Annotated in this window: 137 protein-coding genes and 2 pseudogenes (2 of these 139 cut by a window edge); 111 read left to right on the top strand and 28 right to left on the bottom strand. The window is 35.7% G+C overall.

Annotated elements, in window-relative coordinates:
* Positions 1–1,059, bottom strand: the 5' portion of a protein-coding gene (locus tag CACET_RS15705) for a GerMN domain-containing protein (RefSeq protein WP_044824121.1). It extends 246 nt beyond the left edge of the window; 1,059 of the gene's 1,305 nt are visible here — the first part of the coding sequence; its start codon is at positions 1,057–1,059; the stop codon falls past the left edge of the window.
* Between the two features lie 187 nt (positions 1,060–1,246).
* Between CACET_RS15705 and rlmD the strand changes: the two genes are divergently transcribed.
* Entirely contained in the window at positions 1,247–2,617 is a 1,371-nt protein-coding gene (rlmD, locus tag CACET_RS15700) for a 23S rRNA (uracil(1939)-C(5))-methyltransferase RlmD (protein WP_044824120.1), read from the top strand.
* A gap of 63 nt (positions 2,618–2,680) precedes the next feature.
* On the opposite strand, the gene CACET_RS15695 is transcribed toward rlmD, so the two are convergent.
* The 5 genes from CACET_RS15695 to CACET_RS15670 are packed head-to-tail and all read right to left on the bottom strand — an operon-like array spanning position 2,681 to position 5,767.
* The gene (locus CACET_RS15695; RefSeq protein WP_044826012.1) at positions 2,681–3,931 is read right to left on the bottom strand and encodes a tyrosine-type recombinase/integrase; all 1,251 of its coding nucleotides are present in this window, start codon (positions 3,929–3,931) and stop codon (positions 2,681–2,683) included.
* A 22-nt stretch (positions 3,932–3,953) separates the two neighbouring features.
* Complete coding sequence (locus CACET_RS15690) at positions 3,954–4,247, bottom strand: hypothetical protein (RefSeq protein WP_044826013.1); 294 nt, start codon at positions 4,245–4,247, stop codon at positions 3,954–3,956.
* 41 nt (positions 4,248–4,288) lie between these two features.
* Entirely contained in the window at positions 4,289–4,765 is a 477-nt protein-coding gene (locus CACET_RS15685; RefSeq protein ID WP_052661530.1) for an ImmA/IrrE family metallo-endopeptidase, read from the bottom strand.
* 11 nt (positions 4,766–4,776) lie between these two features.
* Positions 4,777–5,385, bottom strand: a complete 609-nt coding sequence (locus CACET_RS19635) for a helix-turn-helix transcriptional regulator (protein WP_052661531.1) — start codon at positions 5,383–5,385, stop codon at positions 4,777–4,779.
* Positions 5,386–5,404: 19 nt separating this feature from the next.
* Positions 5,405–5,767 (bottom strand): helix-turn-helix domain-containing protein, encoded by a 363-nt coding sequence (locus tag CACET_RS15670; protein ID WP_044826014.1) that lies wholly within the window; start codon positions 5,765–5,767, stop codon positions 5,405–5,407.
* A 164-nt stretch (positions 5,768–5,931) separates the two neighbouring features.
* Between CACET_RS15670 and CACET_RS15665 the strand changes: the two genes are divergently transcribed.
* Both CACET_RS15665 and CACET_RS15660 read left to right on the top strand, forming a co-directional pair.
* Entirely contained in the window at positions 5,932–6,141 is a 210-nt protein-coding gene (locus tag CACET_RS15665; protein WP_044826015.1) for a helix-turn-helix domain-containing protein, read from the top strand.
* 81 nt (positions 6,142–6,222) lie between these two features.
* A complete protein-coding gene (locus CACET_RS15660) occupies positions 6,223–6,507 on the top strand; it encodes a hypothetical protein (protein ID WP_044826016.1) in 285 nt (94 codons plus the stop codon).
* Here the strand turns inward: CACET_RS15660 and CACET_RS15655 are convergent.
* Positions 6,492–6,755, bottom strand: coding sequence for a hypothetical protein (locus tag CACET_RS15655; protein WP_044826017.1), 264 nt, complete (start codon positions 6,753–6,755; stop codon positions 6,492–6,494). The genes CACET_RS15660 and CACET_RS15655 overlap by 16 nt on opposite strands.
* 114 nt (positions 6,756–6,869) lie before the next feature.
* Here CACET_RS15655 and CACET_RS15650 point away from each other — a divergent pair, with 114 nt between their 5' ends.
* On the top strand, positions 6,870–7,115 hold the full coding sequence (locus CACET_RS15650; RefSeq protein WP_044826018.1) for a hypothetical protein: 246 nt from the start codon (positions 6,870–6,872) through the stop codon (positions 7,113–7,115).
* Here the strand turns inward: CACET_RS15650 and CACET_RS15645 are convergent.
* A complete protein-coding gene (locus CACET_RS15645; RefSeq protein WP_044826019.1) occupies positions 7,103–7,459 on the bottom strand; it encodes a hypothetical protein in 357 nt (118 codons plus the stop codon). The two genes, CACET_RS15650 and CACET_RS15645, sit on opposite strands and share 13 nt — an antisense overlap.
* 132 nt (positions 7,460–7,591) lie before the next feature.
* Here CACET_RS15645 and CACET_RS20600 point away from each other — a divergent pair, with 132 nt between their 5' ends.
* On the top strand, positions 7,592–7,747 hold the full coding sequence (locus CACET_RS20600; RefSeq protein ID WP_158386107.1) for a hypothetical protein: 156 nt from the start codon (positions 7,592–7,594) through the stop codon (positions 7,745–7,747).
* On the opposite strand, the gene CACET_RS15640 is transcribed toward CACET_RS20600, so the two are convergent.
* Positions 7,733–8,263, bottom strand: a complete 531-nt coding sequence (locus CACET_RS15640; protein WP_044826020.1) for a hypothetical protein — start codon at positions 8,261–8,263, stop codon at positions 7,733–7,735. The two genes, CACET_RS20600 and CACET_RS15640, sit on opposite strands and share 15 nt — an antisense overlap.
* An 81-nt stretch (positions 8,264–8,344) precedes the next feature.
* Between CACET_RS15640 and CACET_RS15635 the strand changes: the two genes are divergently transcribed.
* The 49 genes from CACET_RS15635 to CACET_RS15430 all read left to right on the top strand — a co-directional run bounded on the left by CACET_RS15635 (position 8,345) and on the right by CACET_RS15430 (position 36,218).
* A complete protein-coding gene (locus tag CACET_RS15635; protein ID WP_044826021.1) occupies positions 8,345–8,575 on the top strand; it encodes a helix-turn-helix domain-containing protein in 231 nt (76 codons plus the stop codon).
* 35 nt (positions 8,576–8,610) lie between these two features.
* Positions 8,611–8,781, top strand: a complete 171-nt coding sequence (locus CACET_RS20745) for a DUF6906 family protein (RefSeq protein WP_169747299.1) — start codon at positions 8,611–8,613, stop codon at positions 8,779–8,781.
* Positions 8,778–9,026 carry an AbrB/MazE/SpoVT family DNA-binding domain-containing protein gene (locus CACET_RS15630; protein ID WP_044826022.1) on the top strand — a complete coding sequence of 83 codons (249 nt, stop codon included), beginning with the start codon at positions 8,778–8,780 and terminating at the stop codon, positions 9,024–9,026. The genes CACET_RS20745 and CACET_RS15630 overlap by 4 nt, the downstream gene beginning before the upstream one ends.
* A gap of 4 nt (positions 9,027–9,030) precedes the next feature.
* On the top strand, positions 9,031–9,228 hold the full coding sequence (locus tag CACET_RS15625) for a hypothetical protein (RefSeq protein WP_044826023.1): 198 nt from the start codon (positions 9,031–9,033) through the stop codon (positions 9,226–9,228).
* Complete coding sequence (locus tag CACET_RS15620; protein WP_044826024.1) at positions 9,221–9,517, top strand: hypothetical protein; 297 nt, start codon at positions 9,221–9,223, stop codon at positions 9,515–9,517. Before CACET_RS15625 ends, CACET_RS15620 begins: the two co-directional genes overlap by 8 nt.
* 44 nt (positions 9,518–9,561) lie before the next feature.
* Complete coding sequence (locus tag CACET_RS15615) at positions 9,562–9,771, top strand: hypothetical protein (RefSeq protein ID WP_044826025.1); 210 nt, start codon at positions 9,562–9,564, stop codon at positions 9,769–9,771.
* A 217-nt stretch (positions 9,772–9,988) separates the two neighbouring features.
* The gene (locus CACET_RS15610; protein WP_044826026.1) at positions 9,989–10,744 is read left to right on the top strand and encodes a rolling circle replication-associated protein; all 756 of its coding nucleotides are present in this window, start codon (positions 9,989–9,991) and stop codon (positions 10,742–10,744) included.
* Positions 10,745–10,762: 18 nt separating this feature from the next.
* Entirely contained in the window at positions 10,763–10,927 is a 165-nt protein-coding gene (locus tag CACET_RS20595) for a hypothetical protein (protein ID WP_158386105.1), read from the top strand.
* An 18-nt stretch (positions 10,928–10,945) separates the two neighbouring features.
* Positions 10,946–11,461: a Holliday junction resolvase RecU gene (locus CACET_RS15605; protein ID WP_242849917.1), complete on the top strand. Its 516-nt coding sequence runs from the start codon at positions 10,946–10,948 to the stop codon at positions 11,459–11,461.
* A 42-nt stretch (positions 11,462–11,503) separates the two neighbouring features.
* Positions 11,504–11,833, top strand: coding sequence for a hypothetical protein (locus tag CACET_RS15600; protein ID WP_044825829.1), 330 nt, complete (start codon positions 11,504–11,506; stop codon positions 11,831–11,833).
* Between the two features lie 16 nt (positions 11,834–11,849).
* Entirely contained in the window at positions 11,850–12,179 is a 330-nt protein-coding gene (locus CACET_RS15595; protein ID WP_044825830.1) for a hypothetical protein, read from the top strand.
* Positions 12,180–12,202: 23 nt separating this feature from the next.
* The gene (locus CACET_RS15590; protein ID WP_044825831.1) at positions 12,203–12,487 is read left to right on the top strand and encodes a hypothetical protein; all 285 of its coding nucleotides are present in this window, start codon (positions 12,203–12,205) and stop codon (positions 12,485–12,487) included.
* A gap of 35 nt (positions 12,488–12,522) precedes the next feature.
* Positions 12,523–12,813, top strand: a complete 291-nt coding sequence (locus tag CACET_RS15585) for a hypothetical protein (RefSeq protein ID WP_044825832.1) — start codon at positions 12,523–12,525, stop codon at positions 12,811–12,813.
* A gap of 28 nt (positions 12,814–12,841) precedes the next feature.
* The gene (locus CACET_RS15580; protein ID WP_044825833.1) at positions 12,842–13,129 is read left to right on the top strand and encodes a hypothetical protein; all 288 of its coding nucleotides are present in this window, start codon (positions 12,842–12,844) and stop codon (positions 13,127–13,129) included.
* A 55-nt stretch (positions 13,130–13,184) separates the two neighbouring features.
* Positions 13,185–14,612, top strand: a complete 1,428-nt coding sequence (locus CACET_RS15575) for a DNA cytosine methyltransferase (RefSeq protein WP_044825834.1) — start codon at positions 13,185–13,187, stop codon at positions 14,610–14,612.
* Between the two features lie 66 nt (positions 14,613–14,678).
* On the top strand, positions 14,679–15,074 hold the full coding sequence (locus CACET_RS15570) for a hypothetical protein (protein WP_044825835.1): 396 nt from the start codon (positions 14,679–14,681) through the stop codon (positions 15,072–15,074).
* A 40-nt stretch (positions 15,075–15,114) separates the two neighbouring features.
* Complete coding sequence (locus CACET_RS15565; RefSeq protein ID WP_044825836.1) at positions 15,115–15,741, top strand: sigma-70 family RNA polymerase sigma factor; 627 nt, start codon at positions 15,115–15,117, stop codon at positions 15,739–15,741.
* Positions 15,742–15,756: 15 nt separating this feature from the next.
* A complete protein-coding gene (locus tag CACET_RS15560) occupies positions 15,757–16,551 on the top strand; it encodes a hypothetical protein (protein ID WP_044825837.1) in 795 nt (264 codons plus the stop codon).
* Positions 16,552–16,563: 12 nt separating this feature from the next.
* The gene (locus CACET_RS15555; protein ID WP_044825838.1) at positions 16,564–16,797 is read left to right on the top strand and encodes a hypothetical protein; all 234 of its coding nucleotides are present in this window, start codon (positions 16,564–16,566) and stop codon (positions 16,795–16,797) included.
* Positions 16,798–16,810: 13 nt separating this feature from the next.
* Positions 16,811–17,224, top strand: coding sequence for a hypothetical protein (locus tag CACET_RS15550; protein WP_044825839.1), 414 nt, complete (start codon positions 16,811–16,813; stop codon positions 17,222–17,224).
* Between the two features lie 390 nt (positions 17,225–17,614).
* Positions 17,615–17,932 (top strand): HNH endonuclease, encoded by a 318-nt coding sequence (locus CACET_RS21000; protein WP_044825840.1) that lies wholly within the window; start codon positions 17,615–17,617, stop codon positions 17,930–17,932.
* A gap of 4 nt (positions 17,933–17,936) precedes the next feature.
* Positions 17,937–18,080, top strand: a complete 144-nt coding sequence (locus CACET_RS20590) for a hypothetical protein (RefSeq protein ID WP_158386103.1) — start codon at positions 17,937–17,939, stop codon at positions 18,078–18,080.
* A 104-nt stretch (positions 18,081–18,184) separates the two neighbouring features.
* The gene (locus CACET_RS15545; protein ID WP_044825841.1) at positions 18,185–18,529 is read left to right on the top strand and encodes a P27 family phage terminase small subunit; all 345 of its coding nucleotides are present in this window, start codon (positions 18,185–18,187) and stop codon (positions 18,527–18,529) included.
* Positions 18,516–20,183 (top strand): terminase large subunit domain-containing protein, encoded by a 1,668-nt coding sequence (locus CACET_RS15540; RefSeq protein ID WP_044825842.1) that lies wholly within the window; start codon positions 18,516–18,518, stop codon positions 20,181–20,183. The genes CACET_RS15545 and CACET_RS15540 overlap by 14 nt, the downstream gene beginning before the upstream one ends.
* Before the next feature lie 19 nt (positions 20,184–20,202).
* Complete coding sequence (locus tag CACET_RS15535) at positions 20,203–21,369, top strand: phage portal protein (protein WP_044825863.1); 1,167 nt, start codon at positions 20,203–20,205, stop codon at positions 21,367–21,369.
* On the top strand, positions 21,362–21,538 hold the full coding sequence (locus CACET_RS20585; protein ID WP_158386101.1) for a hypothetical protein: 177 nt from the start codon (positions 21,362–21,364) through the stop codon (positions 21,536–21,538). The genes CACET_RS15535 and CACET_RS20585 overlap by 8 nt, the downstream gene beginning before the upstream one ends.
* Entirely contained in the window at positions 21,520–22,350 is an 831-nt protein-coding gene (locus tag CACET_RS15530; protein WP_242846952.1) for a head maturation protease, ClpP-related, read from the top strand. The genes CACET_RS20585 and CACET_RS15530 overlap by 19 nt, the downstream gene beginning before the upstream one ends.
* A gap of 28 nt (positions 22,351–22,378) precedes the next feature.
* Positions 22,379–23,626, top strand: a complete 1,248-nt coding sequence (locus tag CACET_RS15525) for a phage major capsid protein (RefSeq protein WP_242846953.1) — start codon at positions 22,379–22,381, stop codon at positions 23,624–23,626.
* Positions 23,627–23,650: 24 nt separating this feature from the next.
* A complete protein-coding gene (locus CACET_RS15520; protein ID WP_044825843.1) occupies positions 23,651–23,869 on the top strand; it encodes a hypothetical protein in 219 nt (72 codons plus the stop codon).
* A gap of 22 nt (positions 23,870–23,891) precedes the next feature.
* Positions 23,892–24,200: a hypothetical protein gene (locus tag CACET_RS15515; protein WP_044825844.1), complete on the top strand. Its 309-nt coding sequence runs from the start codon at positions 23,892–23,894 to the stop codon at positions 24,198–24,200.
* Complete coding sequence (locus CACET_RS15510) at positions 24,172–24,528, top strand: head-tail adaptor protein (protein WP_044825845.1); 357 nt, start codon at positions 24,172–24,174, stop codon at positions 24,526–24,528. Before CACET_RS15515 ends, CACET_RS15510 begins: the two co-directional genes overlap by 29 nt.
* Complete coding sequence (locus CACET_RS15505) at positions 24,515–24,832, top strand: hypothetical protein (RefSeq protein ID WP_044825846.1); 318 nt, start codon at positions 24,515–24,517, stop codon at positions 24,830–24,832. Before CACET_RS15510 ends, CACET_RS15505 begins: the two co-directional genes overlap by 14 nt.
* The gene (locus CACET_RS15500; protein WP_044825847.1) at positions 24,832–25,299 is read left to right on the top strand and encodes an HK97-gp10 family putative phage morphogenesis protein; all 468 of its coding nucleotides are present in this window, start codon (positions 24,832–24,834) and stop codon (positions 25,297–25,299) included. The genes CACET_RS15505 and CACET_RS15500 overlap by 1 nt, the downstream gene beginning before the upstream one ends.
* A 14-nt stretch (positions 25,300–25,313) precedes the next feature.
* Complete coding sequence (locus CACET_RS19630) at positions 25,314–26,222, top strand: major tail protein (RefSeq protein WP_052661521.1); 909 nt, start codon at positions 25,314–25,316, stop codon at positions 26,220–26,222.
* Between the two features lie 44 nt (positions 26,223–26,266).
* Complete coding sequence (gene gpG, locus CACET_RS15490; protein ID WP_044825848.1) at positions 26,267–26,578, top strand: phage tail assembly chaperone G; 312 nt, start codon at positions 26,267–26,269, stop codon at positions 26,576–26,578.
* On the top strand, positions 26,542–26,805 hold the full coding sequence (locus CACET_RS15485; protein ID WP_044825849.1) for a hypothetical protein: 264 nt from the start codon (positions 26,542–26,544) through the stop codon (positions 26,803–26,805). The genes gpG and CACET_RS15485 overlap by 37 nt, the downstream gene beginning before the upstream one ends.
* Positions 26,806–26,823: 18 nt before the next feature.
* Positions 26,824–27,156 carry a hypothetical protein gene (locus CACET_RS15480; RefSeq protein ID WP_044825850.1) on the top strand — a complete coding sequence of 111 codons (333 nt, stop codon included), beginning with the start codon at positions 26,824–26,826 and terminating at the stop codon, positions 27,154–27,156.
* A 176-nt stretch (positions 27,157–27,332) separates the two neighbouring features.
* On the top strand, positions 27,333–29,963 hold the full coding sequence (locus CACET_RS19625) for a phage tail tape measure protein (RefSeq protein WP_052661522.1): 2,631 nt from the start codon (positions 27,333–27,335) through the stop codon (positions 29,961–29,963).
* Positions 29,960–30,514 carry a distal tail protein Dit gene (locus CACET_RS15470; protein WP_044825851.1) on the top strand — a complete coding sequence of 185 codons (555 nt, stop codon included), beginning with the start codon at positions 29,960–29,962 and terminating at the stop codon, positions 30,512–30,514. The genes CACET_RS19625 and CACET_RS15470 overlap by 4 nt, the downstream gene beginning before the upstream one ends.
* Positions 30,515–30,525: 11 nt before the next feature.
* Complete coding sequence (locus tag CACET_RS15465) at positions 30,526–30,927, top strand: phage tail fiber protein (protein ID WP_044825852.1); 402 nt, start codon at positions 30,526–30,528, stop codon at positions 30,925–30,927.
* A 10-nt stretch (positions 30,928–30,937) separates the two neighbouring features.
* Positions 30,938–31,711, top strand: a complete 774-nt coding sequence (locus CACET_RS15460; protein WP_044825853.1) for a hypothetical protein — start codon at positions 30,938–30,940, stop codon at positions 31,709–31,711.
* Between the two features lie 11 nt (positions 31,712–31,722).
* Positions 31,723–32,025: a hypothetical protein gene (locus CACET_RS15455; protein WP_044825854.1), complete on the top strand. Its 303-nt coding sequence runs from the start codon at positions 31,723–31,725 to the stop codon at positions 32,023–32,025.
* Complete coding sequence (locus CACET_RS21190; RefSeq protein WP_278287087.1) at positions 32,025–32,153, top strand: hypothetical protein; 129 nt, start codon at positions 32,025–32,027, stop codon at positions 32,151–32,153. Before CACET_RS15455 ends, CACET_RS21190 begins: the two co-directional genes overlap by 1 nt.
* A gap of 34 nt (positions 32,154–32,187) precedes the next feature.
* Positions 32,188–32,319, top strand: a complete 132-nt coding sequence (locus CACET_RS21185) for a hypothetical protein (protein WP_278287086.1) — start codon at positions 32,188–32,190, stop codon at positions 32,317–32,319.
* A 115-nt stretch (positions 32,320–32,434) separates the two neighbouring features.
* Positions 32,435–32,596 carry a hypothetical protein gene (locus CACET_RS20740; RefSeq protein WP_044825855.1) on the top strand — a complete coding sequence of 54 codons (162 nt, stop codon included), beginning with the start codon at positions 32,435–32,437 and terminating at the stop codon, positions 32,594–32,596.
* A gap of 193 nt (positions 32,597–32,789) precedes the next feature.
* Positions 32,790–33,596, top strand: a complete 807-nt coding sequence (locus CACET_RS19620; RefSeq protein WP_052661523.1) for a DUF2971 domain-containing protein — start codon at positions 32,790–32,792, stop codon at positions 33,594–33,596.
* Positions 33,597–33,676: 80 nt separating this feature from the next.
* Complete coding sequence (locus CACET_RS15440) at positions 33,677–34,276, top strand: phage distal tail protein (RefSeq protein WP_044825856.1); 600 nt, start codon at positions 33,677–33,679, stop codon at positions 34,274–34,276.
* Complete coding sequence (locus CACET_RS15435; protein WP_044825857.1) at positions 34,276–35,949, top strand: phage tail spike protein; 1,674 nt, start codon at positions 34,276–34,278, stop codon at positions 35,947–35,949. The genes CACET_RS15440 and CACET_RS15435 overlap by 1 nt, the downstream gene beginning before the upstream one ends.
* Before the next feature lie 11 nt (positions 35,950–35,960).
* A complete protein-coding gene (locus tag CACET_RS15430; RefSeq protein WP_044825858.1) occupies positions 35,961–36,218 on the top strand; it encodes a hypothetical protein in 258 nt (85 codons plus the stop codon).
* Positions 36,219–36,231: 13 nt separating this feature from the next.
* Here CACET_RS15430 and CACET_RS15425 read toward each other — a convergent pair whose 3' ends face one another.
* Positions 36,232–36,984, bottom strand: a complete 753-nt coding sequence (locus tag CACET_RS15425; RefSeq protein WP_044825859.1) for a stalk domain-containing protein — start codon at positions 36,982–36,984, stop codon at positions 36,232–36,234.
* Between the two features lie 158 nt (positions 36,985–37,142).
* Here CACET_RS15425 and CACET_RS15420 point away from each other — a divergent pair, with 158 nt between their 5' ends.
* A complete protein-coding gene (locus CACET_RS15420; protein ID WP_044825860.1) occupies positions 37,143–37,826 on the top strand; it encodes a hypothetical protein in 684 nt (227 codons plus the stop codon).
* On the opposite strand, the gene CACET_RS15415 is transcribed toward CACET_RS15420, so the two are convergent.
* Complete coding sequence (locus tag CACET_RS15415; RefSeq protein ID WP_044825861.1) at positions 37,807–38,016, bottom strand: hypothetical protein; 210 nt, start codon at positions 38,014–38,016, stop codon at positions 37,807–37,809. The genes CACET_RS15420 and CACET_RS15415 overlap by 20 nt on opposite strands.
* 139 nt (positions 38,017–38,155) lie before the next feature.
* On the opposite strand from CACET_RS15415, the gene CACET_RS15410 reads away from it, so the two are divergent.
* The 8 genes from CACET_RS15410 to CACET_RS15385 all read left to right on the top strand — a co-directional run bounded on the left by CACET_RS15410 (position 38,156) and on the right by CACET_RS15385 (position 42,006).
* On the top strand, positions 38,156–38,563 hold the full coding sequence (locus CACET_RS15410; RefSeq protein ID WP_044825862.1) for a phage holin family protein: 408 nt from the start codon (positions 38,156–38,158) through the stop codon (positions 38,561–38,563).
* Positions 38,560–39,201, top strand: coding sequence for a hypothetical protein (locus tag CACET_RS15405; RefSeq protein WP_052661524.1), 642 nt, complete (start codon positions 38,560–38,562; stop codon positions 39,199–39,201). The genes CACET_RS15410 and CACET_RS15405 overlap by 4 nt, the downstream gene beginning before the upstream one ends.
* A 244-nt stretch (positions 39,202–39,445) precedes the next feature.
* On the top strand, positions 39,446–39,589 hold the full coding sequence (locus tag CACET_RS21390; RefSeq protein ID WP_423229842.1) for a hypothetical protein: 144 nt from the start codon (positions 39,446–39,448) through the stop codon (positions 39,587–39,589).
* 25 nt (positions 39,590–39,614) lie between these two features.
* On the top strand, positions 39,615–39,788 hold the full coding sequence (locus CACET_RS20580; RefSeq protein ID WP_158386099.1) for a hypothetical protein: 174 nt from the start codon (positions 39,615–39,617) through the stop codon (positions 39,786–39,788).
* A gap of 2 nt (positions 39,789–39,790) precedes the next feature.
* Positions 39,791–40,036, top strand: coding sequence for a rhodanese-like domain-containing protein (locus CACET_RS15400; protein ID WP_242849916.1), 246 nt, complete (start codon positions 39,791–39,793; stop codon positions 40,034–40,036).
* Between the two features lie 658 nt (positions 40,037–40,694).
* A complete protein-coding gene (locus CACET_RS15395) occupies positions 40,695–40,928 on the top strand; it encodes a hypothetical protein (protein ID WP_044826474.1) in 234 nt (77 codons plus the stop codon).
* Positions 40,929–41,196: 268 nt separating this feature from the next.
* Positions 41,197–41,547, top strand: coding sequence for a hypothetical protein (locus tag CACET_RS15390; RefSeq protein ID WP_044826475.1), 351 nt, complete (start codon positions 41,197–41,199; stop codon positions 41,545–41,547).
* A 276-nt stretch (positions 41,548–41,823) separates the two neighbouring features.
* Positions 41,824–42,006 (top strand): hypothetical protein, encoded by a 183-nt coding sequence (locus tag CACET_RS15385; protein ID WP_044826476.1) that lies wholly within the window; start codon positions 41,824–41,826, stop codon positions 42,004–42,006.
* A 595-nt stretch (positions 42,007–42,601) separates the two neighbouring features.
* Here the strand turns inward: CACET_RS15385 and CACET_RS15380 are convergent.
* Positions 42,602–43,036, bottom strand: a pseudogene (locus tag CACET_RS15380) (IS1634 family transposase); the annotation flags it as partial.
* Between the two features lie 263 nt (positions 43,037–43,299).
* On the opposite strand from CACET_RS15380, the gene CACET_RS15370 reads away from it, so the two are divergent.
* The 12 genes from CACET_RS15370 (at position 43,300) to CACET_RS15315 (ending at position 58,833) form a co-directional block, all read left to right on the top strand.
* On the top strand, positions 43,300–43,899 hold the full coding sequence (locus CACET_RS15370; protein ID WP_052661599.1) for a plasmid pRiA4b ORF-3 family protein: 600 nt from the start codon (positions 43,300–43,302) through the stop codon (positions 43,897–43,899).
* 570 nt (positions 43,900–44,469) lie between these two features.
* Positions 44,470–45,249 (top strand): ABC transporter ATP-binding protein, encoded by a 780-nt coding sequence (locus CACET_RS15365; RefSeq protein WP_044826479.1) that lies wholly within the window; start codon positions 44,470–44,472, stop codon positions 45,247–45,249.
* Positions 45,239–47,404 (top strand): ABC transporter permease, encoded by a 2,166-nt coding sequence (locus tag CACET_RS15360; RefSeq protein ID WP_044826480.1) that lies wholly within the window; start codon positions 45,239–45,241, stop codon positions 47,402–47,404. Before CACET_RS15365 ends, CACET_RS15360 begins: the two co-directional genes overlap by 11 nt.
* A 36-nt stretch (positions 47,405–47,440) precedes the next feature.
* Positions 47,441–48,106, top strand: a complete 666-nt coding sequence (locus CACET_RS15355; protein WP_082058326.1) for a response regulator transcription factor — start codon at positions 47,441–47,443, stop codon at positions 48,104–48,106.
* 8 nt (positions 48,107–48,114) lie between these two features.
* The gene (locus CACET_RS15350; RefSeq protein ID WP_044826481.1) at positions 48,115–49,149 is read left to right on the top strand and encodes a sensor histidine kinase; all 1,035 of its coding nucleotides are present in this window, start codon (positions 48,115–48,117) and stop codon (positions 49,147–49,149) included.
* Positions 49,150–49,490: 341 nt separating this feature from the next.
* Positions 49,491–49,640, top strand: a complete 150-nt coding sequence (locus CACET_RS20575; protein WP_158386097.1) for a hypothetical protein — start codon at positions 49,491–49,493, stop codon at positions 49,638–49,640.
* A gap of 944 nt (positions 49,641–50,584) precedes the next feature.
* A complete protein-coding gene (locus tag CACET_RS19965; protein ID WP_158386095.1) occupies positions 50,585–53,932 on the top strand; it encodes an InlB B-repeat-containing protein in 3,348 nt (1,115 codons plus the stop codon).
* A gap of 294 nt (positions 53,933–54,226) precedes the next feature.
* The gene (locus CACET_RS15335; protein WP_044824393.1) at positions 54,227–54,772 is read left to right on the top strand and encodes an RNA polymerase sigma factor; all 546 of its coding nucleotides are present in this window, start codon (positions 54,227–54,229) and stop codon (positions 54,770–54,772) included.
* A 2-nt stretch (positions 54,773–54,774) separates the two neighbouring features.
* Positions 54,775–55,536 carry a hypothetical protein gene (locus tag CACET_RS15330; protein ID WP_044824394.1) on the top strand — a complete coding sequence of 254 codons (762 nt, stop codon included), beginning with the start codon at positions 54,775–54,777 and terminating at the stop codon, positions 55,534–55,536.
* Position 55,537: 1 nt separating this feature from the next.
* Complete coding sequence (locus CACET_RS15325; protein WP_044824395.1) at positions 55,538–56,419, top strand: ABC transporter ATP-binding protein; 882 nt, start codon at positions 55,538–55,540, stop codon at positions 56,417–56,419.
* The gene (locus CACET_RS15320; RefSeq protein WP_044824396.1) at positions 56,420–57,688 is read left to right on the top strand and encodes an ABC transporter permease subunit; all 1,269 of its coding nucleotides are present in this window, start codon (positions 56,420–56,422) and stop codon (positions 57,686–57,688) included.
* Positions 57,689–57,699: 11 nt separating this feature from the next.
* Complete coding sequence (locus tag CACET_RS15315; protein WP_052661330.1) at positions 57,700–58,833, top strand: ABC transporter permease; 1,134 nt, start codon at positions 57,700–57,702, stop codon at positions 58,831–58,833.
* A gap of 172 nt (positions 58,834–59,005) precedes the next feature.
* Here the strand turns inward: CACET_RS15315 and CACET_RS15310 are convergent, their stop codons facing one another.
* The 5 genes from CACET_RS15310 to CACET_RS20250 form a co-directional block, all read right to left on the bottom strand.
* Complete coding sequence (locus tag CACET_RS15310; RefSeq protein WP_044824397.1) at positions 59,006–60,901, bottom strand: FtsX-like permease family protein; 1,896 nt, start codon at positions 60,899–60,901, stop codon at positions 59,006–59,008.
* Positions 60,888–61,646: an ABC transporter ATP-binding protein gene (locus CACET_RS15305; RefSeq protein ID WP_044824398.1), complete on the bottom strand. Its 759-nt coding sequence runs from the start codon at positions 61,644–61,646 to the stop codon at positions 60,888–60,890. Before CACET_RS15305 ends, CACET_RS15310 begins: the two co-directional genes overlap by 14 nt.
* A gap of 127 nt (positions 61,647–61,773) precedes the next feature.
* Positions 61,774–62,775: a sensor histidine kinase gene (locus CACET_RS15300; RefSeq protein ID WP_044824399.1), complete on the bottom strand. Its 1,002-nt coding sequence runs from the start codon at positions 62,773–62,775 to the stop codon at positions 61,774–61,776.
* The gene (locus CACET_RS15295) at positions 62,765–63,463 is read right to left on the bottom strand and encodes a response regulator transcription factor (RefSeq protein WP_044824400.1); all 699 of its coding nucleotides are present in this window, start codon (positions 63,461–63,463) and stop codon (positions 62,765–62,767) included. Before CACET_RS15295 ends, CACET_RS15300 begins: the two co-directional genes overlap by 11 nt.
* 157 nt (positions 63,464–63,620) lie before the next feature.
* Positions 63,621–63,869, bottom strand: a complete 249-nt coding sequence (locus CACET_RS20250; RefSeq protein ID WP_144414793.1) for a hypothetical protein — start codon at positions 63,867–63,869, stop codon at positions 63,621–63,623.
* A gap of 990 nt (positions 63,870–64,859) precedes the next feature.
* On the opposite strand from CACET_RS20250, the gene CACET_RS15285 reads away from it, so the two are divergent.
* The 12 genes from CACET_RS15285 to CACET_RS15230 all read left to right on the top strand — a co-directional run bounded on the left by CACET_RS15285 (position 64,860) and on the right by CACET_RS15230 (position 76,994).
* Positions 64,860–65,489, top strand: a complete 630-nt coding sequence (locus CACET_RS15285; protein WP_044824402.1) for a Vat family streptogramin A O-acetyltransferase — start codon at positions 64,860–64,862, stop codon at positions 65,487–65,489.
* Positions 65,490–65,822: 333 nt separating this feature from the next.
* Positions 65,823–67,307, top strand: coding sequence for a serine hydrolase domain-containing protein (locus CACET_RS15280; RefSeq protein ID WP_052661331.1), 1,485 nt, complete (start codon positions 65,823–65,825; stop codon positions 67,305–67,307).
* A gap of 529 nt (positions 67,308–67,836) precedes the next feature.
* A complete protein-coding gene (locus CACET_RS15275; protein ID WP_144414792.1) occupies positions 67,837–68,073 on the top strand; it encodes an ATP-binding cassette domain-containing protein in 237 nt (78 codons plus the stop codon).
* A 69-nt stretch (positions 68,074–68,142) separates the two neighbouring features.
* Positions 68,143–68,889 (top strand): class I SAM-dependent methyltransferase, encoded by a 747-nt coding sequence (locus CACET_RS15270; RefSeq protein ID WP_044824404.1) that lies wholly within the window; start codon positions 68,143–68,145, stop codon positions 68,887–68,889.
* A gap of 999 nt (positions 68,890–69,888) precedes the next feature.
* A complete protein-coding gene (locus CACET_RS15265; protein WP_044824405.1) occupies positions 69,889–70,272 on the top strand; it encodes a GntR family transcriptional regulator in 384 nt (127 codons plus the stop codon).
* Positions 70,262–71,152: an ABC transporter ATP-binding protein gene (locus tag CACET_RS15260; RefSeq protein WP_044824406.1), complete on the top strand. Its 891-nt coding sequence runs from the start codon at positions 70,262–70,264 to the stop codon at positions 71,150–71,152. Before CACET_RS15265 ends, CACET_RS15260 begins: the two co-directional genes overlap by 11 nt.
* Positions 71,136–71,864, top strand: coding sequence for a hypothetical protein (locus tag CACET_RS15255; protein WP_044824407.1), 729 nt, complete (start codon positions 71,136–71,138; stop codon positions 71,862–71,864). Before CACET_RS15260 ends, CACET_RS15255 begins: the two co-directional genes overlap by 17 nt.
* A gap of 535 nt (positions 71,865–72,399) precedes the next feature.
* Positions 72,400–73,197, top strand: a complete 798-nt coding sequence (locus CACET_RS15250; protein ID WP_044824408.1) for an ABC transporter ATP-binding protein — start codon at positions 72,400–72,402, stop codon at positions 73,195–73,197.
* 153 nt (positions 73,198–73,350) lie between these two features.
* Positions 73,351–74,469: an ABC transporter substrate-binding protein gene (locus CACET_RS15245; protein WP_044824409.1), complete on the top strand. Its 1,119-nt coding sequence runs from the start codon at positions 73,351–73,353 to the stop codon at positions 74,467–74,469.
* A 27-nt stretch (positions 74,470–74,496) separates the two neighbouring features.
* Positions 74,497–75,258: an ABC transporter permease gene (locus CACET_RS15240; RefSeq protein WP_044824410.1), complete on the top strand. Its 762-nt coding sequence runs from the start codon at positions 74,497–74,499 to the stop codon at positions 75,256–75,258.
* 75 nt (positions 75,259–75,333) lie between these two features.
* Entirely contained in the window at positions 75,334–76,686 is a 1,353-nt protein-coding gene (locus CACET_RS15235) for an acyclic terpene utilization AtuA family protein (RefSeq protein ID WP_044824411.1), read from the top strand.
* The gene (locus CACET_RS15230; RefSeq protein ID WP_044824412.1) at positions 76,683–76,994 is read left to right on the top strand and encodes an AtuA-related protein; all 312 of its coding nucleotides are present in this window, start codon (positions 76,683–76,685) and stop codon (positions 76,992–76,994) included. Before CACET_RS15235 ends, CACET_RS15230 begins: the two co-directional genes overlap by 4 nt.
* A 117-nt stretch (positions 76,995–77,111) precedes the next feature.
* Here the strand turns inward: CACET_RS15230 and CACET_RS15225 are convergent, their stop codons facing one another.
* The 3 genes from CACET_RS15225 to CACET_RS15215 are packed head-to-tail and all read right to left on the bottom strand — an operon-like array spanning position 77,112 to position 78,948.
* Positions 77,112–77,897, bottom strand: a complete 786-nt coding sequence (locus CACET_RS15225; RefSeq protein WP_044824413.1) for an ABC transporter permease — start codon at positions 77,895–77,897, stop codon at positions 77,112–77,114.
* A 3-nt stretch (positions 77,898–77,900) separates the two neighbouring features.
* Positions 77,901–78,539, bottom strand: a complete 639-nt coding sequence (locus CACET_RS15220; RefSeq protein WP_044824414.1) for an ABC transporter ATP-binding protein — start codon at positions 78,537–78,539, stop codon at positions 77,901–77,903.
* Positions 78,540–78,558: 19 nt separating this feature from the next.
* Entirely contained in the window at positions 78,559–78,948 is a 390-nt protein-coding gene (locus CACET_RS15215) for a PadR family transcriptional regulator (protein ID WP_479722635.1), read from the bottom strand.
* Positions 78,949–79,721: 773 nt separating this feature from the next.
* Between CACET_RS15215 and CACET_RS15210 the strand changes: the two genes are divergently transcribed.
* The 4 genes from CACET_RS15210 to CACET_RS15195 all read left to right on the top strand — a co-directional run bounded on the left by CACET_RS15210 (position 79,722) and on the right by CACET_RS15195 (position 82,665).
* A complete protein-coding gene (locus CACET_RS15210; RefSeq protein WP_044824415.1) occupies positions 79,722–80,459 on the top strand; it encodes a class I SAM-dependent methyltransferase in 738 nt (245 codons plus the stop codon).
* A gap of 80 nt (positions 80,460–80,539) precedes the next feature.
* Positions 80,540–81,499: a M14 family metallopeptidase gene (locus tag CACET_RS15205; protein WP_044824416.1), complete on the top strand. Its 960-nt coding sequence runs from the start codon at positions 80,540–80,542 to the stop codon at positions 81,497–81,499.
* 31 nt (positions 81,500–81,530) lie between these two features.
* The gene (locus CACET_RS15200) at positions 81,531–82,040 is read left to right on the top strand and encodes a GNAT family N-acetyltransferase (protein ID WP_044824417.1); all 510 of its coding nucleotides are present in this window, start codon (positions 81,531–81,533) and stop codon (positions 82,038–82,040) included.
* A gap of 292 nt (positions 82,041–82,332) precedes the next feature.
* Positions 82,333–82,665, top strand: coding sequence for a hypothetical protein (locus tag CACET_RS15195; protein ID WP_044824418.1), 333 nt, complete (start codon positions 82,333–82,335; stop codon positions 82,663–82,665).
* 137 nt (positions 82,666–82,802) lie between these two features.
* On the opposite strand, the gene CACET_RS15190 is transcribed toward CACET_RS15195, so the two are convergent.
* Positions 82,803–83,195, bottom strand: coding sequence for a metal-dependent transcriptional regulator (locus CACET_RS15190; RefSeq protein ID WP_044824419.1), 393 nt, complete (start codon positions 83,193–83,195; stop codon positions 82,803–82,805).
* 313 nt (positions 83,196–83,508) lie between these two features.
* On the opposite strand from CACET_RS15190, the gene CACET_RS15185 reads away from it, so the two are divergent.
* The 3 genes from CACET_RS15185 to CACET_RS15175 are packed head-to-tail and all read left to right on the top strand — an operon-like array spanning position 83,509 to position 86,508.
* Positions 83,509–84,675: an ABC transporter substrate-binding protein gene (locus tag CACET_RS15185; RefSeq protein ID WP_052661333.1), complete on the top strand. Its 1,167-nt coding sequence runs from the start codon at positions 83,509–83,511 to the stop codon at positions 84,673–84,675.
* A 17-nt stretch (positions 84,676–84,692) separates the two neighbouring features.
* Positions 84,693–85,772, top strand: coding sequence for a FecCD family ABC transporter permease (locus tag CACET_RS15180; RefSeq protein WP_044824420.1), 1,080 nt, complete (start codon positions 84,693–84,695; stop codon positions 85,770–85,772).
* On the top strand, positions 85,750–86,508 hold the full coding sequence (locus CACET_RS15175) for an ABC transporter ATP-binding protein (protein WP_044824548.1): 759 nt from the start codon (positions 85,750–85,752) through the stop codon (positions 86,506–86,508). Before CACET_RS15180 ends, CACET_RS15175 begins: the two co-directional genes overlap by 23 nt.
* Positions 86,509–86,511: 3 nt before the next feature.
* On the opposite strand, the gene CACET_RS15170 is transcribed toward CACET_RS15175, so the two are convergent.
* Together CACET_RS15170 and CACET_RS15165 are read right to left on the bottom strand one after the other, a co-directional pair.
* Positions 86,512–87,828, bottom strand: a complete 1,317-nt coding sequence (locus CACET_RS15170; RefSeq protein ID WP_044824421.1) for a HAMP domain-containing sensor histidine kinase — start codon at positions 87,826–87,828, stop codon at positions 86,512–86,514.
* A complete protein-coding gene (locus CACET_RS15165; RefSeq protein ID WP_242849915.1) occupies positions 87,821–88,540 on the bottom strand; it encodes a response regulator transcription factor in 720 nt (239 codons plus the stop codon). The genes CACET_RS15170 and CACET_RS15165 overlap by 8 nt, the downstream gene beginning before the upstream one ends.
* Positions 88,541–89,117: 577 nt before the next feature.
* On the opposite strand from CACET_RS15165, the gene CACET_RS15160 reads away from it, so the two are divergent.
* The 5 genes from CACET_RS15160 to CACET_RS15140 all read left to right on the top strand — a co-directional run bounded on the left by CACET_RS15160 (position 89,118) and on the right by CACET_RS15140 (position 94,101).
* Positions 89,118–90,746 carry an ABC transporter substrate-binding protein gene (locus CACET_RS15160; protein ID WP_044824423.1) on the top strand — a complete coding sequence of 543 codons (1,629 nt, stop codon included), beginning with the start codon at positions 89,118–89,120 and terminating at the stop codon, positions 90,744–90,746.
* A gap of 87 nt (positions 90,747–90,833) precedes the next feature.
* A complete protein-coding gene (locus CACET_RS15155) occupies positions 90,834–91,802 on the top strand; it encodes an ABC transporter permease (RefSeq protein ID WP_044824424.1) in 969 nt (322 codons plus the stop codon).
* A 1-nt stretch (position 91,803) separates the two neighbouring features.
* Positions 91,804–92,646, top strand: a complete 843-nt coding sequence (locus CACET_RS15150; protein ID WP_044824425.1) for an ABC transporter permease — start codon at positions 91,804–91,806, stop codon at positions 92,644–92,646.
* Positions 92,647–92,661: 15 nt separating this feature from the next.
* On the top strand, positions 92,662–93,453 hold the full coding sequence (locus CACET_RS15145; RefSeq protein WP_044824426.1) for an ATP-binding cassette domain-containing protein: 792 nt from the start codon (positions 92,662–92,664) through the stop codon (positions 93,451–93,453).
* A gap of 27 nt (positions 93,454–93,480) precedes the next feature.
* The gene (locus CACET_RS15140; protein ID WP_044824427.1) at positions 93,481–94,101 is read left to right on the top strand and encodes an ABC transporter ATP-binding protein; all 621 of its coding nucleotides are present in this window, start codon (positions 93,481–93,483) and stop codon (positions 94,099–94,101) included.
* Between the two features lie 432 nt (positions 94,102–94,533).
* Here the strand turns inward: CACET_RS15140 and CACET_RS15135 are convergent, their stop codons facing one another.
* Positions 94,534–96,081 (bottom strand): Na+/H+ antiporter NhaC family protein, encoded by a 1,548-nt coding sequence (locus tag CACET_RS15135; protein WP_044824428.1) that lies wholly within the window; start codon positions 96,079–96,081, stop codon positions 94,534–94,536.
* A 129-nt stretch (positions 96,082–96,210) separates the two neighbouring features.
* On the opposite strand from CACET_RS15135, the gene CACET_RS15130 reads away from it, so the two are divergent.
* The 5 genes from CACET_RS15130 to CACET_RS15110 all read left to right on the top strand — a co-directional run bounded on the left by CACET_RS15130 (position 96,211) and on the right by CACET_RS15110 (position 100,603).
* On the top strand, positions 96,211–96,444 hold the full coding sequence (locus tag CACET_RS15130) for a GIY-YIG nuclease family protein (protein WP_053072945.1): 234 nt from the start codon (positions 96,211–96,213) through the stop codon (positions 96,442–96,444).
* A gap of 217 nt (positions 96,445–96,661) precedes the next feature.
* Positions 96,662–97,186, top strand: a complete 525-nt coding sequence (locus tag CACET_RS15125; RefSeq protein ID WP_044824429.1) for a DinB family protein — start codon at positions 96,662–96,664, stop codon at positions 97,184–97,186.
* A 281-nt stretch (positions 97,187–97,467) separates the two neighbouring features.
* A complete protein-coding gene (locus tag CACET_RS21180; protein WP_278287085.1) occupies positions 97,468–97,602 on the top strand; it encodes a hypothetical protein in 135 nt (44 codons plus the stop codon).
* Between the two features lie 669 nt (positions 97,603–98,271).
* On the top strand, positions 98,272–99,531 hold the full coding sequence (locus CACET_RS15120; RefSeq protein ID WP_044824430.1) for an MFS transporter: 1,260 nt from the start codon (positions 98,272–98,274) through the stop codon (positions 99,529–99,531).
* Between the two features lie 169 nt (positions 99,532–99,700).
* The gene (locus CACET_RS15110; RefSeq protein WP_341410592.1) at positions 99,701–100,603 is read left to right on the top strand and encodes a macrolide 2'-phosphotransferase; all 903 of its coding nucleotides are present in this window, start codon (positions 99,701–99,703) and stop codon (positions 100,601–100,603) included.
* 309 nt (positions 100,604–100,912) lie between these two features.
* On the opposite strand, the gene CACET_RS15105 is transcribed toward CACET_RS15110, so the two are convergent.
* Genes CACET_RS15105 through CACET_RS15095 form a run of 3 tightly spaced genes read right to left on the bottom strand, consistent with a single transcriptional unit; the run spans position 100,913 to position 104,131 of the window.
* The gene (locus CACET_RS15105; protein WP_044824433.1) at positions 100,913–102,076 is read right to left on the bottom strand and encodes an ABC transporter permease; all 1,164 of its coding nucleotides are present in this window, start codon (positions 102,074–102,076) and stop codon (positions 100,913–100,915) included.
* Complete coding sequence (locus tag CACET_RS15100; protein ID WP_044824434.1) at positions 102,063–103,178, bottom strand: ABC transporter permease; 1,116 nt, start codon at positions 103,176–103,178, stop codon at positions 102,063–102,065. Before CACET_RS15100 ends, CACET_RS15105 begins: the two co-directional genes overlap by 14 nt.
* 11 nt (positions 103,179–103,189) lie before the next feature.
* Positions 103,190–104,131, bottom strand: a complete 942-nt coding sequence (locus tag CACET_RS15095) for an ABC transporter ATP-binding protein (RefSeq protein WP_341410589.1) — start codon at positions 104,129–104,131, stop codon at positions 103,190–103,192.
* A 157-nt stretch (positions 104,132–104,288) separates the two neighbouring features.
* Here CACET_RS15095 and CACET_RS19615 point away from each other — a divergent pair, with 157 nt between their 5' ends.
* The 4 genes and pseudogenes from CACET_RS19615 to CACET_RS20990 all read left to right on the top strand — a co-directional run bounded on the left by CACET_RS19615 (position 104,289) and on the right by CACET_RS20990 (position 108,604).
* A complete protein-coding gene (locus CACET_RS19615) occupies positions 104,289–105,353 on the top strand; it encodes a sensor histidine kinase (RefSeq protein ID WP_044824435.1) in 1,065 nt (354 codons plus the stop codon).
* A gap of 49 nt (positions 105,354–105,402) precedes the next feature.
* A complete protein-coding gene (locus CACET_RS15085; protein WP_044824436.1) occupies positions 105,403–106,029 on the top strand; it encodes a response regulator transcription factor in 627 nt (208 codons plus the stop codon).
* A 708-nt stretch (positions 106,030–106,737) separates the two neighbouring features.
* A pseudogene (locus CACET_RS21385) lies at positions 106,738–107,382 on the top strand (DUF4347 domain-containing protein); the annotation flags it as partial.
* Positions 107,383–108,415: 1,033 nt separating this feature from the next.
* The gene (locus CACET_RS20990) at positions 108,416–108,604 is read left to right on the top strand and encodes a hypothetical protein (RefSeq protein ID WP_242849914.1); all 189 of its coding nucleotides are present in this window, start codon (positions 108,416–108,418) and stop codon (positions 108,602–108,604) included.
* A 686-nt stretch (positions 108,605–109,290) separates the two neighbouring features.
* On the opposite strand, the gene CACET_RS20985 is transcribed toward CACET_RS20990, so the two are convergent.
* Entirely contained in the window at positions 109,291–109,683 is a 393-nt protein-coding gene (locus CACET_RS20985; RefSeq protein ID WP_242846909.1) for a hypothetical protein, read from the bottom strand.
* Positions 109,684–110,283: 600 nt separating this feature from the next.
* Between CACET_RS20985 and CACET_RS20980 the strand changes: the two genes are divergently transcribed.
* The 3 genes from CACET_RS20980 to CACET_RS15075 all read left to right on the top strand — a co-directional run.
* Positions 110,284–114,120 (top strand): InlB B-repeat-containing protein, encoded by a 3,837-nt coding sequence (locus CACET_RS20980; protein WP_242846910.1) that lies wholly within the window; start codon positions 110,284–110,286, stop codon positions 114,118–114,120.
* 477 nt (positions 114,121–114,597) lie between these two features.
* Positions 114,598–114,819: a transposase gene (locus CACET_RS21380; protein WP_082058163.1), complete on the top strand. Its 222-nt coding sequence runs from the start codon at positions 114,598–114,600 to the stop codon at positions 114,817–114,819.
* A gap of 149 nt (positions 114,820–114,968) precedes the next feature.
* Positions 114,969–115,343, top strand: the start of a protein-coding gene (locus tag CACET_RS15075; RefSeq protein WP_052661337.1) for a chemotaxis protein CheB. The gene runs 3,051 nt beyond the window's last position; the window shows 375 of its 3,426 coding nt (coding positions 1–375); its start codon is at positions 114,969–114,971; the stop codon falls past the right edge of the window.

The following is a 115,343-nucleotide window of genomic DNA, read 5'->3' as shown; positions in this document are numbered from 1 at the left end:
AACTTCTTCTGGCACCGTAGGTTGTAATGTATAATTATAAAGGGAAGGATTACCGCTATATTTCAACCCATTAAATATTGTTTCGATAGAATGATCTTCAGTAAATGGGTCTATAGGTGTCAGCAAAATTCGATCCGTAGTGCTTCTATAGCCAACATAAAGCTGAAAATTTTTAGAGGGAAAAATCGGTTCATCCATAACCATACCATGGAAACCCTCTGTTAAAATCCTATTATCAAAGTAAAACTGCACCCCCTCTACTTCATTAATAGTCGTTAGAGAGTTTACAAAACTATCTACAGCAATTCTTGCAGAAGAGGCATACTGGCCATAAATCCCTAGATCACTAGGAAGATATACATTTGCTATCCTTCGACTTAAATTTAGTCTCTGCACAGAAGGCACAGGAGATAGATCAGGTAATCCTAGGACAGGATTTGGACCTTTTGCTAATTCATCGATAGTAGCTCTTAAAGGTGTTGTCGTATAGGGGATTATTCTTGTAATAGGAATCAAATTATCCATATTATTGTCTGGGAAATATAGAGTCAAGGCGGTTTGATTTCTATTAATAGAGCTTAATGCTTTGGCATAAGTGAAGTCGCTGTAATAGGTGATTGGAAGTATGTCTGTGATCACAGGAGTCTGAGTATTTTCCACATGGAGCTGTACTTTAAGTGTATAATCACCATTGGGAATATCTAGAAGGTTTTGAGGAAGATCTATTTCTAAATTTGTAATTTCACCATGATGAATCGTTATATCTGGAGTATCGATGCCTTTAATAACATCTTCTCCTAAGTACAAGAGCACTTCAACAGGATGACTTTCATTGAATTGCAGTGGTAAAAGTTTTTCATTTACCTTTAGAGATACTTGTAACTGTGGGTGAGATGAGGAAAGCATGGTTATACTAGTATCAATAGAAAGTATGTCTTTGTTAGATCCAGTAAAAGGTAAAGAAAAGTTTAAACTTGATGAATCAGCATATAAAGGTATTCCTGAAGCACTAATAAAAATTATAATTAACAATAAAATTGTTTTAATAGATCGAGCCATCTTTTTCTACTCCCTTCTAAGCTTGTCCTTTTTATATAATTACTATATATTATAATATAATGGGTATACATGGTAAACAAAAACCATAAAACAAATGTTGCTATAAAGAGGGAAAAACAGCATTAAATAAAAGAAAAACTATAAGTTTCGACAAAAGGAACATAGAAAAAAGGAGTGCAGATGCGTAATGTTACAAAAAAACAGCATATATACCGTTGAAATAGAAGACATAGGACATACAGGTGAAGGGGTAGGAAGAATAGAAGGTTTTACAGTTTTTGTTGAAGGGGGGATTCCAGGGGATATTGTAAAGATAAAACTAAAGACCCTTAAGAAAAATTATGGTATGGGTAGAATCATCCAAATGCTTCAGCCTTCGAAGGATAGAATTGAGCCACCTTGTAGTTTAGCCAGTACATGCGGTGGATGTCAAATCATGCATATGGATTACAAAAAGCAACTAGCTATTAAAGGGAATCGGGTAAAGGAAATTTTAGAGAGAATAGGAAAAGTAGAAACGGTTGTTCATCCTACTATAGGTATGGAAAATCCTTATGAATACCGTAATAAGTCCCAATTTCCAGTAGGTATGATGAAGGGTAAAGCAATCCTTGGTTTTTATAAAAAGGGAAGCCACGATATAGTAGCTACAGATTATTGTCATATTCAAGCGCCTATCAACAAAGAGGTTATAGAGGTAATGAAGGAGTATATCGAAGCTTACAAAATAACTGTCTATGATGAAAAAAGCAAGAAAGGACTTATAAGGCATGTAGTAACTAAGGTAGGCTTTGAAACGGGAGAAGTGATGGTGGTCATCATCACAAATGGAAAAGATCTACCTTTGAAGGATCGTTTAGTAGAAATGCTTCAAAAGAAGGTAAAAGGATTAAAGAGCATTGTTCAAAATATCAATAATAAAGACACTAATGTTATTTTTGGTAGAGAGACTATAACTATTTATGGTGAGGATAAAATTGTAGACTACATAGGAGATTTAAAATTTCATATTTCAGCACAATCCTTTTTTCAAGTAAATCCTACTCAAACGAAAGTGTTGTATGAGAAGGCCTTAGCGTATGCAGATTTGACAGGGGAAGAAAATGTATTTGATATCTACTGTGGCATAGGGACGATATCCTTATTCTTAGCAAAGAAAGCCAAGAAGGTAGTAGGTGTAGAGGTGGTAGATGCTGCTATCAAAGATGCTAAGGAAAATGCTAGGATTAATGATATAAACAACACGGAGTTTTATGTGGGAGAAGCAGAAGTGGTGATACCAGAGCTTTATGAAAAGGGATTAAAAGCAGACATAGTAGTAGTAGACCCTCCAAGAAAAGGCTGTGAAGAGAAGGTATTAGAAACCATAGTAAAAATGAACCCCAGAAGAGTAGTATATGTATCTTGCAACCCGGCTTCTTTGGCAAGAGATTTGGCTTATTTAGAAGAGAAGGGGTATAAGACGGTGGAGGTGCAGCCTGTGGATATGTTTCCGCATACGGCTCATGTTGAGAGTGTTTGTAAACTTTCTAGGAATAGCAATGGTTTAAAAGAATAAAAATAGCGATCTATGTTGGATTGCCTACAATTTGCCAACGCAATTTTTTACCCGTTGGCAAGACTACTTTGCTTTGGTAGGCAAGCCATCTTTTTTCTTTGCAACCTTCTCGAATATATCTACGGTTTCATTAGACATAGATTCAGTCTGATGGGTGTAAGTATTCAGTGTTGTTTCTATCCTGGAATGACCAAGTCTCTTTTGAACATCCTTGATGTTTGCTCCGTTTTCAATCAATAAAGTTGCGTGAGTGTGCCTTAAGGAGTGGAAATTGAACAATATTCCTAAGCTATAGTGAATTACCCTGGAAGCATATTTAAAGGTATCAGGGGTGACTATTTCGCCACTTTCTTTAGTACATACCATATTTATTGGCTGCATTTTAGTGTCAACTGAAACTGAAAGAGAATGAATTCTTCTTATTTTTTCATTTGTCTTTTCATCTATTTCTTCCGTCTCATACTGCTGAATAAAATGTTGTCCGTATTTAAGCCTATTTTCCATTTGTAATTTTTTATGTTGTCTTAGAGCGACAACCAAGGTCTTACCTATTTTGATACTTCTCACGGAAGATTCAGTTTTAGTAGAACCTAAGTACCAATTGGGCTTACGCTTATAGAGAATCTTATCAATGCAAATAATCTCTTTTTCCAGGTCTATATCCTCCCACGTTAGCCCCATGACTTCACCGATCCTGCAGCCCGTATAATATCCTATCATAATAGGCATGTAGTAAGGTGTCTCTGGTGGAAATCTTTCTAGTATTTTTTCTAGTTCATTATCGGTAATTACCTTATGGTCTATATCAGTCTTAGAATGTTCATACTTTGGATATTTAACATATTGCATTGGATTAGTTTTAATAAATTCGCATGGATGCACCGCATATTTTAAAGATCCGTTTAATACCGCCATGATATTTGTAAGATGATTTTTACTTAATCCAGTTAAATATTTATTGTTTACAAACTCTTGCAGTATAGCAGGGGTCAATGACTTTAACTTATAGATACCAAGTGAAGGTTTAATGTGATTTCTGATGATACCTTCATAGCTAGTCTTTGTGTTATATTTGCAATTCACCTCAACATAATTTTTAAACCAATAGTCCATATAGTCAGCAACAGAAGTTTCTGTTGGTTCAAAGTGTAACCCTGTATTTTCATATTCTTCTATAGCTTTTCTCAAGGCTGCCTCAGCTTCTTTTTTGGTTCTACCACCTACTCTTTCTATTCTTTTTCTTTTACCATCAACGTTAGCGGCCTCGAAGCTGTAGTACCACTTTGCACCTCTCTTTCTTACATGACCTTCCATAGTAAAATCATTCCTTTCTTATTTAATCTGCAAATTCTGGCACCTGTTCCAGTAAATAAGCAGCTCTACTGGTTAGCATAAACTGAAAATCACTAATAGGCTTATCAGTCAGCTTTTTAAAAATATTTACTAAATCCTTTTTACTAGCAGGACCAAAAGGCGTGGACGCACTAATGTGTAAAGCGTTGTAAGTTGTTACACAATAAATAATTCTTAAGTTTTTATACTCGTAAATCTGCACCTCTTTAAATAAATTGTCTTGATTTATTAATCTTATTGTCCCTGCGTTTTCTTTTGAAACATTTATTATTGTCACAAAATACCTCCTTTCAAATGAACGTATGTTCGGTAGCTACGCTAAAAAAATTTTTCTATGACCCCTAAAGGCTCAAAATAGACTATGTAATTATCAATTTCATAAAATAATCCATATTTATCTTTATAATATAGCAAAGCATCATTTAAAAACTCTTCTGTAACACCTAAAAATTCCGCTAATTCATGTCTATTACGAATCCCTTGCTTTGAGGCTTGTATCAAATCTGTTATACCTACCAATTTTCTGTATGCCCAGCGGCGGGCTTTGATTTCTTGTTTTCGATTTTCAACCTTCGCCTGATCTGTTATATCACCAAAGGTTGTATGATAGTGGCCTATCTCTTCAATAAGGGTACATAACTTTTCAGCAGTTGTTGAGAGATATCGGCTAAGCAAAATTAAATCTATTTTATGCTCATTTGTATAATATCCTTTAGTTCCAAGGGGAAGGTCTGCCATATCATCAACAAACACTTTTGTAGTAATTTCTGATAGTTTTTTCTCATATAAATTCATGATATCACCTGCTATTCTTTGTTTTTCATTAAAGCTATCTTAATAGCGAGAGCTATCTTTTCCTTTTCTTCTTCTGTAAGAGGTCCATCATGACCTACTTTATGAGCCGCTCTGGTGAAAATATCGTCATTATCATCTTGGGAATTTGCTTGCTTTTCTTCAACGAGTCTTTCTGGAACATCATATCCTAATAACCATACTGGGTTTACTCTGAAATGTCTAGCTATTGCTTCTATAGTTGTTATTTTGGCAGCCATTTCTGCATTTAAGTATCTAGATATAGTTGGAGCACTTAAATGAACTATTTCAGCAATGGAATATACTGTTTCGCTAGAGGCTTCCATTAATCTTTTTAGGCGTTCCGCAAATTTTATTTTATTTACCATTGGTTTTTCAGCCATTTGATTCCCTCCGATTTCAGGAACTTCTTCATATACTAAATAATCTATGGTGCAATCCAAAGCTTTAGCTAAAGTAGTTGCTGTAGAGAGTTTTGGGTCTATTGTAGTACCGTTCAATATTTTATTTAAAGTACCAATTGGAATACCAGATTTTAAAGCAAGTTCTTCATTTGTTAATTTCTTTTCTTTTTTTAATTTTTTAACTCTATCTGATAACATATCGTAAATAGAACTCCTTCTATTCTTTGTTTTTCATTAAAGCTATCTTAATAGCGAGAGCTATCTTTTCCTTTTCTTCTTCTGTAAGAGGTCCATCATGACCTACTTTATGAGCCGCCCTGGTGAAAACATCGTCATCGTCAAGATTTGATTTCTTATTTATTTTATTTTTATCAGTTAACTCATCCCAATCCATCAAGTATGCAGGAGAAACTTGAAGCGCATCTGCTAATAGCTTGATTTTATCTCTACGAATATTTTTAATTTCTCCAGTCTCATATCTTTGTATAGTAGGAGCACTAACACCTACAATTTTTGCAACTTCCTCAAGTGTTAAGCCTAATTCGAGGCGTCTATTTTTAACCTTGTCTTTAAAATCCATAATACACCTACCTTCCAATTTCTAGGAATACTATATCAAATAATTTGCGTATTTGCAATATATTTTTTAAAATTTTACAAAAAAATTGCGTTTACGTATTGACAATATAGTTAGCTTGCATTATTATAAAATTACGTAAACGCAAAAAAGGAGGTGGTTTTATAATGTTTGATAAAAAAAAATTTAGAGCACAAGTGCTCTTGTCTGGAAAGTCGCTTAAAGACATCGCTGATTTGCTAGATATAAACTTAACTACGTTATATAGGAAAATGAATGGTGAAAGTGATTTTTATAGAAATGAGATTCAACTATTATGTGAGCACCTTGATATTAAAAATCCTACAGAAATTTTTTTTGCTGAAAAAATTACGTAAACGCAAAATATCTACATATAGAGATGTAGTTTAAAGTTTTGTGGCAAAAGGGGCAATCAATGTGAGAGGAGGTGAGAGGGGATGGATCAAAGTACAATAATTACTTTGGCTCCAAAAGATATGACAGAAAAAGGGTTAGATAATTTTCTGGAAGTTATCAAGAGAATTATAAGCGTACTAGAGAAAAAGCAAGGCATCAAAATTTTTACAGCGACAGAGATAAATAAACAAATGAAACTTCATCATCATATTTTGATTAATCGAAAGATTGATCTTGATATTGAAAAAGAATTCGATCAGTCATTCCTCATATACGTAGAAACAACTGACCAAGGACAAAAGTTTATTGATTATATGCTTCGATGAAGTTTGGCATAGGGAAGGATTTTTGTAAGCATATATAGATACATTTCACCAGTGCTTGGACGTTCCCAAAAAACATAACTTTTATCATCAAGTTCTTTACAACACCGATCCAGTTCTTCAGCAGAAAAATTAAACTGACTAAAATCTTCAAATTCTTTACTATCATTTTTTTCATAATTTTCATAGACAGCTTGCATCATTTTCCAAGCATTATCAGACAAATCTTCTGGACGTTCTAAAGTATACATTAAGTATTCACCCCCTTTAGGGGTATTTTACCACTTATTATAGAGGGGGACAAGATGAGCGTGTCGCTTCAAGAGATGTAGTTTAAAGTTTTGTGGCAAAAGGGGGCAAACGATGTGGGAGGAGGTGAGAGGGGAGTGGTAAAAATACCAGAAGAACTTACAAAAGAAGAAGTAGCCAAGTTAGAAATAGAAGCGTTTGTAGAAAGAATGAATAAGATTAGAGAAGATAAAAAAGAAATGATAGAAAAACAATCGCCAAGTGAGGAGCAAAAAGAAATAAGACAGCATCTTATAAGATTACTGTCTTCAGATTTTAGCGAACATACAGACATACAAGTGAAAATTAGTTATTCGGGGTAAAGAGAATAGCCTTGAGAATTTAAAGCAGATTCAATAATATCCATTATATCTTTAATTAGAGAAAGATATTTGGAAGTAGCTTGATCTAATTTAAATTCTTCAGAAACTGAACTAGTGCCTTCTATAACGCTTTCAAAATACCGAAGAGAAGAAACCATGATTTTAATATCTTCGGCATTAAAGTTATTCTGGTGTGCAGATAATTTCTTACCCGCAGAGATAGCAAGATCATTTTTAATCTGCTTTCTTTCAACAGATATGCCTTCAATATTATTAGAAATGAACAAATTTAAGGCAAATATTAGCAAGGATGTTTGCTCATTGTTAAGCTCAAAATTACTCATTATTTACACCCCCTTTAGGGGTATTTTACCACTTATTATAGTGGGGGACAAGATGAGTGTATCGCTTCAAGAGATGTAGTTTAAAGTTTTGTGGCAAAGGGGGGCAAATAATGTGAGAGGAGGTGAGCGGGGATGGAAAAAATGGTAGCCCTAGCAATTTGGATAATTTTTGTGTTTATATTGATAGTTTCTTTAATTGTTAGGGCAGGCAGAGAGGAGCGAACTATGCTTATACTTATTGGATTAATATCTATACTGATTGCAATAAAAAATCTATGGTTTGCTTGAATATATAAAAGAAGCAAATAACAACAGAAAAAAGAACAACGTGGGGAGATGAAGCTTAATTATAGCGAAAAGCAATTCAAGCTTATTATAATACTGATCACAGTTAATACGATAGGCGGTACTTCTTAGGGGCATGTGTGCAAGTTTGCATAGATCGTCATACTCCGCATCAATGTAATTACAGATAATCCTCCAGTGTTCATTCATTACCTCTGAGGGGTGATTATGTAAGATCGATTCGTGTAAAAGTATTACCCTATAACGTAAAGATGGATAGATATACAATGAGAAATTTTCATTGATGGTATTAAATTTGTCAATAAACTCCAATGCAAACTTTACATTTACATCTTTATAAAGATAGGGTTCAATCGCTATAAATATGGGATGATAGGCACTTATTAATCTATCACGGGCAACACTATGCCTGTTTGAATTTTTAGTTACAAGATATGTGAGTATACCAACAAGTAAAATAACAGATGGGTTTAAAAAGACTGAAAAATCTAAGTTCATTTAATAGCCCCTCCTTTCATAGGTACATTTTACCATTGAAAAAAGAGGTGGACAAGAAATTTAGAAAGGAAGGTAAAAACAATGGAAGATATTCTTTATACGGTACCAGAAGTGGCTAAGTTAATTAAAACCAACCCTGCATATGTATATGAGTTAATAAAGGCAGGACTGCTCCCCAGGTTGAAACTCGGCAGCATGAAGATAAGAAAAAAAACGCTAATAGAATTTTTAGAAAAATATGAAGGTTACGATCTAACAGATCCCTTTAATGTTAAAAAAATCGATCAAGAGGAAGGAGGTGTCACCTCATAAAGCAACATCAAAAAGAAAAAGAGGGGGGAAATTAGTTGAAACATGGAAAGCGGCTAACTAAAAAACAGAAGCTATTTTTAGCATCCAAGGGGCTAAATCCACAAAATTGGCTATCTGTAAAAAACACTTCTGAGGAAATGGTGTTTGTACATAGGCAGAGTAAAAAAACTAGAACTTTCGATAAAAAAGGGGAGGGATTGCAATGAAATCAACAGGAATTGTAAGGAAAATTGATGATTTAGGCAGATTGGTAATACCTAAGGAAACTAGAAAAAACTTAGGCATAAAAGAAGGAGATCCAGTAGAGTTTTATGTTGAAGATGAAAAGATCATTATTCAAAAGTTTCAAAGACAATGTATTTTCTGTAGTAACAAAGAAGATCTAAAGCTAGTATTGGGAAAGCCAATATGTACTACCTGCCTAGATGCCATAGGCAAGGCGGAGGGGTGATACTATGTTTCAAATGTGGGGACAGGCTAACGCTTACGCAAGATTTTTACTGCTAATATTTTGGACATCCCCAGTATGGTTCAGTGTAGCAACATGGATTTTCTGCAAGAAAAAAGCCCCCATCACCACCAAGCGAAAAAGGGCTTTTAAAAACACTATTAATCGTATTTTAACAGATCAGGAGGAATTTATCAATGGATAAACTACAAACGGTCCTAGAAACTCGACAGAAATTTGTTAATGCATATAAAGAAAACCTGATTATATCAATTGATGCTTTAAACGATAGGGTACATTGTGCCAAAGCATATTTCAAAGAGTTGATTTTAGAATACCCAGTGAGATTAGTAAGTGATGGCACGAATAAATATCCCATTCGAGCCAGTATTATGATCCAAGAAATTGAGTTCTTCACCTTATGGGAGGAAGAAGAATTCAAAGAAACCTTTCCTGATTTAATTTCACAAGTGGTTAAAAAAGAAACAGTATGATGTATCTATCAGAAACAGAGTAAAGAGAAAAGGCTTAAGAATATATGAAAAAATTACCAAGCAAAATTAAAATAATTAAATCCTCAGAACCAACCTACTGGTATGCAGCTTCCATCGGAAGCGTTCTTGAGGTGGTTGGAATATGGAGAGAAAATTACTTAACAAATTACAAGAACAAAAATGGTCTATACATGGTGGACTTTAAGGATTGTGAAATCATTGAAGATAAAAGTTATAAGCAAAAAAACATATAAAAGCACATTACACTCTCAGACCAAATAAGCGTAATGTGCTTTTTAATAAAAAACATGCAGGTCTTTTCGGCCTCGTAATAGGTATTAACATCTCAACGATAATAAAAAACAAGGGAGAGATTAATAGTTAAGAAATAAATTCAATAAACAATAAATTCTATTTTTCCTATATCCATAAAGGGATTATGGGGGGACCAAAAAGGGGACGGGAAAAGAGATGCCATACAGAGAGAAAAAAATATCTTCAGGAGAAATATTTGAAGTAGAAATATATCCTATTTCAAAAAAACAGAAAAAGCAGCCTAGAGCAAAAAAGAAGAAGCTAACAGTACCAAAACAAAAAAATCTAAATAACAAAAATGCTGTGAAACATTTAATCAGATTACTGAATACAAATTTTACAAATGCTGATCTAGCAGTTCACCTTACATATACAGAAAAGGAATTACCACAAAGTGAAAAAGAAGCAAGAAAAGATGTAGCAAATTATATCAGAAGAATAAAACATTACAGAAAGAAAAGTGGATTACCTTTATTAAAATACATAGCAGTAATTGAGTACAGAGAAAAAGAGGAAGAAGGAAAAGCAGTTAGACTTCATCATCATATCGTAATGAGCGGTGATATGGATAGAGATAAAGTAGAGGAGCTTTGGGGAAAAGGAAGAGCCAATGCAGATAGATTAAAAGCAGATGAGTTTGGTTATGAAGGATTAGCTAGGTATATATCCAAGGATCCTAGAGGAAATAAAAGATGGACTCAATCAAAGAACTTGAAGCAACCAACAGTTGATGTGAGCGATAGTAGATATAAAAGCAAGAGAAAAATAGAAGAAATAGCAAGAAATCCAGAGGATAAAGAATTTTTCTCTAAGCTATATCCAGGGTACATTTTGAACTCTTGTAAGGTAGAGGTAAATGAAATCACAGCTGGGATTCATATATACGTGAAAATGAGAAGGCTGAAAATATAAAAAAAGGAGGTAAAAATAATGAGTCAAGTCAGTAAAAATTGTGGAGGTTGTAATTTTTTCAACAAAGGTCAACTGGTACCAACCATAGGAAAATGTTTTGTCACTAATGAGACCAAGAAAGCTAATGAATACTGCACAAAAACAGAATATTACAGACCAAAGGATCAAGAGGTAACTCATTAGCCAGAGGAGGGCATAAGATTGAAAAATTATTGTATGGCCAATAAAGGAATGTTCTTTGAAAGAGAAGTTATGATGGCAAATCATCAATACAAAGAAAGAGGAATTGCCTTAATACAAAAGATCAGTACTCCGTGGAAAGTACTTAGAGAAGGCAAGAAAATAATATCAGCATTTCCTGAGGGAAAAAGTACATTAGACTTCAGAGGTACCGTATCAGGAGGAATTTCTATTTCATTTGATTGTAAAGAGACAACAGAAGAAAAGGGGCTGCCTTTACAAAACATAGAAGCTCATCAAATAGAGTACATGAAAAAAGCCATAGAGGTAGGAGAAATCACATTTATATTATGCTACATCCTACCACGTGATAAGCGGTTTTACATAAAAGGTGAAGTTGTGATAAACCACTGGGATAGATGGCAGAGAAATAAAAGAAAGCATGGATACAATTATATTCCAGTAGAAAAAATGCTAGAGGTTAGATCCAGGCAAGGGATCGTGTTAGATTATTTAGCTGCATTGAATAAAGCATAGTTTTTCATTACAGAGCACAGATGGTGCCCAGGGAGGAAAGTCATGTTTGATGTTAAATTACCGGTTCTCGAAAAAGATGATAATTGGATAATACATATAGAAAAATTGAAGGAAGAATCAAAAGAACTAACTACTGTAGTAGAGATTTTAGATTATATTGAACAGCATGAAACAAATATAAAAACTCCAGAAAAAGCGGCGGCGGATGCAATGGGAGAAGCATTAGATGTTATGCAAGTATGTATTGGCATCATTGAAAAAGTAATGGAAAAACATCCGCAAATTTTAAAACAGGTAGTAGATCAACATTTAACAAAGCTTTCAAGAAGAGGCTGGAACTTTAGAAAAATGTTACAGATTCACGAAGATTAGGGAGGATAGAGGATATATGTTAGACAGTGATCTTTTAGAGAATTATGCAGCTCTATTAATAGCTCTTAGGTTCGGGATAGATAATCCAGAAGCTGCGTTTAAGATTTTGGATAAGGCATTGGATGATCCTTTTTACAGAAGAACTAAACAACGAAGTGTTTTACAAGATAAAGAGAAATTTTGCATTGTAAGAAAAGACATCACGGACGAGGACATTAAAAAAATGATCAAGTTAAGAGGGTTAAAAGTCACTTATAAAGATATTGGTGCGATGTATGGCCTGTCGGATCAAGCCACATATGCAAGGATAAAAAATTATAAACTGAGGATGAAAGAAGCGACGTAGTTTCTAGATAAGGGGGAATACACGTGAAAGGTACAGGTTTAGTAGATGCTAATGGATTAGAAATATGTGTAGGTCACGAGACAGAATTGAAACTTGATGATGGTTCTGTTAGAAGATTTAAAGTCAAGGAAAAAACGGTTATTAGAAGGGTTGTTAATCATCCTGATTTTATAGCGGGTACTTCAAAAGTAGCGATAACAGGAATTGTATTTGAATGGGAGGGATATGATTTATTTCCATGTGTTGATAGAGATGGAGTTCCAGATAATGAAAAGATGGTTATTATAGGCCCTCACAATGAGTCGTAGTTTTTAGAACATGCAACAAGAAAGGAGAATTTTAATTGGATAAATTAATTATAGGCGAGTTTAAAGGTTGCGGAGCGTGTGATCTCTGTAAAGAGAATCAAGATTGCAGAAAGATGGATGAAGAAGTAGAGATAACCTTTAAAAAATCTCAAAAATCAGATAATTGGGGAAAAGCAGTCACTGTATTTTCTAAGGGTGAAATAGTAACGGGAAGAGCAGTTATAAAGGAAAACAGGGTCTATTGTGCTTCAGCTAAATCTAATATATTTGGAGGATATGAGGATTTTGTGAGCCTTGAAAATGTGGAAATTAAAAGACTTGGTTAGTCACATTTCAAGAAGGGAGGGGCTTAGAATGTTAGATGTTAAAAAACTCATAGAAGAAGCACCATTGGAGTGTCCTATTACGGGGTTATTGAAATGCGAGAGTTATATCATTGATGGGAATGTTGTTTATCTGCCTTATCCAGCCTATGATGCTTATACATTGCCAATATATGATGCAGAAACAGGAGAATTTTCAAGAATTAAGTATGATATGGATGATGACAACAGAGAGGAACACGAGTATTTATGTCATATTGAAGATTTGCAAGATAGAAAAGATTTTGATGAAATCAAGAAGTTTTATGGGATAGTTTAGTGTCGCATTTTTTATATTATACGCAACATTGGTTGCGGAGATTGGAGGGAGAACTTTGAAAGAATTAATTATAGATAATTTCGCAGGCGGAGGAGGTGCTAGTACAGGAATTGAGTTAGCTGTAGGTCGATCGGTAGATATAGCAATAAATCATGATCCAGCAGCCATACTGATGCATAAAACTAACCATCCAGCAACAAAGCATTATTGCGAATCAGTTTGGGAAGTAGATCCGGTAAAAGCAGTAGGAGGTAATAAAGTTGCATTAGCGTGGTTTTCTCCTGATTGTAAGCATTTTTCAAAGGCTAAAGGAAGTAAGCCAGTAAATAAAAATATACGAGGTCTTGCATGGGTAGCTGTAAAATGGGCGAAGTTAGTTAAACCACGAGTGATAATGCTTGAAAATGTAGAAGAGTTTAAAACTTGGGGACCTTTGAAAGAAGATAAGGATGGAAATTTATATCCGGACCCTAATAAGAAAGGTGAGACATTTGAGCTCTTTATAAAAGCATTAGAAAAACAAGGTTACAAAGTAGAATTTAGAGAGTTAAAAGCTTGTGACTATGGAGCACCAACTACCAGAAAAAGATTCTTTATGATTGCAAGGTGTGATGGAAAACCAATAACATGGCCAGAGCCTACGCATGGAGATCCAGAACAGATTGAAGTTAGATGTGGACTATCGAAACCATGGAGAACAGCAGCAGAAATAATTGATTGGAGTATTCCATGTCCTAGTATATTCACCAGAAAGAAACCACTAGCAGAGAACACACTTAAAAGAATAGCAAAAGGATTTCAAAAGTTTGTAATAGACAATCCTAATCCATTTATAGTAAGAATCGGACAAACAGGCTTCGCTGGTGACGGATTACAGTATGCATTAGATCAGCCACTTACAACTATAACAACTAAAGCTGAACATTTGCTTGTAACTCCATTTCTAACAAGCTATCATTCTGAAACTCAACCAGGAGAAGTCAGAGGATTAAGCTTAGACAATCCATTACACACGCTGGATACATCTAATAGGTTTGGTTTAGTTACAGCTTTTATTGCAAGACAATTCAAAAGTTCCATAGGTCATAAATTAGATGATCCATTAGGAACAGTAACAACAGTTGATAAATCAAACTTAGTTACAGCGTTTTTACTAAAATACTATGGAGCAGATATAGGACAGAAATTAAATGAACCACTTCACACTATAACTACAAAAGACAGGTTTGGTCTTGTAACTATAAAAGGTGAAGATTACCAAATAGTAGACATTGGGATGAGAATGTTACAACCTCATGAACTATTTGCAGCTCAAGGATTCCCTAAGGACTACATAATAGATCATGATTATACAGGTAAAAGCTATCCTAAAACACATCAAGTAGCAAGATGCGGAAATGCAGTACCGCCACCATTGGTAAAAGCTTTAGTAAGAGCTAACCTACAAGAGTTATGCGAGGAAGGACTAAGAGAAGCTATTTAGTGACGTATTTCAAGATTTACGTGAAATAGCATCTTTAAAATTATTAAAGAAAGAGAGGTCCTAACAATGAACGATTTCGGACACTGTTATTATTGCGGTGAAGGAATTATGTTAGATTACCCCAAAGAGGCTACACCAGAAGAAAAAAATAAAATGGCAACTAAATTCTGCAAATGCCCACAAGCAAAGATGGAAGCAGATAAAGAACTTGAAATAGAAAGGGCAAAACAGAGGATCGTGCAGCTCTTCGGAGAAAATGCAACAGAAATGGGCCTTAGTCCTATTCCAAAAGAAGAAATTCACAATCTGATGAATAGAGTTGTTGAGTTAATATCTAATCAATTTATTAGAGGATGTACCATAGAAATTAACAGTGTAACCAAGGCTAAAATCTCAGTCTCATCAAAAGGCAAAATTAACATTGAACGGGCACAGGCCATAAAGTATAAGCTTGAAGCTTAGTGATTAATTGAAACAACAGAAAAAAAGGGGGGATAGGGAAATGTTATCGATAAAGTATCCTCAAGTATTAGAAGAAAGTGAACTTTTAAGATTATTCCGGGAGTATAGAGAAACAAGAAGTACATCCATAAAAGCCAGGCTGATTAAACATAATCTTAGGTTAGCTTCATATGTGGGAAACAAGTATAAAAAAGATGATGATGATGTATTTCAAGTAGCTTGTATCGGTTTAACTAAAGCAGTAGAAACCTTTGATCCAGATAAAAAAGCAAAATTTAATACTTATGCCATTAGATGCATGACCAATGAAGTATTCATGTATTTCAGAAAAGACAAAGATTATGGTAGAATTCAAGTTTATTTAGACAAAAAGATCATCAATCCTCAAGATGGTAGCAGCACAGCAACTCATGACATTATACCCAGTGATATGAACTTAGAGGAAGACTACATGGAAAAGGTTCTACTAGAAACAATCATAGAGGTATCAGATAAACTAATTTTAAAGAAAAATAAAAAACATCAAGAGATTATAAAGCTTAGGCAAAGCGGAATGAGTCAAGTAGAGATAGCCAAAAGATTTAATTTATCTCAATCATATATATCACGCATAGAAGCAAAGCATTATAAGGAGTTAAAGATGAAAGTAGAAACTATTTTTAAATAAAGAAGGCAGGGAGCTATGGAGATCAAGGAAATAAAAGAAAACCATGTGGAAGAAATTATAAAAAGCAGACAACCTCAGGGGAAGTTTTTCACATTTGATGGTGTTAAAGGTATGTATATTGCTATAGACAATAGTGCTGCCAAGCTTCGGACAAAGGAATATAAGAATGTAGCAGATTGCATCCAATGGTTACAGGGTAAGGATGAAACTTATCGAGAGGGACAAGAGTATCAGCTGCAGGAAGGCAAACAGACGCTGGACTGTATTATACTGCAGGAATATGAAAGTTATATAACTATGAGAGAAAAGAGCAAAGGTTACCCTGTAACAATTGAAAAATACAAGTTATTGAACGGACAAGCAAAACTAATCAAGAAAGGGGAGGATGAAGTGGCAAGGGTAAAGAAGGATCCAGAGGTTTATGAGAAGGTAAAAGAACTGGCACAAAACACAGATATGACAGCAAGACAAATAATGAAGGAAACAGGTGTATCCTGGTCAACCGCTCAAAATTACATTGGCAAATATAGAGAGAGTCAAGACAAGGCTGAAAGTGAGAAAAACGTAGAGGTAGAGGATATTAAAAAACAAGAGGCACAAAAAATAGCAGAGGAACAAAACCAAGAAGAAAAAGAAGAAAAGGATACAGTCTTACAGAAGATATTCATAGGAAAGCTCACAGGAACCCACTACAGCATCAAGAAAAATGGCATCATCATAGAGGAAGGATTTCATAACGCACTGATATGCAAAGACACCTTAGGAGCTATTATTCAGGAACTAGAAGAGATAAAAAAGATGATAAGTTAAGAAGGTGATCCAGTGAGTATACTAAAGTGTTCTTGCTGTAAAAGGTCGTTCAGAAGTACTACAGGGCTAATCATCATTGGAAATAGATCCTACTGCAGCAAGTGTATAAAATATATAAGAGTTAGAAAAACAGGAAAGAAGGTTAAGTACTATACAAACGTGGGAGCTAGATGTTTTGTACAAGTAAATGGATACATAATAGAGGAATATCATGTAAAAGAGCTAAGGATAGGCAATGGGGCATAATGGGGGTGTAGCAATGACGAAGAAAAAACTTCAACAGATAAAAGGATTACATAGCGAAATAGAAATGCTAAAAAAACAAATAGCTAGTATGGAGCCTCAAATGACTTCTGACAAAGTGAAGGGTTCAACGTTAGGTCATCCATACATACTTCACGAGATAACTATACACGGGATAGATAAAAAATACTATAACCGTAAACGAAAAAAGTATGAGAAAAAGTTGCGGCAAAGACTAACGGAATTGGAAATATTGCTTGAGGAGATAAATGAATTTATAGAAGGGGTAGAGGATAGTCTTACTAGACAGATATTGATACTTAAATATGTAAAAGGATTGAGTTGGGAGCAAGTAGCAGCATACATAGGTGGGGGCAATAAAGCTGAAAGCCTACGAAAAAGAGTAGAAAGATTTTTAGGCAAAAACTAAAGTTGTCCCGATATGTCCGTTTTACATGTGTTAATATGGTATTAAGGAAAGATATAACCCGTCCCCCTTTATTAGAAAACCCTGTTCAGTTGAATGGGGTTTTTATTTTTATTTTATATTTTAAATTTTGGAGGTGATCAGAATAGAAAAGTATAAAGTTAAAGCTAAATTTCATAATAGGAAAATAGTATGCATATCCCAAGTGTTCTGTTCTGACTGTTGTGAAATTAATGGGTGTGAGGACATAGACATTTTTATAGAGAAAAAATTCGAAGGAACTAAAGACTGTATGACACATAATTCATACAAAAAGCGGGATGGGAAAATCAAATAAAAGAGGTGGGAGAAATAAAAATAAACACACAAAATGCAATTGAAGTAGGGCAATGAATTCAAAACTTAATCAACACAAATAATCTACATGCATTTTATACATCGAGCTATTGGTTAAATCTTAGAGAAGAAATATTAAAGGATCATAAATATGAATGCCAAAAGTGTAAGGAAAGAGGATTTTATAAAAAAGCAACGCATGTCCATCACGTGCAATACGTGAAGAAACATCCAAGATTGGCACTTAGTAAAACATATATATTCCAGGGCAAAGAATATAAAAATCTTATTCCGCTTTGTCACAATTGCCATGAAGAAGAACATGATCATAGGCAGAGGAAGAAAAAGAAGCTATTAACAGAAGAGAGGTGGTAAGAAAATGGAACAAATAGAATTCTTTAAGAAATTAAGAGATACAAGTGATTTAGTAGCGAAAGCAATCGAAAATGGAAACACAGAAGAAATAGAAAATGCTCTTGGACGGTTTATGTTACTGATGGTCAAACTTGATGCATTAAAATAATACCCCCGGTCAAAAAAGATCGCATTTTAATTCAGACCTTCTTGACTCGGCTGGGGGTAGACAAAAGAAATTTTTCAAAATCTCACATGACGGGGGGTGGGGGTATGGCGGCTAATGCAAAAACAAAAAAATATTTAAACTCTAGTTCATACGCTGAAATTAAGCAAGATTTACTTGATCAGCTAGAGCGTACTGGCACAGTCGGAAAATACTACACCGATCTAGTAAATGACTACATGGATATGTGGGTTACAAAATGTTTGCTAGTGGATGATATCCAGCAACGTGGAGTAAATATAAAATACAACAACGGTGGAGGACAATCTGGAGTAAAGAAAAATGACAGCATTGAACAACGTATCAAAGTTAATGCACAGATGCTAAAACTTTTATCAGAGCTAGGCATTAAGCCTGCACAAACAGGCGGTGAGGATGATGAGGAAATGTAACTATCATCCCTACATAGATTCCTACATGGATGCCATAAGAAATGGACTTATACCCTCATCAAAAGAACTAAAGTTGGCAATGGATTATATTGAATACAAGCTAAATAACTCAGATGTATTTATAGACACTGCCAAAATTGAAAAGGCTGTAGAACTAATAGAACGATATTTTGAAATGGAGCTGCTGGACTGGGAGCTTTTTATTATTGCCTTAATTCATTGCTACAACAAATCAAATGATACTGTTGTATTCGATGAATTTCTAATAGTGATGGGTAGAGGAAATGGAAAGAATGGATTTATATCTGCTATAGCATGGTACATTACTACTCATTATCATGGAGTTAAGGGTTACAATGTTGACATCGTGGCCAACAGCGAAGATCAGGCAGAGACATCCTTCAATGACATTTATGAAATGCTGGAGAGAACTTGGCAGAAATCTAAGAAATTTTTTTATAAGACTAAAGAAATCATTAAAAACCTAAAAACAAAGTCTTATATTAAATTTAACACATCAAATGCAAGGACCAAGGATGGAAAAAGAACTGCTTGTTTAATATTTGATGAAATCCACGAATATGAAGACTATGCAATTATCAATGTGTTTACAAGTGGATTTGGGAAAAGAAAACATTCTAGAACCTTTAAAATTTCAACAAATGGACATATTAGAGAAGGTGTACTGGATGATGAATTATCAATAGCGGCAGATGTGTTAAAAGGGATAATAAAAGATATAGGGTTGGTACCTTTAATCTATAAAATTGATAAAGAAGAAGAGGCCATCGATCCGAAAATGTGGCATAAAGCCAATCCATCATTAAGATTTTTCCCTGTTCTGCAGAAAGAAATGGATAAAGAATTTGTCACAATGAAATATAAACCAAGTGTAGAGCAAGAATTCTACACAAAAAGAATGAATTGGCCAAAATCAAACAAAGAAGTTGCTGTAACAGAATGGGAAAACATAGCTGCTACAAATAAAAAAATTCCTGATTTGAAAGGAAGATCCTGTACCGTTGGATTAGATTATGCTAAGATAAACGACCTTGCTTCTGTGAATCTCCATTTTAGAGAAGGAGATATAAGATATGATATAAGTCATTCATGGCTATGCTTACAATCTGCAGACTTAAAAAGATTGAAGGTGCCCTGGAGACAATGGGCTGATGAAGGGAGATTAACATTAGTCGATGATGTGGAAATCCATCCTGATCTATTAGCAGAATATATAGAGGAGCAGGCTGCAAAATACAATATAGTTGGCATAGCATTAGACAACCATAAGTATGCTATTGTTTCAAATTCTCTTAAAAAAATTGGTTTTGATGCAGCAGAATATAAAAACGTTAAGCTTGTTAGGCCTTCGGATATAATGCGAACACAACCAGTGATAGAAAGATGTTTTTTAAAACAATATTTTGTATGGGGAAATGAACCGCCCCTTAGATGGGCCACAAATAATACAAAGGTACTAGCATCAGGAAAAAAACAAGGAACCGATACCGGGAACTTTTATTACGGGAAAATAGAGGCTAAGAGCAGGAAAACAGATCCTTTCATGGCCTTAGTTCATTCAATGGTAATAGAGGACCTACTAGGTGATGGAGGTTCTGCAGAAACCCCAGATGTAGATGTATATACATACTAAGCTGGAGGGAGGTGAAAACTTGGGATTGCTTACATGGATAAAATCAAAATTAAGTAGTGGAGAAATCCTTGACTTTTCCATAGATGAATCAGATTTTTTTAATCTAGCTGCGGAGCTTTATGTAAGGAATCTTGCATTTTATACTGCAGTAAATCTTATAGCAAATTCAATAAGTAAATGTGAATTTAAGACATATCTTCGTAAAAAAGAAGAAAAAGGTAAAGAATATTATCTTTGGAATGTTGAGCCTAATCGGAATGAAAATTCAAGTCAATTTATTCATAAATGGATAAGTAAGCTCTATGAAAACAACGAGTGTCTGATTATTGAAAATAGAGGACAGCTGCTTGTAGCTGATTCGTTTTCTAAAAAAGAATATGCATTATTTGATAATCAATTTACCCAGGTAACAGTAGGAGATTTTACATTTAATAAAACATTTCTTATGAGTGATGTATTATATTTTAAACTCAATAACAAAGACATTCGAAAGCTCATTAATGCCATGTACGAGAGTTATGGAAAGCTAATAACCTATAGCCAGAAAAGTTACCAAAAATCTAGAGGAAACAAAGGGATATTAGATGTCAATGCAGTAGCACAAGGGAAAACCAATTTCAAGGAAACCTTTGAAAAATTAATGAATGAGAGGTTTAAAACATTCTTTGAAGCAGATAGTGCTGTATTACCACTTTTCGATGGTTACTCATATACAGATATAGGGTCAAAAACATATTCTCAAGAGGGTACCAGGGATATAAAAGCCATGATTGATGATATCTATGATTTCACAGCCAGGGCTTTTTGTATTCCTCCAGCTTTACTTAGAGGAGATCTTGCTGATACAGAAAAAGCTGTCAACAACTATCTCACCTTCTGCATAGATCCATTAACCGATATGCTCCATGAAGAAATAAATAGAAAACGCTCTGGCTATGAAGGCTTTAGGCAAGGAACGTTCCTAAAAATAGACACCAAGACAATCAAGCACATAGACTTACTATCAGTAGCAACTTCAATCGATAAACTTATATCATCAGGAGCTTTCTGCATCAATGACATAAGAATTGCAGTAGGAGATGAACCAATTAATGAACCATGGGCATGGCAGCACTTTATGACAAAGAATTATTCTAGTGTAGAGGAATTACTTAAAGCACTTGAAGGAGGTGGTGAGGGTGGATAAGAAAATAGATACGATTATCAGCAAACTTGATACAGCAGCTGGAATGCTAATAGTTGCAGCGATGAAGGATCAAACAGTAAAAAAGGCTATGAGACTAATTTCAGAATCATCATTTGAGCTAGGAAATTTAATAGGAGGAGGTGAAATAGAGTGGGAAAAGATTTCGTAATCAATCTACAACTATTTGCTGATAATCCACCAGCGGGCACTCCTAAAAGAATTTGGGAACTTAAACAAGCAGCACAACCCAATACTCTAGATATGTATATCTACGGGGATGTTAAAGGAGATTATTTTGACTGGTGGGAATGGGAAAGAGTTGAAAGCGAAACCTCAGCAAATCATTTTAGAAATGAACTTGCCAAATACCCTGATGCAAAACAAATCAATATCTATATCAACAGCTATGGAGGTAGTGTATTTGAAGGTACAGCTATATATAGTCAGCTAAGAAGGCATCCAGCAGAGAAGGTTGTATATATAGATGGGTTCGCCTGCTCTGTGGCTTCTGTAATAGCTATGGCTGGAGATAGGGTAATCATGCCTAAAAATACTATGATGATGATACACGATGCCATGAATGTAGCAGTAGGCAATGCAAGACAATTAAGAAAAGCTGCTGATGACTTGGACGTAATCATGGAAGGGAATAGGCAAGCCTATTTAGAAAAGTCTAACGGCAAAATGGAAGAAGGAAAATTAATTGAACTGTTAGAGGCAGAGACATGGTTAACGGCACAACAGTGTATTGAGTATGGTTTTGCAGATGAGTTATTAGAAAAAGAAGCTGATTTGACAGAAGCTAAGCAGATGCTTCAGCAAATGAATAAAACATTAGAGCAACAACTAAATTATAACAAGGCTATTGTAGCTCAATTTAGAGAGTTGGGGAAAAAACCGGTTCAAAAAGTACTACCTAAAGATCCAGAACCACCAAAACAAAATAAACCTAAAAACCTAATGGCGGCATTGTTCCGCTAATTTTCATGTAAAAAAAGGAGAGAAAAAAATGCCTAGAATGAAAAAAATTAATTTACAATTATTTGCTGGAATGAGAAATCTAGATTTAATTCAAGCCAAGAAAGCAGAAATCATGAATAAGTTAAATCAAGCTATCAAAGATGGAGACGAAGAATCCTTTGCCCAAGCCTTCACAGAGTTCACAGAAACTATTCAGGAAGCCGTGATGGAAGAGGCCAAAGGAATGGTTCAAACAGTAGATCAAAATGTTCTTGCTGGTAGAGGAGTAAGGCAGCTGACATCAGAGGAAAATAACTATTTCCAGAGAGTTATTGAGGCGATGAAAACTAGTAATCCTCAGCAAGCTCTTTCAGATATTGATGTAGTAATGCCAAAGACTGTTATCGATGCCGTGTTTGAAGATTTGACAGAAAACCATCCACTCTTAGATGCAATTAGTTTCCAAAATACAAGTGGATTAATCGAATACCTGGTAAATACAAATGGAACTGAATTGGCTACATGGAGCACCCTTACATCAGAGATCGTGAAAGAGTTAACCTCAGGATTTAAGAAAATGAATATGGGGCTACACAAGCTATCTGCATTTCTACCAGTATCTAAATCTATGCTAGATTTAGGGCCTGCATGGTTAGACAGATATGTAAGAATCATTTTAGGAGAGGCAATAGCAAATGGCTTAGAGGAAGGGATCATCAACGGTACTGGTAAAAACATGCCTATAGGAATGAATCGTCAAGTTGGAGAAGGTGTAACCGTTACAGATGGAGTGTACCCATTAAAAGAAACTGTTGAGGTAAATAGCTTAGATCCAGTGTCCTACGGACAATTGCTTTCAGGAATGGCGGTTGGACCTAATGAGAAATCAAGAGTAGTAAGAAGAGTTATTATGATTGTAAATCCGGTCGATTATCTACAAAAGGTTATGCCGGCTACAACAATAAGAGCAGCTGATGGTACATATGTAAATAATGTGCTGCCATTTCCTACGGATGTAATTCAATCAACTCAAATAGATCAAGGGAAAGCTATTATTGGATTAGCAAAAAGATATTTCATGGGTATTGGAACTGCAAAGAGCGGTAAAATCGAATACTCCGATGAGTATCGTTTCCTAGAGGATGAAAGAGTATATCTCGTGAAGCTTTATGGACATGGGGAACCTCTGGACAATACTGCCTTTGTTTATGCAGATATTTCAGGACTGAAGCCAGCTGCACATCAAGTATTTGTAGTAAATGCAGAAGATTTTCCAGGAGGGGAGCCTGAGATATAAGAAGAATTTTAGGGAGGGTACATGATGAAAGCTAAGGTAACAAGAAACTTTAGAGATAAAAATACAAAGAAGCTTCATAGAGCAGGGGAAGAAATCACAATATCAGAGGAGAGGTATGAGGAAATAAACTCTACCTCTTTAGGGGGTTTTATAGAAGAAATTAGAGAAGAAACAGATCCTAAAGTAAGTAAGGAGTCAGAAAAAAATCCAGAAGAAGAGATAAAGGCAAAAAACAACAACTAAGAAGTAGAGAGGATGAGGGGATATGGTACTACCTGAGGGCTTATTAGAGGCTGTCCGCAATTACCTTGATATAACATGGGAAGATTCTGCCGGAGACGAAAAACTCTCCGGCATTATTGCCCGTGGTATAAAGTATATTGATAGAATTGCAGGATCTGAAATGGATTATAGCATTGAAGATAAACCAAGAGAATTACTTTTTGATTATTGCAGATATGCCCGTTCAAATGATTTAGAAGAATTTCAAAAGAATTACTTACATGAATTGCTGACACTTCAAATTGCACTGGAGGTGAAAGCCTATGAGGAAGCAGAAAACACAGACCTTTAATGATGGAATAGTAAACATATATTCTGTAGGTAATATAGCTGAGATTGGTAATAAGCCTAAAGAGGACCTAACACTAAAAGCAGATTCTCTAAGGTACGAAGAGAGAACTGTAGGCATGGGGAGATTTTGGACAGCAAAACAATCTCAGGCGCAAATTGATTTAATAATTAGAACTCCCCAGAGAAGAGAGATATCCACACAAGATATAGCTATTCCTATTGATGGACAGCAATATAAAATTAAGCAGGTACAATATCCTCCTGATGTGCATCCACCATCCATGGATTTATCCCTTGAAAGATTGGAGGCTGCCTATGACATTAGTTGAATTAAGAGATTTATTATTGACAATAGGAGTACCAGCATATCATTTTGAAGCTCATAAAGAAAAAGGCAATTACATTGTATGGGCAGAAGATGGTCAAGGGGATTCCGGTTACGCTGATAATCGTATGACAACTCAGGTGATTCAAGGAACGATTGATTATTATACCAAAACAGAATTTGATCCTGTATTCAAGCAGATACAAGAAAAGCTTAATTCTGTCGATATTGCATGGAGATTAAATTCAATCCAGCATGAAGAAAATACAGGATATATCCATTATGAATGGGTATGGGAGATGGTTTGATGGCGAAGATGAAAATTAATGCAGGTGAAGAGTATGCTAAAAAACTTTCTAGATTAGGTAAAGATTCTACAGAAATTGCAAAGAAGGTTGTAATGGCAGGGGCAAGGCCTATAGCTGATGAGATTAGAAAAAACCTTGAAGCTAATATAAGGGATCCAGGCTATGTAGGAAAAGGCCAGAGAATTGTCAAAAAGAATTATAAAAAATCATCCGGCGACTTAATTGACTCATTTGGGATAGCTCCACCAGATGTAGATAGACTAGGAAATACAAATACGAAAATAGGATTTGAAGGCTATGATAGTAAAGGAGTTCCCAATGCATTAAAAGCTAGAGCTATGGAAAGTGGAACCAGTCAGCTTAAAAAACGACCTTTCGTAAGACCTGCTGTGAATAAGATGAAAAAGAAAGCTATAGAGGAAATGGGTAAGACTTTAGATGCAGAAATGAAAATTTATGCACTTTAAGAGGAGGAAATAAAATGGATAACAAGTATGGAGAATTTGTAGGTGTAGATAATCTGCATGCTGCAATAGTTTTAGAAGATTCTTTTGAAAATTATTTAGCTGAAACACCGGAGTATCTTGCTCCAAGTGCTGAAATCGCAGGGGCACCTGAGATAAACAGTACTCCAACGTACTACGATAATGTACCAGCAAATACATATATAGGCGAAGGTGTCACCACCTTAACTTTGACTATAGCTGGGATACCTGCAGAAAAAGCGGCTAAATATCTTGGAAAGAAATATGATCCTATAAGTGGCAGAGTATATGATGACGGGCAGCCTAACCCACCCGATGTTGCAATATCCTTTAGATTCAATAAGGGGAAAAGCGGATATAGGTATTATCAATATCTAAAAGGTACATTCAGCGGTGGGACAGAGGAAGCAACTACAAAGACAAGTAATATAGATGTAAAAACCTATCAAATGACTTTTACAGCTGTTACTACCACAAAGCAATGGCAAATTGATGGAGAAATGAAGCCACTCAAAAGAATATTTGCCGATACAACGGATCCAGCCTTTAATCCTGCAGGGTGGTATCTACAAGTGCAAACGCCAGATACCACAGAAGCCCCAAATGCACTAGAATTATCTAATAGTAATCCAGCAGATGAAGAGACAGAAGTAGCTATTGATATAAGTCCAGCACTGACATTCAATAACAAAATAAGCAGTTACAATATAACTATGATTAATAAAGCAACACTTGACGTTGTAGCAGTAGAATTAAGCCTAAATCCTACAGGTAAAATAATTACAATAAATCCAACAAGTAATTTAACTGCAGATACAGAATATGTAGTAATCATAGCAAATGTTAAAGATGTGTATGGACAATCTTTAAGCAACATAATAATTAAATTTATAACAGCAGCTTAGGGCGGGGAAACCTGCCTTATTATTTTTTACAGGAGGGTAATAAAATGAAACCAGTATTTCTAAGGTTTACAGATGATAAAGGGAAAGTAACAAAAACATTTACTGTTAGCAATCTGAAAACCGGCATGATGGATAATATTTTTGATATCGCTGAAAGAGCAGAAAATCTACAGAAGAGTGATGTGAAAATTAGTGAAGTTAGAGAATTTTATAAAGATTTAAGAGGTGTAATCGTAGCTGTTTTCAAAGGACAATTCACCTATGATGAACTTAATGAAAATGTAGAAAATGATGAGCTTATGAAGGTATTTACTGCTCTTTGCTCAAACATCAGTGGGGAAATGAAAAAAAACTAACCGCGGGAGAGATTGAAGATGACTCTCCCGCTGGTTATAGAGCAACAATTTTAAATCTAAAGAGGACTATTGCTAAAAACCTAAAATGGTCCTTATTCGATATTGATGAAACAGATATATGCAACCTACTTGCATTTATTCAGTTTAAGCCAGAGGATGATCCAAACGTTAGGGTAATTCATGGGAAGGAATACAGAAGGGTAAAGGAAGTACCTGACTGGCTATAACTGGAGAAAGGAGGATAAATGTTAGTAACATGTGACAGAGGATGCAATAGAGAATTTGAGATGAAAGTAAAAATAACCAAAATTAGAGATGATGTAGAAAAAAACTCTTTCTACTGCCCAGAATGTGGCTGTGAATATATTGCATTCTATACAAATCAAATCGCAAGAGAGCTTCAGAAAGAGGTAAATGAGACAATAGAAAAGTTTAAAAAACAAAAAAATCTCCCAAAGAAAAAAACCGTTAGAAAAATAGAAAAAACTAAGAAAAAAATAAGATCTGAAATGCAAAAGCTAAAAGATGAAATAGAAAGGGATGAGGAGCATGTTAAAAGTCAAATGTCCTCATTGTAAGAAACATACACTCTTTCATGCCAATTCAGCAGATTTAGAGATCAAATGTATGCGGTGTGGCGGCATTATAAGAGTAATAATTGAAAATAGGAAAATAAAAGAACTGAGCGTGCAGCACAATAAGTAGCTAGCCAAAGCCTGTCTTTTTATGAAAAGGTAAAAAGGCAGGTGAGAAAATGTCATATGATATTGGTCCCAAAATAGGTATAGAAGGGGAAAAGGAATTTAGGCAAGCAATACAGCAGATAAATACAAATGTAAAAACTCTAGGAACCGAAATGCTTGCTGTAGCTTCAGCCTTTGATAAAGGTGATAAAAGCACACAGGCTTTAACCGCTAAAAATGAAGTGCTCAATAAGCAAATTGATGCACAAAAAAACAAAATAAATGAGCTGCAAAAAGGTTTAACTGCCGCTGCCGAAAAGTATGGAGAAAATGATAGAGTTACTCAAGGCTGGCAACAGGCAGTTAATAAAGCGACTGCTGATCTTAACAACATGGAGAGAGAACTTTCAAACAACAATAAAACCCTAGAGGAAGGGTCTAAAAAGGCAAGTATATTTGAAGGATCATTAAGCAAGCTTGGCACAGGACTAGCGGCAGTAGGAGAAGTAACCATAAAATCTGTTGCAGTCATGGGAGCAGCCCTTGTAGCAGCTACAGCGGCAGCCACCAAATGGGTAAGTAACTCTGTAGGTGTATTCGCTGAATATGAAGATAGCATGAAACAAGTCCAAGCTACTATGGGACTGACAGGAGAAGAAGGAGAAGAGGCCTTTAATAAGCTATCAGATGCAGCAAAAGAGGCAGGGGCAACAACAAAGTTTTCAGCCACAGAAGCAGCTGGAGCCCTAAATTATTTAGCCCTTGCCGGTTATGATGTAGAAAAATCCATAGAAGCGCTACCAACAGTTTTAAACCTAGCGGCTGCAGGAGGGTTAGATCTTGCTTATGCATCAGACTTAGTAACAGATAGCATGTCAGCCCTTGGACTTGAAAGTGAAAAGCTAGATAGCTTTGTAGATGAGTTGGCAAAGACTTCCCAGAAATCTAATACCAGTATAGCCCAACTAGGAGAAGGGATACTTACCGTAGGAGGTACCGCCAAAATATTAGCTGGAGGCACAGCAGAGTTAAACACTCATCTAGGAATTTTAGCTGATAATGGAATAAAAGGAGCTGAGGGGGGTACTGCCCTAAGGAATGTCATATTATCATTGACAGCCCCTACAAATAAAGCAGCCGGAGCATTAAAGAATCTAGGGGTTGAAGTAGGAGATGCAGAGGGAAATCTTAGACCTTTAAATGAAGTATTTAAAGATTTAGATGCATCTCTTGCTGGAATGAGCGACATTGAAAAGACAAATGTACTAAACGATATCTTCAACAAAGTAGATTTAAAAAGTGTTAATGCCTTACTTGCCAACTCTGGAGAAAGATTTGACGAATTAAGCGGATATATCCTGGAAGCAGAGGGAGCAGCGCAGCAGATGGCCGACACAATGGAGGGCGGGTTGGCTGGATCAATAAGAAGTCTAAGGTCTGCCTATGAAGGATTACAAATTGTCGTAGGAGAACAATTTGCTGGTATAGCTCAAGCCGTTGTGGGAGACGTAACAGGATTAGTTAGAGATGTTACAGCAATACTGAATGATGGATTTCAGGAAGGAGACATAGAAGCAATCGGCGAAAGAATTGCTGGATTTTTAGTTGAGGGAATAAGTAAGATAAGCGAATATCTCCCAGAAGCTATAGATATGGTTGCTTCAATGTTGACGAGTATAATAAATGTACTAGTAGATTTATTACCTACTCTTGTACCACCCTTGTTGGATGGGTCTATACAATTACTACAAGGGTTAATAGATGGGATTATGTCTAACATAGATCCACTTATGAGTATGGTGGTATATCTAATTACTGCCATAATAGGATTTATACTTCAAAACCTCCCCCTGATTCTAGAGGTTGGAACAAAAGTATTATTAGCTTTAATTGATGGTATTCTAGAAATGTTACCGGAATTACTACCTGCAGCAATAGAAGCTATTATTGCCTTAGCAGAAGGTTTAATTGCAGCATTACCTGAACTAATAGCAAGAGTTCCCCAAATCGTTGAAACAATAGCAGAGGTAATAGTAAAAAATCTACCATTAATCATAGATGCAGCATTACAAATTGTAATGGCAGTTGCAAGAGCACTAATTGAGAATATACCTTTAATTACTAAATCAACTATAGAAATAACAGGATCGATCTTAAAAGCATTATTAAGCGGCATAGCGAATATTCTAACCTTTGCTCCTAGGCTATTTACTTCTCTTGTAAGCGAATTTAGAAAAATAAAATGGGGACAGTTAGGAATAGATATGATTACGGGCATCACCAGTGGAGTTAGTAATGCTGCCAAAAACCTAGCCAATAGTGTAGTAGATGCCGCCAAAGGGGCCTTAGATGGTGCCAAAAAGTTTTTAGGGATAAGATCTCCATCGACTGTTATGAGGGACCAAGTTGGGAAAATGATTGGTGCTGGAATGGCTGAAGGAATAGCAGATAGTGCAAGACAAGTAGATGCAGCTATGGCAGGATTAAATAGCAAGTTAACTGCTGATGGTTCTGTAAGTACCAGTACAAATAATAAAAGCAATAATTCTATTACTGAAGATAATGGAGATAGTGGAACTACAGAGTTGACATTAAATATGTACACTACTTTAGATGGAGAAGTAGTATCTAAGAAGGTTAGCAAGGTGCAGCTAAAGGATAATAAGATAACTACTAGAGGATTGGGGGTTGTTACGAAATGATACCAGGAGCATTTAAATTCAGAAATGTACACAGTACAAGTTTCAAAATTATATCAAGATCGGTAAATCGACCAATCCTTCCTATGAAAAGACAGAATAAAATTGTGGTACCTGGAAGGCACGGAACCTATGACTTTGGGGATAATACCTATGAAGATAGGTCAATTACAATGGAAATTGCGTATATAGGAAAGGATTACAATGAATTAAGATTAAGAGGAAGAGAGATAGCTGCTTGGCTTTCATCTAAACACTACCAACAGCTAATATTTGATGATGAACTAAATAAATTTTATCTGGCCAAATTGCATAGCACAGTTGATTTAGAAAACTTTTATAGACTTGGGAGAACCCAAGCTATTTTTGATTGTAAGCCCTTTGCTTATTCGATAGATTTGAAAACAGTAGAAAATGCAATTGTATTAAAACCACACAACGTTGTCATAAACACAGCAGGTACTGTAGAGACACCGCCAATCTTGACATTAGAAAATCAAGGTACAAACACCTTAACAAATATAGCCTTATCGATTGAGTTTGAAATAGAATAGGAGGAATGAAAATGCCAACAGTAGATGCTATGTCGCCTTATTTAGAGGCGGCTCTTTTAAATCACGTTTTTAGAGGAACACAATATACTTCTCCTACTCCACGTGTTGCTCTTTTCAATGGTGATCCTTTAAATGGAGGGGTGGAGATATCAGGAGGAGGTTATAGTAGAGCAACAGGTATAACCTTTACCACTCCGGTAGTAAATGGTGGTAAATCCATTATTGAAAATACAGAGGAAATTGCCTTTGGACCTGCAAACAATGACTGGGGACTAGTAAATTATGTGGCCATCATGGATGCATCCAGCGGAGGAAATGTACTTATTAGAGGTCAATTAACGAATCCACGGACAATACTAGCCGATGATCCAGCCAGGTTTTTACCTGGGGATATGAAAATAAGATTAGGATAGGAGGGAGATTATGCCACAAATAACAATGTACCCAGGACAAGTAAATAGTCCTGCTGCAGAACTTGCAGAAAATATAAATGCATCCCAAACAACCATACCAATGGATAACGCTTCAATTCTTCCTGATGCTCCAAACATTTGCACTATATCCATAGGAGAAGATGCAGAGACAATACTGTATTTAGGCAAGGATGGTAACAACCTAATAGATGTCACTAGAGGATTTGAAGGACCAGCAAAAAGTTGGAACGCTGGAACAAAGGTTAGAAGGCTCTTTACAGCTTATGATTATAATAGCTTGAGGCAAAATCAAGTGGCGCATTTGGCACAAACTGCGATACATGAATCTACAGAAATACCAACTGCAAATCGAATTGCGATGTTTGACAGTAATTCTAAACTTAAAATACCTAAAAACACTCAAAGGAATTTGACTAAAAACGATAATTTCTTCAGACCTACGCCTATTGTGTTTAACGACAGTTCTGAATTTGAGGTCGGAAGTAATGTTATTGTGCCGATAAACGAATTAAGACCGGGTTACTTTTCTTCTAGCTATCAAGCGATGTTGCTAAACGTTAGAGTTCAACCCGGCGCCACAGGTCACTCATATGCACTTTATCACATCGGGACAACAAATAACTCAGCAAACTCATATTCTATATTTGCGGTAAAAGCGCTTAGCGGAATAGATGTGACTTACGACAGTATTGACGACAAGCTAGTCGTCATGAATAACACAGGTGGAAGCAGAATATTAACAGTTGAATGCATGATGTTTTAGGGGGTGTAAAAATGGCGAAAATTCAATGTCCTAAAGATTATAATTATTGGTATATATTAAAAAATGCAGGAATTGACCCAGTAAAAGATTCGGAAAAATATAGCTATGACGAAGAAAGAGAGGAACTATCAGCACAAGTTAATCAAGAAGTATTAGAAAATGCTTTAAATCAATATGACCATCAAGCGTGGCTAAAAGAGTTAGCAGAGATTCAAAACCCAAAGAGCGAAATAGAATTGCTTAGATTGGAACAAGCACAAGCGAATGCAGAACTCTTTGAAATGATGTTAATGCTTACCGGAGGTGGTTTTTAATGTTTAATGAAAATAGTAAGCTAGTACAAGACTATGTGTTACTTATTCGTAATGGTTTAAAAACGATTGCTGATGTACCTAATTTTCAAAACTTACGCGAGGTAGTTTCAAGTGTTATCGCTAATTAATTTATTCTATAAAATTACAAAGGAGTTGTTATTTATGACATTTACAACTGAAAGCAGAATCGCACAATCTTATGCTATTTTAATTCTTGCAGGACAAATTATAATTGAAGATGTGCCGAATGTTGGTAATCTTAGAGAAGTAGTACAACAGATTATTACTGCGTAATTGGAAATTGATGTGTAATAGTATACATTAATACACACTAATACATACAAACATGACAAGATGTAAATTATTGTATATAATCCCTTTAAAGGGGGTGGTTTATCTGGCTAATAAGATGAGGCAGAATGTCACCCTTGACCCGGATGTATACGAAGAATTTTGCAAGTATGCTGGGAAAAAGGGAGTCAAAATTTCTACTTGGGTAAACTTGAAAATGAAAGAGTTTATCGAAGAGGAAAAAGAGATCGAAGAATTAAGGAAAAAGCGCTCTAAATAGGGTGCTTTTTCTATGTCGCATTAGTAGTGATTAATATATATCAGTGTAAATCAAGTAATATCAATAGTTATAAGTGTCCATAAAAAGTCTTAGGAAATTTATGCGTCAAAAGATAATAAAACATATGGTAATAAAGTATTTGTTTGTCCTCCTTCTTTATTTCTGATATATTTAAAAAAAGGGGGAGATTAAGTTGAAAAATCCAAAATATCTATATCATTATACTTCAATTGATACATTAGCATTAATTCTTAAGAATAGAACTATTAGATTTAACAAACTTACAAATACAGATGATCCTGATGAATCAAAAGCTAATGATTATGATAAGCCTGGTAGATATATGTTTGTTAGTTGTTGGATGGATGGAGATGAAGAAAGTATACCAATGTGGAATATGTACTCAAAAAGATCGTCCGGTATTAGAATTAAATTACCTTTTTTCCCATTTGAAAATTATAACTTGGACAATATTCATGTACTTTCATTGTTTGCAACAAATAATCAGTATAATATACCCATAAAACACATTATTAATGATAAATATATCGTCTCTCCACCGATTCTATGCAATTATATTGAATATACCAATGATAAAGAAAAGCTTTTGCCAACTATACAAAAGATCACTAAGGAAACATATACTTTTATTTTAGGAGATGTGGGTATATATAAGAGAAAAGCTTGGGAGTTTCAAAAAGAATATAGATATAGGATTATGGTATTTCCAGCAGGATTAAAGCAGTTCGACGAATTAGATGCTAACTATGTTAATAGTATAGCTAACACTATACAGAATAATATATTGAAAAATGTAGACTTACCTATTGATTATATTGATTTGGAAATTCATAATGAAGCTTTTGAAAAAATGGAAATTACTTTAGGGCCAAACACTACACATTCGGATGAGATAATAGTTAATTTGTTAGTTAAAGAATATAATCCTCATGCAAAGGTAGAAGACAGTGAGTTAAAAAATAAGGTTTTATTTAGATAATTATTTTTCTAGAATACAAAAAACATATCCTGAGATAACACCTTGAAAATTAGGTGTTATTTTTTTTAGGTGGTGATAAATTGTTAGTAGCATTTAACAGGGTAGGATTTAACCAACCCTTTGAACAGGACTTTGTTCGCCTACAGGCTAATATAAGCATGGGAAATACAGAGTTGTATTCATATAAAGAAAATGCTCTAGTATCAGCTTTTAACGGTACATTTTTTAACAACGGAGCTATAGAGGAAGAATTGACAGTACTAAAGCTATCTGTAGAAGTCTCAATGAAAGTAGATATGGAAGCCAGTACAGAAGTAACCTTCATGTTTACCCATAGACTAGAGGCGGCTATGGAATCTAGCATGGAAGTAGACAGCAAACTAAGAAGAATCATTCGGTTAGGATCTGACATGACGACAAACTTAGAATTCCAATCTAACTTAAGAAAATTTGCTATAGTCCAGGTGGAATTTCAAGGCAGTTTTGCTGCAGGTGACAAGTTGGTTATCAATACAGATACCCTACAAGCTACCATTAATGGTCAAAACGCACTACATTTAATAGAAGGAGATATCGATTTATTCTACCTCAAGCCTGGCCAAAACCAAATCAGGTATACTGATACATCTGGAAACAGAAACATTAGATTAACCATAGAGTACAGAGATAGGTGGTTGTAATGATACAAATAAGAGAAAAAAGCTCTTCAAAACGATTAGCATATTTAGAAAAAGCCATGGAGTCCCTTGTTGAAGAAGAAATCAACAGGGGATTTGTTTTGTCGTTCTCTCATCCGATAGATAACATCAAAAGCCAATACATTCATTATGAAAACATCGTAGAGGTAGACAACAACTATTTCAACATAGCCTATTATGTCCCAAGAAGAAGTGAAGATGGTGAACTGATGATAGATGTAGAATGTGAACACGTTTCATATGACCTCAATGATCCTGAGTATGACCTAGAATTCTTTACAGTAGATGGAACGCCGACACAGATCCTTACCCAGCTCCTAGCGGGAACCCCTTTTACTATAGGAACAGTAGAATTCTCTAATATAGAAACATTCTCTATCCAGGAAAAAGCCAGTAGAAGATTAATCCTTGTGCAGCTGGCTGAATACCTAGGAGGAGAACTTCTATTTGAAAAATATAAAATATCATTACTGCAGCGAAGAGGGAGCAAAACGGGAGTAGAGTTTAGACTTGGGAAAAATAATCTAGGAGTTGAAAAAATAGTAGATGCTAGAGAAAAGGTAAATGGCCTTCCTAAGATATCCTATGGATTAAATTATGTTGAGTTAAGTACACTGACTGAATACGGAAAACTAGAAAAAGTGCAGCTAGGAGACGATTGTCGACTCATAGACAGAGGACTTAATATCAAAAGTGACGTAAGAGTTGTAAAGTATTCGTATAATCCTGTAAGAAAAGTCATTTCAAGAGTGGAACTGCAAAACTTTACAGAGACAATATTAGATACAATCAATACAATCGAAAGAAGTACAGTCATTAAAGATAAACTTTATTATGGAATAAGAATAGGACCCAATGTAGGATTTGAAAGTGTAAGAAGCGATAAAAAATCAAGATCTGTAATGAATGCCGATGAATTTAAATTCCAAAGAGGCGATGGAGAAGGGAATTGGATAGAAGATACCCTTTATGCCAATGCAGATGGAACAATGGTGTTAGCAGGAATATATACAGGAGAGCTCCAGGCAGAACAAATTGTGGCTGGTACTATTGATGCAAACACTATAAACATAATAAACCTTAATGCAAGCAATATAGTCACTGGTACTCTAGATGCCAATGTAATAGATGTAATCAATTTGAATGCAGATAACATAACAAGTGGATCAATAAATGCTAATATAATTGATGTATATAATCTCAATGCAGATAACATCGTTACTGGTGAATTGTACGCTATAGATATCTATGGATCTACTATTCAAGGATCCACTATTATTGGAGGTCAAATATTAGCTAATACAGATATTGATATTACTAGAGACTTGAAGGTAGGAAGAAATATATATTTGGAGCAGGGGACCAATAATAGTAAAAGGATTGAGTTTGCTGATAATAGCTTAGGCGCATACATTCAGTACTATCCAAGTGGATTACTTGATATATTTTCTTGGGGTGATGTTACACTAGAAAGTAATCGTAACATGATCATAAAAGCTTTTGATGATTTGAAAATTAATGCATATAATGTAGTGTTGCCAGATTTCAGCTACATAGGAAGTATTTCAAGTAACAATTTCATTGCCACTTTTGCTGACATAAGAGAATATGCTGATTCATTGATGGTCCAGCATATACAACAATATCATAGTTAGGAGGAAAATATATGGATGTTTTAAATAAAAAAACAAGAAGAGAAAATGAAAAAATTATCGTTACAAAAACAATTGAAGAAAAATTTACAGTAGAAGATCTTCAAAATTTACACCAACATATAATTAGAGAAAAACAAGGAATTATAGCACAGTCAAAAAAACTTCAAGAGAGATATGCTAAGTTAGTAGACAACGAAAATGAGGTGAAAGAGTATATCACTATGTTGAACCAAGAAAAAGAATTGGAGATAGAAATAAAAGACACCTAAATAGGTGTCTTAATTATATTTCTATTGTGGCCAAATAATTTCTGTTAAATGTATCCCTAAAGGTAATGGAATTAATTTGATGGACGTCTTCATCTTTTATAGCTAACTGCAAAATGATATTAGTCCAGTCGCCGTATTTATAATTAATATCTGAAAAATTGGTAATCGGTGTATAAATTACAGAACGTGTTCTTTGCTTATACATTCTATCAATACCAATATTCAAAATTCTATTTTTACCTATTGGGCGATTGTTAGAAGTTGGTTCTCCGGGCAAAAAGAAATCAAAGTTTATTTCAATGATGTGGTATTCTGGATTTCTTTCTAACTCGCCTAAATTTTTAAGAGAATTAACCTTTATTTTACTTTTGTATAATTCAATTTCTTCACCTATAATACCTGTTAATGTTGTTCTATTTTCAAAAGGATCTTCGGTTATTTCTATTTGATTTGTTGCTATAGGCGTGATATCAATTATACGTGAAGGTTGAGTAGGTAGCGATATAGTTTGATTTGCATTATTAAACTCAATAGTACGAGTATCAGCTTTGTAAGTCACATCATAACCAAGCATATTAGCTACATCCTTGACAGGTAAATAGGAACTGCCATTGATAGTAACTGGTCGAGCTTCAATAGTCTTTTGTTGTCCATTAACTAAAAAATTAAAAGATGCAAACTGAGCTATCACCTCAGAACTAGCGAATGAGGTGATACCAGTTGCTAATATCAGACCAGTGAGCAATCCAGCGACAAATTTCTTCATTAGTAACAACTCCTTTTTCTTTATAGTTTAACACAGCTTGTACAATTAATTAAGAAAATATTTCCAATACAGCAAATTTAAGGGGGTGAAAAAATTAATAGTTAGTTTTATATTGTTATTAGATAAAGTATAATGTCATTATAAGGAGTTGTTCAATCATGGATACAACAAATATAGTTGCTTTATTATTGTTTGTATTACCTGGAATTCTAGCAGAGAAGATAAGTCATAGAATGGATTTCCCAGCAGCAGAAAAAAATAGTGATTTTAAGGAAATGGTCAATGGTATTTTACTAAGCATGCCTATTATTTTTGTGGTTGGAATAGCCAGTGTTTTCATTAATAAGTTTAGCTCATTAAAGCAATTAATAAATGAGTTTAATGATTTATTTTTCTTAGCAACATTCTCTATAGCAGTATTTCTCCTAGCAATAATAGTAGGAGTGCTAAAAGGACTTAGTACAGAGCAATGGTATAAGGCAATTAATAAAATCCGAGGCAAACTAGGCAAAATGGATATAGATGATAAATGCTGTTGGAGGCAAGTTTTTCTAGAGAAAAAAGTAAATAGATATATAAAAATTATAAAGGATGAAAAAATATTGGCACAAGGGTTTAGCAAGCATTATTCTTTACCCAATGAAGAAATGAGTATAGTTTTAGAACAACCAGAAGGAATAGATTATTATTTAGAAAATCATCCAGAGTTCATGGATCACCTAAAATTGTGGGAAACATATGTAAACATTGAGAAAGGTGTCATAGTTGAGGTCTATGACACCAGTGAAGCAGAGAAATACCTTGAAAGTTTAGAAGCTAGAACTACTTTTTTGGATTGGTAGGCTTAGGAGTGCTAAAAGAAGGAGATGTTGCTGAATCTTGAACAGTTTTCATAGGCTGAGGATTGCTTATTTTGGGTGCTTTAAATGATGGTGGGGTTGCAGATTTATGAATACCTGTTACATGTTTTGCATCCGTTGTTTTTGAGGCCGGACTCTTTGACTGAGGAGCTGGCCTTTTATCATTTGCCATAATATGTCACCTCCCTTTCATTATAAGAATAACATTAATTAGAGAAATAGGGAATAATCAGTGCAAATAAATCGAAAAAAGAAATTAGTTATATATAAACACCTTCGGGTGTTTTTATTTTGAGAAAGTAGGTGTAAACATGGAGAACATTTCAAGTATTATTAAAACTAGTTTAGCTATCATAGGTGGGGCTGCATCTTATTTATTAGGAGGATGGTCCCACTTGCTAGGAGTATTACTCTTTTTTGTAGTACTAGACTATATTTCTGGAATTGTAGCAGCAACAGTAAATGGAGAACTTTCTAGTGCAACAGGATTTAAAGGAATCGCAAAGAAAGTATTTATCTTTGCTTTGGTAGTTGTAGCCAATATGATCGATATGAGTTTAGGAAATGGAAATATATTAAAAGATGCTACTATATTTTTCTATCTAGCTAATGAGAGTATTTCAATTATAGAGAACGCTGGCAGGATAGGTGTGGATATACCTAAGTCATTAGAAAGAGCTGTAGAAATTTTGAAAGATAAAGGAGAGGGTAACAGATGAATAATCTTGGATTAGTAGAACATTGCAAAAAAGCTCTATCTGAAAGATGGGGTTATGTATGGGGAACATTCGGTCAAGTACTAACAGAAAATTTACTACAGCAAAGATTAAGGCAGTACCCCACAAATGTAGGAAACTTTCAACAGTTTATAAGACAAAACTGGATGGGAAGAAGAACAGCTGATTGTGCAGGGCTCATAAAATCTTACCTTTGGTGGAACGGTGGCAATATTAAATACGATGTTGCTACCGATGCATCTGCCAATATGATGTACAATAGAGCGTCAGAGAAGGGAGCTATAGGAACTATCCCTGAAGTACCTGGCATTTGCGTATGGAAGGATGGGCATATAGGAGTTTATATTGGTGAAGCAAAAGTAATAGAAGCAAGAGGGACTACCCAAGGAGTAATACAATCACCCCTCAAAGGTACAGGATCAGCAGGATGGACCCATTGGTTAAAGTGCCCTTATGTAGATTATATAGAGAAGAAAGAGGAAGAAACTCCAGAGTGGGCTATTGAAGCTAGAACGTGGGCTATAGAAAAGGGCATAAGTGATGGTTCAAGACCAAAAGACTTTGCTACTAGAGAAGAGTTGTGGAGAATGTTACAGAAGTTTGCAAAAAGACTGGGTTAATTCCCAGTCTTTTTTATGTTGGCATTGTCTACTAATTGCCAACCATGAGTACATTTTTATATAATATTATGAGTAATAACAAATAATAAAGAATAAAACAGTATCATTCAAAACTATTAATTCTAGTACATTGTAGATAATCGCAAATAAGGATATGCTATTTGATTAAAAGTTAATTCAATTTACGGCTCATGTGGAATCGGTAGTAAAGCTATATAAGAAGTAGATTTGGCGTTGTAATTCCATGTCAAAATTAGGAACCAATAAAAAGCCAGCAGTTACAAATACAAAGACAATCACTAAAAATGAAGTGGTAGGAAGAACGATCCTTGTCCGTGCGGAAGCGGAAAGAAGTATAAAAAGTGCTGTGGGAAGGATATATAACTAAGTAGAATTAGGAGATGGATGAACCTATGATAGGGATAATGAAAATATTTTGTTGTTTTATAATGCTATGTATTCTTACAGCATGTTCAAAAAGTGAAGGTGTTAATATAAAAAACAATCAAGCTGATCAAATAAGTAGTGCAACTGAAGTAAATATTGAAGAAGCAAAAAAATTATTGATGAAAATAAGGAATTACTAATATTGGATGTTAGAACAAAAGAAGAATATTATGAAGGACATCTTAAAGGTGCTATTTTAATTCCTTATGACCAAATTGAAAAGAATATAGATGGACTCGAACAATATAAAAACAAACTAATTTTAGTATATTGTAGAACAGGTAGAAGAAGTAATATTGCAGTAGATACATTAAAAAACAGTGGTTTTACAGAAGTATATCATATGTATGATGGTATTTCTAACTGGAAATATGATGTAGAAAAATAGAGTATTATAAAGGGCATCTGCTTAGGTAGGTGCTTTTTATTATGGTTAACACGTGATTTTTTGTATGATACGGAGCCTAGTTTATAGGATATCAAGTCGACCTTGCGGATATACATGCTAATTTACGAATAAGACTTCTTTTAAAAAAAGAAGGATTTATAGGGAACGCATATCTATCTCTCTGACAAAGAGATTATAGCACGATGTTTAGAAATTTTAACTGTAAGTGTCACTAATTCATTTAAGCGATAGATTTAAATTGTCAAAGAACATTCGGGTGTGTATTTCAATCCTATCCCATATATTTATCTTACAAGGAGGGGTAGAAAAATCACCCCTGTTTTTAGCCGAAGGGGGATGAATCTAGCCCCTGATTTATGGTAAAATTTAGATAATAAGAAGAACTATTTTAGATTCTATTTTGGATTGTAACTTCCTGCTATACATATTATTTGTGGCTGTTCCCAGAGCCAAGTAAATAAGAAAATCTTTTGATGGGAGAAAAGGTTGTGTAGGAGTAGGGATTATAATATATCAATTAAAACAGGTTTATATTCGAAAACACTTTATTCAGAAATTTACCGCGGAATGGATGAAGTGTGGATTTTTACTCAAGAAAAATAGATCTGTAAATAAAATTTAAAGGAGGATTTTGAAGATGTTAAAAGAAATGAGTATGAATGAGATGATGAAAGTTAACGGAGGAAATTGGGAAAGATTTGTTGATGTTTTAATAGGTACTTTAGGTGTAGCGAGTGCACCGATTTATTTCGCAGGCTCAGGTGATGCTATGGGAGCATATGATATATATAGTACTGGGAGAGATTTGATTGAGGGACCAAAGTCTAAAAAAATGAATCATAATGATTTTTATAATTTGGGATTTTCCTAAAAAACCGTAGTTTAAAAGTATAATATGAATATTGTATAATTTTGGAAATAAAAGTTAGTTAAGTACGTGCTATAACATAACTAACAATTTTGGGAACCTCTAATTTTAAATTATACAGGAGGTTCCTTATAACTTTTATTTGATTATTTAAAGAAAAATTTAAGTTTTTTTATTATGTATATATCAAACAAACAAAGCTTAGTAAGTTTTAAGTAATGGAGATGTATGTTGATAAAAATAAATTTCAAATATAAATAGGTGGTGTATTATGTTTTGGAAAATTTATTCTATTTTTATAGCTGTTATTTGTGTAATGACTTTATATTATAGTTTTACATTGCTAGATGTTGTATGGGTGTTACTAGCAATCATTGCATGTATTGGTGTTTATGGATATGGAGCCAAAAAGAAATTATTTATTGAATCATTTTGGAAAGTATACTTTATCTTTTATGTAATTATAGATCAAATATATAATTGGATCGTTGTTCCGAAGATAGATGCTAAAGGTTTTAGTCTTCAAAGTTTGATTGGGCTTTTATTCTTTATTCCAATATATATTGGATTATATTTATATAGTTATAAAAATTCAAATATAAATGAAAAAATTACTGAGTAACATCAGTTTACAAGTTTAACTAAGTAGCCTGACCTTTATTAAGGAAGCTCTGAACAAATTCTTTAATTGTAGAATAAATTTTGGTAGGGAGTATGAAAAGGAAAAGGGGTCAGGCTTTAAATATTTACTTTTTAATGGTATAATTATCCATACGATTAATATGGCGAGAAAACCTCGTATCTATTATCTGAGAGCTTTATATTATGTAATGGTTAGTGGCAATAACAACGAAAAAGTGTTGCTTGGCGAAATATGTAGAATATGTGAGGTTTATTTATGGGAAAAATGTATATTATTAAAAAGGTATTACGGTATATTTTAATACTATGCATAGTTATCGTATGGTTATATATAACAGCAGATTTGATGATTGATAGATTGGGAGTAGGTGGATTTATTGGTTTTTCTGCTATAGCATTGTTTGGTTTTATAAATTATATTTATAAATATCATATGTAAGAGTGAAAGAAGTGTGTCTTGAAGGACTTGGATGACTGGAAGAATGAGAGGAAATCTAAGCACATGCTTTATAAGAGATGGGACAGGGTTTCCCGAAATCCATATTTAGGTGTGGGTTTCAAACTGCCATTGGGTGCTGCAACCAAAAGTTATGGTTCGGAGCATAATTGGAAAAGGCTAGTGAATTAGGTTAGTGTTTAGGCCATTTTGATATTAAAATATTAATATTGACTCTAGTGCATAAATCACACTTATGTGCTCCTAAAACTATTGATTTGGCATTTAATAGTGATTCCAGTGCAAAAAATCCCTTAATACATTGAATTTTCTTGACTTAAATATCAAAATAGAAAAGCAAAATCATAAAATCATAGGGACAGGTACCTTGATTCAAGTAAAAAGATATAATACCATGTTGTTGAGGTGGTGAAAATATAAGGTCAGGGGTCAGGCTTGAAATATTCACTTATTAATATTAATATTATATTAACATTATAATCCCGTCTTTGACAGTTGAAAAGGATAAAAAGCTTGAAACCCATTTAAAATACTAGGGTTCAAGCTTTTTTTATATGGTCAGAAATTGCGTACTTTTTTAAATTTTCGTGTCTTTAAAAATTTTTTTCATTTGATTGTTTTTTATGATTTGATAATCCGTTCTAAAACCAAAAGCTTTGTGAAGAGCGTCTGTAAGATCTGTTCGCATATAAGTTGAAATATAACCATCGCCAGGGATTTCGTAAAAATTCATATCCCTTAACCCTTGTATAATTTTACAACAGGTGAACTTACTATCTAAGCGCTTTTCAAGATATCTATAGAGTACCATTGCTAAGAAACAAGTTGTAAAATGTGCTTCTATACGATCGTCTCTGGTTAAGTATGCAGGTCTTGTCTTAAATTCACTTTTCATAATTCTAAAGCATTCCTCAATCTCCCAACGTCTGTGATTAACTTTGATAATTTCAGAGGTCTCATCTTCTAAGCTGGTACATACCGCATAAAAGCCATCATAAGCTTCTTCTTTAAGAGCAAGGTCAGGGGTCAGGCTTGAAATATTCACTTGAAATATTCACTTATTAATATTATAATTATATAATTATACAGGGTGATTAAAATGCCTAGAAAACCACGTATACACTATAAAGGAGCTCTATATCATGTAATGGTAAGAGGTAATAACAGAGAAAAAGTATTACAAGGGGAGATTCAAAAGAAAAAAGGGAATAATTCAAGCCTGACCCCCTATTCCAATACTATTCCAATAACGAGGGGTTCTACCCTTACAAATCAATGATTAATGCACTTTCTGAACTTACAGGAAAGCAAGCTTATAAATATCGTGCCTTTGAATTGATGATCACACTTGATCTGGAAGTATACAAAGCGGTGCGGAGAATTATTGTACCTGCTGATATAGAATTTACACGTTTACACAAGGTGTTGCAATCGGTATTTAGCTGGCAGAATTATCACCTTTATGATTTTACCATCTCTGATGACAACAATGGTGTAATGGTTTCCAGACTAGTTCCACTTGAGGAGGATCTAAAGTACGATGAGAATGCTACTTTAATGAAAGAGCGTACTTTATCGGAGTTTTTGCCAGAGTACAAGCATATGATCTATACTTATGATATGGGGGATAACTGGGAACATGAAATCCAGCTTGTTCGTGTGATGGAGGAACACGACAAGGAATCACCCTATTTGCTAGAAGCAAGTGGTCAAACTCCGCCTGAGGATGTGGGCGGCGTGGGAGGATTTGTGAGCTTCCGAGAAATTATGCTGAATCCGAATCATCCGGAATATGGTCAAATGAAGGAATGGGCAAAGTATTGGACAGTAGAGCTTAGTGATTGGAAAAGTCGCTCCAGAGTCATAAAGGTGTGAAGTGTAATTAATGACACATGGGCTCTTGGGCGTATACATGGAAGTAACAGACCCCGCTCGCACCTCTTAACAATTGTCCCAGAGTGGACCGTATTATTTTTTTAAGAGCAAGCGTTATTCCGACTTGAATTAGTTGACACTATCCACTCGACTTAAACCCTTGATATGTGCTCATGGGAACATATCAAGGGTTTATTTTGGGCAAAAATTGAGTTTGAAACTAGGTGAGGTTGAGTTGGCACATTAGATAAAACATAGGGTTAAGAAGATAGGATAGATGTACCATTGTATCTCAAATATATATTGTGATATATATTTGGGCACGCTGGAACAATTGTGGGTGTCGATTCACTGGGTGGCAATGCGGACTCGAAGAAAAAGGATCTAAGTGAAGTTCCCAATGCTGAATGAAGTTAAAACTTGAAATGAAAGTGGTCTTTAATCATTATTCCTTACATTAAGTGTAAGTGTTTTTAAATCTTAATTCTTGTTATGATGTTGATAAGCAAATTATCATTTTAGTGTATTTACAACAAATTGTTAAATACTAGATAGAAGGAGTGTTATACTATGATCATACAAGAAAAAATATTAGAAGTCCAAGATCTACAGAAATATTATGGAAAGAAATACAATCTAACTAAAGCTCTAAACGGGGTTAGTTTTGACATTCTTCCAGGAGAATTCTTAGGGATAATGGGACCAAGTGGTTCTGGTAAAACTACATTATTAAATTGCATTGCAACAACTATAAAGCCAACATCCGGGCGTGTACTTTTAAATGGTAAGAACATCAGTGCTTTTGACAGTAAGGATTTGGCAAAGTACCGAGGTAGCCGAATCGGATATTTGTTTCAAGACTTTGAATTGTTGGATAATCTAACTGGACAAGAAAATATACTATTGCCATTGTCTATTCATGGGATGGATTTTGTAAAAGCACGTACTAAATTAGATGAGCTAGCAGGTTATTTAGAAATTACAGATATTCTTAACAAATTCCCATCTCAGATGTCTGGTGGACAAAAGCAGAGGGTAGCCGCTGCACGCAGTTTGATTTCTGATCCAGATATCGTTCTTGCAGATGAACCAACAGGAGCACTGGATACACGCTCTGCAAAAACTTTAATGAATAAATTAGAAGGTATTAATAGAAACAGTGGAAGAACGATTTTGATGGTTACCCACGACCCAAATGCAGCAAGTTTTTGTTCAAGAATCCTTTTTATTCAAGATGGTGTAATATTTCATGAAATGCGTAGCAAACATGATGAATCTCGAGAGAAATTTTACGAAAGAATTTTAAAGTTATTAGCTCAGCTAGGGGGAGGCAGTGCAAATGTTCTCTAGTTTAATTTACCGTAATGCTAAACGTAGTCGTAAGGAGAATTTAATTTACTTTGCAACACTTGTAACAGCAATAGCGTCATTTTATATCATTCTTTCACTTGGAAGACAAGATGTTATTTTATTCTTAAGGGAGTTTGAAAGTGATTCAATTGATAAACTCTTAGCCTTAATGCCAATTGTGTATTTATTTGCATTATTTTTATTATTTTTCTTGATTTTATTTGCCAATCAGTACCAATTAAATCGGAGAAGCAAAGAATTTGGACTCTATCTCATGTTAGGGATGCGAAAAGAACGCCTTGTTCTTCAACTTTTAGCGGAGGGGTTAATCACTTCTATTTTAGCACTCATTGGAGGCATTTTAATAGGAGGATTTTTAGCTAAAATAATCAGCTTGACGGTTTCTAAATTAATCGGTCAAGGAATCATTGGCCATCAAATAAGCTTGTCGATGGGTGCGATTTTCTCTACCATCACTGGTTTTTTATTCATTCAGCTTGTAGCACTAGCCATTCTTGGTGGCAAATTATTTAATCAAGAGGTTCATCAATTACTTCATGAGCAAATGGATAAGAGACAAGATATGGGTCACTTTAAAGGTAACCTGCTCAATGTTTTAGTAGGTTCTATCTTACTAGGTGTCGCATATTGGATTGTTTTATATCGTTTTATGGAATTTGGAGGACTACTTCTGTTTGTAGCATTAGCTCTTGGAAGTTTAGGAACGATCTTTTTTATGAGAGGATTTGGGAAATTACTAGGCTTAATGGCTTACTTGTCCGAAGGTAAATCTACTAAAGGGCTGTATATATTTACATTAAGGCAGTTCCAAGAGAATTTAGCTAATAAATCTACTTCTGTTGCAGTAACATCTATCCTAATTACGTTGTCTATCATTTTGATAGCAAATGGTGCTTCAACTATTATAGGGTTTGAAAGGGGTTTAAGTAGGCATTCCTCGATATACGATTTTACTGTTAAAGGTAGTAGTCAAAAAGTTGAGGAATTCCTTACTTCAGAAAAAATGGTCCCATATGTGGAGGATTTAAACCTCCTAAAAATTGGAAGAATGAAGCATCAGGGCGAGGGCCTGGAAGATGGTATGCCATTGTCACTAGTTGATTGGTCTAAACTAAGAGAAGAAATTATTATGGCCCTGCCAAGCAACTATAAAGATCAAATTTTATCTGGAGAAATGCAGGGTTATAGTATCAGTTCAGAAAACCCTGAAGCACTTAATTTGTTTGGGGTATTAGAGGTTGATATAACAAAACCTTACCTCATTCCCGAATCATCTTATAATGGACTTTTAGAAGCTATAGGAGAAAAACCGCTGAACCTAGACTTAGATGAAATTACTTTATACTTTAACCCAGATTTAATGCCTATGGACAATCTAGATAGCATGCCTGTACTAGACAGTATTCTTGAAAAGGCTACAAAAGAAGGGAAAAGTTTGATAAGCATTAATGATCAAGCAATATATATACGCCCATCAGCTCCAATGAGAGGATTGGTAGCAGATCGTTCAGTAGAAATTTATTTAGCGTTTATAGTTTCTGACCATATGTTTGAACAATTATTAAATACAGAAACCTATGATTCATATTGGAATTTTCGCATTCCACAAAAGATACAAGAGAATCGTGGTTTAATGAAGCCAATGATGGAGGCTAGAGATGTATTGAAATCTTCAGGCTTCCAGTTTGAAAGTTATTTACAAAACTTCGGACGTAAACTCTTCTACGTTGTTGCTGGAAGCTATACGATACTATATATGGGATTCTTATTTTTGATTATTGCTTGTACCGTACTAGTTTTACAATTTTTGACACAGGTGAAGCAGACTAGACAACGCTATTTAACGCTTTCCATGTTGGGTGCAAAACGTCATCAAATGAAAAAATCTATGCATAAACAGGTATTATGGACTTTTCTGTTACCTATGTCTCTTGCATGCGTGAGTGGGGGCGTTGGTATAAGGGCTATGATCTCATTTGTTATTATTTCCATCGAAAACCAAGCATTATTGTATCCTATTGCATTTACCTTTGCATGTATTGTAGCCCTAATTGTGACAATTTACGGAATGGCAGTTGCCCGTTCAGCAGATCATGAGATAGATAAATTACGTTGGAAGCCAAATATAGATTAAAAAGTCATTAAATTTCACATTCAAGGAGGAGCTGAAGTGGCGAAGATTACAATTGTTGAAGACGATTCATTAATGAGAGAAGAATTGGCGGATATATTGAAAAAAGCCGGTTATGAAGTGATGGAAATTACAGACTTTAACAATATTGTTACTCAAATAGCCGCTTTGGCACCAGATTTAGTTTTGCTAGACATCAATTTACCGGAACAATCAGGATTTGAAATATGTAAAAGCCTAAAATCAAAAGGGATTGGTCAAGTATTGATTCTTACATCTAGAGATAAGTTACAGGATGAATTACATGGTCTTAATTTAGGTGCAGATGATTATCTCACAAAACCTTGCAATCGAGATAGATTATTAGCGCGTATTCAGAATCTGCTAAGAAGATTTGAAGGGCAACTCGGACTAGTAGATGGTGGCAGTTTTTTACTAGATCCGAATACCTTCACTCTGTACAAAGGATCTCAATCGTTGTTGTTATCAGCTAATGAGGGAAAAATTTTATTAGCTTTAGTACAAAATAGACCTAAGAGTGTATCCAAGTCTAGACTGAGTGAAGTTTTATGGGGAACAGACCAATATATAGACGAAAATGCACTTCAAGTAAATCTGACTCGCTTACGAAAAACACTAAGGCAATTAAACTTAGAGAATCAAATTGAAACAATAAGAGGTCAGGGTTATCGACTTAGGGAGTAGGTGAAGCAATGAAATGGATAAAGAAAATCTATAGTTGTTTTAATGATTATAAACTATGGTTTTTTATTTTGATTACTACGGATCTTCTGTTTAGCTTTCTAGCTTGGTTAGCTTACCCTGAAGCCTTTATGGTTTTAGTAGGGTTAATGGTTGGTTTTACTCTAACAACCATATCTTTGTCTGTATTCGTTATAATTAGAAAGCAAGAAATAATAGAAGTTGCTTTTGAAGAGTTTTTGTTAGAACCCAACGAGGTGAACGAAGAAATATTATGCCGAGTATCTCCTAATACACATTTGTCGTATATCCGTAGCATAGGAAACCTCATAAGATCATATCAAGCGAAGCTGAATGATCAAATCATTGAGTTGGCAGATTATGAGAACTATATAGAAGGATGGGTTCATGAAATTAAAAAACCTCTATCACTAATGACTTTGGTATTAGATAACCGTAGTGACGAAATGTCACTCCTTGTTAGACATCGTATGCTTCATGTTAGAGATAAAATGCTTGGGGACGTAGAGCGAATTTTGTATTTTGCCAGACTTGGAGCTGCTCATAAAGATTACATTTTTGAGCCTATAAGCATACTAGAATTTTGCAAAGAGACAATTGAGAATCACCAAACATTATTAGATGAATCTACTTTTCATATACAGTTTATAGGTGAAGAAATGGAAGTCTTATCTGACCGTAAGGGATTAGCTTTTATATTAGAACAAATAATCGCTAATAGTACAAAGTATGTTACACAGAACCAGCATAGCCCAATGCTGAAATTTGAAATGGTTTATGATAAAGGGAGTGATAAAACCATCTTAAGTGTCAGTGATAATGGTCCAGGTGTACCTCAAGAAGATTTACCATTTATTTTTGATAAGGGCTTTACTGGAAGGAGAGGTACTTATACAAGACAAGCAACAGGCATGGGACTCTTCTTAGTGAGCAAGATGGCTTATGATTTAGCAATTCAATTAGATGCAAAATCCCAGCCTGGTTTGGGGTTGACCATATCCCTAATATTTCCACATGTGAAATAATAAGACTCCCTAAATGGGCAGGGCTTAGATAATGAGGTAGGAAGAAACACTATCTATATATAATATAAGAAGGGCAGGTGTAAAAATAAAAAAAGGCATAAATATTTTTATAAATTAGCTTTAGGTTGGTTTATTATACTATCCATTTACCTACTGATAGATTCAGTAATCATCTTTGGTGGCTTCAATAGTGTAAAGATTCCAGCTTTAGTCATTTTACACGAATAGGATACGAGTATGTTTCACTCAAAAATTATAGAGGCAAAATTGACGCAGATACTAATATCTTCGTTGATGTATTTCGTGATGCCATTAATAGTATTAATAGCACATGTCTATCCATGGCGGATGTTGAGAAAATTGTTGACGAGATTAAAACTATCCTTTCTGGAGACGATTTTGGGAGAGCTTTTTATAATATGCTCCTTTCTGGGTATAACGGTTTAAAGTTGATTGATTTTGCGGTTTGCCCCTCCTACAGGGAGGTATAAATGAAAATGATCCTAATGAAGTGGAGAAGCACGATGTTTTAAAGGTAAACTTGTATGATGGAATAATGTAGAAATATGGAGGGGTTTTGAGGAACTGTGTAGAATTAACATAATAGATCCAATAAAATTAAAATCCAAGGGAGTGTGACAAACGATGTTGAATCCAGAGTATTTTTTAACGATTGAACGGATGTATAATGAAGCGATCAACCAATTATTGTGAGAGATTAAGGATATAAACGAACTTGTATACAAAATTTCAATATTGAGGTGAAGGAGTGAAGGAAATGCTAAGAAAAAAAATGTTCATATTAGTTATGTTTTTGATAATTAGTTATGTTTTTTCGCTTTCATTGTTTCAATCAGTTGTGGAGGCTTCAAGCCCTCCAGCACCTTATGGCAATAATCCGCCCACTGATATCCTGCTGAGCAACAGTAGTGTTGCACAAAGTGGCGGCATCAATGCCGTTGTCGGCACCTTAAGCAGCGTCGACCCGGATGATGGCGATACCCACAGCTACCAACTGGTTGCCGGTGCTGGCGATAGTCACAACGCCAGCTTCAATATCAGTGGCGGCCAACTACGTGCCAACAATGCAGCGAGCATGGCTCCGGGCGATTACTCGGTTCGGATCCGCACCACCGATAGCGACGATAATACCTTTGAGAAAAGTTTTACCCTGACGGTGCTGGATGATGTGCCTCCCGAAGTTGCCTCGGTTTCTGTGCCTGCCGCGGGCATTTACAGGGCTGGACTCTCACTGGACTTCATCATCAATGCCTCGGAAAATCTTAATGTGAATACAGCCGGGGGAACGCCACGCATCCGTCTGGATATCGGCGGCACCACCCGCTACGCCAGCTACCTGGCCGGCAGCGGCACCTTAACGCTGGTCTTTCGCCATTCCGTTCAGGCAGGCGATAATGATCTGGATGGCATTGCCGTGGTCGAGTTACAGACCAATGGTGGCACCATTAGGGACAGAGTAGGCAACGACCTGATTTTAACCCTGAACAGTGTGGCCGATACATCGGTCATTTTGGTGGATACCATGGCACCCACGATCTCCACCATCACCAATCAGGAGATCGTTGTTGGGCAAAACACCGGAGCGCTGCCCTTTACCGTAAGCGACAACCTGACAACCTCCGGTAGCCTGAGTGTTAGCCGGGATTCATCCAATACCACCGCCGTGCCGCTGGCCAATGTGGTACTGGGCGGTAGCGACGCCGCTCGTACGGTAACCGTCACCGGGGCTAATATAGGCACCTCCACCATCGCCATTTACGTAGAGGATGCTGCAGGTAACATAAATGTAGAAACGTTTGTGGTTACGGTCATTCCACCAAGCCATACCGTCAATTTTGTCGATTGGGATGGCAATCTGTTGAAAACCGAAAGCGTCCAGGAGGGCAGCAGTGCCACCGCCCCGGCCAACCCCAGTCGTACCGGCTACAGCTTTACCGGCTGGAGCCCAAGTGATTTCAGTAACATCACTGCCGACACCACAATCACCGCCCAGTACAGCATCAACAGCTATACAGTGACCTTTGTCGATTGGAATAGCACAGTGTTGAAAACCGAAACCGTGGAGCACGGCAGCAGTGCCACCGCCCCGACCAACCCGAGTCGCACCGGCTACAGTTTTACCGGCTGGAGCCCAAGTGATTTCAGTAACATCACTGCCAACACCATAATTACCGCCCAGTACAGCATAAACAGCTATACCGTGAGCTTTGACAGTGTCGGTGGTTCAGCTGTGGCTGGTACCACCCAGGATTTTGGTAGCGTCATCACCGCGCCAGTCGATTCAACTCGCGAAGGCTATACCTTTAGTGGATGGTACAAAGATATAGGGCTAATCAACCAATGGAACTTTGCAACAGATGTAGTAACAGAAGACATCACCCTCTATGCTAAATGGAATATTAACCAATATACAGTAAGTTTTGATATAGCTGGAGGAAGTTTAGTATCCAACCAAACAGTAGACTACAACCAAAAAGCCATAAGACCAGATCCAGACCCAACAAAAGCAGGCTTTAACTTTGGAGGGTGGTACAAAGATCCAGGGCTAATCAACCAATGGAACTTTGGAGTAGATCGAGTTACAGAAAATAGAACCCTTTATGCAAAGTGGTTAACACCTCAAGATAGTATTACAATGATAGCTAGTCCAAACAATGTAGAGTTTACAGAAGATTTTAATCAGATATTTACTTTAAATATATCTAATGATACAGTAATAGGTTCTGTATATAAATCAGATATAAATTTAGGTGGAGTTTTCAGCAACCTAAATATAGGACAAGTAAATAATAGTGAAACAATAGTAACAGCAGAGGTATATGGTAATCTCAGCAGTGCTGGAGTGGGAACCATTACACTAAATGAAAACAAACTTAATAATAGAACAAGCCCATTATCGGCAAATATAACAGTAGCTTCAAAGCCAACCTACACAGTATACTTTAATGTAAATGGAGGAAGTTCAGTAGGAAATCAAACAGTAGCGTATAACCAAAAAGCAACAAGACCTTTAGATCCAACCAAAGCTGGATACACCTTTGATGGATGGTATACCGATAATAGCTTTACAACAGAATTTAATTTTGAAGAAACGATAACTACAGATATGCATATTTATGCCAGATGGGTATCATATAATGCAAATTTAAACAGTTTAATATTAAGCCAAGGTACTCTTTCGCCTGAATTTCACTATGGTACAACAAGCTATGTGGCAAACGTGGCCAATAACGTGACAAATATAAAAATAACGCCGATAGTAGCTGATGCTGGAGCAACAGTAATAGTAGACGGATATGTAGTGGGAAGTGGGCAGCCATCACAGGCAATCAATCTAAACGCAGGCGAAAATACTGTAAAAGTAGAGGTGACAGCACAGGATGGCAGCATAAAGACATACACAGTAACAGTAACCCGTGCTGAATCAGTAGCACCACCAAGAAATTCATCAGGTGGTGGAGGTGGGGGTGATTCAACACCACTATCAAATAACAAAGAAGTTATTATAACCACTCAAGACCAAGTTCAGAAACTTGCCACAGAAACCATAACAGAAATAGACGGTAATAGAGAAATAAAGTTAGTAGTAGATTCCCAGCAGATAAATAGCCTAATAGAAGAATATGCAAAAGAAAATCAAACGAACAAAGAAGTTTCTTTTTCTATAACAACCCCAGGGGATATTACTAGAGTCTTACTGACGGGAGATATTGTTAAAAATCTGGAAGACAACGACTTTAGAGTTTCGATAATAGAAGAACAAGTTCAATACCACTTAGATGCACAAAACTTCGCAATTGAAAAAATCGCAGAATTAATGGGGGTACCTTCAGATAGCTTACACACTATTGACATTGAATTAAATATTGATAAAACATCATCCATAGAAAGTGAAATGCTCAAAGAACAAGCAAAAGCATTAGGTCATGAGATCGTAGTTGAACCTGTAAAATTTGAAATTATAGCAAGGACATCGACTGATTACGGCACCTTTAAGGAGGTTAAAATTAATAGATTTAATACTTATGCTCAGCGCATAATTGAAATTCCTAATGGTGTAGATAAAAACAAGATTACAACAGGCATTGTATCTAATGCAAATAGTTCCTATAGCCATATACCAACAGAAATATTCCAAAAGGATGGTAAGACATATTCAAGACTAAACTCACTTACAAACTCTTCCTATTCAATCATTTGGAGTCCAGTCTTCATAGATGAAGTTAAAGGACATTGGTCAGAAGCAATTGTAAATGATATGGCTTCAAGGCTTGTATTAGTAGATTATCAAAATTTTAAAGCAGACAAAGCAGTTACAAGAGCAGAATTTGCAGAGTATATAGTAAGAGCATTGGGTCTATATAGAGAAGGACATACTTTAGAGAATAGGTTTACAGATCTTGCCAAGAATAAGCATTTGACAAGTGTACTAATAGCAAATGATTGGGGTATCATTAAAGGTTATCCTGATGGAACCTTCAAGCCAGGTGCAACCATCACCAGAGAAGAGGCCATGACAATGTATGCAAAAGCCATGGACATCGTTAAAATTCTTGATAATAGTGAAGATAAACTATCTTTATTTGTAGACAGTAATGAAGTATCCGATTGGGCAACAGCCTATGTAAGAAGAACTGTAGATGCTGGAATCTTCAGTGGTAAAGGCAATGGAATTTTAGACCCTAAAGGTACACTAACACATGCAGAATCATTAGCAGCAATAAGAAGTCTATTAATAAAAGCAGAGTTGATTAATAATTAATCATTCCTGATTCAAGGTTGAAACCATTAAATATTATCATGATTCTATCAAAACCTATGTGGAAACCGTCGCTCTGCTGACAAGAAAATAAATGTATAAACCCTTGATAATGGCGTGTTTACGCTATTTTCAGGGGTTTTTTATTTATTTGGAAATAAGAAAAGAAATAGATAATGGATTATATATAAAAAAACTTTCAATTAGGTAAAACTATTTATTAATCTAGTACGAATATAATTATGAGGCAGTTAAGAGGAGTTCCTAATTCTTCTCTATGGAAGTGAGGCATGAGAGATGACTGAAGAGTTACAGTGGATAAAGCAGATTAGGTTGAAATCAAATAAAACTGCAGCAAATCAGCTTATAGCTAAGTATTATAAAGAAATGTATGCTTATGTATACAAACAAACCTTAAATAAAGAATTATCTTTGGATCTGACCCAAGAAATTTTTATACGGGTACTACAATCCATCGATAACTATGACGAAAGAAAGGCTTCTTTTAGAACATGGGTATATAGAATAGCCACTTATCGAATTGTAGACTATTATCGATCAAAGTACTACAAATACAATTCCCTAGTAACATTAATTGATGATTACGATATTGAAGATGATGAGGATTTTACTATATCGGTAGAATACAAGGAAGATGTTGAAAAGGTTATGGAAATAGCAAACAAACTAGATATCTCTAATCAGCAAGTCTTAAGGCTTAAGCTTTTTGCGGACTACACTTTTAAGGAGATATCAGAGATACTTCAAGTCCCTGAATCTACAGTTAAAACAAAGTATTATTCTGCCATAAGAAAAATAAAAAAAGATTTGGAGGAATGGTAACTATGGCAAAGCGTAAACTCGATATAGATTTTCCTGATGAGACCACGATAGAGTCACAAATTCAGAAGATTATTTATGAAGGAATCAAGCCAAAGGAATCCTTTTATGGCTATTTAAGAAATATGTATCTGAGAATAGGGCTAAGACATTTATTTCATGATGCAACAGAAATAGCTTTTACTATTTTTGTCACGGTATCAATTTTAGTATTTCTATCGATAGGAGCAGTTGAAAAGCTATGGGGGAATGAGGGAAGCATATATACCTTTGTATTTATTAGTTCGCCCCTTTTGTATTTAGCTATGGCTTTGGTATCCTTTGTTAACACAAAGTTTAATGATACCTATGATCTTGAAATGACTTGCAAGTACAATATATATCAATTAGCGGCTTTTAGAATGCTGGTATTTAGCATTTTTAGTATTGTAGCTAATACGCTGATAGTTTACCTAGTAACAATGATCTATCAGCAATTGGACTTTTTAACTGCATTCATGATTTCCACAACGTCTTTATTTGTATTCTCTGTAATGTTTTTATATGGAATGATAAAAATAAACAAACCTTTTACAAAACATTTTTTAGTAGGAGGTTGGCTATCAGTCAATTTACTGCTAATGGTTTTCAGTAGAGAATTTTATAATGTGTTGCTTATCAATATTCCAGTATATGTATATTTAGCAATAATAGTTGGCTGCATTTATATCTATATAAAAAATCTAAAGAAACTAATATTATCTAGAAACTTAGGAGGAGTGATTTAAAATGTTGACGATACACAATGTTAGTAAAAATTTTGGGAGCTTTTCTGCTCTTAGAAATATCAATCTTGAATTTCAAAATGGTGTATATGGTCTATTAGCGCCTAATGGAGCGGGGAAGACAACTTTAATTAAAATGATAACCACACTGCTTTCCCCGAGCGCGGGAGAAATACTTTATGATGCTCAAGACATTTTTAAAAGGGGGGAGGCCTATCGAGATATACTAGGCTATTTGCCCCAGCAATTCGGATATTATAAAAACTATAGCCCTGAGCAGTACTTGCTATATCTAGCAGCTCTAAAGGGAATAGAGAGTAAATTAGCCAAAGAAAAGGTGAAAGAGCTTTTAAAGCTTGTTGCATTAGAAGATGTAACAAATAAAAAGATGAAAAAATTCTCAGGAGGTATGATCCAACGGGTGGGAATAGCACAGGCTATGCTAAATGATCCTAAAATCCTTATATTAGACGAACCAACAGCAGGCCTAGATCCAAAGGAGAGGGTGCGATTTAGAAATCTTCTAACAGACCTATCCAGGGAGAGAATTGTGATTCTGTCTACTCATATCGTATCTGATGTTGAATCAATAGCCAATGAAATTATCATGATTAAAGATAAAGAGGTGCTTTATAAAGATAGTATAAGAAATATCTGTAAAGTCATAGAAGGAATGGTATATGAAACTGAAGTTGATTTTCATGATGCTTCTAGCTTTAGAAAAAGATATCTATCTTTATCTGAGAAGCAAGAGGAAGGAAAAATGAAAATAAGATTTATATCTAAAGATGCACCTATTTCTACATGGAGAACAGTGTCCCCAAATCTTGAAGATGTATTTTTGTATATATACAATGATGACACATTAGAAAAGGACAATGGATAAATGAATATAAAAATTCATGAATTTAGAAAGGTGATAACTTCTCCAGTAATTATAGGAATGGGAGTGCTATTTATAGCTTTCAACTTCTTTTTAATCTTAGGCCAAAATTATAGCCATAATGAACTTACAGTATTAAATAAGCTTGTTGATGAGTTGGGATATGAAATCAATGATGAAATGATAGAGAGTTTTCAGGATTATTATGAGGATGAACTGAGAAAGATGAATGAAATGACTTATGATAAAACCTCTGAAACCTATACCGATGTGGGAAGTTTTTTTGAAGAAGTCAAGTATAATTATGAACTGTATACCTCTTATTCTAGTGAGGATTTAGACTATTTTCATCAATTAATGGTTCTTGAGACTTATCTTGAGCTAATAGGAAGTATTGATGAAACGTATGCATCAATTAATATGATGGGAATTGCAGAAAGTGTGATAGAAATGTACGGTATTAGTGGTACTGCTGCTGAAACCGTTAGAAACAACTATGTACAACTAGAAGAAAGATTAAATCAGCTACTAGAAAATAATGAGCATAAAAATATGTTTTTCATCGGACAAATCTATCAAATGCATTCACTATTGTTTGGAAATATATTTCGAATGATGATTTTCCAAATAATGATCATCGTTGTCCTAATAACAGCTTATCTAATGAACTATGAATTTGAAAACAAAACCCATCTTGTAGTTTACAGCTCAAAAAGAGGGAGAAATATAATTGGGGACAAGTTATTGGTTTCAATAGGGAGTAGTATCATTGTTACAACCTTTATTGTAGGAATTACTTTGATAGGTTATTTCTCCATATTTAGCTATGAAGGACTGTGGCATGTTCCGATAAGTAATTATTTTAACTGGGAAAATAACTTTCCCTATATATCATGGTGGAATATGTCCTTTATGCAGTATTTAATAAGTTCGATTATCTTAATTTATCTTTGTAGCATATTATTTACTGCCATCACCTTTATATTATCTATTTTTATAAAAAGTAGCTATATTGTATTTTTTGTTTTTGGAATTCTCTTTGGATTAATTTTACTTCTGCCTGATATGATGCCAAGGAGCAATAACTTAATATTTGTTCCAGGGTTCACTCCCTTTTATTTAGCACTTAATCCAGTTACTTGGTTTATGGGTAGAAATCCCTTCTCCATGTTTCAGTACTATGAAATTATTGTAGTAGGGACATGGGCCTTATTACTGTTTATTATAGGGAACTTGACTGCTAGAAAGTTTAAAAAAGAAGATATTTACTAAGGAGGATATTTATGAGAATACTTTTTAATGAGATAAAGAAGATTTTTGAATTAAAAATGATTGTAATTATGATGCTCATGAGTTTTATCTTATATTTTCTCTTTGCTGGTTTTTATATAGATCACTTTCCAAATGGTAGGCCAGCCTTGGATCACTATAATGTAAGTCTACAAATGCTAGAGGATTATGGAAGGTTTATGGATGAAGAAGAATTTCTACACTTTAAAGATGTTTATGAAAAAGAGATAGAAAGAGCAGACCAATACCTTGAAACAAATGAGTTGGCTATAGAAGCTGGTATAAGTAGCTATGAAGAGTTTCTTGCGATGGATATGGGTAGTAGACTCAACAGTTATGTAATGTTTGAAGAAGGTCTGGATGTGTTTTGGGAATTACAAGCTAGGGCAAATTTAATAGATTTTTATGAAGAAAAGGAACTATTCATGGGGAGTATCTATGGAGCTACTAATGAACAGCAGAGGCAAAGAATCGATGAAGTTGTCGATGAAGGAATGATAACGTCAATATTTCCAAGATTGGTTTTTGAAAATTATAGAGATTATATGAGGTATGTATCCATCATCATTCTATTGAGTGTGATGTTTATGCTATCTCCCATCTATTTAAGAGATAAGAAAAATTATATGAATCATCTTCAATATACAACTAAAATTGGAAGAGATATATTTAAAAAGAAGGTGTTGGCAGCATTAATAGCATCTTTTACCATCATAACGCTACAATTAGTAGTATTCTTCCTTCTTTATGCAACAAATAATACAGGAATGTTTTTGAATGCTAATATAATTTCAATCTTTAATGGCTATGTATTTTGGTACAACTTCACCTTTATACAGTATATTATTTTAACAGTTCTTGGGATCTATGCACTTGGGTTTGTTATTGCTTTGATGGTAAGTTTTGTCTCCAGCTTAGCACCTAATTATATAACAATGATTGCAACTCAAGTGCCATTAGTATTTTTTACTTTCAGCGTTTTAATTAGGCATCTTATACAAGGTTTAGGGGAAATAAGTCTCCCTCAGTATTTTGGAGGTATGTCGTACGCTGGTTTGATAAGCTTGGCACTAACCTTAATCATTATAAGGTGGAAACGAGTAAAGATTGCAGATATTGTTAATTAAAGTTTAAAATTACCCACTGATATATTATCTAGATATCAGTGGGTAATTTTTATTTACCAAATGCTTTACTATATTCTTTGACATCTCCAAATTTGTTGCTATTGCTTTCTTAAACAATCCAGCTCTATAAAGCCTCATTACTCTCCCAAATTATGTCAATTTTATACTCTCCTTAAATTTCATCATACACTTTGTTAAAGAAAGCTTTTTTGTATGCTGCCCTAACTCCAAGCCAAAAGATAGTTTGAATAAAAACAAGTGCTGCTGTGCTAATAAGAGCAGTCGGGATAGTAGAAACTATGGTGGAGTGCTCCATGACGAATATTCCAAACCACAAATAGATGAGTGCAATCCCAAATGGCACAAGCAATATCAAAGAAACTTCGTTATTGATTACTTTTGACAATTCCTTTTTTGATAGCCCTATTTTTACAATACTTCTGTATTTCTTGCTTTCGACATCAAGTGCAGAATAAAGTCGTGAGTACACAAAGCTTGCCACTGCAAGAATAAAGGTAAAGCAAAGGATGCCTCCGATATACAGAGTAAGATTGTTTTGAAGCTGGCTTGAGCTGAAATAATCGTATGCGAAAATAACATTGATATCATTCCTCTCATCATCCAGCCTGAGAGCAGTTTGTATGCGCTGTGGTATTTCACTGTCCGTTTCCCAGTTATCATAATAGAAGGCATAAATTTCTCTTTCAGCGAGTTTTGGCTCGAGAGTATTAAAATCATCATCACTGATAACACAAACACTATTGACATAACCAGACAGCATGATTGTTTCGTCAGAGTTTCCAACAATACTCAAATGCAATCTATTTTCTAAAAAGAAGTCTTGCAATCCATCAGGAATGGATTGTACAGATTGTCCGACATTTCCTGAAACAAGATAGACTTCGCCCTTGTTAACAGATATTGCCTCCCTGCCTAAAAACTGCATAATTTCGTTGTATTTACTCAGGGGCATGATTGAATCTCTTATGGAACCGTCTTTAGCATTATGAAAACTAAAATTAAGTTTATCGTAACTACCAAGAGTGCCAAGTTCTTTTTCAATCATAGCCAAGTCTTTTGTTGGATTTACATTTTCGCTTCTTACATTATAAGTGATGGGATAGGGCATAATTTTTATGGTTTGGCTCCTTACATTGGATGACATTGAAAGTAAAATGATGATGGCAAAGAAGGAAATGGCATATAAAATGGCGGTGACCGTCATACTCTGTGAGTTTGTCCTTAGCTTATTATTCATGTCACCGCCGTATAGCAGTCTAAGCTTATCATTAGTCCTATTGTTTGCCCAAACTAGCAATCGAAGCCCATATGCAAAGAGCAGGTAGGTTCCCAGCACCACTGTAATAGTAAGCGGAATAAGTGTAATAGTGTTGTCACGCAGTGATGCTGCAAGTGGAGATTTGCCTAAAAAAATCCAAACCACACCTGTGAACAGTATTGCGAAAGAAAGAGTTGCAAGGAGCAGCTTTGGTCGTTTTTCTCCGACAACTTCAGCTTTAATCAGCTGTACAATTTCTTTTTTGCGGATAAATTTGGGGGTGAAGTATGCAATCCCTAAAAACACAAGCCCAAGAACAAACATCGTTAAAAGCATTGCCCTCAGGGGTAAATAAAAGTTGAAGTCACTTACTCCGATTATTTTTCCTGCAACAATTAAAAATAGCTTTGAGAAAATCAAACCCAAAAGTATGCCTGTAATAATCGAAGCATACCCAATCACCATATTCTCAGTGAAAATCAGCTTATTTAGTTGCTTCTTAGATGCTCCCATAATGGTAATCAATCCAAACTGTTTACTTCTTGCTTTCAAAAAGCCTCTGACGGAATAAGAGATGAAGCATATTGTAAATGTAACCGAGATAAACTGACCAAGAATTAGAATCAAAGCCATTGAGCTGTTTTTATCGATAACGCTCAAGGCTGGATGAAATGATAACACCGAAAAAAGGAAAAACACAAATACCGAAAACACACAATTTACAAAATAGTAGATGTAGTTTCGCTTATCACGGCTGATATTTTTCACAGCAAAATTAAATAAGGTCACGACCTTCACCTCCTAGTAGGCTCATTGCATCAACGATTTTTTGGCGAAATGCTATGCGATTGTCTCCGGAAACAATTTCCTGATACAATCTGCCATCTTTGATAATAAGCACCCGCTTGCAGTAGCTTGCGACATATGCGTCGTGAGTAACCATCAAAATCGTTGCGTTTTGTTTTGTATTGAGCATTGAAAATAGTTCCATAACATCCTTAGAGGTCTTGGAGTCAAGGTTTCCTGTCGGTTCATCGGCAAGAAGTAATAGGGGACTTGTTACAACTGCTCTGGCAATAGCAGTACGTTGTGCTTGTCCACCTGATATTTCAAAGGTGCGTTTGTTAAGCAACATTTCAATTCCAAGAAGCTTTGAAACTGCATCTGTTCTTTTTTTCATCTCGGCAACAGCCACACCCTCAAGTGTAAGTGGTAGCATAATATTTTCGCCGACGGTGAGTGTCGTGACAAGGTTATAATCCTGAAAGATAAAGCCAAGGGTATTTCTGCGAAAACTCGCAAGCTGGCTATCATTCATTTTATGTGGGTTTGCTCCGCCAATTAAAACGCCTCCGCTTGTGGGATAGTCAATCGTTGAGATGACATTAAGCAAGGTGCTTTTACCGCTTCCAGAAGGTCCCATAATAGCAATAAATTCACCTGCTTCTATTTCAAAGTTTATATCAGTCAGTGCTGTATAGGAAACTTTACCCTCATATATTTTTCCGAGGTGTTCTGCTTTCATAATTGACATTTTTAAGTCCTCCTTGTATTCTTGTTTTTATTGTATTCTTGTTTTTATTATATGAAAAAACAGAAAAAATAAAAATCGAGAAAGATTACTGAAGGTGACAGTTTTGTAATCTTTCTCGATACAATTATTATTCAACAACATTAAAATTGACGGTAAAAACACTACCAATCGATGGTGTTGATTCTACAGAAATGCTATGTCCCAAATAGTCAAGGATTTGCTTAACCATATATAGGCCCAGCCCGCTGGACTCTTCGCGGTGCCTGCCATTGTTTCCTGTGAAGTATAAATTAAATATACGGCTCAAATCGCTTTTTTCGATACCGCAACCCCTATCTTTGACACAAAGTGAAATTAAGCCATCTGTTTTGGTGGCGAAAACAACAACGGATTTGCCATTATCACTGTACTTAACAGCATTAGTTAGAAGTTGATATAGAACAAATTTGATCCACTTGTAATCTGTGTAAACAAAAAGCTCTTTGTCGATATCAAGCTTCGGGTAAACTTCACGCTCAATAAATATACTTTTTAACTCGTTGATGCAGTCCTTTGACATATCATAAAGATTGACTCTTTCAGCGTGAAAGTTATTTTCAATCGCTTCTAATTTGTATAAATCAAGCACTTGGTTAAGGTCATATTGAATTTTTCTTGCAAGATGTAAGATTTTATTATAGTCTTCGTCAGTTTTTTGATTTTCAGCAATCAGATGAATAACTGAAAGCGGAGTTTTGAGCTGATGTACCCAACGATAAATCATAAGACGATGAGATTTTCGTTCTTCTTCAAGCTGGCGCATATCATTTAAATATATTTGTCTAATTTTGCTTATCAGCTTTTTGTATCGCTTTTCATCATTGCTTTTCGGCTCACTTATAATAAATTCATTAATGTCTTTTTTATCTGAGCAAAACAGCTCGTACAAATTCCAAGTGGAATAAAGTCGATAGGCAAGAAAACTAAAAAGAATAACTAGGGAGAGGAAAATATAATACAGCGCATCTTGTGTTGGTGCATCGGAGAGGAGCAAGTATAAGAGCATAAATCCTACAGGTGCAACAACGAATAAAAGGATAATCCAAAGGTGGTCGACTAAAAACATAGTTAGATGTTTTTTATGCGTCATCGCTCTTATCTCCTATACGATAACCAAGCCCACGTACAGACTTGATTATAAGCTTTGAGCCGATGCTCTCCAGACGTTTGCGAATACGACTGATTGAAACATTTAGCGTGTTTTCTTCTACAAAATTTTCGTCATCCCATATTTCGCTGAGCAACTCCTCACGAGAAATGACTCTTGGAAAGGCTGCAAACATCAAACGAACAATTTCAGCCTCAGTTTTTGATAGTTCTGCTGAATTGTTACCACATTTCAGCAGAAGTTTGCTTCGGGAAAAATAACAATCACCGCAAGCAAGCTCGTCCACAGTGGCATTTGCATATTCACCGTAAACCCGACGAAGCTGTGCATTGACTTTTGCAGTAACCACCTCAAAGGAAAACGGCTTTGTGATATAGTCATCTCCTCCGTTTGAAATGGCAAATACCTGATCAGAATCGGAGTTTCGAGAAGACAAAAACAATATTGGGCATGAAGATTTTGTGCGTAGCTTCGCACACCAATAAAAACCATCAAAAGATGGCAAATTTACATCAAGGAGAACGAGATGTGGTTGTTCCTTTTCAAACTCACTCAAAATATTTGAAAATTTTTTGCAGCGATAAACCACAAAACCAAATTTAGATAAATGAGCCGATAAAAGCTCGGCTATATCGTTATCATCTTCAACTATCATTATTTTATATGTCAATCCTTTAACACTCCTCTCAACAAAAAATTAAATGGTACAAGCGAACATATTGTTCCGGAAATCCAGCACACTCTGAACATTGACATCTACATTTGGAAGTATTTTCAGTAAATAAGTCATATATTCAAATGGCTTAAAATTATTTGTTTTGTAAGTTTCAATAATACTGTAAATCAAAAACCTTTACCTGTAGAGGAATTATTTCAAGTTCTCTTGTGATTTCCACGCTGATTTCATGAGGGTGGTTACCGCAAACATCACAAATTTGCTCCTCTTCAGGCAGTTTGTCCTCTATAACTTCAACAGGAAATTTCCTCCCAGAGGGTTTTACTGCATCCAATGCTTCAGTTTCATTGAAGAGAGTCTGCTGATGGGCTGAAACAGCTTGATTTATCTCGTTTTTCATGTATTTATTATACCAAATTTTTATGAAAACTAAAACAAAAATCAAAATATTTTTATGCTTAAAACACCTTATATTACTGCATTTGAAGCAGATTTTCGGTGTGATTGTTTCTGCTCTATTCAAAGTCTGGTTAATAACCAATAAAGCTACCTGCGTTTTATCTGAATTGTGTCCTTAGTGTTGTCTGAAGGCCATTAGAGGACCAAGGGAACGTTTAATTTAAAAGTGAGTCATTGACATGAAATATTTGCAATGCTATAATCTAGTTAAAATTATTCGGAGGTGATTAGCTAAAATGATCAAATAATCTTATCCATTATAAAATAATAAAAGTAGTATTGGTAAAGTTAGAACATCTTTAGTTACTTATATACAAGATAGCTATTTAGATTACCAAAAACTGCTACATTAGTTTTGGATAGGATTATTATAGTGTCGTTTTAGTTACATTCATTGAGAAATTATTAGTTGTTTTTGTTTGAAACAGCTTTCTTTGTGATAAACTTAATTTATATTACGATACTTATAAACCTTCCAAAGCTTTTGAACTAGGATGGTTTTTTTGTTTACCTTTAAATACTTTGAAGGAGTGATTAATATATGAATGTCATAGGCGTTAACTTAGTGCAATTATTACCAAAATTCTCTTGAACTGTCATCCTGAGGGTAGAGAAGGATCTTGGAGTAGCCAAGAATTTTACTAACACTAAGATCCTTTGACTCCGCTTTGCTCCACTCAGGATGACAAATTATGGCTTAAGTTAACGCTAATGATATGAATGTAAGAATAGATGAATACACCTTACTATCGCCTAAATCAGGACCTTATGGTATTGTACTTGCACAAGAAAGTGGAATTTGGTTTACTGAGGAAGCTAATAAGATAGGGCATTTAATTTATTAAATACAATATCTTTTTCAAATCTTTTCAAATAAAAATATGAAACAGAATTTAGAATTGGATAAAAAGCTTGAAAGGAGCAAGATTATATGACTGGACCAGATAAGAAAAAGTTATATCCAAAAGAAAATATAAAAACTATTTGCTTTATAAGTAATTTGCCTAAACGGCCCAACGTAGAAATTGGAGAATATACTTATTATAATGATAATAAAAAGTCTCCTGAAAAATTTTATGATAATATAGAGCATCATTATGAGTTTTTAGGAGATAAGCTAATCATAGGTAAATTCTGTGCAATAGCAGAAGGCGTTAGATTCATTATGAATGGAGCAAATCATAGGATGGAAGGCATAACAACCTACCCCTTTAATATCTTTGGAGGTGGTTGGGAAAAGGTGACTCCAACAATAGAAGAGTTACCATTTAAGGGTGATACTGTAGTTGGTAATGATGTATGGATAGGTCAAAATGTTACTATTATGCCGGGGGTTAAAGTAGGTGATGGTGCCATTATTGCTGCTAACTCAACTGTAGTAAAAAATGTTGAACCATATACAATATATGGTGGGAATCCAGCAAAATTTATTAAAAAACGTTTTAGTGATGAAAAAATTGAACTGTTGTTAGAGCTTAAATGGTGGAACTGGGACGAAGAAAAGATAATTGATAATCTTGAAATGTTAACATCAGAATTTGGTTTAGCTCAATTGAAGTAACATCTTTATATAAGTTGATATTTACGCTACGTCATAGATTAAACTTATCAGTATAGTATTTCCGTTAAAGGAATTTGATGATAAATGGGTCGTATTAAAGGTAATAGGGGGCATTTCTAGAGACATTTCAAAATGCCAGGGAACGTGTTTTTTTCTAAATGGTTTTCATCTTCGTATTTGGTGCTAATGTACCGATAGAAATATATTAGTAATGAGTTAAAATCAGTAAATATTTTTATGATATACTATTTGTAATATATAGTATTATGTGATAACTAGAAGTAGAAAAATATTCTTTTGTATTAGGACAAATACTTGTGTGGAGGCTAAGATATGAGGAAGCTGATGATTTTCGTATCATTTTTAATTGTGTTGATTATTCCACTTCTTCTAGACTATAACAATTTAACAAAAAACCAAGATATTTACAGTATAATTGAAAATTTGGAAACAAAAACTCCTATTTTATTAAAAAAATACAATATACCTGGAGCATCAATAGCATTAATAGAAAATGGTGAACTCAGATGGATAGGTACTTTTGGGTATGCGGATATTGAAGAAAAAATTGAAATACATAAAGATACAGTTTACCAAGTGGCATCTATCTCAAAATCAGTTACTGCTCTTGGAATAATGAAACTCGTAGAAGATGATATATTAAACTTGGATGATCCCATCGAAAAATATATAAGAAGATGGCAAATTCCTGAGTCGACATATAACAAAAATGACGTTACTATCAGAAGGTTGTTAAGTCATACAGCAGGACTATCCAGAGGAGGAGGTTATCCGGGATATGAACCATCTAATAAGCTACCATCTTTAGAAGAATCTCTTAGTGGAATTGGTGGAGGTAGTCAGCCAGTTGAATTGATTTATGAACCAGGAAGCAGATATTTTTATTCTGGTGGAGGATATAATTTGCTACAACTGTTAATAGAAGAAGTAACTGGCAAAGACTTTGTTACTTATATGGATGAAACAGTACTTACACCTTTAGGAATGGAGGACAGTAGTTTTAAATGGATAGAGATGCTTGAAAATAGAACTGCTAAGCCTTACAATAAAAACTCAGAGTTACTGCCAAACTATTTGTTTATAGAAAAGGCCGCAGCAGGGTTTTATACAACCATTGAGGATATGAGCAAATTTGTAATTACAGCAATAAGTAATTATAAAGAAGATAATTTCTTAAGACAGGAGATGATTCGAGAGATGTATAGCCCTGTATTAGAAGTTGGAGGGTTAGAAGGATTTATCTATGAAACTACAGCATTAGGTCACTTTGTTAGCATTGATAAAAATAACAGACCTTTAGTTGCTCATGATGGGGGTAACAAGGGTTGGAAAGCAAATTTCTCACTAGCACCTAATACCGGAGATGGAGTTGTGATATTAACTAATGGTGATAATGGTACATATTTAATTAATGAAGTGTTGAATTCTTGGTATTATAAAGTATTTCAAGACAAACGTGCCCTTGATAAGTTAAGTCATAGAGTAAATGCTACTATATATTCAATATCCTTAGTTTTAATATTATGGTCTGTACTGGTATTACTCCAATTATATAAAGCTTTGAGAATGGGTAAGAGAGGAATCCTTGATTTGAAAAACAAAACTCAGGTTCTAGCAAAATCTGCTGTTAGCCTAGCTTTAGTGTACATCACCTATTTGCTAAGTATACACCTAGTGCCAATATTAACATTCTTAAGCCCTAGAATAGGTAAAATATTAGTTGCATCTATATTTATAAGAGTGTTAGTAGGAATTTTTCAGCTATTTATTACTAAAAGAGGAATAGTAAGTGTATAACTTAACTTCATGTGCTAGTAAATCTACACTGAAAAAAAGAAATATAAATGTCTTACAATATTAATGATTTTTATTTTATTATTAAAGGATTTAGAAGTGCATTTTAATAGTTTTGAAGGTATTTTAGAAAATACGCTAAAACATGTAGAGGCACGGATTAGGTGGTGTTATAACTGCAAAGCTTCGGGGTAAAAACACCAATAAAATTTATTGTGAAGGGTTATCTTTGTAGAATTTTAGTAGCTTATGTACAGTCAAATAAAAATGGGTAGATTATTGACAAAATATTAACCATGATTTACAATAAATAATGAATATAATAAAAGTTTATAAAAAACAAAAAATAGTCATGAAGACATATTAGGCCATGAAGGCTACTGTAATAGGTAGTTTTTGTGGTCTTTTATTTTTATACCCCTTAATCCTGTTTTTCTTCAAGAGAGAGATAGGACGGTAAAACATGAAATAGCTTATGTCAACACTTATAGATAAAATATTGTGATATTGATTACAATTACCATTAAAAGAATTGACCATTACAAATCAATTCACTACTTTAGTGACCCTTCATCAGTTGGAGCTTGCAGCTGGTTTTGCAGATGAAATCATCGTATTGAAGGAAGGAGAAGTATTTAAAAAAGGCACCCCAAATGAAATTATAACTACAAAACTGCTACGAGAAGTTTATCGTGTTCATGCGAATATCATAACAAACGAGGAAAATATTCCTTATGTAATGCCTTATAGTGCTTATGAATATGGATAATTCTGAATGGATACCTATTTATTAAGTGTATTTACAGACAATTAATCTTATAAAGAAAAGGAGATAATCATGAGCTTAAAACAGAAAGTAGAAGAAGGTTGGAAAATATCTGCAGAAGGATATAGCGAATTTATTAAGGATGAGTTAAATAATGGTCAGAAGGAAATTTGGACAAATCTTATTTTAGAAAATGCTCCTAAAGAAGGGAAATTGAAAATATTAGATGTAGGTACTGGTCCGGGATTTTTTTCTATTATTTTATCCCTAGCAGGACACGATGTTGTAGGAATTGATGCCAGTGAAGATATGATTAAATGTGCTAAAGAAAATGCTGAGAAAGCAGGAGTTTCTCCGGTGTTTAGAGTAATGGATAGTCATTGTGTTACATTCCCTGATGAGAGTTTTGATTTGATTGTTAGTCGAAATGTTGTTTGGACACTTGTTAGTCCCCAAAGTGCTTATAGAGATTGGCTACGTTTATTAAAAAAGGGTGGACGTGTTCTTGTCTTTGACGCAGACTGGTTAGGTGACTGTAGAGATGTATCTTTGAAAGCACAGAGGGAAAAAGATAGTTTAGAATACACAAAAAACTATGGAGAACCTAGAGTATCCTATAAAGATGCTGAAAAAGCGAGGGGATGGCGTGTTAATTTACCACTGGCTTCTGAAATCCGACCTGATTGGGATTTAAAAACGATGGAGAAGGTAGGATATGGTAGCATAAAGTGCATTATTGTATCGGATAGAGTTTATGATAAGCCACGATTATTGCTTAACCGTTCTGTACCTATGTTTATGGTTCAAGGAGATAAATAAATGATATAAAAAGAAAAACTCATGTGGTGTGTCTTGTTCTCTCGGCGTAAGCATCAGAGAGATACTTACTATTGTAATATCATAGGCGTTAACTTAGTACAATTATTACCAAAATTCTCTTGAACTGTCATCCTGAGGGTAGCGAAGGATCTTGGAGTAGCCAAGAATTTTACTAACACTAAGATCCTTCGACTCCGCTTTGCTCCACTCAGGATGACAAATTATGGCTTAAGTTAACGCTAATGATTGCAATATAAAACTTTCTAAAATTGTCTCTTAGAGCTAATTTGAAAATTTTTAGTATATATACAAGTTATTAGAGAATTCTCCCCAAAAAGTTATAGGGAACTATAGAAAGGTATAGAAAGTACTATACAATCTTTAGTTCCCTATATTTCAATGTTTTAAGGTTATGGTAACATATAAAATGCTATATATTTAGATGATAAAATATACTGCTGAAACAAACGGCTCATATTGAGATAGTTACGATGATAGAGAATATATATAAAGCTTTTGGGTTTGCATTAGTGTCTGGCATTGAAGAGTATGAACAGATGGTTCGAAAGACATTAGTTCTGTCCTCTCGAATTATGTTGAGAGTTGCGTGTTGCAAGAGAAGAAATAGGTTAAAATTACTAGTTAAGAAAGTTTTATAAAAAAATTCATAATGTATATATGTTCCCCTAGACGATATAAGTTTAGGGGATTTGATTATAGAGGGGTAAAGCAATTTTGCAGAATTAGGCAATTCTTTGGAAAATTATTCGTGCAGTACTGTTTGCCGATATGATAGAACATGGAGAGGTATGTCAATGTATTCACCCTTACTTATTGCAAATACTAGGTATTAACAGGATCTAAATATATTTCCACTTAAAGTACTTGTGAATTTTATTTAAGACCTTGACAAATACAAAGCATATGCATTATACTTATATACATAACTATATAACTATCACACTATGGTCACTAATGTTAAAAAGGTGGTGAATTTTATTGGGCCAACTATTTCATGATAATAAGCCTATATTTTTACAAATTAAAGAAAAAATTGAGGATCAAATCGTGAATAATCAGTTAAAAGAGCATGATCAAATTCCATCAACAACGCAAATGGTACAGTTCTATAAGGTAAATCACATTACAGTATCTAAGGGAATTAATCTATTGGTGGAGGAAAACATTATTTATAAGAAAAGAGGTGTAGGGATGTTCGTAGCTGAGGGTGCTAGAGAAAAACTTATGCAAAATCGAAAAGAGTTATTTGCAGATAACTTTGTATTACCAATGATTCAGGAGGCAAAAAAACTAGGTCTAACAGATACGGACATTGCTAATATCATAAAAAAAGTAAAGGAGTGTGATCTCAATGAATCTTGATGTAACTTTTACAAATGTATCCTTGAAGTATAAGGATTTTGAAGCACTTAAAGATATATCATTCTCTCTTTCACAGGGGAAAATCTATGGTTTGATAGGGAGAAACGGTGCAGGAAAAACAACGCTACTTTCACTATTAGCTTCATATCAAGCCCCTACATCGGGTAAAATCAAAGTTGGTGGCGAAGACCCCTTTGAAAATAGTAAAATTATGCCCCACATTAACTTTGTTTATGAGACCGACTATGGGGATGAATATGAACCAGTATCAGCTTATTTTGAGTTTGCAGAACGCTATCGGCCTAACTTTGACCTAGATTATGCTAAAGAACTGGCTGCTCTTTTTAAGGTGCCATTAGATAAGCCAATTAAAGAGTTCTCCAGTGGTATGCAATCGGCACTGAATATTACACTTGGCCTTGCAAGCCGCTGTGCTATTACCATATTTGATGAGGTTTATCTTGGTATGGATGCACCAAGTCGACAGTTGTTTTATAAGGAAGTGTTGGAGGACCAGGCTAGATACCCAAGGATTATGATTTTATCTACCCATCTTGTATCTGAAATGGAGTACCTATTTGATCATGTACTAATCCTAGATCATGGTAGTTTGTTGATTGATGAAGCCTTTGATGAAATAATTAGTCGAGGTGCATCTGTTACAGGTAATGCCAAAGAGGTGGATGCATTCGTTCAATACATGAATAAGCTAAATACACAACAGCTTGGAGGTACAAAGTCGGTGATGGTATATGAAAACATTGACGACTCTATTCGACTTAAGGCGGAAAAACAAGGGTTAGAAATAGGTCCAGTATCTCTTCAAGAATTATTTATTCACTTAACTGAAAAGGAGGGGTCTAATGAATCCGGAAAATAGTTCTATAAAATCAAAATTAGCTTTAGATTTATTTGGTATCCAAATGCAATGGTCCCTATGGTATATACCTGTTGTATTGATCATTCATTTTATAGTTTTAAGATTTGTTCCTGATGTAGAGGAAAGAGATTTAAATTTGATTTACTTTGTCTTTCAACCCTCAAAAATTTATATGCTAATTATTGCAATACTCTCATGTTTCTCCTTAATGGGTTATGCAGTAAAGAATGGAATTACTCGAAGAGATTATTTTTGGGGTTCAGCTGTAGCAGCTGTAGGAGTAGCCTTTAGTATTATGATCTTGGCAGCAATTCTTGCTGGGGTTTTAGAACTGTTTGGATTATTTACAGCATACTCTTCTGTCACAAACTCCATAGCATTTTTAGATACCTCGTCGATATGGATAGTTCCAGTTTTAGTACTAAGTTTGATTCTATTATGCTATTATATTGCAGGATGGATTATCGCCGTTGGTTTTTATCGATTTGGAGGTTTAGTAGGGATTGGATTCGTTGCTATTGCTCTTTTGTTTGTTTCTATAGCAGATTTATTATGGGAGGGAGAGTTGTCACATCCTTTAGCAGTTTCATTAGACATCCCTTTTGCAAATCCTTCAATTCCATTTTCCATCACTGCCACTCTTATTTTAATCGGGCTTGGACTATGGCTGGTTCGTATTTTAACTAAGCGAATACCTATCAAAGTAGAATAAGAAAGTTCATAATAAATATAAAGGCAGCTCCTGCTAATTATCAATATTGATATTTAACAGGAGCTACTTCTATATCAAGAAAGTATCATGATTTTATAACTTAAAAATTAAACATTTCAACAAACTTTGGAAAGAACCTATTGTACGCTTACGTTTAATCTCATTTTAGACAACTTCCTGTTAGTTTTTATTTTACTAAATTAAAGGGTGCTTGTCCAAAAGGGTTAGGGGGATTAAGAGCTAACTATATATGCTTTTTCAATATTGGTTAAATAAATGATATGTAAAACATTATCTTTTATTATAATAATCAGCACTTTAATAAAATTTTTCAATTTTACTTATTATTTTCACAATCCTGCAATAAAATGTAATGAAAATTAATTAAGTTTGTTTAAGTTATCAAAATGTAAATTATCCTGAGCAATATCCTTAATAGAAAAAATAAGTGATTTTTTATAGTTACTAGGGTGCAAAGGATCTCAAACAAAGTATATATTCACTATATTCATAATGTATAAAGGAGAAGAATACGATGTATGATTTAAGAATTAAAGAACTATCGTTTTCATATAAAAACGATAGCAGATTGATATTGAAAGACATTAATATGGATGTAAAAGAGGGGGAATTTGTGTGTTTGCTTGGTCAGTCTGGGTGTGGAAAGAGCACTTTTTTGCGTCTTCTGGCTGGTTTAGAGACTTCCACAACAGGAACAATTCTTTTGGGAGACCAGCCGATAAGTGGGGCAAGTCTAAGTAGAGGAGTGGTATTTCAGGACTATGGACTGTTTCCTTGGATGACGGCGGGGGAAAACATCATGTTGGCTTTAAAACAGAAATTTCCTAATCAAGATAAAAAGAAACTTAAGGGCTTGGCCCTTGATACATTAAAATCAGTGGGACTGGACAAGTCGGTTTACCGTAAGTTGCCGAAAGAGTTATCTGGTGGTATGAAACAGAGATGTGCTATTGCGCAAGCATTTATTATTGATCCTCCTATCTTGTTGATGGACGAACCATTTGGAGCATTGGATGCAGTAACCCGTGCCCGACTACAGGACTTGTTGCTGAAGTTGTGGGCGCAGGATAATCAAAAAAAGACTGTATTTTTCGTGACCCATGATGTAGACGAGGCACTGTTGCTAGCTAACCGAATCATTGTTTTTGGGCAGTCACCTAGCAACATAATCTATGAATGCTCTATTTTACCAGGTAGTCGTCCCACACGTGAAGCTCAGTTTCAGGATCCGCAAATTCTACAGTTGCGTAATAATTTGATCTTTCAAATAAATAAGGATGTGGTATCCCACATCTCTAATCAATATGTATAAATTGCATTTTGTTGTAGACTTTATTCTACTGGTACTTACATTATTCAATACAAGGAGAGAAACTTACATAAAGCAACAAAAAACGAGATGAAACTAAAAGGTTTGGCGATTAACAATCGCCACAAATAAACTATTTAAAAAAGGAGAGTAAAAATGAAAAAAACAATTATTTTATTAGCATTAGTAATGACGGTAATACTGAGCTTAACAGGTTGTAGTGAAAACACTGGCAATTCTACACCAACTGATGCTCCGGCATCTACTGTTGAGGCTTTACAATCCGATGAACTAGATAAAAAAGAGCTTGAAACCAGCGTAATCAGATGGAACTATGGCACTAGTGGGAATGTGATGCTTGCAATTGCTGAAAAGATGGGTTATCTCGAGGAAGAGGGTCTGTCAATTGAAGTAGTTCCTGCAACAGCAAACGCTAATGCTATGGCACTACTTGCTACTGGTAAGGTAGATATTGTCTCAAATGCTGGAACTAGTAATCCTTTGCAGCAAATTGCTTCTGGTGTAGATTTGACAGTTTTCGGAGGACACATGGTAGATGGCTGTATGCCAGTTATTGCACGCAAGGGCACTGGGTGGAATGGAGTTCAAGATTTTATCGGTAAGAAGGTTGCCATCAATCCTGTTTATTTCGCTTTTACAGGTGCTGTTATGGATTTAGGATATGAGGATCCACTTTCTGCTGTGGAATGGGTGGTTTATACTAATTACAATGATGCTTTGGCTGCTGTGGTGCGTGGCGAGGTTGACTATGCTTTACAAGGCACTGGAAATATGTATGCTGTAACTCAAATGGATGAAGTTGAAATTGTCACCTATCACGGCAAAGTAATGCCAAACTATTCTTGTTGTCGTCTTGTTGCCCAAACTGATTTTATAAAGAACAATCCCAATACCGTTAAAGCTTTAATGAGAGCTTTGATTCGTGCTCAGCAATATTATGAGGCTAATAAGAAAGAGGTTGTTGCCCTGCATGCTGAAAACATGGGAGTGACTGAAGAGTATGTGGCTGCCTTTATGCTCAATGAAAATTTTGTAATTAATCCGGATCCTCTTAAAAATTCAGTTATCCGTGCATGGGGTATTCTAGACAAGACTGGTTTTTTGAATGAAAAAGCTAAAAATATAGACATTCTAGATCATATCAACATAGATTTGTACAAGGCTGCCTTAGATGAAATAATAGAAGAATATGGAAGTAAAGATCCAGAGTTCTATGAAAGGTTGCAAAAATTTTACGAGGAAAACAACCTTTAATCAGCAATTCAAAGGAGATTTTGAATAATGAATAAGCTTAAAAACTTTTTTAAAAAATATTGGCTTACTTTATGCATGTTCATGGGATTAGTATTGTTGTATGTATATGCAACAGAAAGCGGGCGTGCTAATCCCTTCTTATTCCCAAGCGTAGATGCTATTGGGAAGGCATATTCAACAAGCAAAGGGATTATGTTGACTAACATGGTTTCATCTTTTAAGTTAATGATTCCAGCTATTCTAATATCTTTAACTGTTTCATTAGTAATGGGTACAATGCTTGGATTAGTTAAGTGGCTTAGAGATGCAGTTTATCCAATAATTTACGCATTCAGTGTGGTGCCATCTATTTTACTATCCCCATTCGTACTGTTGCTAGCTCCAAATTTTGTTGTAGCATCGGTATTTCTGATTGCTTATAGCACTGTCTGGACCACTCTGTTTGCTACGATAAATGGTGTAATGACCATTGATAAGCGTTATTTTGACAAGGCGGCTACTTTAGAGTTGCGTGGAATCAAATTGATGACAAAGGTGATTTTGCCTGCAGCCAGTCCCTCTATTTTAGCGGGCTTTGTTAGTTCACTTCGTAGTACCTTTTTGATGTTAATATTTGTAGAGATGTACGGAACACAGTACGGTATGGGATTTTTTGTAAAAAAATATTCTGAATTTGGCCTTTACGATCACACATGGGTTGGTTTTATTTTCTTAGTAATTATACTGGTTATTGTAATGCAGACTTTTGAAAAGCTGAAAAATCACATGCTTAAGTGGACAATTGGATAACAGAGGTACTATTCTCAATGCATTTAATAAGTGAGATGTTTTATATAGTGGATTGCAGTAAGGGGGTGAATTATATTGAAAAAAGTAAGAATTGGTTGTGGTGCTGGTTGCTGCAAAGATCGAATTGAACCTGTAGAAGAACTACTTGAAAAGGGAATGCTTGATTACCTGGTTTTTGAAACTTTAGCAGAGCGTTCATTTGCAAATCTACAGGTGCAAAAAAGAGAGGATAAAACCAAAGGTTTCAATGAAATGCTAGAGGTGCGCATGCGCCGCACATTAAAGCAGGCAGTGGAGAAAAAAGTAAAAATCATTACAAATATGGGTGGTGCAAATCCATCAGGTGCGGTTAAAGTAATAGCACGTGTGGCAAAGGAGTTGGGACTATCCATTAAGATTGCAGTAGTTGAAGGAGATGACATTTTTCCAAATATAGAACTATATATGAAAAATGAGCGTTGGCAATATCCTGGTGAAACACTGGCCGAATTAAACGGTGAGCTGTACTATGCCAATGCATATTTAGGTGCAGAGCCCATACGTGAAGCCTTGGAAAATGGCGCGGATGTAGTGATTACAGGGCGAATTGCAGATGCAGCACTTTTTTCAGCTCCTTTGATGTATGAGTTTGGTTGGGATCGTAATCACATCAATATGGGTCAGGCGACTTTAGTAGGGCATCTTCTTGAATGTTGTGGGCAAATTACAGGTGGTTTTTTTGCTGATCCTGGTAAAAAGGATGTCCCTGGGCTAGAGCGCTTGGGATTTCCTATTGCCGAAGTTTCTGAGGATGGTAGCTTTGTTGTAACTAAAGTTGAAGGTTCGGGAGGTATCGTCAATGTGGATACCTGTAAGGAACAACTGCTATACGAGATAACAGATCCTACGTGTTACAAGACACCAGATGCAATCGTAGATTTTTCTGGAGTTTGTTTTCAGCAGATAGGAAAAGATGCTGTTAAAGTAACAGGAGCAGTCTCAAAAGGAATTCCAGAGACCCTGAAGGTCAATGTGGGGTACACTGACGGCTTCATAGCTACGGGTATAGTTACTTTTGCAGGCAGTAATTCATTAAAATTAGCGGAGTTGTGTGCGGACATTATTTGGAAACGGGCAAAAATTGTGGGGATAAAGCCGATTGATAGCCGTACAGATTATGTAGGCTACAATGCACTTTGCAAGACAGCCACTTCTGACTACTATTCCACCGACAGACACAGTGAAATAATGCTACGTATGTCAGTTCGCACAAAAACAGAGGAAGAAGCAAAGTTATATATGGATGAATTCGGATTCCTCTACACAAATGGTCCCGCCAGTTCTACCGGTATAGATACAAAGATGAGAAGGTCATATTCCGTCACATCAATTTTCATTCCTGCTAGGGATGTTGTTGCTACGGTTAGATATGAGGAGGTGGAGATATGAAGCTACGAGATATTGCACATGCTCGCGCTGGTGATAAAGGCAATATGGTGAATATCAGCGTTATTCCATACAGAGAATCTGATTATGAATTTATTAAAGAGCAGCTATCCGCAGAAAGGGTACAATATTTCTTTCGTGATATGTGTAAAGGCTCAGTAACACGTTATGAAATTGACGGACTTTCTTCACTGAATTTTGTTTTGGAGCATTCACTTGATGGAGGTTCCTGTAGAACATTAGGACTTGATGCACTGGGCCGTAGTACTGCTCAGGCGATTTTAGAAATAGAGCTTAAAGATATAAAGTAGCGGTATCAGTATCTAAATCCTTCTTGGAAAATGCAAAGTTGTAAAAATCTGCATAAGCTAAGAAGGATTTATATCCCTAAGAAGTGACAACCCCGTCCCATTGCGTCCCATTGATTCCTAGTCGTTTATGATCAATTGATTTTCTTCATTAAAGAAAGTTTTATAGCCTAGCTGTACAAATAGTATGACAGTGAGGGCAACACTGCCAAGAATACCAAGCATGATTGCTATCTGATATTCAATAGCGGTAACAGGAGATATGCCAGATAAAATTTGCCCAGTCATCATTCCAGGTAAAAATACGATACCCATCCCTACCATAGAGTTAATTGTTGGGAGGATTGCAGAATCAAAAGCATTATCTACTATTTGTTTTACAGCCATTTTAGGGGTTGCACCAAGCATCAATGCTGACTCAATAAGATGCCTCTCGGAATACATGCCACCTACAAGTCTTGTTACTCCAAGTGAAATGCCTGTCATGGAATTGCCAATAAGCATTCCAGCGATGGGAATGAAGTATCTAGGATCATACCAAGGAGAGATATTAATTACTACGAGTAAGAAATAAATAAGGCTTGATAATGTACCAAATAACATGGATATAGCAATAATCTTTTTTAGAGGTTTAGAAAGCTTTCCTTTCGTCCTTTTATAGATATTATGAATAGCAAATACCTCCATAACAACTATGACGATAATTGTATTTAAAGGGTTAATATTATTAAATAAATAGACAAGTATATAACCTACTAATATAAGTTGAACTGTCATTCTTATAGAAGAAATAAGGATTTCTTTTTCTCTTGAGATTCCCCTCATCCTTACAATAAACAATAGAATAACAACAAAAATATAAGCTGCTGCCATCTGCCATAATTGAAGTTCTATTACTCCATCCATAGTTTATACCCCCTTTCCGTTGATTATCTTACCTTGCTTTATCTCAATAATTTCATCAGCAAATTGACTTGCTACTTTTTTAGAATGGGTGACCATAATAAGGGTCTTATCACTTTCTTTGGTGTAATTTACCAGTGACTCGATAATTATATGCTCAGTATCTTCATCAAGAGCAGAAGAAGGCTCGTCGAGTAATAGTACTTCTGGATTCATAAGAATTACTCTAGCTAGAGCGACCCTTTGCTTTTCCCCACCAGATAACTTTTCAGTATCTTGACTTAGTTCTTTATTCAGCTTTACTAATTTTAATACTTCATAAAGCTGATTATCAGAGGCAAGTGGTCTCTCAGAAAACTTCAGTCCTATTAATAAATTATCCTTTATACTCCCACTAAAGATAGCAGGGGCTTGTGGAAGCATGACGACATCTCTTCTCAATTTTATAGAGTCTATGTCACTTAAGGGTTGGTTATTATAAAAAATCTCTCCCCTATCATAGCTAATTAGTTTATTTAAAAGACGTAATAATGTCGTTTTTCCACTGCCACTTTCCCCCACAATGCAAGTTGTTTTATGTTTTTTAATACTAAGACTTTCAATATTAAGAATATCCTTATATTTAACTTCCTTAAGTAAAAACATTGGAATCATCTTCCTTTCATTAATCTCTGATTTCTTTAAATAATTCATAAGCTTTTTTTCGGGCTTCTTCTAAAACTTCGTTTCCCAATGTAGTTATCTTATAGTATTTTCTAACCTTGCCCTCCACAGTCTTTTCTTCCTTTTCAACTAGCCCCTTGGACTCCATACTGTGTAGTAGTGGATATAAGGTTCCAGGGCTCATATCATACCCATGTTCTTTAAGTTCTTCTATCATCCAAGCGCCGTAGAAGGGGTCTTTTTTTGCGTGATGAAGTATATGGATTTGTATAAAACCTAAGAAAAATTTTCTTAAAATTTGGTCTTGCATTTTATTCACCTCTACTATATAATTCTGACTATATACTACGATATCAATATACGATATCAAGTTATGATATAATAATATCATAAAAGTTAACTCCTTACAAGCAGCTTTAAGGTAGTCTTATTCTGACAGGTGGAATTGCAATATTTTTACATGGATTACTTTTAATCTACTTTATTTATCCAATATGGGAAAACCTAAAGAAGATCAAAGGGATAAAGATTTCTTTAAAAAGTATCACTGCTGTAGTAGGTGGTTTAATTACCACTAAATGTTAATAGAGGCAAAAAACATATGCAGGTTTTCCTGTATATGTTTTAAAAATTTAAGATTAGTATATGCTCTTCTAGATAATAAATTTAGGAGTCTTTGCTTAAGGAGAGAAGAAATTTTGTAGAGTAGAGGTGTTATAACTGCAAAAACTTGAGGGTAAAAAGACCAATAAAATTCACTGTATAAAAACAGAAAGATTATTGACAAAATATTAACTATGATTTATTATGAAGGTAATGAAAGTTTATAAAAAACAACAAAGAATAGTCATGAAGACATATTTACGCCATGAAGGCTACTATAACTACTGTAATAAGTAGTTTTTGTAGTCTTTTTTTTTACCACTTAATACTATCTTTCCTAAAGGGAGAGATAGCACTCTAAATGACTACATGGCTTAGGTCAATACTTAATAGATAAAATATTGTAATATTGATTACAATTTATATTCTAAAAAAAGAATGTTGATGTAGACGCTAGTGCAAGCTATTGTCTAATTAAGTTTAAATATGAACAACATACCTACTAAAGTAGTTAAAAATGTTTTGATTTTTATAGCTCATAATATTAAAGGAGGCTAACTAATGGAACTAGAAAATATCAAGAATTATTGGAACAAACGAGCTGAGGGCTATTCACTGAGTATTAATGAGCAACTGCAAAATGATGTAAAAGAAGAATGTCTATCTATGCTACAGAAATATGCACCTAATAAGCCAAACTTGGACTGTCTAGATATTGGATGTGGTCCTGGATTTCTTTCCATACTTTTAGCTCAATGGGGTCACAAAGTAACAGCTGTGGACTATTCAGAAAACATGTTGGAATATGCTTCTAAAAATTTTTCTGAAGCAAAGGTTGATGTATCACTTTTACAGATGGATGCTCAGAACCTTCAATTTGAAGATGCAAGCTTTGATTATATTGTCTCACGAGATCTGGTATGGAATCTAGAGAATCCTGATAAAGCTTATACCGAATGGATGAGAGTTCTGCGTCCTGGTGGTCATATTCTCATTCTTGATGGTAATTATTATCTTCATTATTATAGTAAAGATTATGAGGAAGCTATAAAATCCAAGGAGAATAAACCAACTCACAAGTATATGCTGGGGGTAGATTCTACTCCTATTGAGAATATTGCTAAAGAGCTTCCTTTAAGCAGACAATATCGCCCAGCTTGGGACATATCGTATTTTATTAATGCAGGGGCAAGCAACATATCCTCTGATATAAAAAGAGAAAGATATATAAACAGCCAATCGAATACTGAAAAGTCAGTGATCAGTAAGTTTGCTTTGTGTGTGGTGAAAGCAGAGTAAATCTTATTTCGCCAATCTTGTGTGTATAAGTTGTATTATAAAAATAATTTTTTCAATATCTGTTTATAGGAGGAGATTTTTTGAAAACTTATGAAGTAGAAGAATTATTTGCAGAAGAGAAAAGTATTAAGAAACAGGGATTCTTAAAAGTAAGAAATACTGAAATAAAACTTCCTTTCACTTGTATTGCAGGAAAGGAAGGAGGTAAGACAATTCTAATAACTGCTGGAGTACATGGAGCTGAATATGTAGGTATAGAGACATCTAAAAATCTAGCTAAAATTATAGATTTAAATAAGGTTGCAGGAAAAATAATCATCATACATACAGTTAATTGTTCTGGTTTTAGAGAAAGATTAGCAGCTATTACGGAAGAAGATAGACAAAACCTAAATAGAATTTTTCCAGGAAATGAAAGTGGAAATACAAGTGAAAAGTTAGCCCATTTTATTCTAAACCAGCTATCCAAGAAGGTTGATTTTTATATAGACATGCATGGTGCAGATTTACATGGAACTATAAAGCCTTTGCTATTTTATCCTATAGCGGTAGAAAGAGAAGTTGCAGAAATTTCAAGGAAGGCTGCTGAAGCTTCTGGTTTTGAATATTTAGTAGCTTCTCATGCAAAGAATGGTTCTTATAGTAGTGCGGCATTAGAAGGAACACCAGGTATTTTAACTGAATTGGGGGGTATGGGAATCTGGAGTAAAGAAGAGGTAGACTGCTATACAGAAAAGATTTTAAATATTTTAGATCATCTTAAAGTTTATAGAATAGACAATAAATCAAATGCTAAAATAACCTTTTTTGATCCAGTAAATGAAATTATAGCAAAAGAGGAAGGTTATTGGTATCCTTCTTTTAAAACTGGAGATAAGGTAGGAAAAGAAGAAAAGATTGGGGAAATAAGAGATGTATTTGATAATTTATTAGGAGAATACTTTTCTCCTACTGACGGAATCATCTTATATCAAACTGTTGCTCTGGCTATTAAGGAAGAAGGGTTTTTAGCTGCCATTTCTTCAATTCAATCAAGGTAAGAATTTAATGTAAACTTATTGGAGGAATACTATGTCAAATCAAATACATGTTAGAAGAATAGATGTGGAAGAAGTACAAATAGCTCGTGAGTTTTTATTTAAAATGGTGAAGAAATTATTTAACACAGATGAAAATCCACTATATCATCATGATATTATAAATCTTAAAGAGGCCTATATCGACAATAAAAAGAATACTTTAGTGGGAGCCTTCAATGAATCAGGGGAATTAATTGGAACTATAGCAGTAAAGCAATTTGTAGATAGATTTAAAGTTTTAGAGGGAATGTATAAGGAAGAAGTAACAGCAGAATTAGGTAGATGTTATATAGATGAAAGTTTGAGAAGAAAGGGAATAGGTTCTCTTTTATTAGAAGAACTCCTTCAATTTTGTAAAGAAAGCGGATATGAAAAGGTCTATTTACATACCCATAGACATCTTCCAGGAGGCTTTGATTTTTGGACGAAGAAGGGATTTGTTATTACTGTTGAAGAGGGTGATCAGGAGGAAACAGTACATATGGAAAAAGAAGTACTATAGACTGAAAGTTCTCCAGGTTATACTGAATTGAATTTTAAAGGAAAGTTGTCGCTATTTGTATAAGTATTGTGTATGTTTGTGGCAATATTGGAGATAGAATGGGGTTAAAATCACCAGCACTATAAGCGTGAGACTGCACAAAAGCAACAGTTTATTTTATTAAACTGTTGCTTTTTTTGTAGCTGAATAATAAGAATTAAAGTAATATATATAAGTTGTAGTAAGTATGTTACATTGATCTTATTTATATGGTGTTAAATCCCCAGCTTCATTATAAAGGAGGCAATTTGTGATGAAATTCAGTAAAACTAGGCCCTATCCCCTAAGTTTTCGGGTGGGAATGTTATTACTTCTGTTGGGAACGGACCTATTTGGACGTGATGTACTGACTCGTACTTTATATGGCGGACAAACAACGCTGATTTCCTCCTTTTTGACACTAGGCATTGTGTTAGTGTTGGGGATATCTTTTGGCATGTTGACGGATGGTAGTGACCACTTTTTTCAGGCCCCGTATATTTTGATGAGTTCTGCTTTATTTATTATGTTCATAGTGTTGGCATTAAATTTAATTGGTGAAGGATTACGGCATCAGTTAGATCCATTTGAAAAATTGAAAATGTAAGGGGGGCAAAAGGATGAATCAGGATATCATTTTGCACTTGAAAAATCTAAGTGTGCCATATATGCAGGACAACCGCAAGCAAACTATTTTATATGTAGTTCTTCTTTAAAGTGAGAATACTTAATTTCTCTCCCTGCCTATTTGGGTGTATTTTTTTCTATAAAATCAGATAAAAATTTTTCCATTGCAGAAATAGACTCACTACTGATCACATGCTCGATTTCACAAGCATCTTTATTGGCAATAGCCTCATCTATTTTTAATACCTGCGTAAAGAATTTTTCAATGATTTTATGTTTTTTAGAGGTGAATTCTGCTAGCTTACGTCCAGCTGGGGTAAGAAACACCTCTTTATATTTTTCATTGACAATCAGTCCTTTTTCTGAAAGAGTGGACATGGCACTATTAGTGCTTGCTTTTGTCACCCTCAGCATTTCAGCAATATCAGATACCCTAGCACCCTTCTCATCTGTCGATAAAAGAAATATGGCTTCAAGATAGTTTTCCATAGCAATAGTAAGTTTTTTCATAAATTTCCTCCACAGAATATAAAGTTAAATAATTCTAACATATTTATTATACTTCAATTTCTTTAACATGCCAATAGAAACCAAGGTAAGAACCTCCTATGGCAATTTCTAAAGAAAAGCAGAAGAATAATTATTTTGCTATAAAACCTGTAAAAAGTTAATAAAAGAGAAAAATCTATTGCAATTTTTCAATAAAATCAGTAAAGTTAGATTATGCTAACTTTTTAGTTAAGTGCTTTATATAAGTTCATCGCATAGACGCTGTATTTCAGCTAGAAAACAGCTTTATGAGAGATAGAGGAGGAGGGACAGGATGTTTCAAAATGGAAAATGTTTATCCCTATTATTTATAGCAGTTATAGTTTTTACCAGTTTTACTGCATGTAGTTTAGGCAATGAGGATAGCAAGAGTGTTGAATTACAAGAGCATAAAGAAGCATGGGATACCGCCATTTCATTTAAGGATCTGGCAGATCGTGAGATTATCTTAGAGGCTCCTGCCAAACGCATCTTTCTTGGATTTTATGCGGAAAATTTTTTAGCAGTTAATGAAAACTTTGAAAATGTGGTGTGCATTTCAAAGGCAGAGTGGGCTGATTTTTTTAATGGACAGTACAATGCCTATGAGAAAAATATACCTGAACTAGCTCATATTATCAATACAGGATCTATCTATAATGGCTCTTTTAGTATGGAAACAGCCTTAAGTGTTGCCCCTGATGTAGCTATTTTAGCACCCTTTCAATATAGAATTTTGGGGGAAAATGTAAAAAAATTAGAAACTGCAGGCACCAAGGTAGTGGTCATTGACTATAATTCTCAAGAGGTCCATAAGCATATTTTAAGCACTCAGATTCTTGGTATGATTACAGGAAAAGAAGAGCGGGCAAAGGCGCTGGCGGATGAATATGCTGCAGCAGTTGAAGATGTGCAAAGAAGGGTTTCTGGTCTAAAAAATGAAGAGAAAAAAAGAGTCTATGTTGAATTGGGAAATCTAGGACCATCAGAGTATGGAAATAGCTATGGAGAGCATATGTGGGGCAACCTTATTACCATGGCTGGGGGAAAGAATATTGCTTTTGGCAAGGTAGAGAGCTATGGGTCTCTAAGTCCAGAACATATTCTGTCATCGGATCCCGAGGTGATTTTCCTAGTAGGTTCAAACTGGGTGAATGATGGAGGCAATCGAGTAAAGATAGGATTTGGAATTGACCGGAAAGAAACCATAGAAAGAATGAGACCCTATATACAGAGACCAGGATGGAAAAGGCTTTCTGCTATCAAAAAGGGTGAGATATATGCTGTTGACCATGGAGGTCTTAGAACCATTTATGATTATACTTATCTTCAGTTTATTGGAAAGGTACTGTATCCAGAGCTGTTTGAAGATATTAGCCCAGAACAAAATCTAATATCTTTTTATGAGCGATATATGCCTATTTCATTAGAAGGTTGCTTTATGACTAAATACCAGGATTAACGAGGGGGAATACAGGAATGATTTATACAAAACAACCAGATTCTGATACAGAGGTTCTACATTTTTATCAAAGGATGAATGCAAAGAGAAATAAGATTACTTTTATTACATTGATTGGTGTGATTGGTGCTTTATTGATAGATTTAATGGTAGGTTCTTCTGATCTCACTATTTCAGATGTATTTAGGGCATTGATCAACGGACCTAAAGGAGAAAGCATTACTGTATTCATCATATGGAATGTGCGTTTACCTATGACTTTCATTTGTTTATGGGTAGGTGCTTCTCTTGGCTTAGCAGGTAATCAGCTTCAGACTATCCTCGTCAATCCTTTAGCAAGCCCATATACACTGGGGATTTCATCCGCAGCTGGATTTGGTGCAGCTGTGGCTTTTATTACTGGATTTCCACTAGGGGGCGCCTTGTCTTGGATTAATGCTCCCCTTTTGGCTTTTATAATGACTATTTTATCAACCATGGTAATTTTTATACTAGGAAAAACAAAAGGGATGCAGTCTCAAACCATGATACTGTTAGGCATTATTATTCATTTTCTGTTTCAATCTTTATTATCTCTGATTCAATTTCGTTCTATTCCAGAGGTTGGAGGACAAATCCTATACTGGATGTTTGGAAGCTTACTTAAATCTACATGGACAGGTGTTAAAGTTAGCGGCGTCATATTTATAGCCTGTGCCATCATTCTTTCTCGATATGCATGGAGGCTGACGGCACTGTCCATAGGAGAGGAACGGGCAAAGAGTCTAGGTATAAACACCCAGCAGGTTAAGCTGCATGTTTTTATTTTAAGTGCACTTCTAACAGCAGGAGCTGTATCCTTCGTAGGTACTATTGGTTTTATTGGTCTAGTAGCTCCTCATTTTGCTCGTATGTTGGTAGGGGAGGATCAACGATATTTAGCTCCTATGTCCGCTATGTTTGGAGTTCTTTTGATGGTATGTGCATCCATTACAGCGAAACTGCTTATACCTGGCATTATTGTGCCTATAGGAATTGTAACTTCTCTGATAGGCATACCTTTTTTAGCTTATATGATTCTAAGGAGGAAAAAAAATGCTTATAATGGAATTGTCTAAAATTAGAATAAGCTATGAAAATAAAGAGGTTCTTAAGGATGTTTCTGCTGTATTAAGAGGAGGGCAGCTTATTTCTGTAATAGGCTCCAATGGAGTAGGAAAAACAACATTGATTAAGGCTATCGCAGGGTTAGTTAAGTTTCAGGGAAGTATTGAGATCAAAATGGAAGAAGGAGAAAGAATTTCTTCAAAGGAGATAGCCTATGTGCCTCAGATAATACCAGCATTTTCTGATTTGACAGTATTTGAAATGGTTTTATTAGGACGGGTGAAGGATTTAAGTTGGAAGGTGGAACAAGCTCACCTAAATGAGGTTACCAAAGTATTAAACGAATTAGAGCTAATGGCTCTCAGCTGTCGGTCCTTCTCAAAGTTAAGTGAAGGAGAGAAACAGCTGGTTATTTTAGCTCAGGCTTTGGTCTCTAATCCTAAGGTCTTACTTTTAGATGAACCCACCAGCACTTTAGATATCCGTCATCAGCTTCAAGTCTTGAATATAGCACAAAGCTACAGCAAAACCACTGGAGCCATTACTATTACTGCACTTCATGATTTAGCTCTGGCTGCTCGCTACAGCGATTATATGATTTTGCTTAATGGAGGCTATTCTCTCAAGCAGGGAGATCCCTACAGCGTTGTAGATCCGGATTTGTTGGAAAAAGCTTATAAGGTGGAAGTAGAAGTCGGTCTAAGCACTAGAGGATATACCACCATTACTCCAATAAGGCTTAGCTAGCCTTTATTCTAAAATGGGAAAAAGAAGTTTAACCATAAATTCTGTTTTATCTTGATGTACTATAAATTTTCCATGATGCTGTTCCATAATCTTTTCACAGGTCTTGAAGCCAAGCTTTGTACTTTCAAAAGTTTGGGGACTCTGAAGAATACTATTGGAAAGCTCTACAACCATAATGTTATTCTCTATATAATTAATAATTTTAACAGGGTAGGAAGGATCTGCATATTTTAGAATATTAGAAAAAAGATTATCGAATAATCTTTGTATCAAGTCTAAATGGATTTCAATAGCATATCTATCATTGGTGGTTTTGTTTTGAATAAAAAATCCCTGCTGCTCTAAAAGAAAAAGATGGTCTTGTATGATTTTATCTAGTTCAGTAGCTCCAAAACAGGTTGTAAAGGATTCTTGATCTGCCACCTGAGTAGATACAAAAAAATACTGAAATAGATTGTCAATTAGTGTCTTTAACTGTAATGCCCGAGCCCTACATTTAGATAAATAGGAGGAACTATTAGAAGATTCAGAGCTTTCTTGGCCCACCATAATATCTAGATAGCCTATGATTGTTGTCAGGGGAGTTCTTAAGTCATGGGAAATTCTGGCCATTACTTCATTACTGGCAGCTTTAAGCTCATTGGTATACTCCTCTCGCAGTATAAATGTCTTACGCATCTCATCAATTCCCTTGGCTAATTCAGTCAATTCATCCTTCCCCTTTATAGTAATAGACTGATTTAAGTTTCCTGCTTGGAGACCTTTAATTTCTTTTACTAAAATATTAATATAACCTGCCTTTTTTATGATCAATAGATGTATGATAGCTATAAAAGAAATAAAAAACATAAGAAGACTAAAATATGTACTATAGTCTTGAAAACGATGCTGAAATAGATCAAGAACTACAACGAAGGCTTTATGATCAGAAAAACAAATGGGATAAAGTTTTTGCCAAGGTAAGGGAGAAATATCAATGCCATAGTCTAGGGAGCTGGCGGAATAGGAGCTATGGGAATCATATATCAGCAAATTGTTATAATAAATTGATATCATGGTTAGTCCCTTACCTTCTACCCATTGGGCAATTTGAGGAAAATCATAGACGGATAGATTATGGTCAAAAATGTATCGCTGCAAATCAGCAACCTTTTTTTGTTCCTGATAAGAGATGACTTCTGGATTAGTACAATAATGCGTTAAGATTCGAGAGGTCAAAGATTGGAACGTTAAAAAAATCAAAATTGAAAGCATAAAAGCCAAAAGTCCGCTTATCCCTAGCTTATAGTATAATTTAACTGGTTGTTTGTTTCTAGCCAATTTCGTAACCCTTTCCCCAAACTGTTCGGATATATTTAGGATTTTGATAATCTAATTCAATTTTTCTTCTAAGGTTTTTAACATGAACCATCACCGTATTACTAGAGCTAGGTAAAAAAGCTTCATTCCAAACACTTTCATAAATTTCTTCAGAGGACAGAATCCTCGAAGGATTTTGAAGGAGCAGCTTTAAAATCTTGTATTCCTTATCTGTTAGATTAATTTCTTTTCCTAATATCCATACAGTTTTCTTTGAAAAATCCACACAGAGATCCCTTATATGAATACTTTCAGTAGAAGTATGTTTTTTTCCCCCTTGATAGATAAAGTATCTGCGAAGAAGTGCTTTGACACGAGCTATTAGCTCAGAAGAAGAAAAAGGTTTTACTAAATAATCATCTCCTCCACAGGAAAATCCCATCTCTTTGTCCTTATCCGCTGCCTTGGCGGTTAAAAATAAGATAGGTGCTGTTGTGATTTCACGGATTTTTTCACATATTTCAAAGCCTGAGTGCTTTGGCATCATTACATCTAATATAATAAGGTCAATGGGATTTGAAAAAAAGGCAAGAGCTTTAGAGCAATCCTGCACTTCCTGTACCCTAAAACCTTCTTTACGAAGCAATACCCCTAAAATTTCACAGATTTCTGGATTATCGTCAATAATAAGAATATTTCCAGTATAGTCAGTCATTTCTTTACCACCATCCATATCTATAATCTAAACCATAAGACCAACTAAGATGAAATGTATTAAGTAATAAGCATAAAGCTTTATAACGGAATCATTAGCGTTAACTTAAGCTATAATTTGTCATCCTGAGTGGAGCAAAGCGGAGTCGAAGGATCTTAGTGTTAGTAAAATGACAGTTCCAGAGGATTTTGACAATAATTGTATTAAGTTAACGCCTAGGGTAAGGGAATATAACAAAGATGAATACTCATATATTTTTTTAGTGCCATTAACTCCATTTAAAACAAAAAGTTTGATCCCTCTAACTTTCTTTAGTTTATCAGCTTTTTGATTAGAAATCAACTATATATCAATCTTAAGGCACTGTCCCTGTGGTGTAGCGGATGTAATATATTTATTGCGACTTATATAAATATAAATTCTGAAGAAATCTGAAGATTAACTGAAAACTATTGTCATTCATTTTAAAAAACAGTAAAGTTAGATTGTACTAACTTCAAATGTGGTACAGCTTGTAAATAAAAATATAGGTCATAGGAATAATACCTGTATTTTATTTGCAAAAAATTATATGAGATAAGAGGGAGGAAAAGAGATGAAAAACAAAAAATTAAGATTTACATTAGTTGCATTATTATGTGCTTTTGTTTTTGCTTTTGCAGGTTGTTCCACTAATAAACCAGTTGAAGTGGCAGACACAGAAATTATCGAAGCCAAGGATGAGCTAGTTCTTGCTTTAGGACTTGTAGATAATGGGCAGTTTGATCCTAAAAAAGGATGGGGGACACACGGACAGATAAGATTAACACATAGTTCTTTATTAAAGCGAGATGCCGATTTAAATATTCTTGGTGATTTAGCTACTACTTATGAAATCAGTGAAGATGGTCTGCAATGGATGTTTTCCCTTCGAGATGACGTGAAGTTTTCAAATGGAGAAGCAGTAACTATCGAAGATGTTGTATTTACATATGAAATGCTGAAGGAAGATGGGATAAAGTTTGATTTATCCTTTGTAGACAATATTGAGGTTCAAGACAAAAAGACTATTATTTTTAATTTAACTGAGCCTAGATCTACATTTGTAGGCCAATTAACTGAAATTGGAATTGTTCCTAAAGATATATATGACGATAACTATTCTAATAATCCTATTGGCTCTGGGCCCTATGTGGTAGCTCAATATGATGAGGGTCAGCAGCTAATATTAGAAGAAAATCCTCATTATTATGGTACTAAACCACAGTTTAAAAAGCTAACCTTCTTACTTTTAAGCGAGGACACTGCACTAGCAGCAGCTAGAGCTGGTGAAGTTGATATTGCTTATGTTCCTACTGCTTTTGCAGATCAGAAAATAGAAGGAATGGTTCTAAGGGCTTTTGAAAGTATTGATGTCAGAGGATTAGTACTACCTACGGTAAAAAGTGGGGCAAAGGGTCTCACCAGTGGAAATGAGGTGGAGGTTGGTAATGACGTAACCTCGGATATTGCTATAAGAAGAGCACTTGCTGTAGGTCTTAACCGCCAAAACTTGATAGATATTGTGCTGAAAGGTCATGGACAGAAAGCTTATTCCCTTTGTGACAAAATGCCATGGTTTAATTCTGATACTGTAGTAGAGGACGGAAATATAGAAGAAGCTAAAAAGATTTTAGCTGATGCTGGTTGGATAGATACGGATAATGATGGGATCCTAGAAAAGGATGGTTTAAAGGCTGAATTTGATCTCTATCACTCAGCAAGTGATCAGCTGCGAACTGATATTGCTTTGGTTGTAGCAGATATGGCAAAGGAATTAGGTATTAAGATTAACACTGTAGGAACTACTTGGGATGAGATTTTCTTGAAGGGAAAAACTAATGCAGTTGTATGGGGTGGAGGAAGACACCATGCCCATCAGCTTTATACCATGTATTCTTCTAATGCTATAGATACTGGAATTAATAATATGCCTAATTATCAAAATCCTAAAGTAGATGAATATCTTCAAAAAGCAATGAATGCTTCTAGTCAGGAGGAAGCAAATAAGTATTGGAAGCTTGCACAATGGGATGGAGAAACTGGATTTAGTTTACTAGGAGATGCTCCTATTGTATGGCTGCTTAGATTTGATCATACCTATTTAGCAAATGAAAAATTAGATTTAGGGAAACAGCCAATTGTTTCGCATGGACAGGAATGGTCCATCTTGGGAAATATAACAGAGTGGAACTGGAAGAATTAATGAGATAAAGAGATAGGAGGGTGAGTTTTGGGACTTGTTTAAAGTTGCATAAGCCACCCTTTTTATTAGAGAGAGGTGAAGACGAAAATGTTAAAGATCATAACATTAAGATTGTGTAGAATAATTACACTACTGATAGGACTGTCTATTCTTTCATTTTATTTGATGTATCAATCTCCTATTGATCCAGTGAAGGCTTATATTGGTGGAGATACATCTGTAACGCCAGAGCAAATCGAAAAAATAGAGGAATATTGGGGTGTGAACAAGTCTCCTGTTGAACAATATATTTCTTGGATAAGGGCGTTATCAGCGGGAAATCTTGGAACATCTAAACTATATCGTAGACCAGTTATAGAGATAGTAAAACATAGGTTCGCAGCATCTCTAGCTTTAATGGGGGCTGCTTGGCTGCTATCGGGGGTTTTTGGATTTATCCTTGGAGTAGTGGCATCTATGAATCAAGGTAAACTTATTGATAAGATTATAAGGTGGTATAGTTATATACTGGCTTCAACGCCAACATATTGGTTGGGACTAATCTTTTTAATTATATTTGCCGTGTGGTTAAAGTGGTTACCTGTCGGTCTGGCGGTGCCGCCAGGGCTTTTAAAACATGAAGTGCAATTTATTGATCGAGTACGTCATTTTATCCTACCGGCATTGACATTGAGTGTCTTAGGGGTAGCAAATGTTGCTTTACATACAAGAGAGAAAATGCTAGATGTATTAAACAGTGAATATGTTATTTTTGCTAAAGCTAGAGGTGAGAAAAAGTGGGAAATTTTCTGGAACCATGGCTTCCGCAATACCATTATTCCAGCTATGACTTTACAATTTGCTTACTTTGGAGAATTGTTTGGAGGGTCTGTACTAGCAGAACAGGTTTTTTCCTATCCAGGATTAGGATCTACCCTTACCACAGCAGGATTAAGCGGTGATTTACCACTACTTATGGGGATTATCATTTTCAGTGCTCTGTTTGTGTTTTCGGGAAATTTTATTGCCGATATCTTAAACACAGTTGTAGATCCTAGAATGAAAGAGGTGAATTGATATGGAAATGATCGATGCTAAACATAAATTCAATGGAAGAAAACAAATCTTAGTCAGTATTTGGATTTCTGCTTCCTTTATTATTGTAATACTGTTACTAAGTGTTTTGTTAGGGAATGACAGGTTGCAAACCAATGGGACAACAATGAACTTTTCTCCCAGTTTTTCCTATTTATTCGGCACTGACTGGCTTGGACGGGATATGTTTACAAGAACGATAAAGGGCTTACGACTTTCATTGATGGTGGGTGCTTTTGCTTCAGCAATTAGTGCAGTAGTTGCTACGGTATTGGGTGTATGTGCAGCTGTCTTTGGAAAAGCTGTGGATACAATTATTTCTTGGTTTATTGATTTGTTTATAGGAATGCCTCATTTAGTTTTTATCCTTTTGATTTCCTTTATGGCAGGTGGAGGGATGAGGGGGGTTATTTTAGGCGTTTCCTTAACCCATTGGCCTTCTTTAGCTAGAATCATTCGTGCGGAGGTACTACAAATAAAAAATGCTGAATATATCAACATATCCAGAAGGTTTGGAAAATCTAGCTGGTTTATTGCAAAACAACATGTTATTCCTCATATTTTGCCACAGGTTATGATTGGATTTCTATTATTATTTCCTCACGTTATTTTACACGAAGCAGGCATAACATTTTTAGGCTTCGGACTATCTCCTCAAACGCCTGCTATAGGCATTATCCTTTCTGAAGCTATGAGGCATACTTCTACTGGTATGTGGTGGCTGGCTTTCTTCCCAGGATTAATGCTGGTGGTTGTTGTCAAAAGCTTTGACAATATAGGGGAACAACTTAGAATGCTAATGGATCCCAGCAGTTCAAATGAATAAGGAGGAGAAGATTGAATGAATAACGCAAATAATAACTTTCTAAAGGTTGAAAAGCTTTCCATCTCCTTTATTCAATATGTGAGAGCTACAAAAACTCGTATAATTCAGCCAATATCAGATTTAAGCGTAGATATAAAAGAAGGAGAAATCATGGCGGTAGTGGGGGCAAGTGGTTCAGGTAAAAGTCTCCTTGCCCATGCAATTCTAGGCATATTACCTGGTAATGCCATTTGTCAAGGAAACATCATTTATCGTGGTGAGGAACTTACAGATGAAAGGAAAGAGCAGCTTAGAGGGAAAGAGATAGCCTTCATCCCTCAATCAGTAAATTATCTAGACCCTTTAATGAAAGTAGGAAAACAGGTTCAGATTGGATTGCATAAAAAAACCGCTGAAAAGCAGCAAAAACAACTTTTTGCAAAGTATGAGCTAAAAGAGAGTGACGGTGAACTATTTCCCTTTGAATTGTCTGGGGGAATGTTAAGAAGAGTGATGTTTGCCACATGTGTACGAGAGGGCGTTAGGCTTGTTGTTGCAGATGAACCAACACCAGGTATTCACCCTGAAGCACTATCGGAAATTTTATCACAACTGGCTGATTTTGCAAAAAATGGGGCAGGAGTTATGTTGATTACCCATGATATTGTATCAGCACTGGAGGTAGCGGACCGTGTTGCTGTTATTAAAGATGGTAAAACAGTAGAAATTGCAGATGCTAAAGCATTTCAAGGGAAGGGAGAGCAGTTAAAAGAGGAATATACTAGGAAGTTATGGAATGCTTTACCACAAAATGAGTTTTCTTTTTAATAAACTGAAGTATGAGGTGGTGATAAAATGGCGCTTATCAGCGAAAATATAGGACACTATTATAAAAAGAATCAGTGGGTTTTAAAGGATGTAAATATCTGTTTACAGCCAGGAGAAGTTCTTGGACTTTCGGGATACAGTGGTTCAGGAAAAACAACTTTAGCAAGAATACTAGGAAGTTACATAAAACCCAAAGAGGGGCAGGTAATGTTAGACGGTAAAAAGATTGTGGATATAGGATTTCAACCAATACAGCTTATATTTCAGCATCCTGAAAAGGCTGTAAACCCTAAATGGCGCATGAGGGATATCTTGACGGAATCCTATGTTCCTCAACAGGATATTTTGGATAAGTTTGAGATTAGGGATGAGTGGATGAATAGATGGCCCATAGAACTATCTGGAGGTGAACTTCAGAGATTTTGCATTGTCAGAGCCCTTAATCCCAATACAAAATACATCATTGCAGATGAGATGACTACAATGCTTGATGCTATTACTCAGGCTAAAATATGGTATGAACTCATACAAATATGTAGGGAACGATCTTTAGGTTTAGTAGTTGTCAGTCACGAGAAAAGCCTATTAAACAGATTGTGTGACAGAATTTATGATGTTAAAAAAAATTCTTATGCAAGTGCAGTATAGATAAGAATAAGAAAAAGTAAAAAACAGCTGCAATTTTAAAAAAATTGCAGCTGTTTTTTTATTTTATAAAATTAACAGAAAACACAGGGAAGAGGTTATTACTGTTGAAGAGGGTGATCAGGAGGAAACAGTACATATGGAAAAAGAAGGACTATAGACTGAAAGTTCTCCAGGTTATACTGAATTGAATTTTAAAGTTATTAAAAAAGTTAAAGGAAGATATAACTATAGTTATGTAATTGATATAGAAAAATCTACTTACTAAGAATGGTTGTACTCTCCATGGGGATATCATTATTTCTAAAGAGGATATACACAAGATGTTGTCAAAGGATTTTAAGGAGAAATGATGTTCTGTCATGAATTTACAAAGTCATTTAAAAAATTGCCCTTTCCTGATTTAAACAGGAGAGGGCAATTTCACTTTGGTTTTTAACTGGATTTTGATTTTGTTATTTCCTCTAAAGTTAAGTTGGGTATTTTTGTTCCACTTATCTTTGAAGCAACCATTAATATAACTATCATAAGGCCTATAGCCAAAAACAGAGTGGCTACACTGCCAGTTAAACCAGCTATAGCGTAGGCCGTTAAGCTGGCGACAGCATTTATTAGGGCATAGGGCACTTGTGTTTTTACGTGGTCAACATGATCACATCCTGCACCGGTTGAAGCTAAAATGGTTGTATCGGATATAGGAGAACAATGATCTCCAAACAATCCACCAGAAAGTACAGCTGCAATACTAACGTACATAGGAGCCCCTAAGGAATGAGCCATTGGTATGGCGATGGGTATTAATATTGCAAAGGTGCCCCACGATGATCCAGTAGAAAAGGACATGATTGCTCCAGCAATAAATACCATACTAGGTATTGCCCAAGGAGCTATAGTGTTTTGTGAGATTTCTACAATATAATTGGCAGTACCCATTTCTTTAATAACAGAACTTAAGGACCACGCTAGAACTAATATGATGGAAACTGTCATCATTTTCTGCATGCCTTTAATGTAAGTATCAAAAGCCTCATTAACTTTCTTGACTTTGTAATAAACCATCATGCTCATCAAAACCAGTGCTGCTAAAAAATAACCAGTAGTCAGTGCTGTTCTGAATACTCCTCCAGGCACCGGTTGGAATGGAAAGCCTTTAGGAATTAAAAGAGCAAACAATGTAACCAATAGAACCAATATAGGTAGCCAAACTAAGATAGCTTTACTATTATGATGGGTTTCTATCATTGAATCCGATTGACGTAAAAGTTTTGCTCCTGGCCAGAAGGTCTCCCCTGTTTCCTGGGTTCTTTTTTCTGCCTTAGCCATTGGTCCGAATTCTATACCTGTAAAAGCCACCAATGGTACCATTAGTATGGCTAGTATAGGATAGAACTGAAAGGGTATGGCACGAACAAATGCAGTCCAATCAGATTCTATAATATTTAAAACTTCATATTCTTTTTGTATTAATCCCATAACATATACTCCCCAACCTATGAAGGGTACCAATACACATACAGGAGATGCTGTAGAATCTATAATCCAAGCTAATTTTTCTCTAGATATTCTAATTTTATCCGTAATAGGTTCAAATATAGGCCCTACAATAAGAGGTGTTCCTAAATCTGAAAAGAATATACCAATTCCCCCTATCCAAGCTGATAACTGGGCTTTTGCCCTTGTATTAATGTATTTAGATACATTTTTAGCAAATGCAACAGCTCCACCAGAGGATTCAATCAAGGTAACAAATCCTCCAATAAACACTAATAAAACCAATACGCCTGCATTATAGCTGTCCGTCAGTTGAACAAATAAGTAATCTTGTATCATGGTAGTAATACCTGTGATAGGGTTTCCACCTACCAATACTAAGATGCCGGCTAAACCTCCAAGAAAAAGCGAGACGATAACATTCTTTGTAATGATAGATAATACAATTGCTAGTATAGGTGGTAATAATGATAAAATCCCCATGTGTTCCATAATAACATTCCCCTTTTTATAATATAGTCTATGTAAATTCGCATTGTTATGATTATACATCAGTATAAATAATCATGCAATAATTTTTATAAATGTGAATCAATTGATTTGATATGTAGCAAAAAAACGGTGACTGCAAAACCTTCAAGTGATAGAGAACTCTTAGAAGCCTATAAAAACAGACACCTCAATAAAGGATTACAGGAACTTTGGAACAAATACGGCAGAGAAAACTTTGAACTATCAGTTATCAAAGTGTTAAAGTATGATGACCCAAACGAAGATCATACAGCGGAGTTAGAAAGTTTAAGGGAGCAGTGTTTAGCTGCTGATCCTAATGCAAGGAGGATATGGATTGTGTGAAAATAGGGAAACTGATTGCTAATCTGTGAAAAGAAAAAAACTTACACAGAAAAATATTGCAGATGCGTTGGGCGTTCAAAGTAAAACAGTTTCCAATAACTATTGGTGGCAAACTATACGTTTATTGTATTAACCATGGTTTAGTGGTATACTCAGATAATCTATAATGATACTTAAAGCAGACTAGATGTTAATAAATGAAGGAGTGTTACAATCAATGAGAGATCATCAAATAAAAGAAAATATACTATTTCAGCTAGACATGTGCTGGCAACTTTATCTTTACCATATTGAAAACCTTGAGGAGACAGAGGCACTTTGGACATTCAACCTCTCAGGTCTCCAGGTACGTAAGCAAGAGGATGGGTGGTGCATAGATTGGCCTGAAAGGGAAAGTTATGAGATTGGACCCTCCAGTATTGCATGGACTATGTGGCATATTATATATTGGTGGACTACTGCATTAGATTGCAATTTTGGAGAAGGCACATTAAATAAAGAAGACATCCCTTGGCCAGGGAGTGTTGACAAGGCAAAAGAAGCAATAAAATTATTACGGGATGAATGGGTATCAAAACTAAATGAGTTGTCGGAGGAAGATTATCATTTAAAGAAGCATGCTAAATGGCCATTAGCAGATAGGAGTTTTGTCGATATTGCACTTTGGCTAAATGGAGAATTAATGAAAAATGCAGCGGAGATAGGCTATGGGCGATTTCTATATGCAACCTGTAAAAAATAATGATGGAACACTTTAGTGATGATTATGATAATGATTGGGATACAGTATATATTCTCAGGAAGAATCAAAAAATTGTAAAATTCAGTAGAGAAAATAACAAACCCTATACCATGCAAGGAAAGAAAGCGTGAACTAAGATTGTGGCCTATGATAATTCAAGATATATATTTAGGTGGTGAGCAAAATGCATATTTCCATTTACTGCTGAAATGGAGATATGCTGTAGGAAATTTTGATTTGCTGTTGATGTAAATTCAGTATCAAAGGGGAATATAGTAAGATTGACAACAGCGGTACCTACCGTAACAGAGATTATAGACGAGGACACTTTTAACTGGAGTGTTCTTTTTATGCTGATTACTTTAGTACCCGTTCATAATAATGCAGCTATGATCAGATTATTACTAGATATATAGCTTATAGGTTGATGGGTGGATTAGTGATTGGTAATTTGCAATGAAATAATAAGCAAGGGGACGAGAGGGCGAGATTTATGTTTGCTAAAGCTAAATATATATGTTATTATATTAATGAATTAAAAGAGAATGGAGGGTTACTTAAAAATGTGTGGAATGTTTAGATCTCGATTTTATACTTTATGCAACTAATTGAATAGTGCTTAAAGGATCTACCTATGTGTAGAGTAATCGGGATTGGTCTGCCTATTTTTAAGAAAACCTTATTAACGATGATTAAATTTATATGAGACGTTAAAAAAGGAGGGACAAATCTACCCTCTTTTTGTGTGTCTAAAAATAAAATCATAATCAATGAGAAATTTTACCATTATAATATCAGTAAGGCTAAAACTATGACTATTTTTGCGTTCTTAGTTTAATTTTAGATTTATTAAATTTGCAAGTATGTATCTGCAAAAATAATAATAGTACTTGTTTTTCCTTATTTTAAAAGCCTATTGAAAAGTTTTCTTAAAATGACCATATATTTAAAGTGTAAGAACAACTTGTTTCTATAATGAAATGCAAGGTGTTTCTATTTTGTTATATATTTTCCGTTACTCAATGCACAGGCAGCCAACCTGTGTTTTTTTGTTGCAAAAAACACAGAAAAATAGGAGTGAAGTAATGAATAAAAAAAGGAAAAATATTTTAAATAATAATTTTATGTTATTCCTACTTGGTAGAATGGTATCTGATATAGGTAATAGTGTACAAATGATGATTATGCCGCTATATATTATAGACATCGGAGGCTCAGCTGCCACAATTGGATTGTTTTCCTTCTTATCATTGTTGCCAGCATTGATCATCTATCCCTTCGCAGGTGTCATTGGAGATAGGATGAATAGAAAAATGATTATGGTGGTAACAGACTTGATTAGTGCAGGGGTAATATTAGCTTTAGGATTTATCTCATATTGGGGATTTATGGGGATTCCTCTATTATTAATAGTTCAGGCAGTGATTTCTTTATTAAATGGCTTGTTTGAACCAGCCACAAGAGGAATGCTACCCCAGCTTGTTGATAAAGGGGAGCTGACAAGACGTAATTCTACTGTTGCATCTATGAGGAGTCTATCGATTATGTTGGGACCAGTTGTAGGCACCGTTTTATACGCTAAATACGGGATTACAATGGTTTTTATGATTAATGGGACTTCATTTCTCCTATCGGGAGCCAGTGAGATGATGATTCAGTATGTTCATGTAAAACGCAAAAAAACAGAGGGAGCAAAGGGAATGATTAATGATCTGCTGGAAGGGATTCAGTTCATCATGAAAAACAGGATTATTCGTAATATGTGTTATTTCTTTTTAGTCATCTACTTTGTAGTGCAACCAATTTTTAGTGTCATTCTACCACTATTTTTTAAGACGAACTTACAATATCCTGATACTCAATACGGGTATTTGCAAACAATTATTATATTAGGTTCGCTACTAGGGAGTGTGATGGTAGGAATTTGGTTTGGAAAAGAGGAGGAAGTAACAAAGCCTTTTACAATTGGTAGTGGTTTACTTTTAGGGACTATGCTACTATTTTCTATTTTACTTTTCCCAAAGAGTTTAGCCATGTTGGGAAATGATACAATGCTATATTTGGTTGTATTGGCAGGCGTGCTAGGTCTATTTAGTCTTGCCAATATAGTTATATCTGTACCTGTGCAAACTTATATACAGAGAGAAACGCCAGATGAATATATGTCTAGGGTATTTTCTTTAGTTAGTATGATTTCTAGAGGCGGTATGCCCCTTGGCGCGCTAGCATATGGAATTGTTCTCGAATGGATTGAAATACACTGGGCAGTATTGATGGCTGCTTTATTGATGATGGTGATTTGCAAGACATTCATATCTTTGCTGACAATGGATTGCAAAATGTAAAAACCATATCAATATCTAAAAAAAGTAAAGATTGTTATCTGTTGTGTATGACAAATGAAGAGAATCATATTTATGAGCCACAATACAAAAAGATTGAAGCTAATGAATTAAGATGCAAGGCAGTTTTTCTGCCTTTAGATGACAATAATAAAATGAATACTGGGAGGAAATGAAAATGAATACACTTAAAGTTAAAGAATTAGCAAATAATAAAGGTCTGGATATTTTGGAAGACACCATAAAAATTAATGGATCGGGTGTTGACTTTCTAGTCGCTCATGCCAAAGTGGAAAACGGAGATAAGTGGATACTAAGGATTCCTCGGAGACCAGAATCTATGAGACATGCTCTACAGGAGAAAAAAGCGTTAAATATCATAACTAACTATGCAAGCTTTCAAGTTCCCGATTGGTCGGTTTTTTCAGAAGACTTAATTGCCTATAAGCAGCTAAGTGGTATTCCAGCCGCTACTATTGACGTTGAACAACAAGCTTATATATGGAGTTTTGATGAAACCAATGTACCATCTGAATATTATTACTCATTAGGAAAAGCTCTAGCAAATTTACACGCATTACCTCAAGATGAATTCAAAAATATCGGTGTTGAAATTCTTGGGGCTAGTGAGTTAAAAGCATCCATGAAACAGCGAATGGAATGTGTGAAAGAAAAATATCATGTCAACTCAAATTTATGGGACCGATGGCAAGCATGGTTAGCTGAAGACTCTCTTTGGCCGTCTCATACAGGGGTAAAACATGGAGATCTACATCCAGGACATATCCTTATTGATAAGAACAATCATGTTACTGGAATAATTGATTGGACAGAAGTAGGGGTAGCTGATGTGTCTGTAGATTTCATGTCTCATTATCTACTCTTTGGCAAAGATGGACTGAAGAAGTTGATTGACGCTTATGATAATGCAGGAGGTAAAACTTGGGCAAGAATGGATGAGCATATTGTTGAGCTTCTAACAACAAGTGGTATCACTGTTGCCGAATACGCTCAAGTGTCAGGTATGAAAGATATGCATCAGACGGCTGCACATATGCTTGCAAGTGAAAGGTAATAAGCAAGGAGCGGTAGACTTAGTGAAAATGGATGATTATTCCATATTGCTTTTTATGCTTTTCGTACTAAATCACTAATGTTTTCAAGGAATATAGTATATTTATGAAATTCGAGGCTAACAAATACTTTTGTATCTGTTAGCCTCCTAATTATTTCCTTTGTACCTAATATATTTATTACTCGTTTCATACTCCCCTTTTTATCGCTCAAAAGGGATGTTTTACGATTATTTGTCTTTGCCTATAAAGATGGGGGTCTGCCGTCCCCTTCTTTTCTTATTTCTTTAATAAATGTATAGAAAATATTTTTACTGATGAGCATATCGTCTTTGTTTAATTACCACTAATGCAATGGCAAGGAAAGCAACAGTAAAAGCCAACTGAACTAGTATACCATAGATTATTGGTTGAAGCGTAGATTGAGTAATGTTAGTAAGATCTCCTATAGCATCATTGACCTTTACATACCAGAATATCGGGTTGAAGGTTCCGATAGTTCGTAATGTATCACTTAAAAGGGCTTGTGGTACAAAGGAACCACCTAAAAATGATAATCCAAGGGATAGACAGTTTCCTATGGGATCAATGGAATTTTTTGTTGCAAAGGTAGTAACCAAAAAGCTTATGCTCAAACAGAGAATTGTTAAAACAAATGAGTTAACTATAAATAAAAATGAGCCTGTTTGGTTTAAAGTACCTTTATTGATAATAAATGCCAATGCAACAAAGAGCAACCAAATAATAAAGGCAAGCGATAGGTTACCAAGTATAAGCTGAAAATTATAGCTTTTAATACTAATAGGTGCACAGTAATTACGCATTTTGATTTCTTTATTATTGAAGATTAACATGATACGGCCCACCATGGATATAAGCATAGCTATTAATATATAAGATAAAAAGTTAAAATATGCATTGAGGTTAGACATGCTATTACCAGCTATCCTGTCAAGGAAAGATACATTTACTTCTGTTGAAATATCTGTTAGTACTTTCTCGTGTACCTCTTCAAAAGAAATTTCAGGGTATGTCGAAATATACAGTCTAGCAGTATTTAAGTATCTATCAATAAGTGTCTTTGCATATTCAGAACTTGCGGAGTCAGGAACAGACATGGTATTTATCTTTTGATAATTTGATGAAGTAAAACTGTCTTGAAAACCTTTAGGAATCATAACAATAAATTCTGTTTGCCGAAAGAAAAGTGCATCTTTGATGCTTTCCTCATCCATTTCGATTTCTACAGGTCTTGCAATCTTGTTAATATAGTTCTCTAACCCATTGGCCAGTGCTGTATTGTCTTCATTGATAACAGAAACCCTAACTTTTGATAGTTCAAAGGCATCTTCCATCTGTGGCAACCCACTTCTTGAGAAAAAGATGGCAAGCCCGACAAATATAATCGTATAGATTATAAAAACACCAAGGAATTTTTTGGGTACAATTTTACTAAAAGCTTTAAATACTTGCATATTTTTGCCTCCTTAAAACCAATATGGTAATGGTACAAAAGACTAACCCTAGGCCACCTAGCAAAGTAAGGTTTAGGAAGTATCTATCAAAAGTATCATAATAGTATAGTGCATAAAGACCGTCGGTAATTAAATTTGCTGGATTAATATAGGCGATGATTGGAGCCTTTTCCTGAACGATATATTTCATCTGTAAAACCATCATACCGGATAGAAAGCACATAATCATGATGATATTCGACACCAACATATCCTTAACTTCCGACTTTAATTTTACAAGCAACCCGAATAAAGCACCAAACATAGTTCCTGTAAAACAGCCTACTAAACACAGTACTCCGATGTGTAGAATTCTATCACCAAAGTCTACCTTTAAAACCTGTGTGATATAGGTAATTGCAATAATTGCCGACATAAACTGAAAACACATACTAGCAGAGATCATCGATAGAAACGCTTTTAATTTATGTGTAGGTGCAACATTAATTCTTGCTGCAAGGGTAGATTGATTTGCTTGAACGAGTGATATGGCATAGCACCCTGTAACGGCTGAGAAAAGGCAGGTCATTGCCAGCAGTGCAAAATAGTATACAACAATCATATTCATTGAGGAACTTGCGGGAATTTCCTCTGTAAACCCATCGTTAAAGCTTAAATTTTCTAGAAAACCCATTTGAATTAGTTGAGGATTTCCGTCAATGATATTATAAATGGTTGTTGAAACTTGAAGATAATTGTCTAAAAAGATTTTAGCTATAGACTGGTTAAGACCAGAACCGAAAATTACAAGTTCAAGTTCATCGGTATTTTTAATATATCCTGTTATTTCTCTATCTGATAAAAGCTCTTTTGCTTCTGTTTCAGTGGTATAAGATATATCAAAAAGATTGCTTTCCTTCATTGCATCCTCAAGTCCTTCTGGTATTATATGATCTGTTGTTATGATAATTTTAACTTTTTCAAAGCCTTCACTGGACATTAGGTTTGAAAAGGCTAGATTAAAAAATGTTGCTAAAATAAGAGGAAAACAAAGCATCCAAAATAAGGACATCTTATCTTTAACTAGGGATTTAAAGCTATATTTTAAAATATGAAATGACATAATATACCTCCTTAATCTCTTAATTCTTTTCCTGTTATTTCAAGGAATACATCATTTAGAGTTGGTAACTCCGAATAAATTTTACCGTAGCTTATATCATTTTCAGCGATAAAACTTATTATATTTACAAGATTGCTTGCACCATTTCTTTGTCTAATGGTTAAGGTATTTTCTTTTAATTCAACATCAATAACATTAGGTAATTTACGTATTTTAGTTAGATGATCTTCATTTATATTAAAGGTTTCTACGACAATCTTCTCACCAAGTGCGATCATTTCTTTAACTTCTTCCTTTGTTCCTGATGCAATTACCTTACCTTTATCTAATATAGCTAACCTGGAACAAAGCTGTTCAATTTCCTCCATATAATGAGAGGTATATATAATGGTTGCCCCCTCTTTATTTAGTCTTTTGATGCCTTCTAGAATATTGTTCCTACTTTGAGGGTCAACGGCAACAGTTGGCTCATCTAAAATGATTAGCTTTGGTTTGTGAGCGATTCCACAAGCAATATTAAGTCTTCTTAAAAGACCACCACTTAATTTTGGGGGATGAAACTTTACAAAGTCTTTTAAAGCTACAAAATCAATTGCTTGATCTACCAGTTCTTTACGTTTTTTCTTATCAGTTATATAAAGACCACAGAAGTAATCAATGTTCTCGTAAACATTTAGCTCTTCGAAAACTGCTACGTTTTGCATAACGATACCTATGTTGTGTTTTATGCCATAGGCCGCTGGATTCATCTCTTTCCCAAAGATTTCAATGTTACCTTTATCAAACTTTAGTAAAGATAGTAGACAATTTATAGCCGTTGTTTTTCCTGAACCATTAGGTCCTAAAAGTCCAAAGATTTCACCTTCTTTAATTTCAATGCTCAAATGGTCAAGGGCTATTAAGTCTCCATATCTTTTGACTAGATTTTCAATTTTTACTATCACAGTGATCATCCCTCTCTTTGTTTTTATAATCTTATTGTAGTAGAAATATTTAATAAGGGGCAGTGTAATTTGTCATGAGATTAATATGACAATTGTCATATTTTCTTAAATTGATATACTTTGGTTATGCTATAATTAAAGTGAAATTAAGCAAGGGAGGCAAGTCATGGGCAATATATTAAATAAACTAATTATTTTTGTAGGAACCTGCGGGCTTCTTTTGTTTGAATTTACCCCCTATGAAGGGATTATTGCCATAGCATTAGCTATTGCTATAAGTGGACTGTTGGAATATTTTAGTAATGAGAAGTTGGCCAAAGGGTTATTTATAGTTTTTTTTATAGTATCAGGGTTTTATGTTCAATTTGTTTTCTTTTTACCCTTAATAAGCTATGACCTATTAAGAACTAAAAACCAAATGTTAACACTGTTAGCCTTAATCCCCTACACCCTACACCTTAACAAGTTTTCTTTAGGCACCATGAGTGTCTTAATAGGCATAAGTACAATTGTGTACCTATTAAAAGTAAGAGAAACTAATGAAAAGAAACTTCGAGAAGATTATATAAACCAAAGGGATTACCTAACAGAGCTTTCCATTTCTCTTGAAGAAAAAATTAATGAGCTAGTTAGTAAACAAGATGTAGAGGTTAATCTTGCTACGTTAAATGAAAGAAATAGAATTGCACGAGAAATACACGATAATGTGGGACATCTACTTTCAAGTGCTATTTTGCAAATTGGAGCCGTCATAGCCGTAAGTAAAGATGAGAATACTGTAAAAAGCCTTGAAGTGGTTAAGAACACTTTGAATGAAGGTATGAACTCCATAAGAGAAAGTGTTCATAACCTATATGAGGATTCTATTGACCTTTACGGTGAGATAAATAAGTTGCTGAGAAATTTTACTTTTTGTGAAACATCATTAAATTATGAAATAACTGGAGATATGCCTGCCAAAGCTAAATACGCCATTATAGGCATTATTAAAGAGTCACTATCAAATGTTATGAAGCACTCTAATGGTGACCTGGTTTCTATAAGCCTATATGAACACCCAAAGCTTTTTCAGCTTATTATATATGATAATGGGGATAAAAAATTGGACCATGGCAATTTCAAAGGAATGGGTCTTGAGAGTATAAAGCAAAGAGTTGCATCACTAAACGGAATAGTGAATTTCGATGAAACAAAAGGGTTTAGAATATTTATTTCATTTATGAAACCATAAGTATTTCTGAGATGTCAAATAACCATATATATGCTAGGGAGGGGATAATGTGAAAATAGTAATCGTAGATGACGATGTTCTTGTCTCATCATCATTAAAAACTATAATAGAGGCCAATGATGGTTTTGAAGTGTTGGCAATAGCCAATAGTGGGGAAGATGCTATAAAACTATATAAAGAGCATCAACCTGACATTCTTTTAATGGATATTAGAATGGGAAAAATCAATGGGCTGGAAGCAGCTGAAGAAATATTAAATATATTTCCCAATACAAAAGTTCTTTTTTTGACCACTTTTGCAGATGATGAATACATTATTAAGGCATTAAAAATAGGAGCAAAGGGTTATATTTTAAAACAACATTACAACAGCATCATACCAGCATTAAATGCAGTTTATTCTGGTCAGAATGTTTTTGGTGAAGAAATTGTTAATAAACTTCCATCGGTTATGACGAATCAAGTAAATAAAAAAGATTATCAAGACTATGGGATTTTAGATAAGGAATTTGAAATCATTTCTTTGGTTTCAAAAGGTTTATCAAATAAGGAAATCGCAAAGGAATTGCATTTAAGTGAGGGAACAGTGAGAAATTACATAAGCGTTATTTTAGAAAAACTAGAATTAAGAGATCGAACCCAACTTGCTATTTTTTTCTTCAATAACCTACTTTAGCATAGTATGTATGGAAAACCGCAGCAAAACATATCATAACGAATATTTAAGGTCTTTCTCACATGCTTTAGGGGAACTTCAAAGAGGATATTTTGTATAAATATAGCAGTCCTTAAAGGTTATGTGGGATGTAAAAATAGCGTAATTTACGTGAAAACTATTAATTAAAGGATGAGATACCTTCTGTTTTTCTACAGGAGGGACAATTTAGACGAAGAACAGAAGGTTTTAGGTAAAAATGGAATATCTAATTATGGTCCCCTAGGCGAGTTAGGGGATTTTCTAGTTATTCTGCAAAATAATATGATCACTCTATCAAAATGCATATAGAAACGATAATTCAGATGACAAAATGTGGTTCAGACAAAAATAAAAAGGGTAAAGATTTATAGAAGATATGGAGATATTTTATGATGCTATAAGTAAATTAGGATATATAGATAAGCAAGTTCAAACTTTAGTTTTGATGTTGTTTATCTATAGCTCAAATTTGTATTTTTCAGCTCCTTCAAATATGAATTGACCCATACAATGATACGGATATATAATCAATACAAGACAAATCTTATTTAAAAAGGAACAATGAATGCTGCCAGAAATTGAAGTTTTAGGCTTTTTATCTATGAAGGCCATCACAGATTAGGATACTAAAAGGTTCCGGTGTTTTATCAATTCAAAATTAATAAACAATATGAGGAGGGAAGAAAGATGTTTTTTAAGAAAACAGGTTATACAAGAACACTATTACGCATACTTATTTGTTTTACCATTGTATTAATGAATTTGAGTTTTAATTTTCAAGGGGTATATGCAGCAGCACCTTATTCCAGGACAATAAGTTTTGATACTCCTGCTAGTACTGTTGATGCTGGTGATACAGGTCAAACCTCCATCCAGACTACACTAATGGTGGAGGAAGTAGTGTTCATCGACGGTGGCATTGAGGGCTTCAGGGTTCTGGAAGAAGGTGCACAGGGGGATGGACGTCTTGTTGTGGTCCTGGATCCCCACCAAGACGGGCTGCTGCAGATTGCGGCTCATTTGGAGGGCATGAAGGACCTAAACGCCCTGCATATCCTGTCTCACGGCTCTATGGCCGAAAAACGCATCGGTACCACGGTTCTGACTGCTGCCACCCTGGAGGAGCATGCAGAAACCCTGACCCGCATTGGCGCCAGCCTGACGGCGAAGGGGGATATCCTCCTCTATGGCTGCTACGTGGCACAGGGGGAGGCTGGACGTGCCTTCATCGAGGATATCGCACGAATCACCCAGGCTGATGTGGCGGCATCAAGCGATGCCACTGGAGCAGCCACCCTGGGGGGGAACTGGGTGTTGGAGGAGGCGACGGGTGAGATTGGTGTGTCGTCTCTGGACTTAGGGGAGGATTACCTAGGCTTACTTGTTGCAGGGACTGTTAGATTTACCCATGGTGAAGGCACGACTGGGGACTACTATCTAGGGCAGGTAATAACAGACGGGACTTGGGGCTCGGCAGACATTCCAGATATTATATACACCTTTTATTTTGCTAATACAACTAATTCGCCTGTAGGCGATATTATGATCACAGATTATTATATGGGCGAATATGATGTCTCTCCAGGTACTATTTTGCTATGGAGTTCATTTCACCCTGCTGATAAATTCATTATTAGATCCGACGCATCAAAGAAGTTTCGCTTTTCAAGTGTGCAGTTAATAGATGATGGTGGAACTGGTGGTACAATTACTGGTTATAGGAACGGAAGCTCTGTGCCTGTGGCCACACATAATTTTGGCTATAATGAAGGATACCCACAAACGGTTATTCTTGGAGAAGATTTTTCGTATGTTGATGAAATTCACTTCACAAGTAGTGGCTGGGAGTATGATAACAAGCTTTATATTGCCTTGAACAACTTTGTTTTTGACAACCCTATCATCCCTAACACCTCCCCTGTCATCAACGGCAGCGCATCTGTAAGCCTAAACGATAACGCTACTACTACGTCGTTCTCGACCCTATCCTTTACGGACAATGAAGGGGACGGTGGAACCATTACCATCACCTACCCCGCCGCCAATGGTACCCTGTCGGGTACTGGGCTGACGGGAACGGCAGGGAACTATACCTTAAGTGGGGCCAATCCCACAGAGCTGACCGACCGTTTGCAGGCTCTGGTATTTACTCCCACAGCCAACCAAGTGGCGCCAGCTAGCACCGTGCTGACCACCTTCACCCTCACACCTAACGACGGGCAGGTTAACGGCACGGCGGTGACAGCCACAGCCACCGTCACCTCCATCAACGACGCACCCACAGACATAATACTAAGCAACACTACAGTCACTCAGTCAGGCGGCGGCAATGCAGTAGTGGGTACCCTGTCCACTGTAGACCCAGATGCTGGGGATAGTCATGCCTATGCACTGGTGGCGGGAGTTGGGGATACAAATAACGCCTTATTCAATATCAGTGGCAGTAGCCTGCGGGTCAATAATGCAGCCAGTATGGCAGGTAGTTACGCTGTACGCATTAGAAGTACTGACGCGGGAGGATTGTGGTTTGAGCAATCCTTTGCCATTACAGTAATAGATGATGTCCCACCAGTCTTTAGCGTGAGCCCAACGACGGCTAACATTACAGACAGTGGTTTTGAACTATCGGCTACCCTCAACGAGGCTGGAACTCTGTTCTATATAGTGGTAGCACGAGATGCTACAGCCCCTACCTCTGTCCAAGTGGTAGAGGGTGAAGGTTATGAGGGTGTGACAGTGGTGACGGCGGGTAGCCATGTCAGCACCGATGCTCCCTTTGCCCATACCTTCACGGTGGACGGACTGACCATGGCCACCGAGTATGATATTTATATGGTTGGGCGTGATGTCGCCAATAACTTGATGGGATCCCCTAGTGTCATAGGCGTGACCACCGCCGATAACACCCCTATTCTGGAAGGAATTGTGGGCGCGGTCAGCTGGCAGGAAAACACCGCTTCTGGTTCTTCATTGAGCGGTGATGCGATCTATCTGTTCTCTGATGCTTCGATCACTTCGGTGGAAAGCAGTTTCAATGGGGCGATCCTAACCGTTTCTTTCAGCGATGGTTATCAGAATGGTGATATGATATCCTTCAATGGCACTGCCGATACGACGGTAGGCACCTTGACCTACAACGACGTCGTGACTCCTGGTGAACTGTCGATGGACGGACAGGTGATTGCCACAGTCACCGGCGGATTTGAGATGGTATTGGTGGTAACCTTCACTGACCAGGCATCAGCGGAGCAAGTCAATGCGGTGCTCAACCACGTAACCTTTACGGTCATAGGCAATGATAACCCGACCAACTTCGGGGATAATGCTAACCGCACCGTTTCGGCGGTGTTCGAGGATACTGGCGGACTGAGCAGTGCCCCTTTGGCTGGCACACTGGGTCTGATTCCTTACAACGATCCCGAAATACTGACTGGAACCATCGGCGGCACCTTCATTGGAGGTACAGGGAATGCGTTGCTGTTGGTCAGCGATGCTAGTCTGACCCAGGTGGACAATGTCAACCTTGACGGTGGTAGCTTGACCGTCAGCCTTGCCGCCTATCAGGATGGTGATGCCTTGGGCGTTGCCACGGGGAACGGTATCTCCCTCGTGGGTGGGCAGAATATCCAACATGTGGGAGTCCACTTCGCCACCATCCACGCCGTAGCAAACGGTATGAACGGTCAAGCACTGACTCTTGGTTTTAACAACAACGCCACCCACGCCCGCGTCCAGGCGTTGATTAGACAGCTGGTCTTTGAAAGCAGTAGTCAGAATCCTACTAACTTCAGAACGGCGATTAGTAGATCTGTGAATATTACCCTTGATGATGGAGCTGGAGGAACCACGGCGACCTCAGAACTGAACGGAATAATTACCATCGACGATAACAACGATGCGCCAGAGGTTGACCTGAATGGTGGAGAGTTTGGTGAGGATAGCACAGTGATCTTTTCAGTCGAAGGATCAGCAGTATCCATTGCACCCGATGCCACTATCATCGACTGGGACAGTACCCACCTTACTTCAATGACCGTCACCCTGACCAACAGGCCTAATGGCGCTAACGAAAGTCTGGGTCTGTCAGCGTCAGCCATGGCGGCGGCCAGTGGAGCCGGTTTGAGCGCGTCCTACACGGCGCCCACCGGGAATCTGTCGATCATAGGACATGCGAGTGTGGAGGTTTATCAGACCATTCTGCGTGGCATCCAGTATCACAACATCGTCACGGCGATGTCTGTCGACACCACTGACCGTGTAATCACTGTTACGGTCAGTGACGGCGAAGATACTTCGATTCCGCGTACGGCAACGGTTTCACTGGTTACTGCACCGGTAATCGGTGGGCTCAGCGGAACGCCGATTGCCCATATAGAGGGAGGCGGCGCGGTACTGATTGCTGGTGATGCTACCATTGTCGAGCCTGACGGTGATAACCTTAATAGGCTCGTCATCACCTTGACCAACCCACAGAACGGAGCCGACGAGGTGCTGACTCTGTTGGGCGGTAGTGGAGTGCGTGGAGCGATTACCGTAACCTATACCAGCAATAGCATTATTACTATGACAGGGGTGGCTTCTGCCACCGAATATCAGGCATTGTTGCGTGAATTACAGTATTCCAACACATCTAGCGTTCCGGAAATCGCCACACTGCGCGAAATCACCATCCAAGGTCGCGATGTTGGAAACAACGAGGGCAACAGCGCTACGGTTCGGGTGCAACCAGCGACAACACCATCAGTTACTTCCATCACCCGAACAGGAGCTTCTGTAACAAATGCATCAACAGTTAACTATACCGTTACCTTCTCAGAAAGTGTGACAGGAGTAGCAGTAGGTGACTTTTCCGTAATCACCACCGGCACCATCACCGGAGCATCAGTAACAGAGGTCAACGGCAGTGGAAGTACCTGGACAGTGACCATCAACACAGGTACAGGTGACGGGACAATCCGATTAGACCTCATGGACAACGACAGTATTACTGCAACTAGCAGTGGAATACCCCTAGGTGGAGCAGGTGCTGGAAACGGCAATTTCACTAGCGGAGAAGTATATACCATAGATCGTACACCCCCCGTCATTAATGCTGTATCTATACCAAATACAGGTATGAAGGTGGGGGACACAGTTACCGTCACCATTACAGTAGCATCAGATACCGATACCTACACCTTAACCTCAGGTACCGTAGGTGGTTTTGCGCTTAGTAATTTAAATAAGACCAACGATACAACCTATACCGCTCAGTTTACCGTTACAGAAGGAGGAACTGACGTGGGGGCAGAGGAAGGTATACCGGTGAGTATAGTACTGGGGGATACAGTAGGTAATGAGAACAGTGCCTATACAACACCTATATCCCAGACCAACGACCCCATTAATGCCAACTCACCTACAGAAATAATCCTGACACCCGCCAGCATTGGTGTTGCGGCAACAGGAATAAATGCACAAGTAGGCTCCTTCAGCACTACCGATGCCAGCCCGGTAGATACCTTCACCTATACATTGGTAAGTGGTGCAGGAGATACCCATAATGGTTCCTTTAACATCAACGGCAGCAATTTACGCACCAATACCGCCCTGACTGCCGGCAACTATGACATAAGAGTGAGGGTAACGGACTCCGATGGCAACAGCTTTGAAAAATCCTTTGCCATTACTGTGGCTACTATGTTTACCATAACCTATGACGGTAACGGCAGTACAGGGGGAACAGTACCCACCGATAGCAGCAGCTATATAGAGAATGCAACAGTAACAGTATTAGGCAACACCGGCAGTTTGATAAGAACTGGCTATACCTTTGGCGGATGGAATACCGCAGCTGATGGAAAGGGAACAAACTATGCACCTGGAAACACATTCACCATAGGCAGCAGTAACGTAACCCTTTACACCCAGTGGATACCGAATCCCACTTACACCGTAACCTATGACGGTAACGGCAGTACAGGGGGAACAGTACCAACCGACAGCAACAGCTACGAAGAAAATGCAATAGCAACAGTACTAGGTAATACTGGTAACTTGATAAAAATCGGATATACCTTTGGAGGCTGGAATACTGCAGCTGACGGTAATGGAACAAACTATTCGGCAGGATCCACCTTTACAATGGGCAGCGAAAACATAACTTTGTATGCCAAGTGGATTGACTCAAGCAGCATCAGAATGACAGCAAGTCCGGATAACGTTAGGGGAAATATTAATTTCAATCAGACCTTTATATTAAGCGTGTATAATGACACAGTGACAGGCTCTGTATATGCAAGTGACATAAATCTAGGAGGCGCATTTAACACATTAAATCTAGATTTAGTAGATAATAGCAGCAATACAGTAACTTTAGCAGTTTATGGTTCATTAAATACTCAGGGTATAGGAACCATATCAATAAACCAAAGCAAGCTAAATCATAGCACTACGCCACTAACAGCAGAAGTCGTCGTTAGCTTGAACAACATAAATTACCACGGCAATGGAAGTACGGGAGGAAGTGTACCGACAGACAGCAATGCATATCCAGAGGGAGCTATCGTTACAGTGCGGGAGAATACAGGAAACCTGGTGAAAACCGGATATACCTTTAGAGGCTGGAATACGCAAGCCAATGGACAAGGAAGCAGCTATACACAAGGCTCAACCTTAATTATGTCAACAACCAACCTCAACCTCTATGCAATGTGGACTAAAATCTCAAGTGGTGGAGGTTCATCAGGGGGTGGCACAACGACCGCACCAACTCCAACCCCAGCACCTACACCAACTACAACAACAGAGACACAAGCAATCGTTATAGTAAACGGACAAGAACAAAATATCGGAAAAGAAACAAAGACAACTGAAGATGGAAAATCAACGGTAACTGTAGAAGTTGACAATAAAATCATTGAGAGCAAAATAGATGAAGCCATTAAAAACAATACAACCGGAATGGGTAATATCATTCAAGTTCTTGTTGCGGATGCAAAGTCAGAAGTTATTAAAGTAGAGCTTACCGGAGATATAGTTAAGAAGCTGGAAGAGAACACCTTCAATGTATCTGTTAAACATGATAATATAGAATATATTATTCCGGCAGAAGAATTCACTATCAGCAAAGTAGCAGAAAACCTTGGAATTAAGGAAACGAATCTTACTGATATTAAAGTGGAAATAAAAATCACGAAGCTAGATGAAAAGGTGGTTGAAAAGTACAGCGAAGTTGTCAAAGCAAATGGCGCTGAGTTAGTATTCCCACCAGTATCCTTTGAAGTAGTAGCAAAAACAACAAGAGCTGATGGGAGAACAGATGAGTTGCAAATCAGCAGGTTCAGTAACTATGTAGAGCGGGTCATGGAAATTCCGGCAGGGTTAGATCCAAGTAAAATCACAACGGGTATTGTATTCAACCCAGACGGGACATACAGCCATATACCAACATCAATATACCAAAAGGACGGTAAGTGGTATGCAAAACTGAACTCCTTAACCAACTCTGCCTACTCCGTTATTCGGAATCCAGTGACTGTGGCATCAGTGGCAAGCCATTGGTCAAAGGATGCAGTCAATGACATGGCATCAAGATTGGTTGTCTTTAACCCTGATAGCTTTTCACCGGATAAGGCAATCACGAGAGCAGACTTTGCAGAGTATATTGTAAGAGCGCTGGGACTTTATAGAGAAGGTCCAACGCATGGCAATAAGTTCAGTGACGTCAGTGCAGCAGGAGATAGAACACTAGCTATTCTGATTGCAAGCGAATACGGAATTGTAGCAGGATATCCGGACGGAACCTTTAGACCGGATTCACTAATCACCCGAGAAGAAGCGATGACCATGTATCAAAAGGCAATGAAGATCACAAAACTTGTAGGAAGAGATGAAAACAGATATCAAAACTATACAGACTATAATCAGGTCGGAAGTTGGGCGACATCATACGTAAAAGAAGTATTATCTGCCTATGTTTTCAGCGGAACAACCTCAACAACAATTTCCCCAAAAGCAAACCTGACCTATGCAGAAGCAGCACAGGCAATTAAGAACCTATTGGTGGAATCGAAGCTGATTAATAAATAATAAGTAATGGAACAAATGGAGTATTTTAAGGGTGTGTAGTATTGATAGAGAAGAAATAAACTGAAGTCAGTGGTTTACAAGGATTTAGATGAAAGTCAAAGAGTAATATATATTCCCCTAGATGATAATAAGTTTAGGGGAGTTTTATTTTGGGGATAACTTTCTCAGTAGAAAATATTTGCTATAGATTTCAAGTTATATGACTATACCCCCTCAAAACTATTAAATGTAAACTAAGAATAACATTAAATATTATATTTAATGTGGTAGACAATCAAATTGAATCAGGTGTAGTAATTAAAAAAGCTATGAAAAGCATGATTTATGTGTATGTTAAAAAGGAAAGCAAAGAAGGAAAGCAAAGGGAAGGAAAGCAAAGGGACGGAGTTCATGCTTCTTTTTTTTTCCTCTATTATATTACAGCGTTTATCCTACAGCATTAAAAGGTATATCTATTGCTGATTAGGAGAAAGTGGTATTATAAACCAAATTCGAGGTGATGATAATGCAAAGGAAGACAAGAAACGATTACTAAAAACCCTATTAAGGTATAAAGAAAAGTGTAAATATAAAATATATGCCTATTGCGTAATGGACAATCATTTACATCTATTGCTTAAGGAAAAGGAGGAACCTTTAGAACAGATAATGAGACGTATAGGTGGAAACTTTACAGAAGATAATTTAATATTTTCTTGATACAAAGCTCCAAAGGCACATGATATGCATAATTGGCTTGAAGGAAAATGTATAAAAGGGTACAAAAGGACCAAATATGTGGTATAATTTAGATTTACAGAAATATTTTGTAAAAATTTTTATATATGCAGTTTGAGGGGGAAAATAAGATGGCTGATGCAAGCACCTTTGATGGAGGTCAAAATATAATAATTCAACCAGAATTAGATAAAAGTGGTTCATCTACAGAAACTGAGGATTTCTATGTTGTAGGTATAGGGGCATCGGCTGGGGGACTAGAAGCCCTAGAACAGTTTTTTGCAAACATGCCACCAGCCAGTAATATGGCTTTTGTAGTAATCCAACACTTATCTCCTGACTTTAAAAGTCTCATGCCTGAAATACTATCCAGAAATACGGAAATGAAAGTATATCAGATAGAGAAGGGAATGAAAATTGTCCCAGGATGTGTTTACCTAAACCCTCCAAAGTTTACTGTTGAAGTTTCACGTAATCAGTTTTTACTAAGTGAACAAAACCAAATT

The sequence above is a fragment of the Clostridium aceticum genome (genome assembly GCF_001042715.1).
Classification (GTDB): Bacteria; Bacillota; Clostridia; order Peptostreptococcales; family Natronincolaceae; genus Andreesenella; species Andreesenella acetica.
This window is presented reverse-complemented; position numbering and strand designations above follow the sequence as displayed.

What these genes read in the sequence shown, in the direction of transcription:
- rlmD (WP_044824120.1), top strand. Translation starts at nt 1,247, where the DNA reads ATGTTACAAAAAAACAGCATATATACCGTTGAAATAGAAGACATAGGA.
- CACET_RS15695 (WP_044826012.1), bottom strand. Translation starts at nt 3,931, where the DNA reads ATGGAAGGTCATGTAAGAAAGAGAGGTGCAAAGTGGTACTACAGCTTC.
- CACET_RS15685 (WP_052661530.1), bottom strand. Translation starts at nt 4,765, where the DNA reads ATGAATTTATATGAGAAAAAACTATCAGAAATTACTACAAAAGTGTTT.
- CACET_RS19635 (WP_052661531.1), bottom strand. Translation starts at nt 5,385, where the DNA reads ATGTTATCAGATAGAGTTAAAAAATTAAAAAAAGAAAAGAAATTAACA.
- CACET_RS15670 (WP_044826014.1), bottom strand. Translation starts at nt 5,767, where the DNA reads ATGGATTTTAAAGACAAGGTTAAAAATAGACGCCTCGAATTAGGCTTA.
- CACET_RS15665 (WP_044826015.1), top strand. Translation starts at nt 5,932, where the DNA reads ATGTTTGATAAAAAAAAATTTAGAGCACAAGTGCTCTTGTCTGGAAAG.
- CACET_RS15660 (WP_044826016.1), top strand. Translation starts at nt 6,223, where the DNA reads ATGGATCAAAGTACAATAATTACTTTGGCTCCAAAAGATATGACAGAA.
- CACET_RS15655 (WP_044826017.1), bottom strand. Translation starts at nt 6,755, where the DNA reads ATGTATACTTTAGAACGTCCAGAAGATTTGTCTGATAATGCTTGGAAA.
- CACET_RS15645 (WP_044826019.1), bottom strand. Translation starts at nt 7,459, where the DNA reads ATGAGTAATTTTGAGCTTAACAATGAGCAAACATCCTTGCTAATATTT.
- CACET_RS20600 (WP_158386107.1), top strand. Translation starts at nt 7,592, where the DNA reads ATGGAAAAAATGGTAGCCCTAGCAATTTGGATAATTTTTGTGTTTATA.
- CACET_RS15640 (WP_044826020.1), bottom strand. Translation starts at nt 8,263, where the DNA reads ATGAACTTAGATTTTTCAGTCTTTTTAAACCCATCTGTTATTTTACTT.
- CACET_RS15635 (WP_044826021.1), top strand. Translation starts at nt 8,345, where the DNA reads ATGGAAGATATTCTTTATACGGTACCAGAAGTGGCTAAGTTAATTAAA.
- CACET_RS15630 (WP_044826022.1), top strand. Translation starts at nt 8,778, where the DNA reads ATGAAATCAACAGGAATTGTAAGGAAAATTGATGATTTAGGCAGATTG.
- CACET_RS15625 (WP_044826023.1), top strand. Translation starts at nt 9,031, where the DNA reads ATGTTTCAAATGTGGGGACAGGCTAACGCTTACGCAAGATTTTTACTG.
- CACET_RS15620 (WP_044826024.1), top strand. Translation starts at nt 9,221, where the DNA reads ATGGATAAACTACAAACGGTCCTAGAAACTCGACAGAAATTTGTTAAT.
- CACET_RS15615 (WP_044826025.1), top strand. Translation starts at nt 9,562, where the DNA reads ATGAAAAAATTACCAAGCAAAATTAAAATAATTAAATCCTCAGAACCA.
- CACET_RS15610 (WP_044826026.1), top strand. Translation starts at nt 9,989, where the DNA reads ATGCCATACAGAGAGAAAAAAATATCTTCAGGAGAAATATTTGAAGTA.
- CACET_RS20595 (WP_158386105.1), top strand. Translation starts at nt 10,763, where the DNA reads ATGAGTCAAGTCAGTAAAAATTGTGGAGGTTGTAATTTTTTCAACAAA.
- CACET_RS15600 (WP_044825829.1), top strand. Translation starts at nt 11,504, where the DNA reads ATGTTTGATGTTAAATTACCGGTTCTCGAAAAAGATGATAATTGGATA.
- CACET_RS15595 (WP_044825830.1), top strand. Translation starts at nt 11,850, where the DNA reads ATGTTAGACAGTGATCTTTTAGAGAATTATGCAGCTCTATTAATAGCT.
- CACET_RS15580 (WP_044825833.1), top strand. Translation starts at nt 12,842, where the DNA reads ATGTTAGATGTTAAAAAACTCATAGAAGAAGCACCATTGGAGTGTCCT.
- CACET_RS15570 (WP_044825835.1), top strand. Translation starts at nt 14,679, where the DNA reads ATGAACGATTTCGGACACTGTTATTATTGCGGTGAAGGAATTATGTTA.
- CACET_RS15565 (WP_044825836.1), top strand. Translation starts at nt 15,115, where the DNA reads ATGTTATCGATAAAGTATCCTCAAGTATTAGAAGAAAGTGAACTTTTA.
- CACET_RS15560 (WP_044825837.1), top strand. Translation starts at nt 15,757, where the DNA reads ATGGAGATCAAGGAAATAAAAGAAAACCATGTGGAAGAAATTATAAAA.
- CACET_RS15550 (WP_044825839.1), top strand. Translation starts at nt 16,811, where the DNA reads ATGACGAAGAAAAAACTTCAACAGATAAAAGGATTACATAGCGAAATA.
- CACET_RS20590 (WP_158386103.1), top strand. Translation starts at nt 17,937, where the DNA reads ATGGAACAAATAGAATTCTTTAAGAAATTAAGAGATACAAGTGATTTA.
- CACET_RS15545 (WP_044825841.1), top strand. Translation starts at nt 18,185, where the DNA reads ATGGCGGCTAATGCAAAAACAAAAAAATATTTAAACTCTAGTTCATAC.
- CACET_RS15540 (WP_044825842.1), top strand. Translation starts at nt 18,516, where the DNA reads ATGAGGAAATGTAACTATCATCCCTACATAGATTCCTACATGGATGCC.
- CACET_RS15525 (WP_242846953.1), top strand. Translation starts at nt 22,379, where the DNA reads ATGCCTAGAATGAAAAAAATTAATTTACAATTATTTGCTGGAATGAGA.
- CACET_RS15520 (WP_044825843.1), top strand. Translation starts at nt 23,651, where the DNA reads ATGAAAGCTAAGGTAACAAGAAACTTTAGAGATAAAAATACAAAGAAG.
- CACET_RS15515 (WP_044825844.1), top strand. Translation starts at nt 23,892, where the DNA reads ATGGTACTACCTGAGGGCTTATTAGAGGCTGTCCGCAATTACCTTGAT.
- CACET_RS15510 (WP_044825845.1), top strand. Translation starts at nt 24,172, where the DNA reads ATGAGGAAGCAGAAAACACAGACCTTTAATGATGGAATAGTAAACATA.
- CACET_RS15505 (WP_044825846.1), top strand. Translation starts at nt 24,515, where the DNA reads ATGACATTAGTTGAATTAAGAGATTTATTATTGACAATAGGAGTACCA.
- CACET_RS15500 (WP_044825847.1), top strand. Translation starts at nt 24,832, where the DNA reads ATGGCGAAGATGAAAATTAATGCAGGTGAAGAGTATGCTAAAAAACTT.
- CACET_RS19630 (WP_052661521.1), top strand. Translation starts at nt 25,314, where the DNA reads ATGGATAACAAGTATGGAGAATTTGTAGGTGTAGATAATCTGCATGCT.
- gpG (WP_044825848.1), top strand. Translation starts at nt 26,267, where the DNA reads ATGAAACCAGTATTTCTAAGGTTTACAGATGATAAAGGGAAAGTAACA.
- CACET_RS15480 (WP_044825850.1), top strand. Translation starts at nt 26,824, where the DNA reads ATGTTAGTAACATGTGACAGAGGATGCAATAGAGAATTTGAGATGAAA.
- CACET_RS19625 (WP_052661522.1), top strand. Translation starts at nt 27,333, where the DNA reads ATGTCATATGATATTGGTCCCAAAATAGGTATAGAAGGGGAAAAGGAA.
- CACET_RS15470 (WP_044825851.1), top strand. Translation starts at nt 29,960, where the DNA reads ATGATACCAGGAGCATTTAAATTCAGAAATGTACACAGTACAAGTTTC.
- CACET_RS15465 (WP_044825852.1), top strand. Translation starts at nt 30,526, where the DNA reads ATGCCAACAGTAGATGCTATGTCGCCTTATTTAGAGGCGGCTCTTTTA.
- CACET_RS15460 (WP_044825853.1), top strand. Translation starts at nt 30,938, where the DNA reads ATGCCACAAATAACAATGTACCCAGGACAAGTAAATAGTCCTGCTGCA.
- CACET_RS15455 (WP_044825854.1), top strand. Translation starts at nt 31,723, where the DNA reads ATGGCGAAAATTCAATGTCCTAAAGATTATAATTATTGGTATATATTA.
- CACET_RS21190 (WP_278287087.1), top strand. Translation starts at nt 32,025, where the DNA reads ATGTTTAATGAAAATAGTAAGCTAGTACAAGACTATGTGTTACTTATT.
- CACET_RS21185 (WP_278287086.1), top strand. Translation starts at nt 32,188, where the DNA reads ATGACATTTACAACTGAAAGCAGAATCGCACAATCTTATGCTATTTTA.
- CACET_RS20740 (WP_044825855.1), top strand. Translation starts at nt 32,435, where the DNA reads ATGAGGCAGAATGTCACCCTTGACCCGGATGTATACGAAGAATTTTGC.
- CACET_RS15435 (WP_044825857.1), top strand. Translation starts at nt 34,276, where the DNA reads ATGATACAAATAAGAGAAAAAAGCTCTTCAAAACGATTAGCATATTTA.
- CACET_RS15430 (WP_044825858.1), top strand. Translation starts at nt 35,961, where the DNA reads ATGGATGTTTTAAATAAAAAAACAAGAAGAGAAAATGAAAAAATTATC.
- CACET_RS15425 (WP_044825859.1), bottom strand. Translation starts at nt 36,984, where the DNA reads ATGAAGAAATTTGTCGCTGGATTGCTCACTGGTCTGATATTAGCAACT.
- CACET_RS15420 (WP_044825860.1), top strand. Translation starts at nt 37,143, where the DNA reads ATGGATACAACAAATATAGTTGCTTTATTATTGTTTGTATTACCTGGA.
- CACET_RS15415 (WP_044825861.1), bottom strand. Translation starts at nt 38,016, where the DNA reads ATGGCAAATGATAAAAGGCCAGCTCCTCAGTCAAAGAGTCCGGCCTCA.
- CACET_RS15410 (WP_044825862.1), top strand. Translation starts at nt 38,156, where the DNA reads ATGGAGAACATTTCAAGTATTATTAAAACTAGTTTAGCTATCATAGGT.
- CACET_RS15405 (WP_052661524.1), top strand. Translation starts at nt 38,560, where the DNA reads ATGAATAATCTTGGATTAGTAGAACATTGCAAAAAAGCTCTATCTGAA.
- CACET_RS21390 (WP_423229842.1), top strand. Translation starts at nt 39,446, where the DNA reads ATGTCAAAATTAGGAACCAATAAAAAGCCAGCAGTTACAAATACAAAG.
- CACET_RS20580 (WP_158386099.1), top strand. Translation starts at nt 39,615, where the DNA reads ATGATAGGGATAATGAAAATATTTTGTTGTTTTATAATGCTATGTATT.
- CACET_RS15395 (WP_044826474.1), top strand. Translation starts at nt 40,695, where the DNA reads ATGTTAAAAGAAATGAGTATGAATGAGATGATGAAAGTTAACGGAGGA.
- CACET_RS15390 (WP_044826475.1), top strand. Translation starts at nt 41,197, where the DNA reads ATGTTTTGGAAAATTTATTCTATTTTTATAGCTGTTATTTGTGTAATG.
- CACET_RS15385 (WP_044826476.1), top strand. Translation starts at nt 41,824, where the DNA reads ATGGGAAAAATGTATATTATTAAAAAGGTATTACGGTATATTTTAATA.
- CACET_RS15370 (WP_052661599.1), top strand. Translation starts at nt 43,300, where the DNA reads ATGATTAATGCACTTTCTGAACTTACAGGAAAGCAAGCTTATAAATAT.
- CACET_RS15365 (WP_044826479.1), top strand. Translation starts at nt 44,470, where the DNA reads ATGATCATACAAGAAAAAATATTAGAAGTCCAAGATCTACAGAAATAT.
- CACET_RS15360 (WP_044826480.1), top strand. Translation starts at nt 45,239, where the DNA reads ATGTTCTCTAGTTTAATTTACCGTAATGCTAAACGTAGTCGTAAGGAG.
- CACET_RS15350 (WP_044826481.1), top strand. Translation starts at nt 48,115, where the DNA reads ATGAAATGGATAAAGAAAATCTATAGTTGTTTTAATGATTATAAACTA.
- CACET_RS20575 (WP_158386097.1), top strand. Translation starts at nt 49,491, where the DNA reads ATGGCGGATGTTGAGAAAATTGTTGACGAGATTAAAACTATCCTTTCT.
- CACET_RS15335 (WP_044824393.1), top strand. Translation starts at nt 54,227, where the DNA reads ATGACTGAAGAGTTACAGTGGATAAAGCAGATTAGGTTGAAATCAAAT.
- CACET_RS15330 (WP_044824394.1), top strand. Translation starts at nt 54,775, where the DNA reads ATGGCAAAGCGTAAACTCGATATAGATTTTCCTGATGAGACCACGATA.
- CACET_RS15325 (WP_044824395.1), top strand. Translation starts at nt 55,538, where the DNA reads ATGTTGACGATACACAATGTTAGTAAAAATTTTGGGAGCTTTTCTGCT.
- CACET_RS15320 (WP_044824396.1), top strand. Translation starts at nt 56,420, where the DNA reads ATGAATATAAAAATTCATGAATTTAGAAAGGTGATAACTTCTCCAGTA.
- CACET_RS15315 (WP_052661330.1), top strand. Translation starts at nt 57,700, where the DNA reads ATGAGAATACTTTTTAATGAGATAAAGAAGATTTTTGAATTAAAAATG.
- CACET_RS15305 (WP_044824398.1), bottom strand. Translation starts at nt 61,646, where the DNA reads ATGTCAATTATGAAAGCAGAACACCTCGGAAAAATATATGAGGGTAAA.
- CACET_RS15300 (WP_044824399.1), bottom strand. Translation starts at nt 62,775, where the DNA reads ATGACGCATAAAAAACATCTAACTATGTTTTTAGTCGACCACCTTTGG.
- CACET_RS20250 (WP_144414793.1), bottom strand. Translation starts at nt 63,869, where the DNA reads ATGAAAAACGAGATAAATCAAGCTGTTTCAGCCCATCAGCAGACTCTC.
- CACET_RS15285 (WP_044824402.1), top strand. Translation starts at nt 64,860, where the DNA reads ATGACTGGACCAGATAAGAAAAAGTTATATCCAAAAGAAAATATAAAA.
- CACET_RS15280 (WP_052661331.1), top strand. Translation starts at nt 65,823, where the DNA reads ATGAGGAAGCTGATGATTTTCGTATCATTTTTAATTGTGTTGATTATT.
- CACET_RS15270 (WP_044824404.1), top strand. Translation starts at nt 68,143, where the DNA reads ATGAGCTTAAAACAGAAAGTAGAAGAAGGTTGGAAAATATCTGCAGAA.
- CACET_RS15260 (WP_044824406.1), top strand. Translation starts at nt 70,262, where the DNA reads ATGAATCTTGATGTAACTTTTACAAATGTATCCTTGAAGTATAAGGAT.
- CACET_RS15255 (WP_044824407.1), top strand. Translation starts at nt 71,136, where the DNA reads ATGAATCCGGAAAATAGTTCTATAAAATCAAAATTAGCTTTAGATTTA.
- CACET_RS15250 (WP_044824408.1), top strand. Translation starts at nt 72,400, where the DNA reads ATGTATGATTTAAGAATTAAAGAACTATCGTTTTCATATAAAAACGAT.
- CACET_RS15245 (WP_044824409.1), top strand. Translation starts at nt 73,351, where the DNA reads ATGAAAAAAACAATTATTTTATTAGCATTAGTAATGACGGTAATACTG.
- CACET_RS15240 (WP_044824410.1), top strand. Translation starts at nt 74,497, where the DNA reads ATGAATAAGCTTAAAAACTTTTTTAAAAAATATTGGCTTACTTTATGC.
- CACET_RS15230 (WP_044824412.1), top strand. Translation starts at nt 76,683, where the DNA reads ATGAAGCTACGAGATATTGCACATGCTCGCGCTGGTGATAAAGGCAAT.
- CACET_RS15225 (WP_044824413.1), bottom strand. Translation starts at nt 77,897, where the DNA reads ATGGATGGAGTAATAGAACTTCAATTATGGCAGATGGCAGCAGCTTAT.
- CACET_RS15220 (WP_044824414.1), bottom strand. Translation starts at nt 78,539, where the DNA reads ATGTTTTTACTTAAGGAAGTTAAATATAAGGATATTCTTAATATTGAA.
- CACET_RS15215 (WP_479722635.1), bottom strand. Translation starts at nt 78,948, where the DNA reads ATGATATTATTATATCATAACTTGATATCGTATATTGATATCGTAGTA.
- CACET_RS15210 (WP_044824415.1), top strand. Translation starts at nt 79,722, where the DNA reads ATGGAACTAGAAAATATCAAGAATTATTGGAACAAACGAGCTGAGGGC.
- CACET_RS15200 (WP_044824417.1), top strand. Translation starts at nt 81,531, where the DNA reads ATGTCAAATCAAATACATGTTAGAAGAATAGATGTGGAAGAAGTACAA.
- CACET_RS15195 (WP_044824418.1), top strand. Translation starts at nt 82,333, where the DNA reads ATGAAATTCAGTAAAACTAGGCCCTATCCCCTAAGTTTTCGGGTGGGA.
- CACET_RS15190 (WP_044824419.1), bottom strand. Translation starts at nt 83,195, where the DNA reads ATGAAAAAACTTACTATTGCTATGGAAAACTATCTTGAAGCCATATTT.
- CACET_RS15185 (WP_052661333.1), top strand. Translation starts at nt 83,509, where the DNA reads ATGTTTCAAAATGGAAAATGTTTATCCCTATTATTTATAGCAGTTATA.
- CACET_RS15180 (WP_044824420.1), top strand. Translation starts at nt 84,693, where the DNA reads ATGATTTATACAAAACAACCAGATTCTGATACAGAGGTTCTACATTTT.
- CACET_RS15175 (WP_044824548.1), top strand. Translation starts at nt 85,750, where the DNA reads ATGCTTATAATGGAATTGTCTAAAATTAGAATAAGCTATGAAAATAAA.
- CACET_RS15165 (WP_242849915.1), bottom strand. Translation starts at nt 88,540, where the DNA reads ATGGATGGTGGTAAAGAAATGACTGACTATACTGGAAATATTCTTATT.
- CACET_RS15160 (WP_044824423.1), top strand. Translation starts at nt 89,118, where the DNA reads ATGAAAAACAAAAAATTAAGATTTACATTAGTTGCATTATTATGTGCT.
- CACET_RS15155 (WP_044824424.1), top strand. Translation starts at nt 90,834, where the DNA reads ATGTTAAAGATCATAACATTAAGATTGTGTAGAATAATTACACTACTG.
- CACET_RS15150 (WP_044824425.1), top strand. Translation starts at nt 91,804, where the DNA reads ATGGAAATGATCGATGCTAAACATAAATTCAATGGAAGAAAACAAATC.
- CACET_RS15145 (WP_044824426.1), top strand. Translation starts at nt 92,662, where the DNA reads ATGAATAACGCAAATAATAACTTTCTAAAGGTTGAAAAGCTTTCCATC.
- CACET_RS15140 (WP_044824427.1), top strand. Translation starts at nt 93,481, where the DNA reads ATGGCGCTTATCAGCGAAAATATAGGACACTATTATAAAAAGAATCAG.
- CACET_RS15135 (WP_044824428.1), bottom strand. Translation starts at nt 96,081, where the DNA reads ATGGAACACATGGGGATTTTATCATTATTACCACCTATACTAGCAATT.
- CACET_RS15125 (WP_044824429.1), top strand. Translation starts at nt 96,662, where the DNA reads ATGAGAGATCATCAAATAAAAGAAAATATACTATTTCAGCTAGACATG.
- CACET_RS15120 (WP_044824430.1), top strand. Translation starts at nt 98,272, where the DNA reads ATGAATAAAAAAAGGAAAAATATTTTAAATAATAATTTTATGTTATTC.
- CACET_RS15110 (WP_341410592.1), top strand. Translation starts at nt 99,701, where the DNA reads ATGAAAATGAATACACTTAAAGTTAAAGAATTAGCAAATAATAAAGGT.
- CACET_RS15105 (WP_044824433.1), bottom strand. Translation starts at nt 102,076, where the DNA reads ATGCAAGTATTTAAAGCTTTTAGTAAAATTGTACCCAAAAAATTCCTT.
- CACET_RS15100 (WP_044824434.1), bottom strand. Translation starts at nt 103,178, where the DNA reads ATGTCATTTCATATTTTAAAATATAGCTTTAAATCCCTAGTTAAAGAT.
- CACET_RS15095 (WP_341410589.1), bottom strand. Translation starts at nt 104,131, where the DNA reads ATGATCACTGTGATAGTAAAAATTGAAAATCTAGTCAAAAGATATGGA.
- CACET_RS19615 (WP_044824435.1), top strand. Translation starts at nt 104,289, where the DNA reads ATGGGCAATATATTAAATAAACTAATTATTTTTGTAGGAACCTGCGGG.
- CACET_RS20990 (WP_242849914.1), top strand. Translation starts at nt 108,416, where the DNA reads ATGCTGGGGATAGTCATGCCTATGCACTGGTGGCGGGAGTTGGGGATA.
- CACET_RS20985 (WP_242846909.1), bottom strand. Translation starts at nt 109,683, where the DNA reads ATGTTGGATATTCTGCCCACCCACGAGGGAGATACCGTTCCCCGTGGC.
- CACET_RS20980 (WP_242846910.1), top strand. Translation starts at nt 110,284, where the DNA reads ATGTCTGTCGACACCACTGACCGTGTAATCACTGTTACGGTCAGTGAC.